This is a genomic window from Niveibacterium sp. 24ML (assembly GCF_026586805.1).
Classification (GTDB): Bacteria; Pseudomonadota; Gammaproteobacteria; order Burkholderiales; family Rhodocyclaceae; genus Niveibacterium.
This window is the reverse complement of record NZ_JAPFHA010000013.1, coordinates 1-115,343: the sequence shown is the minus strand read 5'-3', so window position 1 is coordinate 115,343 and position 115,343 is coordinate 1. Positions and strand designations below refer to the sequence as shown.

At 63.4% G+C, this 115,343-nt stretch carries 98 protein-coding genes, 1 tRNA gene, 2 pseudogenes and 2 riboswitches (1 of these 103 running past the window's edge); of the genes and pseudogenes, 35 read left to right on the top strand and 66 right to left on the bottom strand.

The features are described from left to right. Both OPU71_RS12725 and OPU71_RS12720 read left to right on the top strand, forming a co-directional pair. On the top strand, positions 1-1,496 hold the 3' portion of the coding sequence (locus tag OPU71_RS12725) for a phosphoenolpyruvate carboxykinase (GTP) (RefSeq protein WP_267728366.1). The gene continues 337 nt to the left of window position 1, outside the view; the window shows 1,496 of its 1,833 coding nt (coding positions 338-1,833); its start codon lies off the left edge, out of view; its stop codon occupies positions 1,494-1,496. Positions 1,497-1,579: 83 nt separating this feature from the next. Beyond that, complete coding sequence (locus OPU71_RS12720) at positions 1,580-2,764, top strand: pyridoxal phosphate-dependent aminotransferase (protein WP_267728364.1); 1,185 nt, start codon at positions 1,580-1,582, stop codon at positions 2,762-2,764. Between the two features lie 59 nt (positions 2,765-2,823). On the opposite strand, the gene OPU71_RS12715 is transcribed toward OPU71_RS12720, so the two are convergent. Continuing rightward, the gene (locus tag OPU71_RS12715) at positions 2,824-3,378 is read right to left on the bottom strand and encodes a transglycosylase SLT domain-containing protein (protein WP_267728363.1); all 555 of its coding nucleotides are present in this window, start codon (positions 3,376-3,378) and stop codon (positions 2,824-2,826) included. A 114-nt stretch (positions 3,379-3,492) separates the two neighbouring features. Here OPU71_RS12715 and OPU71_RS12710 point away from each other — a divergent pair, with 114 nt between their 5' ends. After that, on the top strand, positions 3,493-3,921 hold the full coding sequence (locus tag OPU71_RS12710; RefSeq protein ID WP_267728362.1) for a hypothetical protein: 429 nt from the start codon (positions 3,493-3,495) through the stop codon (positions 3,919-3,921). A 103-nt stretch (positions 3,922-4,024) separates the two neighbouring features. Here the strand turns inward: OPU71_RS12710 and OPU71_RS12705 are convergent, their stop codons facing one another. The 8 genes and pseudogenes from OPU71_RS12705 to OPU71_RS12670 all read right to left on the bottom strand — a co-directional run bounded on the left by OPU71_RS12705 (position 4,025) and on the right by OPU71_RS12670 (position 15,147). Continuing rightward, complete coding sequence (locus OPU71_RS12705) at positions 4,025-5,485, bottom strand: hypothetical protein (protein WP_267728361.1); 1,461 nt, start codon at positions 5,483-5,485, stop codon at positions 4,025-4,027. A gap of 138 nt (positions 5,486-5,623) precedes the next feature. Then, positions 5,624-6,748 (bottom strand): annotated as a pseudogene (locus tag OPU71_RS12700) (ribonucleotide-diphosphate reductase subunit beta); the annotation flags it as partial. Positions 6,749-7,046: 298 nt separating this feature from the next. Continuing rightward, positions 7,047-9,914 (bottom strand): ribonucleoside-diphosphate reductase subunit alpha, encoded by a 2,868-nt coding sequence (locus OPU71_RS12695; protein ID WP_267728359.1) that lies wholly within the window; start codon positions 9,912-9,914, stop codon positions 7,047-7,049. Positions 9,915-10,157: 243 nt separating this feature from the next. Beyond that, complete coding sequence (gene ampD, locus OPU71_RS12690; RefSeq protein WP_267728358.1) at positions 10,158-10,757, bottom strand: 1,6-anhydro-N-acetylmuramyl-L-alanine amidase AmpD; 600 nt, start codon at positions 10,755-10,757, stop codon at positions 10,158-10,160. 6 nt (positions 10,758-10,763) lie between these two features. Then, positions 10,764-12,149: a sigma-54-dependent transcriptional regulator gene (locus OPU71_RS12685; RefSeq protein ID WP_267728357.1), complete on the bottom strand. Its 1,386-nt coding sequence runs from the start codon at positions 12,147-12,149 to the stop codon at positions 10,764-10,766. Then, positions 12,146-13,690, bottom strand: a complete 1,545-nt coding sequence (locus OPU71_RS12680) for a sensor histidine kinase (RefSeq protein WP_267728356.1) — start codon at positions 13,688-13,690, stop codon at positions 12,146-12,148. The genes OPU71_RS12685 and OPU71_RS12680 overlap by 4 nt, the downstream gene beginning before the upstream one ends. A 2-nt stretch (positions 13,691-13,692) precedes the next feature. After that, on the bottom strand, positions 13,693-13,932 hold the full coding sequence (locus OPU71_RS12675; RefSeq protein WP_267728355.1) for a PP0621 family protein: 240 nt from the start codon (positions 13,930-13,932) through the stop codon (positions 13,693-13,695). A 60-nt stretch (positions 13,933-13,992) separates the two neighbouring features. Beyond that, on the bottom strand, positions 13,993-15,147 hold the full coding sequence (locus OPU71_RS12670) for a methionine aminotransferase (RefSeq protein WP_267728354.1): 1,155 nt from the start codon (positions 15,145-15,147) through the stop codon (positions 13,993-13,995). 143 nt (positions 15,148-15,290) lie between these two features. Between OPU71_RS12670 and OPU71_RS12665 the strand changes: the two genes are divergently transcribed. From OPU71_RS12665 to OPU71_RS12655, 3 genes are read left to right on the top strand one after another with little or no spacing between them, the layout of a single operon-like run. Then, positions 15,291-17,510, top strand: coding sequence for an EAL domain-containing protein (locus tag OPU71_RS12665; RefSeq protein ID WP_267728353.1), 2,220 nt, complete (start codon positions 15,291-15,293; stop codon positions 17,508-17,510). Between the two features lie 43 nt (positions 17,511-17,553). After that, positions 17,554-18,597 carry an S-methyl-5-thioribose-1-phosphate isomerase gene (mtnA, locus tag OPU71_RS12660; RefSeq protein ID WP_267728352.1) on the top strand — a complete coding sequence of 348 codons (1,044 nt, stop codon included), beginning with the start codon at positions 17,554-17,556 and terminating at the stop codon, positions 18,595-18,597. Continuing rightward, positions 18,594-19,226 (top strand): class II aldolase/adducin family protein, encoded by a 633-nt coding sequence (locus OPU71_RS12655; protein ID WP_267728351.1) that lies wholly within the window; start codon positions 18,594-18,596, stop codon positions 19,224-19,226. The genes mtnA and OPU71_RS12655 overlap by 4 nt, the downstream gene beginning before the upstream one ends. A 46-nt stretch (positions 19,227-19,272) precedes the next feature. Here OPU71_RS12655 and OPU71_RS12650 read toward each other — a convergent pair whose 3' ends face one another. Both OPU71_RS12650 and OPU71_RS12645 read right to left on the bottom strand, forming a co-directional pair. After that, on the bottom strand, positions 19,273-19,779 hold the full coding sequence (locus OPU71_RS12650) for an LEA type 2 family protein (RefSeq protein WP_267728349.1): 507 nt from the start codon (positions 19,777-19,779) through the stop codon (positions 19,273-19,275). Positions 19,780-19,781: 2 nt separating this feature from the next. Then, the gene (locus OPU71_RS12645; RefSeq protein ID WP_267728347.1) at positions 19,782-20,669 is read right to left on the bottom strand and encodes an NAD(P)-dependent oxidoreductase; all 888 of its coding nucleotides are present in this window, start codon (positions 20,667-20,669) and stop codon (positions 19,782-19,784) included. Positions 20,670-20,755: 86 nt separating this feature from the next. Between OPU71_RS12645 and ybiB (OPU71_RS12640) the strand changes: the two genes are divergently transcribed. Further along, positions 20,756-21,667, top strand: coding sequence for a DNA-binding protein YbiB (gene ybiB, locus OPU71_RS12640; protein ID WP_267728383.1), 912 nt, complete (start codon positions 20,756-20,758; stop codon positions 21,665-21,667). Positions 21,668-21,687: 20 nt separating this feature from the next. Here the strand turns inward: ybiB (OPU71_RS12640) and OPU71_RS12635 are convergent, their stop codons facing one another. After that, positions 21,688-23,295 (bottom strand): methyl-accepting chemotaxis protein, encoded by a 1,608-nt coding sequence (locus tag OPU71_RS12635; protein ID WP_267728346.1) that lies wholly within the window; start codon positions 23,293-23,295, stop codon positions 21,688-21,690. A 264-nt stretch (positions 23,296-23,559) separates the two neighbouring features. Between OPU71_RS12635 and OPU71_RS12630 the strand changes: the two genes are divergently transcribed. The 7 genes from OPU71_RS12630 to OPU71_RS12600 all read left to right on the top strand — a co-directional run bounded on the left by OPU71_RS12630 (position 23,560) and on the right by OPU71_RS12600 (position 32,787). Beyond that, complete coding sequence (locus tag OPU71_RS12630) at positions 23,560-26,292, top strand: nitrate reductase (RefSeq protein ID WP_267728345.1); 2,733 nt, start codon at positions 23,560-23,562, stop codon at positions 26,290-26,292. A gap of 130 nt (positions 26,293-26,422) precedes the next feature. After that, positions 26,423-27,397, top strand: a complete 975-nt coding sequence (gene ybiB, locus OPU71_RS12625; protein WP_267728344.1) for a DNA-binding protein YbiB — start codon at positions 26,423-26,425, stop codon at positions 27,395-27,397. A 112-nt stretch (positions 27,398-27,509) separates the two neighbouring features. After that, complete coding sequence (locus OPU71_RS12620; protein ID WP_267728343.1) at positions 27,510-28,022, top strand: disulfide bond formation protein B; 513 nt, start codon at positions 27,510-27,512, stop codon at positions 28,020-28,022. A gap of 478 nt (positions 28,023-28,500) precedes the next feature. Further along, entirely contained in the window at positions 28,501-30,945 is a 2,445-nt protein-coding gene (gene nirB / locus OPU71_RS12615; protein WP_267728342.1) for a nitrite reductase large subunit NirB, read from the top strand. Positions 30,946-31,080: 135 nt separating this feature from the next. Further along, positions 31,081-31,416 (top strand): nitrite reductase small subunit NirD, encoded by a 336-nt coding sequence (gene nirD, locus OPU71_RS12610; protein WP_267728340.1) that lies wholly within the window; start codon positions 31,081-31,083, stop codon positions 31,414-31,416. Between the two features lie 22 nt (positions 31,417-31,438). Next, positions 31,439-32,248, top strand: a complete 810-nt coding sequence (locus OPU71_RS12605; protein ID WP_267728339.1) for a type IV pili methyl-accepting chemotaxis transducer N-terminal domain-containing protein — start codon at positions 31,439-31,441, stop codon at positions 32,246-32,248. A 254-nt stretch (positions 32,249-32,502) separates the two neighbouring features. Next, entirely contained in the window at positions 32,503-32,787 is a 285-nt protein-coding gene (locus OPU71_RS12600; RefSeq protein WP_267728338.1) for a hypothetical protein, read from the top strand. 104 nt (positions 32,788-32,891) lie between these two features. On the opposite strand, the gene OPU71_RS12595 is transcribed toward OPU71_RS12600, so the two are convergent. The 19 genes and pseudogenes from OPU71_RS12595 to OPU71_RS12505 all read right to left on the bottom strand — a co-directional run bounded on the left by OPU71_RS12595 (position 32,892) and on the right by OPU71_RS12505 (position 52,797). Next, complete coding sequence (locus OPU71_RS12595) at positions 32,892-33,530, bottom strand: alternative oxidase (protein ID WP_267728336.1); 639 nt, start codon at positions 33,528-33,530, stop codon at positions 32,892-32,894. Positions 33,531-33,725: 195 nt separating this feature from the next. Further along, positions 33,726-34,394 carry a signal peptidase I gene (gene lepB / locus OPU71_RS12590; protein ID WP_267728335.1) on the bottom strand — a complete coding sequence of 223 codons (669 nt, stop codon included), beginning with the start codon at positions 34,392-34,394 and terminating at the stop codon, positions 33,726-33,728. A 91-nt stretch (positions 34,395-34,485) separates the two neighbouring features. Continuing rightward, complete coding sequence (locus OPU71_RS12585; RefSeq protein ID WP_267728333.1) at positions 34,486-35,592, bottom strand: MBL fold metallo-hydrolase; 1,107 nt, start codon at positions 35,590-35,592, stop codon at positions 34,486-34,488. Positions 35,593-35,671: 79 nt separating this feature from the next. Beyond that, positions 35,672-36,163, bottom strand: coding sequence for an RNA methyltransferase (locus tag OPU71_RS12580; protein ID WP_267728332.1), 492 nt, complete (start codon positions 36,161-36,163; stop codon positions 35,672-35,674). Positions 36,164-36,262: 99 nt separating this feature from the next. Then, on the bottom strand, positions 36,263-37,654 hold the full coding sequence (gene dnaB, locus OPU71_RS12575; protein WP_267728330.1) for a replicative DNA helicase: 1,392 nt from the start codon (positions 37,652-37,654) through the stop codon (positions 36,263-36,265). Between the two features lie 109 nt (positions 37,655-37,763). Next, a complete protein-coding gene (gene pnp, locus OPU71_RS12570) occupies positions 37,764-39,869 on the bottom strand; it encodes a polyribonucleotide nucleotidyltransferase (RefSeq protein ID WP_267728382.1) in 2,106 nt (701 codons plus the stop codon). Between the two features lie 176 nt (positions 39,870-40,045). Next, positions 40,046-40,315 carry a 30S ribosomal protein S15 gene (gene rpsO / locus OPU71_RS12565; RefSeq protein ID WP_267728329.1) on the bottom strand — a complete coding sequence of 90 codons (270 nt, stop codon included), beginning with the start codon at positions 40,313-40,315 and terminating at the stop codon, positions 40,046-40,048. A gap of 65 nt (positions 40,316-40,380) precedes the next feature. Next, complete coding sequence (truB, locus tag OPU71_RS12560) at positions 40,381-41,289, bottom strand: tRNA pseudouridine(55) synthase TruB (RefSeq protein ID WP_267728328.1); 909 nt, start codon at positions 41,287-41,289, stop codon at positions 40,381-40,383. After that, complete coding sequence (rbfA, locus tag OPU71_RS12555) at positions 41,286-41,702, bottom strand: 30S ribosome-binding factor RbfA (RefSeq protein WP_267728327.1); 417 nt, start codon at positions 41,700-41,702, stop codon at positions 41,286-41,288. Before rbfA ends, truB begins: the two co-directional genes overlap by 4 nt. A gap of 84 nt (positions 41,703-41,786) precedes the next feature. Beyond that, positions 41,787-44,624 (bottom strand): translation initiation factor IF-2, encoded by a 2,838-nt coding sequence (infB, locus tag OPU71_RS12550; RefSeq protein WP_267728326.1) that lies wholly within the window; start codon positions 44,622-44,624, stop codon positions 41,787-41,789. A gap of 19 nt (positions 44,625-44,643) precedes the next feature. Continuing rightward, on the bottom strand, positions 44,644-46,116 hold the full coding sequence (gene nusA / locus OPU71_RS12545) for a transcription termination factor NusA (RefSeq protein WP_267728325.1): 1,473 nt from the start codon (positions 46,114-46,116) through the stop codon (positions 44,644-44,646). A 21-nt stretch (positions 46,117-46,137) separates the two neighbouring features. Next, positions 46,138-46,566 (bottom strand): ribosome maturation factor RimP, encoded by a 429-nt coding sequence (rimP, locus tag OPU71_RS12540; RefSeq protein ID WP_267728324.1) that lies wholly within the window; start codon positions 46,564-46,566, stop codon positions 46,138-46,140. A gap of 695 nt (positions 46,567-47,261) precedes the next feature. Continuing rightward, positions 47,262-48,149, bottom strand: a pseudogene (gene rluB, locus OPU71_RS12535) (23S rRNA pseudouridine(2605) synthase RluB); the annotation flags it as partial. Then, positions 48,103-48,714, bottom strand: coding sequence for an SMC-Scp complex subunit ScpB (scpB, locus tag OPU71_RS12530; RefSeq protein WP_267728322.1), 612 nt, complete (start codon positions 48,712-48,714; stop codon positions 48,103-48,105). The gene scpB and the pseudogene rluB, both read right to left, overlap by 47 nt. Further along, positions 48,704-49,540 (bottom strand): segregation and condensation protein A, encoded by an 837-nt coding sequence (locus OPU71_RS12525; RefSeq protein WP_267728321.1) that lies wholly within the window; start codon positions 49,538-49,540, stop codon positions 48,704-48,706. Before OPU71_RS12525 ends, scpB begins: the two co-directional genes overlap by 11 nt. A gap of 69 nt (positions 49,541-49,609) precedes the next feature. After that, positions 49,610-50,263, bottom strand: coding sequence for a site-2 protease family protein (locus OPU71_RS12520; protein WP_267728320.1), 654 nt, complete (start codon positions 50,261-50,263; stop codon positions 49,610-49,612). Positions 50,264-50,305: 42 nt separating this feature from the next. After that, positions 50,306-50,935, bottom strand: coding sequence for an L-threonylcarbamoyladenylate synthase (locus OPU71_RS12515; RefSeq protein ID WP_267728319.1), 630 nt, complete (start codon positions 50,933-50,935; stop codon positions 50,306-50,308). A 103-nt stretch (positions 50,936-51,038) separates the two neighbouring features. Then, on the bottom strand, positions 51,039-51,875 hold the full coding sequence (locus tag OPU71_RS12510) for a 3',5'-nucleoside bisphosphate phosphatase (RefSeq protein ID WP_267728318.1): 837 nt from the start codon (positions 51,873-51,875) through the stop codon (positions 51,039-51,041). Then, positions 51,856-52,797 carry an alpha/beta fold hydrolase gene (locus tag OPU71_RS12505; RefSeq protein ID WP_267728317.1) on the bottom strand — a complete coding sequence of 314 codons (942 nt, stop codon included), beginning with the start codon at positions 52,795-52,797 and terminating at the stop codon, positions 51,856-51,858. Before OPU71_RS12505 ends, OPU71_RS12510 begins: the two co-directional genes overlap by 20 nt. Positions 52,798-52,872: 75 nt before the next feature. Beyond that, positions 52,873-52,961: riboswitch (glycine riboswitch) on the top strand. Between the two features lie 19 nt (positions 52,962-52,980). Then, positions 52,981-53,086, top strand: a riboswitch (glycine riboswitch). Positions 53,087-53,187: 101 nt separating this feature from the next. Between OPU71_RS12505 and gcvT the strand changes: the two genes are divergently transcribed. The 3 genes from gcvT (at position 53,188) to gcvP (ending at position 57,812) form a co-directional block, all read left to right on the top strand. Then, positions 53,188-54,279 carry a glycine cleavage system aminomethyltransferase GcvT gene (gene gcvT / locus OPU71_RS12500; RefSeq protein ID WP_267728316.1) on the top strand — a complete coding sequence of 364 codons (1,092 nt, stop codon included), beginning with the start codon at positions 53,188-53,190 and terminating at the stop codon, positions 54,277-54,279. A 52-nt stretch (positions 54,280-54,331) separates the two neighbouring features. Beyond that, positions 54,332-54,712, top strand: coding sequence for a glycine cleavage system protein GcvH (gcvH, locus tag OPU71_RS12495; protein ID WP_267728315.1), 381 nt, complete (start codon positions 54,332-54,334; stop codon positions 54,710-54,712). 217 nt (positions 54,713-54,929) lie between these two features. Next, positions 54,930-57,812: an aminomethyl-transferring glycine dehydrogenase gene (gene gcvP / locus OPU71_RS12490; RefSeq protein WP_267728314.1), complete on the top strand. Its 2,883-nt coding sequence runs from the start codon at positions 54,930-54,932 to the stop codon at positions 57,810-57,812. An 89-nt stretch (positions 57,813-57,901) separates the two neighbouring features. Here gcvP and OPU71_RS12485 read toward each other — a convergent pair whose 3' ends face one another. Further along, positions 57,902-58,852 (bottom strand): hypothetical protein, encoded by a 951-nt coding sequence (locus OPU71_RS12485; RefSeq protein WP_267728313.1) that lies wholly within the window; start codon positions 58,850-58,852, stop codon positions 57,902-57,904. Positions 58,853-59,827: 975 nt separating this feature from the next. Here OPU71_RS12485 and OPU71_RS12480 point away from each other — a divergent pair. Then, positions 59,828-60,625, top strand: a complete 798-nt coding sequence (locus tag OPU71_RS12480; RefSeq protein ID WP_267728311.1) for a PEP-CTERM sorting domain-containing protein — start codon at positions 59,828-59,830, stop codon at positions 60,623-60,625. 290 nt (positions 60,626-60,915) lie between these two features. Here the strand turns inward: OPU71_RS12480 and OPU71_RS12475 are convergent, their stop codons facing one another. The 5 genes from OPU71_RS12475 to OPU71_RS12455 all read right to left on the bottom strand — a co-directional run bounded on the left by OPU71_RS12475 (position 60,916) and on the right by OPU71_RS12455 (position 70,902). Further along, positions 60,916-63,297: a hypothetical protein gene (locus tag OPU71_RS12475; RefSeq protein WP_267728310.1), complete on the bottom strand. Its 2,382-nt coding sequence runs from the start codon at positions 63,295-63,297 to the stop codon at positions 60,916-60,918. 763 nt (positions 63,298-64,060) lie between these two features. Then, the gene (locus tag OPU71_RS12470) at positions 64,061-66,466 is read right to left on the bottom strand and encodes a fibronectin type III domain-containing protein (RefSeq protein WP_267728308.1); all 2,406 of its coding nucleotides are present in this window, start codon (positions 66,464-66,466) and stop codon (positions 64,061-64,063) included. 618 nt (positions 66,467-67,084) lie between these two features. Further along, on the bottom strand, positions 67,085-68,563 hold the full coding sequence (locus OPU71_RS21240; protein WP_324256061.1) for a methyl-accepting chemotaxis protein: 1,479 nt from the start codon (positions 68,561-68,563) through the stop codon (positions 67,085-67,087). 192 nt (positions 68,564-68,755) lie between these two features. After that, the gene (locus tag OPU71_RS12460; RefSeq protein WP_267728307.1) at positions 68,756-70,072 is read right to left on the bottom strand and encodes an InlB B-repeat-containing protein; all 1,317 of its coding nucleotides are present in this window, start codon (positions 70,070-70,072) and stop codon (positions 68,756-68,758) included. Positions 70,073-70,284: 212 nt separating this feature from the next. Beyond that, entirely contained in the window at positions 70,285-70,902 is a 618-nt protein-coding gene (locus tag OPU71_RS12455) for an acetate uptake transporter (RefSeq protein ID WP_267728306.1), read from the bottom strand. A 45-nt stretch (positions 70,903-70,947) separates the two neighbouring features. Between OPU71_RS12455 and OPU71_RS12450 the strand changes: the two genes are divergently transcribed. Beyond that, positions 70,948-71,256, top strand: coding sequence for a GGDEF domain-containing protein (locus OPU71_RS12450; RefSeq protein ID WP_267728305.1), 309 nt, complete (start codon positions 70,948-70,950; stop codon positions 71,254-71,256). A gap of 145 nt (positions 71,257-71,401) precedes the next feature. On the opposite strand, the gene OPU71_RS12445 is transcribed toward OPU71_RS12450, so the two are convergent. After that, positions 71,402-71,758 carry a rhodanese-like domain-containing protein gene (locus OPU71_RS12445; protein WP_267728304.1) on the bottom strand — a complete coding sequence of 119 codons (357 nt, stop codon included), beginning with the start codon at positions 71,756-71,758 and terminating at the stop codon, positions 71,402-71,404. A 199-nt stretch (positions 71,759-71,957) separates the two neighbouring features. On the opposite strand from OPU71_RS12445, the gene OPU71_RS12440 reads away from it, so the two are divergent. Continuing rightward, positions 71,958-72,857: a DMT family transporter gene (locus OPU71_RS12440; protein WP_267728303.1), complete on the top strand. Its 900-nt coding sequence runs from the start codon at positions 71,958-71,960 to the stop codon at positions 72,855-72,857. Between the two features lie 24 nt (positions 72,858-72,881). Next, positions 72,882-73,409, top strand: a complete 528-nt coding sequence (locus OPU71_RS12435; RefSeq protein WP_267728302.1) for a glycine cleavage system protein R — start codon at positions 72,882-72,884, stop codon at positions 73,407-73,409. A 66-nt stretch (positions 73,410-73,475) separates the two neighbouring features. Here OPU71_RS12435 and OPU71_RS12430 read toward each other — a convergent pair whose 3' ends face one another. The 3 genes from OPU71_RS12430 to OPU71_RS12420 form a co-directional block, all read right to left on the bottom strand. Beyond that, a complete protein-coding gene (locus OPU71_RS12430; protein ID WP_267728301.1) occupies positions 73,476-74,705 on the bottom strand; it encodes a uracil-xanthine permease family protein in 1,230 nt (409 codons plus the stop codon). A 67-nt stretch (positions 74,706-74,772) separates the two neighbouring features. After that, positions 74,773-75,402, bottom strand: a complete 630-nt coding sequence (gene upp, locus OPU71_RS12425) for a uracil phosphoribosyltransferase (RefSeq protein ID WP_267728300.1) — start codon at positions 75,400-75,402, stop codon at positions 74,773-74,775. A gap of 92 nt (positions 75,403-75,494) precedes the next feature. Beyond that, positions 75,495-75,662 carry a LiaI-LiaF-like domain-containing protein gene (locus tag OPU71_RS12420; RefSeq protein WP_267728299.1) on the bottom strand — a complete coding sequence of 56 codons (168 nt, stop codon included), beginning with the start codon at positions 75,660-75,662 and terminating at the stop codon, positions 75,495-75,497. A gap of 223 nt (positions 75,663-75,885) precedes the next feature. Between OPU71_RS12420 and OPU71_RS12415 the strand changes: the two genes are divergently transcribed. The 4 genes from OPU71_RS12415 to OPU71_RS12400 all read left to right on the top strand — a co-directional run bounded on the left by OPU71_RS12415 (position 75,886) and on the right by OPU71_RS12400 (position 78,117). Beyond that, positions 75,886-76,410 (top strand): gamma carbonic anhydrase family protein, encoded by a 525-nt coding sequence (locus tag OPU71_RS12415; RefSeq protein WP_267728298.1) that lies wholly within the window; start codon positions 75,886-75,888, stop codon positions 76,408-76,410. A gap of 69 nt (positions 76,411-76,479) precedes the next feature. Next, positions 76,480-77,175, top strand: coding sequence for an SIMPL domain-containing protein (locus OPU71_RS12410; protein WP_267728297.1), 696 nt, complete (start codon positions 76,480-76,482; stop codon positions 77,173-77,175). Further along, positions 77,172-77,609: a D-aminoacyl-tRNA deacylase gene (gene dtd / locus OPU71_RS12405; protein WP_267728296.1), complete on the top strand. Its 438-nt coding sequence runs from the start codon at positions 77,172-77,174 to the stop codon at positions 77,607-77,609. Before OPU71_RS12410 ends, dtd begins: the two co-directional genes overlap by 4 nt. Position 77,610: 1 nt before the next feature. After that, complete coding sequence (locus OPU71_RS12400; RefSeq protein ID WP_267728295.1) at positions 77,611-78,117, top strand: C40 family peptidase; 507 nt, start codon at positions 77,611-77,613, stop codon at positions 78,115-78,117. On the opposite strand, the gene OPU71_RS12395 is transcribed toward OPU71_RS12400, so the two are convergent. The 8 genes from OPU71_RS12395 to OPU71_RS12360 all read right to left on the bottom strand — a co-directional run bounded on the left by OPU71_RS12395 (position 78,118) and on the right by OPU71_RS12360 (position 90,880). Beyond that, the gene (locus OPU71_RS12395) at positions 78,118-78,912 is read right to left on the bottom strand and encodes a S1C family serine protease (RefSeq protein ID WP_267728294.1); all 795 of its coding nucleotides are present in this window, start codon (positions 78,910-78,912) and stop codon (positions 78,118-78,120) included. Further along, a complete protein-coding gene (locus OPU71_RS12390) occupies positions 78,869-79,765 on the bottom strand; it encodes a transglycosylase SLT domain-containing protein (protein WP_267728293.1) in 897 nt (298 codons plus the stop codon). Before OPU71_RS12390 ends, OPU71_RS12395 begins: the two co-directional genes overlap by 44 nt. Positions 79,766-79,794: 29 nt before the next feature. Continuing rightward, positions 79,795-81,075 (bottom strand): nucleotide sugar dehydrogenase, encoded by a 1,281-nt coding sequence (locus OPU71_RS12385; RefSeq protein WP_267728292.1) that lies wholly within the window; start codon positions 81,073-81,075, stop codon positions 79,795-79,797. Positions 81,076-81,108: 33 nt separating this feature from the next. Then, positions 81,109-83,877: an XrtA/PEP-CTERM system TPR-repeat protein PrsT gene (gene prsT / locus OPU71_RS12380; protein WP_267728291.1), complete on the bottom strand. Its 2,769-nt coding sequence runs from the start codon at positions 83,875-83,877 to the stop codon at positions 81,109-81,111. Positions 83,878-83,894: 17 nt separating this feature from the next. Further along, positions 83,895-85,259, bottom strand: a complete 1,365-nt coding sequence (gene prsR, locus OPU71_RS12375; RefSeq protein ID WP_267728290.1) for a PEP-CTERM-box response regulator transcription factor — start codon at positions 85,257-85,259, stop codon at positions 83,895-83,897. Positions 85,260-85,262: 3 nt separating this feature from the next. Next, positions 85,263-87,341 carry an XrtA/PEP-CTERM system histidine kinase PrsK gene (gene prsK, locus OPU71_RS12370; protein WP_267728289.1) on the bottom strand — a complete coding sequence of 693 codons (2,079 nt, stop codon included), beginning with the start codon at positions 87,339-87,341 and terminating at the stop codon, positions 85,263-85,265. Positions 87,342-87,393: 52 nt separating this feature from the next. Next, positions 87,394-88,779: a TIGR03013 family XrtA/PEP-CTERM system glycosyltransferase gene (locus tag OPU71_RS12365; protein ID WP_267728288.1), complete on the bottom strand. Its 1,386-nt coding sequence runs from the start codon at positions 88,777-88,779 to the stop codon at positions 87,394-87,396. A 202-nt stretch (positions 88,780-88,981) separates the two neighbouring features. Next, positions 88,982-90,880, bottom strand: coding sequence for a potassium transporter Kup (locus OPU71_RS12360; protein ID WP_267728287.1), 1,899 nt, complete (start codon positions 90,878-90,880; stop codon positions 88,982-88,984). A 71-nt stretch (positions 90,881-90,951) separates the two neighbouring features. Between OPU71_RS12360 and cobA the strand changes: the two genes are divergently transcribed. Beyond that, positions 90,952-91,845: a uroporphyrinogen-III C-methyltransferase gene (gene cobA, locus OPU71_RS12355; RefSeq protein WP_267728286.1), complete on the top strand. Its 894-nt coding sequence runs from the start codon at positions 90,952-90,954 to the stop codon at positions 91,843-91,845. Positions 91,846-91,972: 127 nt separating this feature from the next. Here the strand turns inward: cobA and OPU71_RS12350 are convergent, their stop codons facing one another. Both OPU71_RS12350 and OPU71_RS12345 read right to left on the bottom strand, forming a co-directional pair. Next, on the bottom strand, positions 91,973-92,350 hold the full coding sequence (locus OPU71_RS12350) for a YbaY family lipoprotein (protein WP_267728285.1): 378 nt from the start codon (positions 92,348-92,350) through the stop codon (positions 91,973-91,975). Between the two features lie 115 nt (positions 92,351-92,465). Continuing rightward, positions 92,466-92,552 (bottom strand) — tRNA-Leu (locus OPU71_RS12345). 51 nt (positions 92,553-92,603) lie between these two features. Here OPU71_RS12345 and queA point away from each other — a divergent pair. The 5 genes from queA to secF all read left to right on the top strand — a co-directional run bounded on the left by queA (position 92,604) and on the right by secF (position 98,103). After that, on the top strand, positions 92,604-93,629 hold the full coding sequence (queA, locus tag OPU71_RS12340; protein WP_267728284.1) for a tRNA preQ1(34) S-adenosylmethionine ribosyltransferase-isomerase QueA: 1,026 nt from the start codon (positions 92,604-92,606) through the stop codon (positions 93,627-93,629). Positions 93,630-93,631: 2 nt separating this feature from the next. After that, complete coding sequence (gene tgt / locus OPU71_RS12335) at positions 93,632-94,744, top strand: tRNA guanosine(34) transglycosylase Tgt (protein WP_267728283.1); 1,113 nt, start codon at positions 93,632-93,634, stop codon at positions 94,742-94,744. A gap of 156 nt (positions 94,745-94,900) precedes the next feature. Beyond that, entirely contained in the window at positions 94,901-95,179 is a 279-nt protein-coding gene (gene yajC, locus OPU71_RS12330) for a preprotein translocase subunit YajC (RefSeq protein ID WP_420712379.1), read from the top strand. 66 nt (positions 95,180-95,245) lie between these two features. Further along, positions 95,246-97,099, top strand: coding sequence for a protein translocase subunit SecD (secD, locus tag OPU71_RS12325; RefSeq protein WP_267728281.1), 1,854 nt, complete (start codon positions 95,246-95,248; stop codon positions 97,097-97,099). A 65-nt stretch (positions 97,100-97,164) separates the two neighbouring features. After that, positions 97,165-98,103 carry a protein translocase subunit SecF gene (gene secF / locus OPU71_RS12320; protein ID WP_267728280.1) on the top strand — a complete coding sequence of 313 codons (939 nt, stop codon included), beginning with the start codon at positions 97,165-97,167 and terminating at the stop codon, positions 98,101-98,103. Between the two features lie 84 nt (positions 98,104-98,187). On the opposite strand, the gene OPU71_RS12315 is transcribed toward secF, so the two are convergent. Next, the gene (locus OPU71_RS12315) at positions 98,188-99,624 is read right to left on the bottom strand and encodes a mannose-1-phosphate guanylyltransferase/mannose-6-phosphate isomerase (protein ID WP_267728279.1); all 1,437 of its coding nucleotides are present in this window, start codon (positions 99,622-99,624) and stop codon (positions 98,188-98,190) included. Positions 99,625-99,638: 14 nt separating this feature from the next. Continuing rightward, positions 99,639-100,676, bottom strand: a complete 1,038-nt coding sequence (gene galE / locus OPU71_RS12310; protein WP_267728278.1) for a UDP-glucose 4-epimerase GalE — start codon at positions 100,674-100,676, stop codon at positions 99,639-99,641. Positions 100,677-100,865: 189 nt separating this feature from the next. Here galE and OPU71_RS12305 point away from each other — a divergent pair, with 189 nt between their 5' ends. Further along, positions 100,866-101,048: a hypothetical protein gene (locus OPU71_RS12305; protein ID WP_267728277.1), complete on the top strand. Its 183-nt coding sequence runs from the start codon at positions 100,866-100,868 to the stop codon at positions 101,046-101,048. Positions 101,049-101,232: 184 nt separating this feature from the next. Here OPU71_RS12305 and OPU71_RS12300 read toward each other — a convergent pair whose 3' ends face one another. The 11 genes from OPU71_RS12300 to OPU71_RS12250 all read right to left on the bottom strand — a co-directional run bounded on the left by OPU71_RS12300 (position 101,233) and on the right by OPU71_RS12250 (position 110,940). Continuing rightward, positions 101,233-103,482, bottom strand: coding sequence for a patatin-like phospholipase family protein (locus OPU71_RS12300; RefSeq protein ID WP_267728276.1), 2,250 nt, complete (start codon positions 103,480-103,482; stop codon positions 101,233-101,235). A gap of 74 nt (positions 103,483-103,556) precedes the next feature. Continuing rightward, positions 103,557-104,462, bottom strand: a complete 906-nt coding sequence (locus OPU71_RS12295; RefSeq protein WP_267728275.1) for an aldose 1-epimerase — start codon at positions 104,460-104,462, stop codon at positions 103,557-103,559. A 72-nt stretch (positions 104,463-104,534) separates the two neighbouring features. Next, on the bottom strand, positions 104,535-104,744 hold the full coding sequence (locus OPU71_RS12290) for a hypothetical protein (RefSeq protein ID WP_267728274.1): 210 nt from the start codon (positions 104,742-104,744) through the stop codon (positions 104,535-104,537). Further along, positions 104,741-104,974: a hypothetical protein gene (locus tag OPU71_RS12285; RefSeq protein WP_267728273.1), complete on the bottom strand. Its 234-nt coding sequence runs from the start codon at positions 104,972-104,974 to the stop codon at positions 104,741-104,743. Before OPU71_RS12285 ends, OPU71_RS12290 begins: the two co-directional genes overlap by 4 nt. 227 nt (positions 104,975-105,201) lie before the next feature. Then, positions 105,202-105,681: a nuclear transport factor 2 family protein gene (locus OPU71_RS12280; protein ID WP_267728272.1), complete on the bottom strand. Its 480-nt coding sequence runs from the start codon at positions 105,679-105,681 to the stop codon at positions 105,202-105,204. 13 nt (positions 105,682-105,694) lie between these two features. Further along, positions 105,695-107,767 (bottom strand): ATP-dependent DNA helicase RecG, encoded by a 2,073-nt coding sequence (recG, locus tag OPU71_RS12275; RefSeq protein ID WP_267728271.1) that lies wholly within the window; start codon positions 107,765-107,767, stop codon positions 105,695-105,697. A 76-nt stretch (positions 107,768-107,843) separates the two neighbouring features. Further along, a complete protein-coding gene (locus OPU71_RS12270) occupies positions 107,844-108,716 on the bottom strand; it encodes a neutral zinc metallopeptidase (RefSeq protein ID WP_267728270.1) in 873 nt (290 codons plus the stop codon). Positions 108,717-108,753: 37 nt separating this feature from the next. Then, entirely contained in the window at positions 108,754-109,137 is a 384-nt protein-coding gene (locus OPU71_RS12265) for a RidA family protein (protein ID WP_267728269.1), read from the bottom strand. A gap of 60 nt (positions 109,138-109,197) precedes the next feature. Further along, the gene (fliW, locus tag OPU71_RS12260; protein ID WP_267728268.1) at positions 109,198-109,632 is read right to left on the bottom strand and encodes a flagellar assembly protein FliW; all 435 of its coding nucleotides are present in this window, start codon (positions 109,630-109,632) and stop codon (positions 109,198-109,200) included. Between the two features lie 48 nt (positions 109,633-109,680). After that, on the bottom strand, positions 109,681-110,415 hold the full coding sequence (locus OPU71_RS12255; RefSeq protein WP_267728267.1) for an SPOR domain-containing protein: 735 nt from the start codon (positions 110,413-110,415) through the stop codon (positions 109,681-109,683). Positions 110,416-110,421: 6 nt separating this feature from the next. Then, complete coding sequence (locus tag OPU71_RS12250) at positions 110,422-110,940, bottom strand: DUF2802 domain-containing protein (protein ID WP_267728266.1); 519 nt, start codon at positions 110,938-110,940, stop codon at positions 110,422-110,424. A 108-nt stretch (positions 110,941-111,048) separates the two neighbouring features. Between OPU71_RS12250 and OPU71_RS12245 the strand changes: the two genes are divergently transcribed. Continuing rightward, positions 111,049-111,822 carry a YdcF family protein gene (locus tag OPU71_RS12245; RefSeq protein ID WP_267728265.1) on the top strand — a complete coding sequence of 258 codons (774 nt, stop codon included), beginning with the start codon at positions 111,049-111,051 and terminating at the stop codon, positions 111,820-111,822. A gap of 176 nt (positions 111,823-111,998) precedes the next feature. Here OPU71_RS12245 and ahpF read toward each other — a convergent pair whose 3' ends face one another. Together ahpF and ahpC are read right to left on the bottom strand one after the other, a co-directional pair. Then, entirely contained in the window at positions 111,999-113,564 is a 1,566-nt protein-coding gene (gene ahpF, locus OPU71_RS12240) for an alkyl hydroperoxide reductase subunit F (RefSeq protein WP_267728264.1), read from the bottom strand. Between the two features lie 248 nt (positions 113,565-113,812). Further along, positions 113,813-114,382, bottom strand: a complete 570-nt coding sequence (gene ahpC, locus OPU71_RS12235; protein ID WP_267728263.1) for an alkyl hydroperoxide reductase subunit C — start codon at positions 114,380-114,382, stop codon at positions 113,813-113,815. 173 nt (positions 114,383-114,555) lie between these two features. Between ahpC and OPU71_RS12230 the strand changes: the two genes are divergently transcribed. Together OPU71_RS12230 and OPU71_RS12225 are read left to right on the top strand one after the other, a co-directional pair. After that, on the top strand, positions 114,556-115,014 hold the full coding sequence (locus OPU71_RS12230; protein ID WP_267728262.1) for a hypothetical protein: 459 nt from the start codon (positions 114,556-114,558) through the stop codon (positions 115,012-115,014). A 79-nt stretch (positions 115,015-115,093) separates the two neighbouring features. After that, the coding region (locus tag OPU71_RS12225) for a transposase (protein WP_267728261.1) at positions 115,094-115,343 on the top strand (250 nt) is incomplete at its 3' end.

Here is a 115,343-nt window from a genome sequence, read left to right as displayed (position 1 = left end):
CAACCCTCACCGACCTGTTTGCCGGTTGCATGCGCGGCCGCAGCCTGTATGTGATCCCGTTCTCGATGGGCCCGCTGGGCAGCCCCATCTCGCAGATCGGCGTCGAGATCTCCGATTCACCCTACGTCGTGGTGAACATGCGGATCATGACTCGCATGGGCCGCGCGGTGTACGAGCAACTGGGCGAGAACGGCGAGTTCGTACCCTGCCTGCACTCCATCGGCGCGCCTTTGCAGCCGGGCCAGGCGGATTCGTCCTGGCCGTGCAATCCGACCACCAAATACATCTGCCACTTCCCCGAAACCCGCGAGATCTGGTCATACGGCTCGGGCTACGGCGGCAACGCCTTGTTGGGCAAGAAGTGCTTCGCACTGCGTATTGCATCAACCATGGCGCGCGATGAAGGCTGGCTGGCCGAACACATGCTCATCCTGGGCGTGGAAGACCCGAAGGGCGAAAAGACCTACGTCGCCGCGGCCTTCCCGTCCGCCTGCGGGAAGACGAACTTCGCCATGCTGATCCCGCCCGAGGGCTTCGACGGCTGGAAGGTCACCACCGTCGGCGACGACATTGCATGGATCAAGCCCGGGCCGGACGGTCGCTTCTACGCGATCAACCCCGAGGCGGGCTACTTCGGAGTGGCCCCCGGCACCAACCAGAAGACCAATCACAACGCGATGGCCTCGCTGCACGCCAACGTGATCTTCACCAACGTGGCGCTGACTGACGACGGCGACGTGTGGTGGGAAGGCATGAGCGATGAAGTACCTGCCCACCTGATCGACTGGACCGGGCAAGACTGGACGCCTGGCTGCGGGCGCAAAGCGGCCCATCCGAACTCGCGCTTCACCGCGCCGGCAAACCAATGCCCGTCGATCGACCCGAAATGGGAAGACCCGACCGGCGTGCCGATTGCCGCCTTCGTGTTCGGCGGGCGCCGTGCCAGCACGGTGCCGCTTGTGTATCAGGCCTTCAACTGGAACTTCGGCGTCTACATGGCCGCGACACTGGGCTCTGAGACCACTGCGGCGGCTTTCGGCCAGCAAGGCGTGGTGCGGCGCGACCCATTCGCAATGCTGCCCTTCTGCGGCTACCACATGGGCGACTACTTCAACCATTGGCTCAAGATCGGCCACACGGTTGAGCACACGCCGCGCGTGTTCTGCGTGAACTGGTTCCGCATGAACGACAACGGCGACTTCATGTGGCCCGGATTCGGCGAGAACATGCGCGTCCTCAAGTGGATCGTCGACCGTGCCCGCGGCGCCGTCGGCGCGCGCGAAACCGCGCTGGGCTGGATGCCCAAGTACGAAGACATCGAGTGGTCAGGCACAGGCGTGAAGAAGGAAGAATTCGAGGCCCTCACGGCCATCGACGCGAAGGCTTGGCGCAACGAACTGGGCCTTCACAAAGAATGGTTCGACAAGCTCGGCGCGCGCCTGCCACGCACACTCCAGTTGCAGCGGGAACTGTTCGAAGAAGCCATTGGCGGCTGAGCCCACCGCGACCAACCCGCACCCAGCGACGCCACCTTCGGGTGGCGTTTCTTTTTGATTGGTCTGCGGCGTAGAGTACGTGGATGACCGAATACACCGCCTCCTTCGCTGCAGGGCCCATCGCCCGGCGCGCGCTCGAAATCGAACCTTTTCATGTGATGGAGTTGCTCGCCCGCGCGCAGGCGCTTGAGGCGGCCGGACGTGACATCATCCACATGGAGGTCGGCGAACCCGACTTCCCCACCCCAGCGCCCGTAATCGCCGCTGCGCAGGCCTTTCTGGCTGGGGGCCAGGTCCGCTACACCCCGGCACTTGGCCTGCCCGCGCTGCGGGAGGCCATTGCGCAACACTACGCTGCGCGATTCGGCGTCGCGGTCAACGCCCGCAACATCATCGTGACCGCAGGTGCGTCGGGCGCGCTACTGCTCGCGCTGGCCGCCCTGACCGAACCTGGTGATGAATGGCTGATTCCGGATCCGGGCTATCCATGCAACCGCTACTTCGTACGGGCATTCGAGGGCCACGCCAAGCCCTTGCCCGTGTACGCCGCCGATAACTTCCAACCCACACTGCCGCAAGTACAAGCAGCCTGGACGCCGAAGACACGCGGCATCATGATTGCCAGCCCTTCAAATCCGACCGGCACCACCATCTCGCGCGGAACCCTCGAAGCCGTGAGCCGGTACGTCAAGGCCCGCAACGCGGCCATTATCGTCGACGAAATCTATCAGGGCCTTTGCTACGACGGCGAACCGCAAACCGCGCTGTCGGACAACGGTGACGCATTCGTCATCAACAGCTTCTCGAAGTACTTCGGCATGACCGGCTGGCGCCTGGGCTGGCTGGTCGCTCCCGACGCATACCTGCGCGAGATCGAAAAACTCGCCCAGCACTTCTTCATCAGCCCATCAACGCCGGCGCAGCATGCTGCACTGGCCGCCTTCGCGCCGGAAACCACCGCGATCCTTGAAGAGCGCCGAACAGAACTCGGGCAACGACGCAACAAACTAATCGAAGGCCTGCGTGCGCTGGGCTTCGCGATCCCGGCGGAGCCATCCGGCGCGTTCTACGTGTACGCCGACTGCAGCCGACTCGCCGCCGACAGCTTCGAACTTGCGCACCGTCTGCTTGATCAAGCGGGCGTCGCAAGCACGCCGGGGCGCGACTTCGGCATGCAAGCCCCGGAGCGCTGGCTTCGTTTCGCCTACACGGTAAACGAAAGCCGCATCGCCGTCGCGCTGGAACGCATGCGCAGGGCGCTGACTTGAGCACGCCAGAAATGAAAACGCCGGCGCAGGGCCGGCGTTTTCATTGAAGCAGTCAGAACTTATCTCGCTGACGCCACTTTCGCGCCTTGACGCATGGCGATCATGAGGCGCTGCTTCTCGGCGATCACCTTGTTGGCGTAACCCTCGGTCGGATCGTCGATCGCGCCGCCGTACTGCTGCAATCCCGCCACCAGCGAGCCGTTGCGACGGATGTACTCCTTCAGCACCTGGGCGCCGACGCGGATGTTCTCGGTCGGGTCCAGCAAAGGTGCCTCGGCAAGGCTTCCATCGATCTTGTCTTGATGGAAGCGCGGCACAACCTGCATCAAGCCCTGTGCTCCGAAGGGGCTCTCGGCAAACGGGTTGAAGCTGGACTCCACCCCCACCACGGCAACGATCAGCAGCGGATCAACCCCTGCGGCATGCCCCGCCCTCTGGGCGGCAACGATCAGGGGCTCCACTGCCGCGCGCGCAACACGATAACGACGCGCGAGGTAGTCGGTGACGCGCTCCATCTCTGGCGAGAGCTTCTCCGGGTGCTCTGGATCCACCAGGGCCAGGTCCTGCTCGGTTGCAGTCAGATCGGACGGGGTCAGCGTGTCCTCGGAAGCCACGGAAGCTTCAGCCTGCCCGAACAATTTATTGAGCGGAAGGCCGCTCCAGCCTTGGTCGAAAACACGCATCCCAAACACGAGGGTTACCACCAGCCCTGCAACGAGAAGACTGCCATGAGCAAAATGCAGGACAAAGGAACCAACGTGCCGGGTAAATGCCGCGACGCGAGTTGCGTAGATCATCATTCCTCCTCTGAGGCTCTGACGGAAAACTCGCCCGAACAAACTGAAGAACACAAGGAAGCCCGCTGCCCAAGCTCAAACGGCTGGATCAATCAGATGCTTACGTGTTGTCAGCGCGCGGGCGACACCGCGCAAAGTGGTCAAGGGTCGATCGAGGTGCAGCGCCGCAACCAGACGAAGCACCGACTAAACAGCGAAGAAAACTTGGAACGAGACAGAAGCTGGCGGTCTGTTCGCTTCAATGAAATAACTACTGCGATGTATCTATCGCAACCAGACGATCCGCAGTCTATTGATTCGACACGGAATTGTCAATCTGGCGGGAAGCCGCGCCCCGCAAGGGTGATGCCATTGACATAATCTGAAGAGGCTGTGCCGGCGCGACCCTCAAGGCCGCCCGCCCAATGCCGAAACAAAAAAGGCACGTGCAAGCACGTGCCTTTATGCCATCAAGCTAACGCTGTCAGGACGGGCGCGACCCGCTCGGGAACGGCCAGGCCGCAGTCGGGTTCAGCGATGACTTGAGCCCTGGCGTTGCTGCGGTCGACGGCTTCGCATCCGGCTTGGCCGCGTCTGCAGGCTTCGCATCCGCGGCCGGCTCTGCGGCTTCCACCTTCGCGGCGTCGGCGGCAGGCTTCGCGGCTTCCGCAGCAGGCGCCGCGATCGGAGCAGCCGGCGCAACTTCTGCCTTCTTGGGTGCCGATTTCTTGGTTGCCGGCTTCTTCACCGCAGCCTTCTTTTCCGCAAGCTTCTCAGCAGGCTTGGGCTCGGCGGGCTTGACCTCAGCCGCTTTGACTTCTGCCTTCGCGGCCGCAGGCTTGCTCGCAGCCTTCTTCGCCGCGGGCTTGGCTGCTGCAGGCTTTGCCGGGGCGGCCTTTGGCGCAGCGGGCTTCGCTGCAGGGGTCTTGGCTGCTGCTTTTTTCGCGGCAGGCGCGACAGCCTTGACGACTGCCTTCTCTGCCTTCGCAACCGCTTTGGTCACTGCCTTCTTGACCTCAGTAGCCTTGGCTACCGCTTTCTTGGCCGCCTTCTGGACAGCCTTCTCAGCGCCTGCCACCGCTTTCTTGGCTTCGGCCACTTTCTTGGTGGCCGTCTTCTTGACCACCTTTTCCGCCTTTACGACAGCCTTCTTGGCAGCCGTAACCTTCGCTGCGGCGGTCTTCTTGACGGCCTTCTCAGCCTTGGCGACCGCCGTCTTCACTTGGGCGACGGCGCCGGTGGCCTTCTTGGCTGCCGGCTTTGCTGCGACTTTCTTTGCTGCCGGCTTGGCAGTCGCCTTGGCAGCCGGCTTGGCGGCCGTCTTAGCAACCACCTTCTTTGCGGCAGGCTTCGCAGCAACAGCCTTCTTGGCTGCCTTGGGCGCGACAGCACGGGTTTCGATCGGGCGCTTGACCGTCGTCTTCCGCTCAGTAACTTTGGCCGCCGGCTTGGCCGCAGCGGGTTTCTTCGCTGCAGGCTTCGCAACGGGTTTCGCGGCCGGCTTCTTTGCCGCCGGTTTTGCTGCCGGCTTTGCGCTGGCCTTGGCGGCTGGCTTTGCTGCGGGCTTGGCTGCCGCCTTCTTCGCGGGCGCCTTCACCGCCGCTGCCTTGGTGGCAGCAGGTTTCTTTGCCGCGGGCTTGGCTGCTGGCTTTGCCGCCACCGCCTTCTTGGCCACAGGCTTCGCCGCCGCTTTCGCGGCCGGTTTTGCAGCAGCCTTGGCCGGAGCCTTGGCGGCCGGCTTCGCAGCCGCCTTCTTCACCGCGGGCTTTGCCGCAGCCTTTGCGGCAGGCTTCGCGGCGGCCTTAGCCGCCGGTTTTGCGGCGGCCTTCGGCGCTGCCGCTTTCTTGGCGACCGGCTTGGCCGCAACTTTCTTTTCTACCGGCTTTGCCGCGGCCTTGGTGGCCGCCGGCTTCTTGGTCTTGTCACTGCTTTTTGCTGTTGCCATGTCACCCTCCATCGAAGCGTCGTAGGTCAGTCAATGGGTACGCCACCCCAAGGGGAGTAACGCGCCGCTGCCGCACTTTGTGCGGCGTTAAGAAAACTGGAACTGCGTTGTGCGAGACGAAAGGGTGTGACCAGTGACTCAATCCCAACTGAGCGCCCCTCCCGTCTGGTACTCGATCACTCGCGTCTCGAAGAAATTACGTTCCTTCTTCAGGTCAATCATCTCGCTCATCCATGGGAACGGGTTCTCCGCCCCGGGATAGATCGTGTCGAGTCCGATCTGCTGGCAGCGACGATTCGCGATGAACCGCAAGTACTCTTTGAACATTGATGCGTTCAGACCCAATACGCCGCGCGGCATGGTGTCTTCTGCGTAACGGTACTCAAGCTCGACACCTTTTTGCATCAGCGCGCGAATCTCGTCGCGGAAGGCCGGCGTCCATAGATGCGGGTTTTCGAGCTTGATGGTGTTGATGAGGTCGATGCCAAAGTTGCAGTGCATCGACTCGTCGCGAAGGATGTACTGGTACTGCTCGGCCGCGCCGGTCATTTTGTTCTGGCGACCGAGCGCGAGGATCTGAGCGAAGCCCACATAGAAGAACAAGCCTTCCATGATGCAGGCGAATACGATCAGCGAGCGCAGCAGTTGCTGGTCTGCTTCGGGCGTACCAGTCTTGAAGTTCGGGTCCGTCAGCGTCTCGATGAAGGGGATGAGGAACTCATCCTTCGCGCGGATCGTCGGGATCTCGTGGTAGGCGTTGAAGATCTCGCCTTCGTCCAGCCCAAGCGATTCCACGATGTACTGGTAGGCATGGGTATGAATCGCCTCCTCGAACGCCTGGCGCAGCAGAAACTGACGGCACTCCGGCGCGGTGATGTGGCGATAGGTACCCAGCACAATGTTGTTCGCGGCAAGCGAGTCTGCCGTGACAAAGAAGCCGAGATTGCGCTTGACGATGCGGCGCTCGTCTTCGGTGAGCCCATTCGGGTCTTTCCACAGCGCGATATCGCGCGCCATGTTCACCTCTTGCGGCATCCAGTGATTCGCACAGGTGGCGAGGTATTTCTCCCACGCCCACTTGTACTTGAACGGCACGAGCTGATTGACGTCGGTTGCGCCGTTGATGACTCGCTTGTCGGCGGCATTGATCCGACGGAGCGGTTCGAGCATTGCATCCGTTGCTGCAAACGCGGATGAAACCGACGACGACGCGCTGGCCTCGGCCGCGCGGGCTTGTCTGCGAACGTCAATTCCGAGATCGTCGTCAAAATTCAGCATGCCAATATCCTTTAGTTCAATTTTCTGTATCGAGCAACAAATTTCTGCAAGATGTTGTTTCGCCAAGACGCAAGGCTGGCGCGGGTTTCCGCGAAGTTGTGCGTCACCCGACGCGCAGCAGGAACGCCGAAACCCGCATGAACCCTAGCTTTCCTGGCGACACCCGGAGAGCCTTGCTGCGCGCCGCTCTCCAGCGGGCACGATCTCTGACAGCCAACTTCGCATTGCCGCGCGTCCGAAAAAATATGGAGCACGCTCCCGCCAGGGTCGGAGCCTCATGTGCCTACTGGCAGGCTTCACAGTCGGGGTTATCGATGCTGCAAAACTTCGCCGGCTCACTTGCGGGATTGATCGCTGCACTCGTGGCCGTAGCACCAAGCCCACCGCCTACCGGCACTGCATTGAGTTCGCCACCGCGGCCGGTCGACTTCTCTGCCGACGTCGCCCCCAGCGCACGCAGGTAGTAGGTTGTCTTCAGACCGCGTAGCCACGCGAGCTTGTAGGTTTCATCAAGCTTGCGGCCAGATGCGCCAGCCATGTAGATGTTGAGCGACTGCGCCTGGTCGATCCACTTCGCGCGACGCGCAGCACATTCCACGATCCACTTAGGCTCCACTTCGAACGCGGTTGCGTACAGGCTGCGCAGGGCTTCGGGGATGCGATCGATCTTCGCAAGCGAGCCGTCGAAGTACTTGAGGTCGGCGATCATCACCTCGTCCCACAAGCCAAGCTGCTTGAGGTCGCGCACCAGCGATTCGTTCACCACCGTGAACTCGCCCGACAGGTTCGATTTGACGAAGAGGTTCTGGTAGGTCGGTTCGATGCAGGCATCAACACCCACGATGTTGGAGATCGTTGCAGTCGGTGCAATCGCCACGCAGTTCGAATTGCGCATGCCGACCTCGCCAATGCGGCGGCGCAGCGCGTCCCAGTCCAGCGTGCTCGCCGTGTCGACTTCGAGATAGCCGCCCCGCTCTTCGGCCAGCAGCTTGAGGCTGTCGAGCGGCAGGATGCCGCGGTCCCACAGTGAGCCGCGGAAGCTTGAATAGCGGCCGCGCTCCTCGGCCAGATCGGTCGAGGCCCAGTAGGCGTAGTAGCACACGGCTTCCATTGAGCGATCGGCGAACGCGATCGCATCCTCCGACGCATACGGGATGCGCTTGGCGTGCAGACAGTCCTGGAAGCCCATGATGCCGAGGCCGACCGGGCGGTGTTTGAGGTTCGAGTTACGCGCCTTGCCGACCGCGTAGTAGTTGATGTCGACGACGTTGTCGAGCATCCGCATCGCGGTGCGGATGGTGCGGCGCAGCTTGTCATGGTCGAGCTCGCCATCCTTGCCCAGGTGTGCGAGCAGGTTCACCGAGCCGAGGTTGCACACCGCTATCTCGGTGTCGGACGTATTCAGCGTGATCTCGGTGCAGAGGTTCGAGCTATGCACCACGCCGACATGCTGCTGCGGCGAGCGGATGTTGCACGGGTCCTTGAAGGTGATCCACGGATGCCCGGTCTCGAACAGCATCGTCAGCATCTTGCGCCACAGCTGCAGCGCCGGCATACGGCGGAACAGCTTGATGTCGCCGCGATCCGCGCGACGCTCGTACTCGACGTAGGCTTCCTCGAAAGCGCGGCCGAACTTGTCGTGCAGATCCGGCACGTCGGAGGGCGAGAACAGCGTCCACTCGGCGCCTTCCATCACACGCTTCATGAACAGATCCGGAATCCAGTTCGCGGTGTTCATGTCGTGCGTGCGGCGGCGGTCGTCGCCGGTGTTCTTGCGAAGTTCGAGGAATTCCTCGATATCGAGGTGCCAGGTCTCCAGATACGCGCAGACCGCCCCCTTGCGCTTGCCACCTTGGTTCACGGCGACTGCGGTGTCGTTGACCACCTTGAGGAAGGGGATCACGCCCTGGCTCTTGCCGTTGGTGCCCTTGATGCGGGCCCCGAGCGCGCGCACCGGCGTCCAGTCGTTGCCAAGGCCACCGGCGAACTTCTGCAGCAGCGCGTTTTCCTTGATCGCCTGGTAGATGTCGTCGAGGCTATCGTCCATGGTGGTCAGGTAGCAGGACGAGAGCTGCGAGTGCAGCGTGCCGGCGTTAAACAGCGTCGGCGTCGAGCTCATGAAATCGAACTGCGAGAGCACGTTGTAGAACTCGATCGCGCGCGCTTCGCGGTCGATTTCGCCGAGTGCAAGACCCATCGCCACGCGCATGAAGAAGACCTGCGGCAGCTCGATGCGGCGCTCTTCGATGTGCAGGAAGTAGCGGTCGTAGAGGGTCTGCAGCCCGAGGTAGCCGAACTTCAGATCGCGCTCGGCCACAATCGCGGCGGCGATCCGCGCGAGGTCGAACTGGGCGAGCTTCGGATCAAGCAATTCCGCTTCAATGCCCAGCTTGATGTAGCGCGGGAAGTACTCGGCGTAGCGCATTGCCATATCCGCCTGGCTGACTTCTTCGCCGAGCACCTCGTCGCGGATCACATGCAGTTGCAGACGGGCCGTGACGTAGTTGTACGCGGGCTCCTGCTCGATCAGGGTGCGCGCGGAAAGGATCAGTGCCTTGCGCACCTCGTCCAGCGGCACGCCGTCGTAGAGGTTCTTCAGGGCCCCATCAAGGATCGCGTCAGGCCTGGTCTGCTCGGTCAGCCCCACGCAAGCCGCCGCCACAAGCTGAGCCAGGGCGTTGCGGTCGAGCGGGCGCCGTTCGCCACGATGCGTGACGTTCAGCGCGGACTCCTGCGGCGCAGCCTTCGCCTTTTGCGCACGTTCGGCCGAGCGCTTTTCGCGATAAAGCACGTATGCGCGCGCCACATCATGTTCGCCAGAGCGCATCAGCGCCAGCTCGACCTGATCCTGGATGTCTTCGATGTGGAAGGTGCCGCCGTGCGGTTGCCGACGAACCAGCGCACGCACCACTTGCTCAGTCAGGCTGCCGACCACTTCACGCACGCGCGCCGACACCGCGCCGTGCGACCCCTCCACCGCCAGAAACGCCTTCGTCACGGCAACTGCGATCTTTGAAGGCTCAAAGCCCACCACGGCGCCATTGCGCCGGATAACCTTGAAATCGCCGAAGCGCTCGGCCTCGGGTGCGCCTTCGAAATGCGGGGCTGCAAGCGCAGGCTTGGCGGCCGGCTCGTTGGCAATGGACTGCATCGGACTCTCCTGTTTTCGGGGTTGCCTGAAGACTGCTTCGGCAGCGCACTCGTTTATCGACCTACTAGATCTAGTACCCCAGACCTTCTATTCGACTAATTCTAGTTAGCAGAGGCAGATTTGCGCAAGATCAATTTCTGCCACAGCGCGCAAAGCCCCCTGCGCGGCAGGCGCGAGCAAAGGCAAGCCTGCGCCGATGCTCAGCGCAGGCCTGGCAGGGGTACAGAGAAGCTGGGCTGCGTGTCAGCGCAGCAAGGCGGAGAGCAAGGGCCAGTCGAAACAGGGGCCCGGGTCAGTCTTGCGGCCCGGCGCGATGTCGCTGTGGGCGGCAATCTCGGAAACCGGATGGCGCTCGGCCAGGCGCAGGATCAGTTCGGCCAATGCCGGGTACTGGGCGGCATCGAAGGGCTGCGTATCGCTGCCTTCCAGTTCAATGCCAACCGAGAAGTCGTTGCATCGCTCGCGCCCGGCCCAGCTCGACACGCCCGCATGCCAGGCGCGATCGGTGGTCGCGACAAACTGCTCGACACTGCCATCGCGGCGGATCAGGAAGTGCGCCGACACACGCAAGTGATGAATCTGCGCGTAGTAAGGGTGCGCATCCGGATCAAGGCAGTTGGTGAAGAGTTGCGCAACACCAGGGCCACCAAAACACTCGGGCGGCAGGCTGATGGCGTGGATCACGATCAGCGATGGCGCCTCATGCCCCGGCCGTTCGTCGCAGTTGGGCGATGCGATCCAGCGCACCCCCGGCAACCAACCGTCAGGCCCGATTGCCGCGAAGCGCGGCCCCGCCGGGCGCAGCGGAGCAATGAGCCCTTCGCCACGAAGCTTGACCGCCATCGCCAACTACTCCTTCATCCCCAGCCGCTCCAGCCGGTAGCGCAGCGACCGGAAGGTGACCCCCAGCAGGCGCGCTGCCGCGGTGCGATTTCCGTCGGTTTTCGCGAGGGCGTCAAGGATGGCCTGCCGCTCCACCCGGTCAAGAAAGTCCTGCAAGGATTCGCGCTCAAGCGCAACGCCGCCCCCGGCCACGCTCTCGGCGCCGCCATCGTCATCCACCGGCTCAAGATGAAGATCCTCGACGACGATGGCCGCGCCACTGTGCAAGGCAAGCGCGCGTTCGAGAATGTTCTCCAGCTCCCGCACGTTGCCCGGAAAGGCGTAGCGCATCAGGGCTTCCATCGCAGCATCGTCCACCCGCGGCACCGGAATGCCGGCCTCGCGCGCCAGGCGCGACAGCAGCACGTCCACCAGCGCCGGAATGTCCTCGCGCCGCTCGCGCAGCGACGGCATGCGCAGCTCGATCACGTTGAGGCGATAGAACAGGTCTTGCCGGAAGCGCCCCTGATCGACAAGCTCCTTCAGATTGCGGTGCGTTGCGCTGATGATGCGCAGATCCACTGCCTGCTCAGCCGTGTCGCCGACCCGCCGCACGCGCTTTTCCTGAATGGCGCGCAAGAGCTTCACCTGCATCGGCAAGGGCAGGTCGCCCACTTCGTCGAGGAACATGGTGCCGCCGTTGGCGGCCTGAAAAAAGCCATCGCGGTCGGCATCGGCACCGGTGAACGCCCCTTTGCGATAGCCGAAGAATTCGCTCTCCATCAGGTTTTCGGGGATCGCACCGCAGTTCACCGCCATGAAGGGTCGGGCCGCGCGCGCGCCGTTTTCATGGATCAGGCGGGCGGCGCGCTCCTTGCCGCTGCCCGATTCGCCGCTGATGTAAACCGGCGCCTGGCTGCGCGCAAGGCGTTCGATCATGCCGCGCACCTGCAGCATGGTGGGCGAATCGCCGGTCAGCGAGGTGGCACCAACCGGCTTGAGCCCGGCTCCGCCGGGCTTGGGCAGTTCGAACACCGACTTGACCAGGGCGCGCAGCTGTTCGAGCGAAACCGGTTTGGAGAGGTAATCGAAGGCGCCCACCTTCAGCGCGGTAACGGCGTTCTCCATGCTGCCGTAGGCTGTGATCACTGCCACCGGCAGGTCCGGGTGATCGCGCGCGATCTCGCGCACCAGGCTCAAGCCCTCGCCATCGGGCAAGCGCATGTCGGTCAGGCAAAGCTTGTACTTGTGCTCGGCAAGCAGTTCACGCGCCTCGGCCAGCGAGCCGGCCGAGTCAGCCCCCAAGCCCATGCGCAGCAAGGTCAGTTCAAGCAATTCACGGATATCGGCTTCGTCATCAACGATCAGGACGGCCGCGTCGATCCGGTTGCGCCGCTCGCTTGCACCACTCATACCCACTCCTTTGCGCTCATCTTGAAGTGCGCACCGCTGCGGGTGTCACAGAGTTCAAGTTCGGCGTTGTTGGCCTGCGCCAGTTCGCGCGCGATATACAGCCCAAGCCCCGTACCGCGGGGGTCGGAGGTAAAGAAGGGCTCGAAGATCTTCGACCGCGCCGGCTGCGGCACCCCCGGGCCATCGTCGATCACATGCAGGGCCACGGTCTCGTTCTGTTCGGCCAGCACTTTCACGACAACGCTCCCGGGCGCGCCGCTTGCGAAGCGCCGCGCGTTGCCGATCAGGTTCCACGCAATCTGCTGAAGGTGGATACGGTCAAAGCACACGCGCAGGCTCGCATCGCCTTCGATGACGACGAGGCCCGGCTCCCACCCCTCATACGCGCATTGTTCGTGCAGGAAGGTGCTGATGAAGTCATGCAAGGGAATGGATTCCGGGGTTGCGCGATCGCGCCGCCCGAGTTCGAGCACATCGCGCACCATGCGATCGATGCGCAGGGTGTTGTCGTTGATGATGCGGGTCAGCCGCTGCTGCATTTCGGCGCGCTTCTCTTCGGCCAGCAGCTCGCTGGCATGGCTGATCGCGGCCAGCGGGTTGCGGATTTCGTGGGCAATGCTGCCCGTCAGGCGCCCCAGCGCGGCCAGCTTGATCTGCTGCGCCTCACGTTCAAGGCGTTCAAGGTCTTCCAGATACACGATGGTGTCACCCTGCGCGCCAAGGTGATAGGTACGCACCCGCACCCGGCGGCCGTCGTCGGTGATGTCCGCGGCTTCGCTGCCCGCCGCAACCGCCGTTGCCAGCGTCGGCGACAGGATCTCCAGCGGCATGCCGACCCCCGGTGTATCGCCCAGCAACTCGGATGCCTTGCGATTGATCTGCAGTACTACGCCATCACGATCGAGCACCAATACCCCGTCATGAAGGTCGGTGATGATCTGCTCGTTAACCTGAATCTGTCGCCTCAGCGCCGCCCCGCGCTGGTGAGCGAGTTTTTCGTTGGCCAATGCCCGCGTTGCCAGCAGGCGCGCGACGGTCGCAATGGCAAAAAATCCGGTACAGACAAAGGCGCCAGCAGCGATCTCGGCAGAAAAATCCGAACTGGCCCGCAGCGACACCATGCCCTGCGCGATGAACACCGCAATCGAAGCGACCGAGGCGTAAAAGAACACCAAGCGCCCCTCGCCGAGCAACCCCCCTGCGGCGACCACCACCATCAGCATGTAAGGCAGCCCGCCGCGCAGGCCACCGCCGATATACATCAGGCTCGCAAGCGCCAGCACGTCGATCAGGATGTGGACGTTGAGCACCCACTCGAAGGGCGCCCGGCTGACCCGGTAAAAGTAAAGCAAAACCAGCGCCGCGGCGATGTAGGCGCCGACCACGCCGCCCCAGGAATCCGCCCCGGGGTTGTCGTTGAGGAACATGCGGCCGATGAAGGCGAGGCCGCAGGCAACGATCAGGCGATAAAAGCTGTAGTAGCGCAGCGAGCGCCAGCGCGACTCTGCCGCTTGCCACACCTGGTCGCTCGCAGCCTCCATCGTCAGGCCTTTGGCCCCAGCGCGCGGTGCGCCTGGCTGCAGTAGAAGTAGCCGCCGTCGATCACGCCTTCGCTCTCGGGGACGTGCAAGCCGCAGTGCGCACAAGCGGTGATGCGCTCAGGCTCATGCAGGCGCGTCTGCTTCGCGTCCTGCTCGCGCGATGCGCGCTGATCGCCCCCGACCTTGCGACGCAACCACCAGATCCCGAACAGGCCAAGAATGAAGAGAAAGATGTAGCGCACGAAAAGCATCCCGATCAGCACAATAGGCCGCTGAGTCTACCACCCGGGCACCACGCAGCCTCAGAGCGCGCAGAGCCGTTCGATGGCCGCATCCAGCGTGGCATCCTGCTTGGCAAAGCACAGCCGCACGAGGCCCTCGTCGCGCCGATCATGCGAGAAGACCGACACCGGAATCGCCGCCACGCCAGCTTCGCGGGTAAGCCACTCGGCGAACGCGACGTCCGGCATATCGGAGATCGCGCGGTAGTCAAGCAACTGGAAGTAGGTGGCCGTGCAGGGCAGCAAACGGAACCGGCTCGCCGCAAGGCCTGCGCGCAAGCGATCGCGCTTGGCCTGGTAGAAACCCGCCAGATCGCGCCAGGTTTCAGGGCGCGCGGCAAAGCCTGCAAAGGCCGCCTGCGCCGGGCTATTCACGGTGAATACGTTGAACTGATGAACCTTGCGGAATTCGGCCATCAGGGCTTCGGGCGCGAACACGTAGCCCACCTTCCAGCCGGTGACATGGTAGGTCTTGCCAAAGCTGGACACGCCAATCGCTCGCGCGGCAAGCGCGGGATGGCGGGCAACGCTCTCGTGCCGCGCGCCATCAAAGACCATGTGCTCGTACACCTCATCGGCCAGCACGCAGACCTGCGTCCCCTCAAGCATGCGCGCAAGGCGCTCGATGTCCTCGCGTGGCCAGGCGGAGCCGGTCGGGTTGTGCGGCGTGTTCAGAATCACCAGGCGCGTGCGCGGGCCGATCGCCGCTTCAAGCGCCGCCCAATCGGGCCGCCAGTGAGGCGCAAGCAAGGCCAGCGGGCGCAGGCTTGCACCCTGCAATCGCACGGCCGGGCCGTAAGCGTCATAGGCGGGCTCGAACACCACGACTTCGTCGCCCGGCCGAACCAATGCCGCAATGGCGGTAAAGATCGCCTGCGTCGCACCAGCGGTCACGGTGATTTCAGTCTCGGGGTCATACGCCGCGCCGTACGCCGTCTGCAACTTCGTCGCAATGGCGGTACGCAAGGCCGGCAGGCCCGCCATCGGCGGATACTGGTTGAACCCCGCCTCAATCGCGCCCGCCACCGCCGCGGCGAGCGCGGGGTCGGGCGAGAAATCGGGAAACCCCTGAGACAGGTTGATGGCTCCGCAGGCTTGTGCGAGGCGAGACATCACGGTGAAAATGGTCGTACCCACTTCGGGCAGCCGGCTATCAATCAGTACAGGGGTGTGCACGGCAACTCCTCGCAGTTCATCGAGCAAGTCTATTCTGGCAAACGTAGCGACGGCAGACCTCAAGTCCTGATCCGAAAAACCGTTGACCACCCTTGAGGGAGCTTGGCGATCGCGCACGCATCGCCGGACGAGAGGATATGTCGGTGACGAACCTTGCAGCGGATGACGAACTGGTCTTTGCGCCCGAAGGTGAGAGCGGCGCGCAAGCGGATACCGAAGCAGTCTGGCGCGTCCTGATCGTCGACGATGACCACGACGTGCACGCCTCCACCGAGCTCGCCCTCAAGGGCACACCGCTGCTGGGCCGCCGGGTGCAGTTCCTGCACACCTACAGCGCAGCGGAGACGGTGGAGTTCCTGCGGCGCGAGCATGACATTGCGGTGATCCTGCTCGACGTGGTGATGGAGAGCGAGAACGCCGGCCTCAAGCTCGTCCACGTGATCCGCGAAGAATTGGGCCTGTCCGAAGCGCGCATCGTGCTGCGCACCGGACAGCCGGGCTATGCGCCCGAGATCCAGGCGATCCGCGACTACGACATCAACGACTACAAGACCAAGTCGGAACTCACCCACACACGGCTCTACACCACGCTGACGGTGGCGATCCGCTCCTACGATCAGATCAGGGCGATCAACGCCAGCCGGCGTGGCCTTGACATGATCGTGCGCGCCAGCGGCGAGCTGATGGAGCTGCGCGGCATGCAGGGCTTTGCCGCCGGCGTGATCACGCAACTGGCCGCGCTGCTGCGCCTGCCGCCGGAAGGCCTGATCTGTGCGCAAGAGAACGGCCGCGGCGAAGAGGCCATGCAAGTCGTCGCGGCAGGCGGCAAATTCAGCGGGCTGATCAATCAATCGGTGCGCGACATTCCCAACCCGGATGTGCGTGAGCACCTTAACCGCGCCTTGAGCACCGGTCGCAATCAATACGATTCGGGCTCGACAACCTTGCTGCTGACCGGGTCGGGGCGACGCATCGCGGTGTACCTCGAAAGCAAGCAGGCGCTTTCCGAGATTGACCGCAATCTGCTCGAAGTATTCTGCGCAAACATCGCGGTCGGGTTCGAGAATACGGCGCTCTTCGGCAAGCTCACCAATCTTGCCTACGTCGATGCGCTCACGCATCTGCCGAACCGGCTGCGCTTCCTGCAAGAGCTCGATGAACACCTGCGCGGCCCGCGGCGGGTGGCCTCCTCGGTCGCCCTGGTGGATATCGACGAATTCGCCGAGACCAACGATGCGCTCGGGCATCAGTTCGGCGACCGCCTGCTGCGCGCTGTCGCCCATCGCCTGCGTGATCGCCTGCCGGACACCTTCATCGCCCGTGTTGCCGGCGATACCTTCGGCATCCTCGGTGCGTCAGAGAAGATCAAGCCCGCTGCGCTGGTCGCGCTGTTCGAAGAAGCCTTCATGGTCGACGATCAAGAGATCGTGATCACCGCGACGCTGGGTCTGCTCGATCTGAGCGAGGTCGACGTCAGCGGCGGCGAGGCCCTCAAGAACGCGAACATCGCCCTCAAACGCGCCAAGCGGCTCAATCGCGGGCAGTTCGTCTACTTCACCGGCAAGATGGACTTCGAGATCCGCGAGCGCCACGACATGCTGCGCGGGCTGCGGAACGCATTCGACAGCGACCGGCTGTTCGTGATGTACCAGCCCCAGGTGCTGATCGAAACCGGCGAACCGGTCGGGGTTGAGGCATTGATTCGCTGGCGCAAGGAAGACGGCAGCTTCGTTCCGCCCGATCGGTTCATCCCGCTGGCGGAAACCTCCGGCCTGATCATCGGCATCGGCAACTTCGTCATGCGCCTGGCCTGCTTCGAGCAGGTGAAGATCGCCGCGGCCGGTTTCCCCAAGGTGCAGATGGCGATCAACGTATCGCTGGCCCAGTTCCGCCACCCTCGCTTCATCGATCAGGTACGCGAGGCGCTTGCCGACACCGGCGCCACGCCCAGCCTGATCGAACTGGAAATCACCGAATCCATGGCGATGGAAGACGCCGACTTCGTCGCCCGAACGCTGAATCAACTGGGCGAGCTGGGCGTCAAGGTGGCGGTGGATGATTTCGGCACCGGCTTCTCGTCGCTCTCCTACCTGCAACGCCTGCGGGTTGACCGCCTCAAGATCGACAAGGCCTTTGTGCAAGGGCTGTGCTCAGACCCGCGCGGCCGGCAGATCCCCGAGATGGTGATCCAGCTTGGCAAACGTCTGGGCCTCGCGGTCATCGCGGAAGGCGTCGAAGATATCGAGCAGGCGAACACGCTGGTCAGCCTCGGCTGCTACGAAGCACAAGGCTACCTCTACGCCCGCCCGATGGAGCCGGCCGCGCTATACAAATGGCTTGCCGCGAAGCGGCCTGCTGGCTGATCCGGAACTTGCCGCACCGCCCCCGAGCGGCGATCATGGGGGAATGAAACTTGCACCCTTGACCCCGCTTGATGACGCCATCTGCGTCATCGACCAAACCCGCCTGCCCTTCACCTGCGCCAAGCTCACGCTGGCCAAGCTCGAAGCCTGCGCGCAGGCAATCGAAACCATGCAGGTGCGCGGCGCGCCGCTGATCGGCGCCACCGCCGCCTTCGGCATTGCGCTCGCGATGCGTACCGACGCCTCCGATGCCGCACTTGAACAGGCCGTGGCCCGCCTTGCGCGGACCCGCCCGACCGCGGTGAACCTGCACTGGGCGCTGGCGCGAATGGCCACCCACCTGCGGCCGGTGCCACCGGCACTGCGCGCCGCCGCCGCCTGGACCGAAGCGCTGGCAGTGCATGCCGGCGACATTGCCGCCAACCTTGCGCTCGGCCAACACGGGGCGCGCCTGCTTTCGCAAGCCGCCAGCACGCTTGCCCGCCCCCTGCGGGTGATGACGCACTGCAACGCCGGCGCGCTGGCCACCTGCGGTTGGGGCACCGCGCTGGCGCCGGTGTACGTCGCCCAGCAGCAAGGCATTGCGGTCGAGGTCTGGGTCAGCGAAACACGGCCGCGCAATCAAGGCCTGTTGACCGCGTGGGAGCTGGCCGAAGCCGGCGTGCCGCACACGCTGATCGCCGACAACGCCGCCGGCCACCTGATGCGGCAAGGCCTGGTCGATATCGTGATCACCGGCGCAGACCGCATCGCCGCCAACGGCGACACCGCAAACAAGGTGGGCACCTACCTGAAGGCGCTTGCGGCGCGCGAGCACGGCATCCCCTTCTACATTGCCGCGCCCACCAGCACCGTCGACGCCCACTGCCCCACGGGCGATGCGATCCCGATCGAAGCGCGCAGCGCCGACGAAGTGCAGGTGCTGCATGGCCTCGACGACGCCGGCCAGGCAGCAAGCCTGCGCATCTTCAGCGGCGCCTGCGCCAACCCGGCCTTCGACGTCACTCCGGCCGCGCTGATCACCGGCATCTTCACCGAACACGGTCTGCATACGCCTGCACGCATCACCGAAAGCCTGCAAAGATGAACGCCCCCCTTCGCGAACAACTGCTTGCCTGCGCGCGGCATGTCGCCGCCATCGGCCTGAACCCCGGCGCGGCCGGCAACCTGAGCCTGCGCACCCACAGCGGCATGCTGATCACGCCATCGGGCCTGCCGTGGGAGGCGCTTGGCACGGCCGACTTTGTTGAAGTCGATGCAAGCGGCCAAAGCCATGGCCAACGCGCGCCCTCGTCCGAATGGATGATTCACCGCGATCTCTACCTTGAACGGCCCGACATCGGCGCAGTGATCCACACCCACGCGCCCTTCTGCACGGCCCTGGCCTGCCTGCACCGCACGATTCCGCCCTTCCACTACATGGTGGCGCGCTTCGGCGGTGCCGACGTTCGCTGCGCCGACTACGCCACATACGGCACGCCCGCCTTGTCGCAGGCCGTGATGCGTGCGATGGGAGGGCGCAACGGCTGCCTGATGGCCAATCACGGCATGATCGTGGCGGGGCACGACCTGCGCCACGCGCAGGCCCTTGCGATCGAACTCGAAAGCCTGGCCGAGCAATACTGGCGCGCCTGCCAGCTCGGCGCACCCGTGCTGCTGCCCGAAGACGAGATCGCCCGCGTGCTGGAGAAGTTCAAGGGCTACGGCGTGCGCTGACGCTGCTTGACGGCGGGCGCTGCCTCGCCCCGCAGCCGCTTGCGCATCAGAACTGGCCGCGCGTAGCGCCCTCGCGGGGCGCCTTGCCGGCAAGCGACTCCAGTGAAAACTCGCCCCTGCGATCGAAAGGCAGGCGGCCGTAGTCCTGCGTCACCACATCGCCACGCACTCGATACGCAAGCTTGCCGCCGCTGCCGCGTTCGAGCATCTTGGGCGCGTGGCGCAGCAAGTCGACCATCGACGCGCTGACATCCACCGGCACGCTCGTCTCGCCCAGGCGCGGCAACACGCTGCGCTGGTTCGAGAGCCCGCGGGCCACTTCCTGATCGTTGACTTCGAAGCGGAAGGACAGGCCGTCAATCGCGATGTCCTTGTCGTTCGGATTGCTCACCCGCAGCGTCAGCCGCAAACGCTGTTCGAGCAGGGTGCCGCCTTGCAGGACGCTGACATCGCTGACCGCCACGTCGGGCCTCTCGAGCCCGAGCGCCATCATCGCGCAGCCGCCCAGCAGCACCGGGGCGGCAAGGATTGGCGCGAGCCATTTCTTGCTCATGCCTAATCCCTCCCTGAGATCCGCTCAAGCAGGCGTAGCAAGGAAATCGAATCGTCCTCGCCCATGCCGCAACCGACCGCGCCGTTGAGCATCTGCGCAGTCGCCGCGCTGTTGGGCAGAGACACGCCCATCTGGTGCGCCTCGTCGAGCACGATGCGCAGATCCTTCTGATGCATCCAGGCCTTGAAGCCGGGCTTGAAGTTGCGGTCGAGCATGCGCTGGCCGTGGTTTTCAAGGATACGGCTGTAGGCAAAGCCGCCCAGCATCGCCTCGCGCACCCGCGCCGGGTCCACGCCCGAAGCGCGCGCAAAGTGCAGCGCCTCGGCCACGATCGCCACCCCGGCGCCCGTCAGGATCTGGTTGCACGCCTTGGCCACCTGCCCTGCACCGCTCTCACCGATCCAGGTGACCGTCTTGCCCATGCATTCGAAGGCCGGGCGCGCGCGCTCGCAAGCGGCCTGCTGGCCACCGACCATGATCGTGAGGCTGCCGGCAATCGCGCCGACTTCGCCGCCGGATACCGGCGCGTCGAGCATCGTCACGCCGCGCTCGGCCATCCGCGCGGCGATCGAGCGCGCGGCTGAAGGCGCGATGGTGCTCATGTCGGCGAACACCAGATCATTGCGGCCGGCTGCTTCAGCGCCGGCCACCACCCCTTGCGGGCCAAGGGCCACCTGCTCCACGTCCGGCGCATCAGCCACCATGCTGATGACCAGCTCGCAGTCCCGCGCCAGTGCGGCCGCCGATTCGGCCGCGGCGGCACCCGCAGCCAAGAGCGGCTGCATGGATTCCGCGCGGCGCGTCCACACCGCCACCTGGTGCCCGCCCTTGAGCAGGTTGAGCGCCATCGGGCGCCCCATGATCCCTAGTCCGACAAAGCCGACTTTCATGATTCCTCCGTAGAATGCGCGCTCTGGCGCAGTACTTGCCGCGCACAGATTCAACAAGGCAGGGCCGCAGATAAATGAACGACACCATGCAATACGCCCCGATCATCAAGGAAATCGGCCGGGGCGCCAAGGGCGCCAAGCCGATGAGCGAAGCGCAGGCCGAAACCCTTTTCGGCGACATCCTCAACCAGCGGGTGCCCGACCTGGAACTGGGTGCCATCCTGCTTTCGATGCGGATCAAGGGCGAAGACGCCAACGAGATCGCCGGCTTCAAACGCGCGATGGATGCACGGACCGCACAAGTGGCGGCGCCCGCCGGCCCGCGCTGCGTGGTATTGCCCACCTACAACGGCGCGCGCAAGCAGCCCAACCTGATGCCCCTGGTCGCCATGCTGCTGGCCCGCGAAGGCGTGCCGGTGCTGATCCAGGGGCGGCACGATTTCGAAAGCCGCGTCAGCCCGTTTGAACTGCTCGCCGCGCTGGGCATTGCGCCCGCCGGGTCCGCCGACGAAGCCGGCGCGCAGCTAGCTGCGAGCAAGCTGGCCTGCATCGCGGTAGCCGAGCTGTGCCCCGGCCTCGATGCCCTGCTCGCGCTGCGCCGCCGCGTCGGCCTGCGCAACAGCGGCCATACGCTGGCAAAGCTGCTCGACCCCTGCCGCGATCGCAGCGTGCGGGTGATCGCCGTGACCCACCCGGAATACCTCGAACGCATGGCCGAGCAACTCGACCGCGAGCACGCCAACGCCATGCTGATGCGCGCCACCGAAGGCGAAGCCTACGCCCACCCGCGGCGGCGCCCGCGCCTGCTCGGCTACCTCGACGGCGCCGCGCGCGTGCTGTTCGAACAGGAAGACGGCGATCCGCTGCGCGAACCGGGTGGCGATTGCAACGTTGCCGACAACGCCGCACTGATCCGCGCAATGCTCGAAGGGCGCACGCCTGCGCCGCAACCGATCCTTGATCAGGTCAGCGCGCTCGCCCTGCTCGCAAGGGCTTGAACTGGCGCGCCGGCCGCGCCCTAGACCTTGAACCGCCCAACCGACTCGCCCAGCTGCGTCATCGCCTGCGCCGCTTCGGTGGCGAGGCCCGCCGCGCTTACCGCATTGCCGGCGTTGCGGTCGGCCGCCTCGGCGATCTGGGCGATCAGGCCATCGAGCCTTTGCGTGGCATCGCGTTCCTCGTGCAAGGCTTGCTGGATGCCGGCCATGCCCACCTCCACTTCGGCCGCGGCACGCGGAATCTCTTCCACCGCGGCACCGGCCTCTTCGGCGCGGGCCACACTGGCCTGAACCCCGTCCACGCTCTGATCGATCGCGCCGACCGCCACCGCGATCGTCTGCTGGATGCGCCCCACCGTGCCGACGATCAGTTCGGTCGAGTGCGCGGTGCGTTCGGCCAGCTTGCGCACCTCGTCGGCCACCACCGCAAAGCCGCGCCCCTGCTCACCGGCACGCGCCGCCTCGATGGCAGCGTTGAGCGCCAGCAGGTTGGTCTGGTCGGCGATCGCCTTGATCTCGCCCACCACCGTCGCGATCTGGCTTGCCTCGCCGCTCAGCGACGCCACCACCTGAGCGGTCTCTTGCACCGAATCGGCAATCGTGCGGATGTCACAGGCGGCACGGTGTACCAGCTTTGAACCGTTGCGCGCGAACTCGCCAGAAGCCTGCGCACGCGCCAGTGCCTGGCCCGCGTTGGCCGCCACCAGCTCGACGCTGGCGCGAATCGCGGCGAAGTCAGCGCTCGCTCGGCTTGCAAGGGCCTGCTGTACGTTCGCATCGTCACGCACGGCATTGCTGACGCCCTGCATCGCCGCCACTGCCGCAGCAGTCTCCTGCGCGGCGCGCAGTGCGTCGCGCACAACGCCTTGCTGCACCGAGAGCAGATGATCGAAGGCGGTGATCGCATCCCCAAGCTCATCGCCGGCCGCACCACCGATGCGGCGTGACAGATCGCCCGAACTCGCAATGTCCTTCGCCTCGCGCGCAATCCGCCTGAGCGGCGGCCCGATTCGGCGATAGACGAAGACCGCTGCAAACAACAAACCCGCCGCAGCCAGCAAGGCCACCGCGGCGCTGCGCCACTGAACGGTACCCACCGTCTTCGCGGCCGACTCGCGTTCATGTTCGGCCGCTGCCGCGATCTGCTCGGTCAGCTTGGCGAGGCTGTCCTCAAGCGCATCGAAATCCTGGTTGAAGGCATCGACTTCCGCCTGCGAGGAGGCGTGGTCGATCAATGCGCCGGCGGTCGTGAGGTAACGCTCCAGCACCGGCGCAGCGGCGTCGGCAAGCGCGCGTTCCGATGCCGAAAGCTCGCTGCGGTTGCGCTCGAAGTTGTCGCGCAAGCGTTTGGCGTGCTCGGCAAAGTCCTGCTGCACCTGCGCCTTGTCACCGCCGCCACCGGCCGCAAGCAGGCGCGCACTGAGCACATCACCGCGCACGGCGTCGTGCATCATGTCCACGTCGGCCTGGCGCAGCACCTGCTGCTGCGTTGCCATCAGCGCATCAATGCCGCCCGCAAGCTGGCGCGTGCCGAATTGTGCGATCAAACCGCTCACCAGCACCGCAATGATCCCCGCCACCGCGAGCAACAAAAGCAAGGCCTGTATCGACAGTTTCCGCTTGAGCATCTGAACCTCCCACGCGAGCGCAAGTTCAGCACAACGACATCCGGCGGATTTACTTGAGGCCACAGCACCGCTCGCCCCAATCCGGTGCGCAAGCACGACGAACGCATGCACGCCGTTTCGGCGCCCCACAGCGACGCCGGTGCGCATCAATCTGGTGCCGGCTGGCGCGCGCCCTGCGAATCCGGGGCCTTGCCAAACAGTTCAGCGGGCTCCCGCTCGTCATGGCACAGGCATTGCTAACTCGTCCCCGGAGACGAGGAAAACATGCCCGAAACAAAATCCACATGCTGCTACTGCGGGGTTGGCTGCGGCGTCATCATCGAACACGATGCGGGCACGATCACCGGCGTGCGCGGTGACCCCACCCACCCGGCCAACTTCGGCCGCCTGTGCACGAAGGGTTCGACCCTGCACCTGACGGCGGCACCCAGCACCCGCGCGGCCCGCGCGCTGTACCCCGAACTTCGCACCAATCGCGCCACCGCGCGGCAGCGGGTCAGCTGGAACGCCGCGCTCGACCACGCCAGTGAGCGTTTTGCCACGATCATCCGCGAGCACGGCCCGGATGCCGTCGCGTTCTACATTTCCGGCCAGTTGCTGACCGAGGATTACTACGTCTTCAACAAGCTCGCGAAGGGGCTGATCGGCACCAACAACGTCGACACCAACTCGCGCCTGTGCATGAGCAGCGCGGTGGCCGGCTACAAGCAGACGCTCGGCGCCGACGCTCCGCCCGCCTGTTACGAAGACATCGACCATACCGACTGCCTTTTCATCAGCGGCAGCAACACCGCCTTCGCCCACCCGATCGTCTTCCGCCGCATCGAAGACGCGCGCAAGGCCAACCCGGCGATGAAGCTGATCGTGGTGGACCCGCGCCGCACCGACACCGCCGAAGCGGCCGACCTGCACCTGGCGATCCTGCCCGGCAGCGACATTGCGCTCTACAACGCGATGCTGCATGTGATGCTGTGGGAAGGCTGGGTGGACGAGGCCTACATCGCCGCCCACACCGAAGGCTTCGACGCACTCAAGAAGGTGGTGCGCGCCTACACGCCGCAAATGGCGGCGGGCATCTGCGGCGTGCCGGCGGCCGACATCGAGCGCGCCGCGCAGTGGTTCGCCACCTCGAAAGCCACCCTGTCGATGTACTGCCAGGGCCTCAACCAGTCTTCGCACGGCACTCACAACAATGCCGCGCTGATCAATCTTCATCTCGCCTCTGGGCATTTGGGCCGGCCTGGCGCCGGCCCCTTTTCTTTGACTGGCCAACCCAACGCGATGGGTGGCCGTGAAGTGGGCGGGCTTGCCAACATGCTCTCGGCCCACCGCGATCTGGCCAACCCGCAGCACCGCGCTGAAGTGGCCGCGCTGTGGGGGCTGCCCTCAGTGCCCGAAAAACCGGGCAAGAGCGCGGTCGAACTGTTCAACGCACTGGAAAGCGGTGAGATCAAGGCGGTCTGGATCGCCTGCACGAACCCGGCGCAGTCGATGCCCGACGCCGCGCAGATTGCGCGCGCGCTCGGCAAGGCCGAGTTCGTCGTGGTGCAGGAGGCCTACGCCACCACCGAGACCGCCGCCTACGCCGACCTGCTCTTGCCGGCCAGCACCTGGGGCGAGAAGACCGGCACGGTCACCAATTCCGAACGCCGCATCTCGCGTGTCCGCCCGGCCGTGCCAGCCCCCGGCGAAGCACGCCATGACTGGGACATCGCGGTCGACTTCGCACGCCGCCTCGGCCGCGCGCTCGAACACCCGCACACCGACGCACTCTTCCCCTACGCCGACGACGAGGCGATCTGGAACGAGCACCGCGAAAGCACGCGCGGGCGCGATCTGGACATCACCGGCCTGTCTTACGCCACGCTGGAGGCCGCAGGCCCGCAGCAGTGGCCCTACCCCGAGGGCGCCAGCCAGGGCCGGCAACGGCTGTACGAAGACGGCCTGTTCCCCACCGAATCGGGCCGCGCACGCTTCGTGGTGACCGAACACAAGGCAGTCGCCGAACCGGTATCGGCCAAATACCCGATCGCCCTGACCACCGGCCGGCTGCGCGACCAGTGGCACGGCATGAGCCGCACCGGCACGCTGGCGCGACTGTTCGCGCATGAAGGCGAGCCGCTGCTGCACCTGAACCCGGCCGACCTTGAGCGCCGATCGCTGGCCGAAGGCGATCTGGTGCGCGTCAGCAGCCGCCGGGGCGCGATCATCGTCAAGGCCGCCGCGAGCGATTCGGTGCGCCAGGGCCAGGCCTTCCTGCCGATGCACTGGGGCAGCAACTCGATGGGCGGCCACGGCGTCAATGCGCTGACGGTACCGGCCTTCGACCCCTACTCGAAGCAGCCCGAGCTCAAACACACCGCCGTGCAGATCGAGAAGTTCGCCGAAGGCCGCGAGATCGTCGCGCTGCGGCGGGTGGAGCCGGATGCGGTCGACAGCGCAATGGCCGTGATGGCACGCGTGCGCGACACCCTGCGCAGCGCCCTGCCCGAGGCCAGCTACTCAAGCCTGACGCTGGCCGGGCGCGATGCGCCGGTGGTGGTGCTCAAGGCGCGCGCGCCGGAAGCCGCCGATGCGGCAATTGCCGCGCTCGATCATGCCGTGGCGCTGGATGATCCGCACGCGCTGAGCTACCGCGACGCTCGGCGCGACATCGCCAAGCGCGCGCTGATCGACGGCGACACCCTCAGCGCCGTGCGGCTGGTGGGTGAAACCCGCGCTGCCGGGTGGCTACAGGACATGATGGCGCAGGGCACACCGGCCGGCGAGGCACGCAAGTGGCTGCTCGCCCCGCTCACCCAAGCGCCTGCGGGGCAGCAGGAGCAGCGCGGCAAGGTGATCTGCAATTGCTTCGACGTGGCCGAACGCGACATCGTCGCGGCATTCAAGGCCGGCGAAACGCTCGAATCGCTGCAGGCCCGCACGAAGTGCGGCACCAACTGCGGATCCTGCGTGCCCGAACTCAAACGGCTCAGCGGCGGAGAACACACGTCATGAGCCTCCATGGTGCCCGAGGCCACACACCAAAGGCACCGCTTCCCGGTGCGCATGACGGCGATCCCGTCATCGCGCATCGACAACAAGAACAACAGTCACTATGCACTCTCAAACCCAGGAGGATCGCGTGATGGAAGTTGCTACCGCGCTCACCAAAATCGGGCGCGGCCCCGCTGCGTGCGAAGATCTCGCCCGCGAAGAAGCCCACGACCTGTTCCAGCGCATGCTCGACGGCGGTGTTTCACAAGTGCGCCTTGGCGCCATCCTGATGGCGCTGCGCTGGAAGGGCGAGACGATCGACGAGATGCTCGGTTTTGCCGAGTCGCTTGCCGAGCACACGGTGCAGTTGGACGCACCGCACGGCTCGCGCCGCGTTGCGATCATCCCCACCTACGCCAGCCGCCACAGCCAGCCCAACCTGATGCCGGCACTGGCGCTGCGCCTGGCGCAAACCGGCGTGCCGGTACTGGTTCATGGTTCGCTCGGTGAAGGCCGTGTGCCACCGAGCTTCGACGTGTTCAAGCGCCTTGGCCGCCCCACGGCGGCCTCGCTCGAGCAGGCGCTGGAATCGCTGGCCCTGCACAATCTGGCCGTGGTACCGACGCACTTGCTGGCGCCCGAGCTGGACCAGCTGCTCTCGCTGCGCGACGAACTCGGGGCGCGGCATGTGGGGCACCTGATCGCCAAACTCATCGACCCGATGCCGGGCGAGACCCTGCGCATCATCTGCGCCAGCCAGCCGGACGCGATCGAGTCCCTGCATGAACTTCTGCTGGAAACGAACGCCGAGGCGATCCTGATGCACGCGCCCGATGGCGAATCGAGCGCAAGCTCAGACCGCCGCCCGCGCATCACCTGGCTCAGCAAGGGCGAGCCGAACGTGCTCTACGACGAAGAACCCCAAGGCTGGAGCCCTCCGCCGCTGCGCTGTGATCCAAACGACCCGGACGCCGTGGCGGCGCTGATCCGCGAGATGATGGAAGGCCGTCGCGCAACGCCGACGCCCCTGTCGAACCAGCTCGCTGCCTGCCTGCTCGCCAGCGGCCACGCGCGCGATCTGATGCACGCACGGGCGATGGTTGCCGTCGGCGTCGGCATGACCTGAGCGCCTCCGTGTCGGCCGACGGATTTGTCGAATATGACAAATCCGCGCCGAACCTCAAGGCATCGTACAATCACCGGCTTGCCCTTATTCAATGCTGCAAGCCCCACCCAAAATGATCACCCGCTTCTCGCAACGCCAGCGTTTCACCGCCATCGCCGTGTTCTGTTTCGGTCTGCTCGCAAGCGGGCTGGTCCTGCAAACGATCAAGAACGTTCAGCCTTGCCCGATGTGCATCATGCAGCGCTACGCGTTTGCAGCGGCGGGCCTGCTCGCGCTGCTGGCGGCCCTGCACAACCCGCGTGGCCGCGGCGGCTTCGGTTATGCGCTGATGACGAGCCTGGTCGCGCTCACCGGCCTGGGCATCGCGGCTCGCCAGAGCTGGCTGCAGTGGTTTCCGCCCAAGTTCGTGGAATGCGGGCCGGATCTGGAATTCATGATGAACAGCTTCCCGATCGCGCAGGCGCTGCCGATGATCTTCCAGGGCAGCGGCGATTGCGCCAAGGTTGACTGGACCTTGTTCGGGCTGACGATCGCGAATCTGTCCGGCCTGGCTTTCATCGCGATCTTCCTGGTGGCGCTGAGCGTCTTGCTGCAGCGACGCGAGCGCAATCGCTTTTCGCGCTGAACATTTATCCGCCCCCCCGATCGATCCAGCGCGCTGCGCCGCTCCCGCGGGCAGCGCGCTTTTCTTTTGGTGCAGCGGCCCGCGGCAACGCAGGCCCTTCACCGCACTTGAAACCCGTCGCAAGCCGCCACGCGCGGCCCGCCTGTCGCAGCGCACCACTATTGCGCAGCACGCCCCGGAACGGAACACGCGCAAGCCGATCAGGCCGACGCTGCGGCCGGGATGCCTTGCAAAAACTCGTCCCGTGAGCGGGCACGCGGATTGCTATGGACCAGTCATGCGGATCATCCGCTGTGTGCAGGACGCCCCCAAGGCCGCCGCCACAGCATCCGGGTGATCCACCACGCAGCCACGATGGCGGCGTGGGTGGCAGGCGGTGGCCAACGACGGTTGCCGCGCGGATCGACGCAGATCCCCACGAACGCAAACACTTTTCTGCATGGCCGCTGGCCGTGCGCGTTTCGTCGAGGGATGCAACATGCGCAAACTCAAACTGGTGATGGTCGGCAACGGCATGGCGGGTTGCCGCACGCTCGAAGAGCTGATCAAGCTCGCTCCGGACATGTACGACATCACCGTGTTCGGGGCCGAGCCACACCCGAACTACAACCGCATCCTGCTCTCACCGGTGCTTGCCGGCGAGATGACCGTGCAGGACATCATCCTCAACGACTGGGACTGGTACCGCGACAACGGCATCACCCTGCACACCGGTAAGACCATCGTCACGATCGACCGCATCAAGCGCAAGGTGATCGCGGATGACGGCACTGAAGCCGAGTACGACCGCCTGCTGCTCGCGACCGGCTCGACGCCCTTCATCCTGCCGGTGCCGGGCAAGGAGCTGCCGGGGGTGATCGCCTACCGCGACATCAAGGACACCGACGAGATGATCGACGCGGCGGGCAAGCACAAGCACGCGGTGGTGATCGGCGCCGGCCTGCTCGGCCTGGAGGCGGCCAACGGCCTCGCGCTGCGCAGCATGGACGTGACCGTGGTGCACATCGGCGAATGGATCATGGAACGCCAGATGGACCCGACCTCGGCGCGCATGCTACAGAAGGCGCTCGAAGCCAAGGGCATGGCGTTCCGCCTCGCCGCAAGTACCGCCGAACTGATTGCCGGTGAATCTGGCCGTGTCGCCGCAGTGAAGTTCAAGGATGGCGAGACGATCCCGGCCGATCTGGTCGTGATGGCCGCCGGCATCCGCCCCAACACCGCGCTGGCGGAAAAAGCCGGGCTGCACTGCAACCGCGGCATCGTCGTCAACGACACCCTGCAGACCTACGACCCGCGCATCTACGCCGTGGGCGAATGCGCCAACCACCGCGGCATTGCCTATGGCCTGGTGGCGCCGCTGTTCGAGCAGGCCAAGGTCTGCGCGAACCACCTGGCGATGTTCGGCATCGGCCGCTACCAGGGTTCGGTGACCTCCACCAAGCTCAAGGTCACCGGCATCGACCTGTTCTCGGCCGGCGACTTCATGGGTGGCGAAGGCACCGAAGACATCGTGCTGCACGACCCCGGAATGGGCATCTACAAAAAGGTGGTGATCAAGGACAACAAGATCGTCGGCGCGGTGATGTACGGCGATACCGCCGATGGCTCCTGGTACTTCCAGTTGATGAAGGATGGCCAGGATGTGCATGACATCCGCGACCACCTGCTGTTCGGCAAATCTCACCTGGGCGACGTTGGGCACAAAGGCGCCAACAGCGCCGCGAGCCTGCCGGACACCGCGGAAGTGTGCGGCTGCAACGGCGTGTGCAAGGGCACCATCGTCAAGGCGATCAACACTCAGGGCCTCTTCACGCTGGATGAAGTGCGCAAGCACACCAAGGCGTCGAGTTCATGTGGCTCATGTACCGGGCTGGTCGAACAGATCCTCGCCTCGTGCGTCGGCGGCGCCTACACGCCGGCCGATTCGAACAACAAGGCGGTCTGCGGCTGTACCGATCTGTCGCACGGTGATGTGCGCAAGGCGATACGCGACAACAAATTTCTCACCATTCCGCAGACCATGCATGCGCTGGAGTGGAAAACCCCCAACGGCTGCGCGAGTTGCCGCCCGGCGCTCAACTACTACCTGATCTCGACCTGGCCGCACGAGGCGCAGGACGATCCGCAGAGCCGCTTCATCAACGAACGCGCACACGCCAACATCCAGAAGGACGGCAGCTACTCGGTCGTGCCGCGCATGCTCGGCGGCATCACCACGCCGGACGAACTGCGCGCGATCGCAGACGCCGCCGACAAGTACAAAGTGCCCACCGTGAAGGTCACCGGCGGCCAGCGGATCGACCTGCTGGGCGTGAAGAAGGAAGACCTGCCGCTGATGTGGGCCGACTTCGCGAAGGCCGGCATGGTCTCGGGCCACGCCTACGGCAAGTCGATCCGCACGGTGAAGACCTGCGTCGGCGCCGAACACTGCCGCTTCGGCACGCAGCTCTCGATGAGCATGGGCGTGAAGCTCGAAAAGATGCTGTTCGGCATGTGGAGCCCGCACAAGGTCAAGCTCGCCGTCTCCGGTTGCCCGCGCAACTGCGCCGAGGCCGGCATCAAGGACGTTGGCGTGATCGGTGTCGATTCCGGCTACGAGATCTACGTCGCCGGCAACGGCGGCATCAAGACCGAGGTGGCCGAGTTCTTCGTCAAGGTCAAGACCGACGAGGAAGTCATGGAGTACTCGGCCGCCTTCCTGCAGCTCTACCGTGAAGAGGGTTACTACCTCGAACGCACGGTGCACTACGTGCAGCGCGTCGGGCTGGACTACGTCAAGAGCAAGGTCGTCGAAGACGCCGCCAACCGCCGCGCGCTGCATGAGCGCCTGCTGTTTGCCCTGCAGGGTTACAAGGACCCGTGGCAGGAACGTACCGAGGGTGCGCTCAAGCGCCCCTACATCCCGATTGCCGTTTCAGCCTGAGGAGCGAACGCCATGAGCGAATGGGAAGACTGGTTCGAAAGCGACGACGCAGGCGAGTGAGCCTGCCCGCAGGCAGCCCCCAATGCATTGCGCCGCGGCCGGCAGTTGCCGCGGCGGCACAAAGGATTCCACATCATGAGTACAGCCATCATGGACACAGCAATCGACTGGAAGCGTGTGTGCACGCTCGACGAAATCCCGGTGCTCGGCTCGCGCGTGGTGCGCAGCACGAAGCATGGCGACATCGCGATCTTCCGCACCTCGGATGACGAAGTCTTCGCGCTGCACGACAAGTGCCCGCACAAGGGCGGCCCACTGTCGCAGGGCATGGTGCATGGCAAGACCGTGACCTGCCCGCTGCACAGCTGGAAGATCGGGCTCGACAGCGGCGAAGCGGTTGCGCCCGATGTCGGCTGCACGCGCCCCTTCGCCGCCAAACTCGAAGACGGCGTGGTCTGGCTCAAGGCCTGAACGCACAAGGGAGACTCGGCACATGGATCGCACGCGTCGTCACCTTTTGCTTAGCGCCGCAGCACTGGGGCCGGCCATCTTGTTTGCCGGCCGGCTCAGTGCCGCGCCGAAAGAAATCAGCATCACCGGGCTCGAAGCCATCAACCAGGCCGGGCGTCAGCGCATGCTCTCGCAGCGGATGGCCAAGTGCTACGCGCAGTGCATGCTGGGGGTGCGCAACGACCAGGCGCAAAGCCTGCTCACCGCATCAGCGAACCGCTTCGAAGACCAGCTCGCGAACCTGCGCCGCTTCACCGCGGCGAAGGAACGTGCCGAGATCGCGCCCACCTACGACAAGCTCGCCACGCTGTGGGGCAGCTACCGCGCCGCGGTGACGGCGCCGCCCTCGGCAAGCGGACTCGCAACGATCGCCCGCCTCAACGAGCAAGTGCTCGCCACCGCCCATGAAGGCACGGTGCAGCTTGAGAAGTCGCAGGCCAGCTCGCTCGGCAAGCTGGTGAACCTTGCCGGGCGCCAACGCATGCTCTCGCAGCGCATGGCCAAGTTTTACTTCTTCGAGCGCAACGGCTTGAGCAGTGCGGAGACAACGGCCGGGCTCAAGAAGGCGCGAGCGGATTTCGTCACCGCCTTCGCCGAACTCAAGGCGGCACCGGAGAACACGGCGGAGATCCGCACCTGGCTCTCGCTGGCCGACATGCAGTGGGCCTTCTTCGACGAGGCAATCAAGCAGCCCGGCGCCTCGCGCGAGCAAGACCAGCACGTGGCAGTGACCTCCGAGAACATTCTCGACGCGATGGACAAGCTCACCGCGCTTTACACCCAACTCGGCTGAGTTTTCCCGGACTGCGTCCGCGATCGCCGCCGAACGCCACGGCTGACGGCGGCGATGCTCGGCTTCAAGCGCACCGTCAGCCAGCGGCCCGATGCAACCTTGCTGCAGCGACGGCGCGCGCCTGCGTACGGCAGCGCACAGACCCGCCCGCCCCGCCGGCCCAAGATGGACTCATCCCAAGAATCTGGCGCCGGAAGCCCACGCATCCGGCGCCCCGGCCGACAGGCTTTACCTCAGGGCAAGGAGCAGGTGCCATGTCAAAACGCGACGAGTACATTGAATCGGTGAAACATCAGCTGGACGAAATGAACGCCAACATGAGCGTGCTGGAGGCAAAAGCACAGGAGGCGCGGGACGACGCCCGCGGCAAGTACCGGGAAGAGCTGAGCAAGCTACGCCATCAATCCAAACTGGCGATCGCCAAGCTCGACGAGCTGAAGTCAGCAGGCGAAGACACCTGGGACGGCATGGTCGCCGAGATGGAAAAGGTCCGCGACGCCTTCGTGCACTCGTTCCGCTACTTCAAATCCCAGCTCTGAAGCAGGAAAGCCCCCGCAAGTAAGGCGGGGGCTTTGCGCACACGGCCGGCCGGAGCCCAAGCCCCGAGCCGGCCGTTCTTACGTTCACGCAGGCCGTTGCGAGTTCAGCCCGCGGCTTGCGTTTGCGGTGTCCGCAGCGCGTCGGCGAAGTCGTGGTTCACATCGCGGTGCCCGGCTTCGTCCTGCCGCACGGCAAGAATCACATCGCGCAAACGGGCGTTCGCCGGCAGCTTCCAGTAGTCGATCGCGATCTGGGGCGCCGGCACGTTCTCGTAACGGCCGCTATCGACACCCGCGAGGTACTCGGTGTAGCTGTACACCGCCTCTTCCTCGAAGTAGCCAACCATGCGGTGCGCCGTTTTCGGCGAGATCAGGTACAGCAGGAAGAAGAAGTTGTAGAAGGCGCCCTGCGCCAGCAGGATCAGGACGCGTTCAAAGCCTGAAGGCTTTGCAATCTGGATGAAGGTCATCAAGTGCATGCGCTCGTTCTCGGCTTCATCAAGCAGGGTGCGGATCCAGCCGTGGTCGTCTGACATGTGCCGCAGCGCGCGCAGGTGCTGCAGGGTGCCCCCCACCATGCCCGGCACCGCGGCCACGGTTTCCAGTACCACCGCGCGGTGGCCGTAGCGGTTGGCGAAGAACAGGTCGGCAAAGAATCGCAGGAACTTGCAGATGGCGTAGGCGATACGGTCCTGCAGCCCCCTGGGGGCCCGGTGGGTAACGGTGAGCTCTGTGGCACGCATGGTGTTGCACTCCTGATGGGGAAATCGTCGGGCCGGCCTTGTGGGCATGCCCCAAGCCGGACTCCGCCGCGCGAGACGCGGCAGCGAAGCGGGCGACGCCCAGCCGCATTGCGGCAACAGGCGCGCCCGGCTAACGATCAGATAGACGCATCGACGATCGGGATGGTTCCGTACCAGCGGCGGGCGAACGCCCGCTCAGTTGAGCGCGCTGGCAAAGCGCCCCATGCGCGGCTGCCAGTGGTCGGTGATATCGGCCGACACCAGGATGCGCTGGGTGCGGCCGATGATGTGGCTGCGCGGCACGAAGCCGATGTAGCGGGAATCCGCGCTGTTATCGCGGTTATCACCCAGCATGTAGTAGTGGTCCGGTGGCACGACCACGGGCCCGAAGCTGCGCTTCGCACCAACGCGATCGAGGAATTGCACGGTCCGCTGCTCACCGGCAAGGGTTTCGGTGGCGCGCAGCGCGGGCACGGCGATGCCGGCGCCGAGGTTTTCAACGGCGGGCTTCAGGTCTGCATAGCGGGCCGGCTGGCCGTTGAGGATCAGCACATCGTCGCGCATTTCGACGACGTCGCCAGGCACGGCCACCAGTCGCTTGATGAGGCGCGTGCCATCCTTCGGCGAGTTGAACGTGACGATGTCGCCGCGCAGCGGGTCGCCAAGGTGGCCCAGCGTGATATCGGTCAGCGGCAGTTTTACGTCGTAGGCCAGCCGGTTCACCAGCACGACATCGCCTTCCAGAATGGTCGGGCGCATCGAGCCGGTCGGCACAGGGTTCCAGTCCGCCATCGCGGTGCGGAACAGGCCCAGGCAAACAAGAAAAATCAGGAAACCGCGGTTGTGCTTGAGCCAGTGCTTCATGAAGTCTTCTCGCTATGGACGAAGTGAGTCGGCAGCGCGAAGTCTGCCGCCACCACCCCGCGCGAAAGGTGTCAGGACGCCGTGAATTGCATCAAGATGTTGGCGGGCCGGCTTGAAGGGCGCAGCGTTCCACCGGCAAGCCCAGCTGCTGCCACTGCAGCATGCCGCCGCGCATGTTGGCAACGCGGGTGAGGCCCGCCTGACGCAGGATCACGCTGGCCTGGCCGGAACGCATGCCCGCATGGCACACGGCGATCACTGGGCGATCAGTCGCCACCTCGGCCAGACGTTCACGCAATTCGTTCAGGGGGATCAGCCGCGCACCGGCGATGCGCCCCAACCGCTCGTCCACTTCGTCGCGCAGACGCACATCGAGCACCTGCACCTCATCCAGGTGTTCGGCCACCCATTCGGGCTCGATCTCAAGCAAGCCCGCATAGCTCTGGCGCACCGGCCCCCAGTCCGCCGGCCGCGGCACCCGCCCGTCTTCGGGGCGGCCCGATCGCAGGTTGGCCGGCACCGCCACGGCAAGCTGCTTCGGATGCGGCAGGTTGAGGTTTTCCATGAAGCCGACGAAGTCGCGCTCGTCCGCCTGCCCGCCAATGCGTGGGTTGTGGCAGCGCTCTTCCGCTACCGAGGACATCGTTCGCCCGTTGTAGTCATGGGCGGGGAAGATCAGGCATTCGCCCGGCAGGCTGAAGATCTGCTCGGTGATCGAGCGGAACAGCGTGTGCGCGCTGCCCTGCTGGAAGTCGCAACGCCCGGCGCCGCGGATCAGCAGAGTGTCGCCGGTGAATGCCATGCCTTGGTCGTCGCTGACGAAACACAGGCAGCCATCGGTATGCCCAGGCGTTGCGCGCACCTCAAGGTAGCGCTGCCCGAACACCACGCGATCACCGTGGTCGAGTAGCAGGTCCGCCCCCTGCATCGCATCGCCGTAACGTTTCGACACCCCGATGCGGCAGCCGGTCTCCGCCTGCATCAGCCAGGCGCCGGTGACATGGTCGGCGTGGCAATGCGTATCGAGCACCGCCACAAGCTTGAGGCCAAGTTCTTCAAGCAGCGCGAGGTCGCGCAGATGCTGCTCGAAGACGGTGTCAATCAGCACCGCATCGCGCGTCGCGGGGTCGGCCAACAGGTAGGTGTAGGTCGACGATGCGGCGTCGAAGAGTTGCCGGAAGATCAGTTTGCCGAACATGGCGGGCTCCGCTGTCGCAGTCTCATCACGCTAGCTCACTCAGCGCCGGTCGACAACCGGCACGCGGCCCAAGCCGTAGTCAATCGGCCAGGGAACGCTTCAGCATGCGGTCGTAGAGCACCACGTTCACCGTCGCGGCAAGGTTCATGCAGCCATTGGTCGGCACATAGACGATGTCACGGCACCAAGCTGTTACGTCGGCCTTCAGGCTGCCGTCCTCCGGCCCGAAGATGTAGAACGCGCGCTCGGGGTGCTTGTACTGCGTCAGCGGCTGCGCGTTGGCGTGGATCTCGATCGCAACCGGCACACAACCGAGCGGAATGATGCCCTGCAGATCCTCCACGCCGATCAGCGGAATCTGTAGATGCACCTGCTTGGTATCGGTGCGGAAAGCGCTGGCCTTCTCGTAGCGCTTGCCGGTGTAGAACACCGAATGCACGCCGTAGCACCCCGCGGCGCGCATCACCTCGCCAACATTGGCCGGATTCTTCGGGTTCGCGAGACCGATACAGGCATAGCCCTCGTAATCGCGGACGGCCTGCTTGCGGGTGAGGGTTTCAATTTTTGACATAGGCGGGTCTTTCCGTGCGGGCCGCTGGTGCAGATCTGCGTGGCCTCGCAGCCCCCACACCGGGGGCGGAGCGGCGCGAGCATGGCGTCGTCGACGGGATCAGTAGCCGGGTGCCGACACGTAGTTCTCGAAGCGCGTGCTTTCGCCGCGGAAGGTGAGCTTCACCACGCCCGTAGGGCCGTTCCGGTGCTTGCCGATGATCAGCTCCGCGGTGCCCTTGTCGGGTGAATCGGGGTTATAGATCTCGTCGCGGTAGATGAACATGATGATGTCCGCGTCCTGCTCGATGGCGCCGGATTCGCGGAGGTCGGACGCCACCGGGCGCTTGTTCGGCCGGTTCTCCAAGCTTCGGTTGAGCTGCGAGAGCGCAAAGATCGGAACATTGAGTTCCTTGGCCAGGGACTTGATCGAGCGCGAAATGTCCGACAGCTCCTGCGCCCGGTTGTCGGTTTGCTTGAGCGATGTCATCAACTGCAGGTAGTCGATCACGATCAGCCCCAGCTTGCCGCATTGGCGGTGCAGGCGGCGGCAACGTGCGCGAAGGTCGGTCGGGTTGAGGCCCGGGGTTTCGTCAATGAAGATCGGCGCCTCGTGCAGAAGCCCCAGCGCCATCGTCAGGTTCTGCCAGTCGTCGTCAGTCAGTCGCCCGCTGCGCAGCCGCGTCTGGTCGAGGCGCCCGACCGATGCAATGAAGCGCATCGCCAATTGGGTTGCCGGCATTTCCATCGAAAAGATGGCAACCGGCAATTTCGAGTGGATCGCAATGTTCTCGGCCACGTTCAGGGCAAAGGTTGTTTTCCCCATGCCAGGGCGGCCGGCAATCACGATCATGTCGCTGCCGTGAAGGCCGGACATCTTGTCGTCGACGTCCACCAATCCGTAGGGAATACCGGTGACCTCCTCCGGATCATCGCGGTCGTACAACTCCTGAATGCGATCCACCACCTGGCCCAGGACCGGCTGGATCGGCTGAAATCCGGACGCCGAACGCGCCCCGGTCTCCGCGATCTCGAAAATCTTCGCCTCGGCCTGATCGAGCAAGTCCTTGGCGTCACGCCCGGCCGGCGCGAGCGCATTCGCGGCGATGTCGTCGCCAATTGTTACCAGTCGACGCAGGATGCAGCGCTCGCGAATGATCTCGGCGTAGCGGCGGATGTTCGCGGCTGACGGGGTGTTATTCGCAATCTCCGCCAGATAGCTCAGGCCGCCGACCTGGGCGGCTTCCGCCGCCTTGTCGAGCGACTCGAACACCGTCACGACGTCGGCCGGCTTACCCAGTTCAACCAGATTGGCGATATGGCGAAAGATCCGCCGATGGTCATCACGATAGAAGTCGGTTTCGCTGACAAGGTCTGCGATCCGATCCCAGGCCTCGTTATCAAGCAGCAGCCCGCCAATCAGCGATTGCTCCGCTTCAATGGAGTGGGGGGGCAGCTTGAGCTTGGCGATCTGTGCGTCGACGGGCTCGGACGCGCTACTGAACTGGGACATGAAGCACCTCGATTGAAGCGGCGATTCTATCGAAGCCTGATGCGACTTCGGCGCACGCATAAAAAACAAAAGGCCCGCTTACGCGGGCCCTCTGCCAGAGCAAGCCAGCTTACTGCTGTTGCTGCGCTTCGGCTTCAACCGCCTTGAGGCTCAGGCGAATCTTGCCCTTGTCGTCGGTCTCGATGACCTTGACGCGGATGACCTGACCTTCCTTGAGGTAGTCGCCCACGTTTTCCACCCGCTTGTTCGCGATCTGCGAGACATGCAGCAGACCATCGCGACCCGGCATGATGTTCACGATGGCACCGAACTCCAGAATCTTCAGCACCGGGCCTTCGTAGATCTTGCCGATCTCGACATCGGCGGCGATCGCTTCGATGCGCGCCTTGGCCAGCTCTGCCTTCGCGCCATCCACCGAAGCAATGGTCACGGTACCGTCGTCCTGAATGTCGATGACCGTGCCGGTCTCTTCAGTCAGCGCACGAATCACCGCGCCGCCCTTGCCGATCACGTCGCGGATCTTCTCCGGATTGATCTTCAGGGTCAGCATGCGCGGCGCGAACTCGGACAGCTCGGTGCGGTGACCACCCATCGACGCCTTCATCAGCTCGAGGATATGCAGACGGCCTTCGCGAGCCTGCTCCAGCGCTTTCTTCATGATCGCCGGATTGATCGAGTCAATCTTCAGGTCCATCTGCAGCGCGGTCACGCCGTTTTCGGTACCTGCAACCTTGAAGTCCATGTCGCCGAGGTGATCTTCATCGCCAAGGATGTCGGTCAGCACGGCAAAACGGTTGCCGTCCTTGATCAGGCCCATGGCGATACCGGCCACGTGGTTCTTGAGCGGAACGCCCGCATCCATCATGGCAAGCGAGCCGCCGCAGACCGAGGCCATCGACGAGGAACCGTTCGATTCGGTGATCTCGGACACCACGCGCGTCGTATAGCCAAACTCAGCTGCGTCCGGCAGCACCGCCACAAGGGCGCGCTTGGCGAGACGGCCGTGGCCGATTTCGCGGCGCTTCGGCGCGCCGACACGGCCGGTTTCACCGGTCGCAAACGGCGGGAAGTTGTAGTGCAGCATGAAGCGCTCGCGGTATTCGCCCGCGATGGCGTCGATGATCTGCTCGTCACGCCCGGTGCCGAGGGTCGCGATCACCAAGGCCTGCGTTTCGCCTCGGGTGAACAGTACCGAACCGTGGGTGCGCGGCAGAACGCCAGTGCGGATCGTGATCGGGCGCACCGTGCGGGTGTCACGACCATCAATACGCGGCTCACCATTAAGGATGCGGTTACGCACGATGCTCGATTCGAGCGCGAAGAGGCGATCCTTGATCTGGGCTTCGGTGGGCGCGCCGGGCTCACCGGTCACCAGCGCAGCGATCGTCGCAGCGGTGACTTCCTTGATCCGGTCGCTGCGCTGCTGCTTCACGGTCAGCGCGAAAGCTTCATTCAGGCCCGGCAGTGCGAGCGCTTCGACCTTGGCGGCCAGCTCGGCATCCTGTTCCGGCGCTTTCCAGTCCCACTCCGGCTTGCCGGCTTCATCGGCCAACTCGTTGATCGCGTTGATCACGGTCTGCATCTGCTGGTGGCCATACACGACGGCGCCCAGCATCACGTCTTCCGGCAGCTCGTTCGCTTCCGACTCGACCATCATCACGCCAACTTCGGTGCCGGCCACCACCAGATTCATCTGGCTGGTCTGCAACTGGGTCGCAGTGGGGTTGAGAATGTACTGGCCGTTCTCGTAACCGACGCGGCATGCGCCGATCGGCCCCTGAAACGGCACGCCAGAGAGCGTCAGCGCAGCCGAGGCACCGATCATCGCCGGGATGTCAGCATCGATTTCCGGGTTCTGCGAGAGCACGGTCACGACGACCTGGATCTCGTTGTAGAAGCCTTCCGGGAACAGCGGACGAATCGGACGGTCGATCAGGCGGGAGGTCAGGGTGTCCTTCTCGGTCGGACGGCCTTCACGCTTAAAGAAGCCACCGGGGATACGACCCGCAGCGTAGAACTTCTCCATGTAGTCAACCGTGAGCGGAAAGAAATCCTGCCCCGGCTTGGGATTCTTGGCGGCACAAACAGTCGCCAGCACCACGGTGTCGTCCATCGACACCATGACCGCGCCGTGGGCCTGACGAGCAATTTCGCCGGTCTCAAGCGTGACGGTTTGCGATCCGTAAGTAAAAGTCTTCTTTGTCGGTGTGGGCAGCAAGGGAAATCCTTTCAGTCTGCCCGCTGCTCAGCCAATCCGGCAGGCGAGGCCTGTGGAGTCTGTGCAACGGATCTCAAATGGAACAATGCCGGCGTCGCCCGTAGGGCTCGCCGGCATTGCGAATTCAGCCGAACCGCGGGGATTGCGTCGTGGTCACGGCTGTCAGCCGCCGATTACTTACGCAGGCCGAGACGCTCAATCACGCTGCGGTAGCGGTCAACTTCCTTGCGCTTGAGGTAGTCGAGCAGCTTGCGGCGCTGGCTCACCATGGCGAGCAGGCCACGGCGGGAGTGGTGGTCTTTCGTGTGCGCCTTGAAGTGACCGGTCAGGTCATTGATGCGTGCGGTCAGCAGCGCGATCTGTACTTCGGGCGAACCAGTGTCGCCCTTGGCGCGCTGGAAGTCGGCGACGATCTGCGCCTTTTGTGTCGTAGCAATAGCCATCTCTTCTAATCCAGTTATCTGCTTTCAGTCGAGCCGCGCATTATAGCGGCGAATTTTCATTTACATCAAGCACCTGCGTGACTCGCAATGAGTCGTCGCGGTGCCAGCCGACCATCTGGCGAAACCCGGCCAAGGCCTAGAAAACGCCCGTCGGCAAACACACGGCATTCCACCGCGCCTGGCGGCAGCGGGACAGCGACAGACTGACCGTGCAGAAAACTGCCCGCCGCATCCGGAGCAAGCGGTACGGCAGGCAAATGGGATGCGAGCAGATCCGCCGCGCGCAATGATGCGCCGCGAACTGCATCGCTCGATTCAAGTTGTTCCAGCGAGACCGCGTCCCCGATCTCAAAGGGCCCGATCCGGGTACGACGCAATGCAACGATGTGCGCACCGCAGCCAAGGCGTGACCCGATGTCTTCTGCAAGCGTGCGGATGTAGGTGCCCTTGCTGCAACTGACATCCAGATCGAAGTCCTGACCGTCAAGCGCTCCGGCCTTGATCGCATGGATCGTCACCCGCCGGGCATCACGCTCCACGGTTACGCCAGCACGGGCGTACTCGTAAAGGGCCTTGCCGTCGCGCTTGAGGGCCGAGTACATCGGCGGCACCTGCTCGATCTCGCCAAGAAAACCGGCGACCGCCTCCGCGACGTCCTCGTTCCGTGCGTCGACTGGGGCAGTCGCGATCACTTCGCCCTCGGCGTCACCCGTGCTCGTCCTTACGCCAAGGCGCACGCGCGCCCGGTAAGACTTGTCGGCATCCAGCAGCATCTGGCTGAACTTGGTTGCCTCGCCAAGACACAGCGGGAGCAAACCACTGGCGAGCGGATCGAGCGTGCCGGTGTGCCCGCCTTTGGCAGCGTTATACAGTCGGCGCACCGTTTGCAGGGCCGCGTTCGAGGACATGCCGACCGGCTTGTCCAGCATCACGACGCCATCGATACAAAGTCGCGGAGCGCGCGCAGGCTTCATTGCGCGGGCTTCTCGTCCGAGGCGGCTGGGTCTTCGCCTTGCGCTTCGCCAGCGTGCGCGGCGTCACTGCGCACCGCCTCATCGATAAGCGCCGAAAGCTGCGCCCCGCGCTCGATCGAGCGGTCATACACCCAGTGCAGGTCCGGCGTTGTGTGAATGCGGATGCGGCGCCCAAGCTCGCGACGCAAGAATCCACTCGCGCGGCGCAGGCCCTGGGCAAGTTCCGGCACGGCACGCTCACCTTCGATCGTCGTGAAATAGACCTTGGCGTGCGCATAGTCCGGCGTCACCTCGACCGAGGTGATCGTCACGAAACCGATGCGCGGGTCTTTCACTTCCATGCGGATCAACTCCGCAAGCTCGCGTCTGATTTGCTCGGCGACGCGGTCACCACGCGAAAACGCTTTAACCATCACACTACTCCTGCCCCTGCCTGAGGGGAGTCAAACAAAACGGGCCCCTTCGCGGGGCCCGTTGGCACTTCACCGCACTGGGTATCAGAGCGTCCGGGCGATTTCCTGGATCTCGTAGACCTCCAGGTGATCGCCTTCCATGATGTCGTTGAAATTCTTGATCTGCAGGCCGCACTCGAAGCCGAACTTGACTTCCTTGACGTCGTCCTTGAAGCGCTTGAGCGAATCGAGCTCACCATCGTGAACCACCACATGGTTGCGCAGCACGCGAACCCGCGCGTTGCGCTTGACGTTGCCGTCAAGCACATAACAACCTGCGACCGCGCCAACCTTCGAGATCCGGAACACCTGACGAATCTCGACCGTACCGATGATCTGCTCGCGCTTTTCGGGCGCCAGCATGCCGGACAGGGCTGCTTTCACCTCATCCACTGCGTCATAGATGATGTTGTAGTAGCGCAGATCGACGTCAAATGCCTCGGCCGTCTTGCGTGCACCGGCATCAGCACGGGTGTTGAAGCCGATCACCACGGCCTTCGAAGCCTGGGCGAGGTTGATGTCGCTCTCGGTGATACCGCCCACCGCAGCGTGAATCACCTGCACACGAACCTCGTCGGTCGAAAGCTTGGTCAGTGCATGCACCAGTGCCTCCTGCGAGCCCTGCACGTCGGCCTTGATGATGAGCGGCAGGGTCTTGACCTCGCCTTCCTTCATCTGCTCAAACATGTTTTCGAGCTTGGCGGCCTGTTGCTTTGCCAGCTTCACATCACGGAACTTGCCTTGGCGGAACAGCGCGATTTCACGAGCCTTGCGTTCATCGGCAAGCGCCATGGCATCGTCACCTGCCGAGGGCACATCCGACAGGCCGAGGATCTCGACCGGAATCGAGGGGCCCGCTTCCGCGATGGGCTTGCCGTTTTCGTCCAGCATCGCGCGAATCCGGCCAAAGGTCGCCCCGGCCAGCACCACATCGCCGCGCTTGAGCGTGCCGCTCTGCACCAGCATCGTTGCAACCGGGCCGCGGCCCTTGTCCAGACGCGCTTCGATGATCAAGCCCTTGGCCGGCGCATCGATTGCAGCAGTCAATTCAAGCACTTCGGCTTGCAGGAGCAAGTTCTCTAGCAGCGTATCGATCCCAAGGCCGGTCTTCGCAGACACCGGAATGAAAGGCGAATCACCACCGTACTCTTCCGGCACGACGCCTTCTGCAACCAGCTCCTGTTTCACGCGATCCGGATGCGCATCGGGCTTGTCCATCTTGTTGATGGCGACCACGATGGGCACACCTGCCGCCTTGGCATGGTGGATCGCTTCCTTGGTCTGCGGCATCACGCCGTCGTCGGCAGCAACCACCAGAATGACGATGTCGGTTGCCTTGGCACCGCGGGCACGCATCGCCGTAAAGGCCTCGTGACCCGGCGTATCGAGGAAGGTCACCACGCCACGATCGGTCTCTACGTGATACGCACCGATGTGCTGGGTAATGCCACCCGCTTCACCCGAGGCCACCTTGGCGCGACGGATGTAGTCCAGCAAGGAGGTCTTGCCGTGGTCAACGTGGCCCATGACGGTCACGACCGGGGCACGCGGCAACTGCACCGCATCCTTCTGTTGCGAATCATCCAGCAGCGCTTCCGGATCATCGAGCTTGGCCGCGATCGCCTGGTGCCCCATTTCTTCGACGAGGATCATCGCCGTTTCCTGGTCAAGCACCTGATTGATCGTCACCATCTGCCCCAGCTTCATCATCTGCTTGATGAGCTCAGTCGCCTTGATCGCCATCTTGTGGGCGAGATCGGCCAGCGAAATGGTCTCGGGCACGTGCACTTCACGCACGATCGGCTCGGTCGGCGCCTGGAAGTTGGTGTCCTGCTGACGGTTGTCCTTGCCGTGACGGCCGCCGCCACGCGCACCCCGCCACCCGGCCGCACCACCACCGGTGTCACCGCGCGTCTTGATCTGGCGACGCTTGGTGTCATCCTCGCGCTCAACCTTCTTGGCGGCACCCTTCTTCTCTTCCTTGGCACCCTCGGCCTTCACCGGCTTATGCAGCGTCCCGGTCTTGGCCGGAGCGGCAGCGGCCGGGGCCGCCACAGCGGCGGGCTGGCGCGCCTTTTCAGCGGCTTCAATGGCGCGCTGACGCGCAGCCTCTTCATCGGACTTCTTACGTGCTTCGCGCGCCTGCTTCAGGCGCAGTTCTTCAGCTTGAATGCGGGCAAGCTCGGATGCGCGACGCGCTTCGCGTTCGCGGGCGGCACGCTCCTCGGGCGAGAGCATGTCGAGAATTGAACGGGCGGCCACCGGTGCGGCTGGCGCTTCCTGTGCTTGCGCGGGGGGGGCTACGTTCGATACCGGCACGGCCTCAACGACGGCCGGCGCCGGCTCAGCCACGACCTCGGGTGCCGGCTCGACTGCCACCACAGGCTCGGGCGCCGAAACGACCTCCGGCTCCGGTTCCGGAGCGGGTTCCGGTTCCGGCTCCGGGACGATTTCGGGCTCAGGTTCCGGAACGGGCGCGAGCTCAGGCTCAGCAACTTCCGCCACCGGGATGTGCTCGTCGTCGGCCTGCATCAAGGCCTCTTCCATGTCCGGATGGACGCCACCCTCGGCGGCCAACTCGGATGGGTCACGCTTGACGAACACCCGCTTCTTGCGCACTTCAACCTGGATGGTGCGCGCCTTGCCGGTCGCATCCGAAGCCTTGATCTCCGATGTCTGCTTGCGCGTCAGGGTGATCTTCGCCTTCGGAGCGGTCTCGCCATGCGAACGCCGCAGGTAATCGAGCAGGCGCGTCTTGTCCGCCTCGCTCAGGGACTCGCCTTCACTGGACTTCGCAACACCGGCCTTCTGCAACTGCTCAAGCAAGACGGATGCAGGCATCCTCAGCTCGCTGGCGAACTGCGCCACGCTCATTTCTGCCATAACCGCAACAACCTCCGTCTTACTCGAACCAGTGCGCGCGGGCCTTGGTAATAAGGTCCTTCGCACTGTCTTCGGTGATACCCGCAATCTCGGTCAGCTCATCGACGGCAAGGTCGGCAAGGTCGTCGCGGGTCTTAACGCCGGCGCGCGCCAGTTTGGCGGCGAGCGGCTTGTCCATGCCGTCGAGTGCCAGCAGGTCTTCAGCGACCTGCTCGAGTTGCTCCTCGCTGACGATGGCTTCGGTCAGCAGAACATTGCGGGCACGTGTCCGCAGTTCATTGACCGTTTCTTCGTCAAAGGCTTCGATTTCAAGCATTTCAGAAAGCGGAACGTAGGCAATCTCCTCGAGGGAGGTGAAGCCTTCGTCGATCAGGATGTCGGCCACTTCATCATCGACATCGAGTTTCTCGGTGAAGGTGCGGCGCAGTCGGCCATGCTCAGCCTCGCTCTTCTGCGCGCTCTCTTCCACCGTCATCAGGTTGATCTGCCAGCCGGTCAACTCCGAAGCAAGCTTGACGTTCTGGCCGCCACGCCCGATCGCGATTGCAAGGTTGCTCTCGTCAACCACAACATCCATCGCGTGCGACTCTTCGTCGACCACGATCGACGAGACCTCTGCTGGCGCGAGGGCCTTGATCACGAACTCAGCCGGATCTTGCGACCACAGCACGATATCGATGTTCTCGCCGCCCAACTCGTTACGCACCGCCGTGACGCGCGATCCGCGTAGGCCGACGCAGGTGCCGATCGGGTCGATGCGCGCATCATTTGCCTTGACCGCGATCTTCGAACGCATGCCTGCATCACGCGCACACGCACGAATCTCCAGCAGGCCATCTTCCATCTCGGGCACTTCAAGCTCGAAGAGCTTGATTACAAACTCCGGCGAAGTGCGTGAGAGGATCAGTTGAGGGCCCCGCGCGCCCCGCGAAACTTCTTTGAGATAGGCGCGCGTGCGGTCGCCGACGCGAAGGTTTTCCTTCGGCACCATTTGATCCTTGGGCAGCACAGCCTCAAGTCGGCCAACCTCGACGATCGCGTTGCCGCGCTCCATCCGCTTAATGTTGCCGGTGACCAAGTGCTCGCCGCGCTCAAGGAAGTCGTTGAGGATCTGCTCGCGCTCGGCATCGCGAATACGCTGCAGGATGACCTGCTTCGCCGCCTGCGCGCCGATGCGACCGAAATCGATCGGCTCGAGCGGCTCCTCGACATACTCGCCAACCTGAATGTCTTCGAACTGCTCACGTGCATCGATCAAGCCCATCTCGGCTTCATCGTTGGTCACGTCGGCATCCAGCATCACCAGCCAGCGACGGAACGCCTCATGCTCGCCGGACTCACGATCAATCGTGACACGGACATCCGCGTCGTCATGGATACGCTTTTTCGTGGCCGAAGCCAGCGCCGACTCCAGCGCCTGGAACACGATCTCTTTCGAGACGTTCTTCTCGCGCGACAGCGCATCGACAAGCAGCAAAACCTCGCGGCTCATTGCATCAACCCCTCAAAACTCTTAGAACTTGGGAACGATTCGCGCCCGCTCGACATCGTCGAACGCGAAACGCTGCTCGCCAGTTGCGGTTGCAAGAATCACCGTCTCGCCTTCGATGCCGCGCAGGACGCCGCTGAAATTGCGCTGATTCGCCACCGGAATCCGAACACGCATCTGGACTTCTTCGCCCGCAAAGCGTTCGAAGTGGGCCAGCTTTGTCAGCGGGCGATCAAGCCCGGGCGAAGAGACTTCCAGCCGGTCGTAATCGATATTCTCGACTTCAAAAAGTCGGGTCAGTTGATTGCTGACTGTCGCGCAGTCCTCAACAACAATGCCTTCCGGCTTGTCGATAAACACACGCAAAAGCCGGCCACGGGGCGACGATTCGATATCGATCACCTCAAAGCCCAAGCCTTCGGCCGTCTTCTCAATCAGCAGTTTCAGATCCATGCGCCGCTACAAACAAAAAGTGGGCGCAATGCCCACTCATCAAAACATGCCTGACGCACGAAAAATACAGGCGCCAGATCCTATAACCCGCAAGAGTTTATCAGACCTGGCGCGCTAGGTAAATGCGTTCACTCAGCAACCGGCGGCTTGCGCGGTTTGCGCCCCCGCCCGGAGCGCTTGCGCGCCGGCGCGGCCACTGCATCGCCCTCAGCTCTCGGCGCGACGCCTTCCGCTGCAAGGCCCGGCGCACCGGGTTCGTTTTGCACGTTCCGCGGCAGGCGCGGGCCACTTTGCGGTTTGCGCGGCTTGTTCGGGCGAGCACCACGCTTAGGCGCGCCGCCCTCCGGTGCCGGAGTGCCGGCCTCCAGCCCCAAGCGTTCCTGCGCGCCATCCTCGGGTCGCCGCCCACCGCCACGCTGCTGCGCGCGCTGACCGCCCTGCGCACCCGCCTCAGCGGGGCGCCCGTCACGCGGCGGACGGGGGCCTTTGCCGCGCGGATTTCGTTGCGCGTTCGGGCCACCAGGACGCGCCCCGGCTCCTTGCGGGCGCCCGGTACGCGGCCCACGCTCGGTGGCCGCGCCGTCGGTCAGGGGGCGTACGCCAGGCACCTTGAGTCTTTGCGCCTTGGCCCACGCCTCGGCATCTTCAGCCTCCATGTCCGCCTCGAGCTGATGCTCGTCAGGTTCGGCAAAAGGCGAATCAGGCTCGATATCGGCCGGAAGCGCCTCCATCAAGGCGCACACGTCCGCTTCGGACATCTCCGCCCAAGCCGCGCGCTTGAGTTGGCGCGGCAACTGGACCGGCCCGTAGCGCACCCGCATCAGGCGACTGACTGTCAGGCCGACGGCTTCGAACATCCGCCGCACTTCGCGATTACGGCCTTCAGAAATCGTCACGCGATACCAGTGGTTACTGCCCTCTCCACCCCCATCGGTCAGCGAGTTGAAGCGCGCTTCGCCGTCTTCCAGCGCAACGCCCGTGGTCAGCGTGCCGATCTGCTCTTCGGTCAGCTCGCCCAGCACCCGCACGGCGTATTCACGCTCCAGCTCGTAGCGCGGATGCATCATGCGGTTGGCCAGATCGCCGTTGCTGGTGAAGAGCAACAGGCCGGAGGTATTGAAATCGAGTCGCCCGATCGCGATCCAGCGACCCCGGTTGAGCACCGGCAAGCGCTCGAACACGGTCGGCCGTCCTTCAGGATCGTCACGGCTGACGATTTCGCCTTCGGGCTTGTGGTACATCAGCACGCGGGGCGCGCGCTCGGTGAAGCGGATGTTCACCAGCTTGCCGTTGATCTTGATCCGGTCGCCCGGACCGATCTTCTGTCCGACTCCGGCAGGCATGCCATTGACGCTGACTCGCCCGGCGATGATCCACTCTTCAAGTTCGCGCCGGGAGCCATAGCCCGCCTCTGCCAGGAGCTTGTGCAAGCGCTGCGGTTCGTAGGCCTCGGCCTGCGCTTTGGGGCCGCGCCCCCTGCGCCCTGGCGGCGCGGCGCCGTCATTGCGGCGCGGCGGGCGGGCGGGGGAATTGCCATCATTGCGCCGCGGCGGGCGCGGCTTGCGTTGCGGTATCGACAAGATCCATCACCTTTTCAATTTCGGCCAAGGGTGGCAGCTCGGTGAGGCTGCGCAGGCCAAGTTCATCAAGGAAGCGTCGCGTCGTGGCATAAAGCCCCGGACGTCCGGGCGTATCACGATGCCCGACGATATCGACCCAGCCACGTGATTCCAGTGTTTTCAGTACGTTTGGAGAAACGGCAACGCCGCGAATATCTTCAATGTCGCCACGCGTCACCGGCTGGCGGTAGGCGATGATTGCCAGCGTCTCCAGCACGGCTCGCGAGTATTTCGGCGGTTTCTGCTCACGCAACCGGTCGAGATAGGGCTGGTATTCGGCACGGGTGCGGAATCGCCAGCCAGTCGCCAGTTGAGCCAGTTCAGCGCCGCGATCACTCCAGCGCTCGCGCAAGGCTTCGAGCAGTCGGCGAATCAGATCCGCATCAAGCTGGTCATCGAAGAGTTTGCGCAGCTCAGCCATTGCGAGCGGTTCGGCAGCCGCAAGGAGCGCTGCTTCAAGGACCCGCAAGGCAAGCTCGAAGTCTATCGAATCTTCGGCCGCGGCCGAAACTTCCGATTCAATCGGCATCCGAGGTGTTAAGTCTGACATAAATCGGCTCCAAGGGTGCCACCTGACTGACAACAACCAGCCGCTCCTTGACCAGTTCAAGCACCGCCAGGAAGCTGACAACCAGCATCGGCACACCCGCATCACGCTCGAACAGGGCTTCGAAGGGCTGGAACGCGCCACCGCCAAGCTGCCGCATAATGGACGTCATCCGCTCACGCACCGAGAGTTCTTCACGCTTGATGGTGTGGTGCTGCGTCAGCTTGGCCTTACGCACCAAACCCAGCCAGGCGACTTGCAGATCGTGCAGGCTGACTTCCGGCAAGCGCTCGACCACCTTTTCGGCGACCCACACGGTAACCCACTCATAATCGCGCTCAACCCGTGGCAGCGCATCCAGCCGCGCGCCTGCAACCTTCATCTGCTCGTACTCCAGCAGCCGGCGCACCAGCTCGGCTCGGGGGTCTAGGCTGTCGTCTTCCGCTTCAGCCGGCGGTCGCGGCAGCAACATGCGCGACTTGATCTCAAGCAGCATCGCCGCAATCAGCAGATACTCGGCCGCCAACTCCAGGTTGCTGCGCCGCATTGCCTCGACATACTTGAGGTACTGGGCCGTCAGCGGCGCCATCGGAATATCAAGGACGTTGATGTTGGCCTTGCGGATCAGGTAGAGCAGCAAATCGAGCGGGCCTTCAAAGGCCTCAAGAAATACCTGCAGCGCATCCGGCGGAATGTAGAGGTCGCGCGGCAGCTCGAACAGGGACTCGCCATAAATCTTTGCCAAGGCCGGCGGCAAGCCCTCGTCGTGCGGGCGTAAGTCGAGCTGAGCCGTTGCAAGCTCAGCCATAACGGCGCACTGCTGAAAGGCCGAAGGGATTCGCGCCAACAAGCGGGTGGATGTTCATACCCGAACCACTCACGCGCCGGTGACAAGCGCGATGATTTGCCTCAGCGGCGGGATCAGCGGCCACAGCACATAGTCCAGCACGCGCAGGTATAGCAGCGCGATCAGGATGATGAAGCCGTAGGGCTCGATCCGCGCGAACTTCCACGCCAGCGGACCGGGAAGGAGGCTGATCGCGATGCGGCCTCCATCGAGCGGCGGTATCGGTAGCAGGTTCAGCAACATGAGCCCCAGATTCACCAAAATGCCCACCTGCCCCATCTCGAAAAACCGGTCGCCACCATATCCATCCAACGCACTCTGCAGACTCAGCATCAAACCCCAGCCTAATGCCAGCGCCAAGTTGGCACCCGGCCCGGCAGCGGCCACCCAGAGCATGTCGCGCTTCGGGTTGCGCAAGCGGCCGGAGTTCACCGGCACCGCCTTGGCCCAGCCAAAGGGCGGGAAGCTCGCGCCGGTCGCGTGATTCATTAGCACGATGCCCAGCGGTACGGCGATCGTGCCGACCGGGTCGATGTGACGCAGCGGGTTAAGGCTGATACGGCCGGCAAGGTAGGCGGTCGGGTCGCCGAAGTGGCGCGCCGCATAACCGTGCGCGGCCTCGTGCAGGGTGATTGCCAGCAATATGGGCGGCGCCCAAACCAGAATCGTCAGGACGATGTCCATGGCCCACTAATCATTGGGAAAACAGCAGTCTAGCAGAGGCGTTCAATCGTCAAGCCCGAGCGGGCTGAGCGGGCCAAGGCCGCGCCGAATCACTTCCGGCGTGCCGCCGGTGAGGTCGACCACCGTCGTCGCTTCGGGCCCGCAGGGGCCGGCTTCGATCACCAGGTCGACCAGCTTTTCGAGTCGGTCGCGGATGTCTTCGGCATCGGTGAGCGGCAGGTCTTCGCCCGGCAACAGCAGCGTGGAGGTGAGCATCGGTTCGTTCAGCTCACCCAGCAAGGCCGCGACGACTGGGTGCGAGGGGCAGCGGATGCCGATGGTTTTGCGCTTGGGGTGCAGCACGCGGCGCGGCAGTTCCTTGGTGCCTTCGAGGATGAAGGTGTAGGGACCGGGCGTCACCGCCTTAAGCAAACGGTACTGCGCATTGTCGACCCGCGCGTAGTGCGCGATTTCGGAGAGATCGCGCACCATCAGCGTGAGGTGGTGGCGATCATCAACGCCGCGGATGCGGCGGATGCGGTCGATCAGGCCTGCGTTCCCGGTCTGCCCCGCCAGTGCGTAGGCCGAGTCGGTCGGAAAGACCACCAACCCGCCATCGCGAATGATCTCGGCGGCCTGTCGCAACAAGCGTGGCTGCGGGTTATCGGGAAAGAGGGAGAAGTACTGAGCCACGATCGAGAGGCAATGCGCTAAAGGCGCGATTCTAGTCCCGCAGCGTCAGCGCTGTCGCGGGGTTCCGCGCGATTGGCGGATGCGTTGCGGCGGCCCGCCCGATTCAAAAGCGCGACCACACCGGCGTGAGGTCCTCGGGCAGGCGATCCGCGCCCCCAAGATCAACACTGCTCTCGCCCGGGCCGTGGAAGTCCGACGCGCGTGAGGCCAGAAAGCCGAAGCGGCGCGCAACCCGCGCAAACTCAAGCGTGGACTCGCGGTGGTGCGAACCGGACACAACCTCGATTGCGCCGCCACCCAAATCGTGAAACCGCTCGAACAGGGTGTTCAGTTCGGCCTTGGACAAGCGGTAGCGGCCAGGGTGGGCGACGACCGCGATCCCGCCGGCGCCGTGAATCCAGCCCAAGGCATCGTCCATCGTGGCCCATACATGTTCGACGTAGCCGGGCTTGCCGCGCACGAGGTAATGATCGAACACGGTCTTCACGTCGCGCGCCGCGCCGATCTCGACCAGATAGCGCGCAAAGTGCGATCGACTGACCAGCGCGGGGTTTCCCACATACTTCAAGGCGCCCTCGTAGGCGCCACGAATCCCGATCGCCGCCAGCGCATCCGACATGCGCGCGGCACGGCCATCGCGGCCAGCACGCACGCTCGCCAGACCTTCGCGCAACGCGGCGTTATCCGGATCAAGACCAAGCCCGACGATATGCACCGTCTGGTCGCCCCACGAAACGGACACCTCCACCCCGTTGACAAAGCGCACCCCGAATTCAGACGCGGTCGCTCGGGCCTCGGGCAGGCCGCCAATCTCATCGTGATCGGTCAGGGCGAGCAGTTCGACGCCGTTGCGGGCGGCGCGGGCAACAACTTCGGCGGGTTCGAGCAGCCCGTCCGAATAAGTGGAATGGCAATGCAGGTCAGCGTTGAGCGGGATCATACGGCGAGTGTACCGTGCCCCGCGGCAGGCCGAGAAAAAACTCCTCAAGGATGCGGGCAAGTGCCTCTGCCTGCTCAAGATGCAGGTTATGGCCGCAATCGGGCAAGGTCTCGATCCGCGCGTTGCGCAGGCTCGCCAGACGCATCATGACCTCTTCGCGCGTGAGACCCAGCCGCTCAAGCAAGGCGGCATCGTCGGCCAGCACGACCAGAACCGGGGCGCTGATCCGGCGCCATGCGGCCTGCACTTCAGAGAACCGATAGAGCGCCGGGCTGACGTGTTTGTGCGCCGGGTCAGCGGCGCGGATCACCGCACCCAGCCCGTCTTCCTCGCCCAGGTGGCGGGCCAGAAACGCCGCCCGTTGCGGTGACAAACGCGGGTTTTCAAGCCGCAACTGCCGCGCCAGCGCGGGAAAATCCGGGTAGCTGCGAAAACGCTCGGGCGTGCGCAACTGCTGTAGCCATTTTTCCAGCCGGCCGGGTGCCTCGTCCGGCCTTGCCTCGCGCAAACCGAAGGCATCGAGCGATGCCAGCGCGCGCACCCGCGTCGGCCGCACGCCCGCATACAGACAGACCAGATTTCCGCCAAGGCTGTGTCCGACCAGGCACGCCAGCTCATCAGGCGAGTAGGCTTCAAGCAAGGCATCGAGGTCGGCAAGGTAGTGCGCGAAGAGGTAGCCGTCGGCGCTCCAGGCGCTCTCGCCAAAGCCACGCAGATCGGGCGCGATGATGTCCCACTCGCCCGCCAGTGCATCAACCATGAACTGGAAGGACGCCGACACGTCCATCCAGCCATGCAGCAGGAACAGGCGCGGCGCGCCCGGTTGCGGCCAGCGCCGCACATGTAGCCGCAGGCCGCGCACATCCAGCCATTCGCTCACCGATTCGCGGCGCGGCATCCAGGCATCGGCAGGCGGGTTCATCGCGGGGCTCCGGGGCGAAAACAAGTCATGTTATCAGCCGGTTGCGGCGCCCCTGCCCTTCCGGTAGAGTCCGCCCCCTGTTGTCTGGGAGAGCGTCTGCCCCGTGCAGACCGCCGAAGGCGTAACCCCGGAATCGCTCAGGTACAAGGGACCGGACAGCAGTGGAGCAGGCCGCAAGGAGGCTCCGAAAAATCTGGAGAGCAGGTGCGGCCAGACCGCACCCACCGAAGGGGCAGCCATACCGTAGCCGGTATGCAATCTCTCAGGTACCAAGGACAGATGGGGCCCGCCACGCAGAGCATCGCGCGGCGGGCCCTTTTGCGTTTTTGGACTAACCTGAATTTGCCACCTAACTTGGCAATTTGATTGCCACCTCTCCGGGAGCCTCACTTGGGCAAGCAGACACCGCTTTTTGACCTCCATGTCGCCGCAGGCGCGAAGATTGTCGACTTCGCCGGCTGGGACATGCCGATCCACTACGGCTCGCAGCTCGAAGAGCACCACCAGGTGCGACGCGACGCCGGCATGTTCGACGTATCGCACATGCTTCCGGTAGATGTTTCCGGCGCTGGTGCGCAGGCCTTCCTCGCAAAACTGCTCGCCAACAACATCGGCAAGCTCACCCTGCCCGGCAAGGCGCTCTACTCCTGCATGCTGCAGGACGATGGCGGCGTGGTCGATGACCTGATCACCTACTTCTTCGCACCGGACGACTACCGCATCGTTGTGAACGCCGGCACCGCCGACAAGGACATCGCGTGGATGCGCACGCAGGCTGCGAAGATGGGTGCCAACGTCACCATCGAATCGCGCCGCGACCTGGCGATGATCGCGGTGCAAGGCCCGAATGCCCGCACTAAGGCGTGGGCCGCTCTGCCCGGCTCGCAAGCGGTCAGCGAGGGCCTCAAGCCCTTCCAGGCCGCCAAGTGGAATGGCGAGTTCGGCGAAATCATGATCTGCCGCACCGGCTACACCGGCGAAGACGGCTTCGAACTGATCGTCCCCGCGCAGTGCGCGGCCGAGATCTGGAAGGCCCTCGAAACTGCCGGCGTGAAACCGATCGGCCTGGGCGCGCGCGACACGCTGCGCCTTGAAGCCGGCATGAACCTCTACGGCTCGGACATGGACGAGAGCAAGAACCCGCTCGAATCCGGCCTCACCTGGACGGTCGACTTCACCGAGGGCCGCGACTTCATCGGCCGTACCGCGCTCGAAGCCTACGATCGCAGCAAGCAGTTGGTTGGTCTGCTGCTCGAAGACCGCGGCGTGCTGCGCGGCCACATGCGCGTCGTCACCCCGCACGGCGAGGGTGAAACCACCAGCGGCTCCTTCGCCCCGTCGATGAACGCGTCAATCGCCTTTGCGCGAATCCCCGCTGCGGTGCAGCTGGGCGATACCGTTGAAGTCGACATCCGTGGCAAGCTCCTGAAGGCTCGCGTCACCAAACTCTCGTTCGTCCGCAACGGCAAGGTGCTTGCCTGAGCGCGCCATCCAGACTGATTCCGCAATCCAGAAATTGACCAGGAGAAACGACATGAACACCCCGACCACGCTGCGTTACACCGAGTCCCACGAATGGGTCCGCATGGAGCCGGACGGCACCGTCACCGTCGGCATCACCGACCACGCGCAGAACGCGCTCGGCGACGTCGTGTTCCTTGAACTGCCAGATGTCGGCCGTACGCTGAAGGCTGGTGAAAACTGCGCCATCGTGGAATCGGTGAAAGCCGCGTCGGACATCTACGCCCCGATCGCCGGTGAAGTGATCGAGACCAACCAGGCCGCACTGGACGCGCCGGAATCGGTGAACGCAGACGCCTACGCCACCTGGCTGTTCAAACTCAAGCCGGTAAATGCTGACGACGTGACCAAGCTGCTCGACGCCGCTGCCTACGACAAGATCGCCGACGCCTGATTTGCGCGTATCGATCTGCTGCGCGGCCCGATCTCAAGCCTGCAATGCTCGCCGTACCCGAGTACGGCTGTGCGTTTCGGCTTGACCTCGGACCGCTCGCGACGATCGCTCCACGCAAATCGCGTGACCTGAGTAGGCCTATCGCCGACAAGCCGCGCAACAACAAGAACAAAGCGCACTCGCCTCAAACCGCCCCGCATCCTGACAGAGCCAGACCATGCTGAACCTTCCGCTTTCCGCGCTTGAGCAGCGCGATGACTTCATCGGCCGCCACATCGGCCCCGATGCCGCCGAAACGGCCGCGATGTGTGCCGACATCGGCACCGCGTCGCTCGAAGCGCTGATCGCCGAGACCGTGCCGGCTGGCATCCGTCTCGCGAAGCCGCTGCCGATCGCCGCGGCCGTGCCCGAGCACGAAGCGCTCGCCAAACTCAAGGCCATCGCCGGCAAGAACGTGCTGAAGCGTTCGCTGATCGGTCTGGGTTACTACGACACCATCCTGCCCAAGGTCATCCTGCGCAATGTGCTGGAGAACCCGGGCTGGTACACCGCCTACACGCCCTACCAGGCCGAGATCGCCCAGGGCCGCCTCGAAGCGTTGCTGAACTGGCAACAGATGGTGATGGACCTCACCGGGCTCGAGCTCGCGAACGCCTCGCTGCTGGATGAAGCTACCGCCGCCGCCGAGGCGATGGCCCTGGCGCGCCGCGCGTCGAAGAGCAAGTCCAACGCCTTCTTCGTCGACAGCGCCGCGTTCCCGCAGACCATCGACGTGGTCAAGACCCGCGCCAAGTACTTCGGCTGGGATCTGGTCTTCGGCACCGCTGAAGAAGCCGCCTCGGCCGACGTGTTCGGCGCGCTGCTGCAGTACCCGGACAAGACCGGCGCAGTACGCGACCTGACCGCCACCATTGCCGCGCTGAAGGCCAAGGGCGCGCTGGTCGCCGTGGCGTCTGACCTGATGGCGCTGGTGCTGCTCAAATCGCCGGGCGAGATGGGTGCAGACATCGCGCTGGGCTCGGCGCAGCGCTTCGGTGTGCCGATGGGTTTCGGCGGCCCGCACGCTGCGTTCTTCGCCACCCGCGACGAGCACAAGCGCTCGGTGCCGGGCCGCATCATCGGCGTGTCGGTCGATGCGCGCGGCAAGAAGGCGCTGCGCATGGCGCTGCAAACGCGCGAACAGCACATCCGCCGCGAGAAGGCCAACTCCAACATCTGCACCTCGCAGGTGCTGCTGGCCAACATGGCAGGCATGTACGCGGTGTATCACGGGCCCAAGGGCCTCCAGACGATCGCCTCGCGCATCCACAAGCTCGCCGCGATCTTCGCCGCCGGCTTGAAGGGCGCGGGCTACACGCTGCGCACCGTGCAGTTCTTCGACACGCTGGACATCGACACCGGCGACAAGACCGCCGCGCTGCACGCAGCCGCGGTGGCCGCGGGCTACAACCTGCGCCATGTGTCGGATACCGCGCTGGGCGTGTCCTTCGACGAGAAGACCACGCGTGACGACGTGGCCGCGCTGTTCGGCCTCTTCGGCGTGAAGGCCGACGTCGCGGCATTGGAAGCCGGCGTTGCGCTGCCGAATTTGCTGCCAGATGCGCTGCTGCGCACCGATGCGATCCTCACGCACCCGGTGTTCAACAGCCACCACACCGAGCACGAGATGCTGCGCTATCTGAAGAAGCTGCAGAACCGCGACCTCGCGCTCGACCACTCGATGATCTCGCTGGGCTCCTGCACCATGAAGCTCAACGCCACCAGCGAAATGATCCCGGTGACCTGGCCCGAGTTCGGCGATGTGCACCCCTTCGTGCCGCGCGAGCAGGCCGCCGGTTACCTCGAGATGATCGAGGGCCTCGCCGACTACCTGCGCGCGGTCACCGGCTTCCCGGCGATTTGCATGCAGCCGAACTCCGGCGCACAGGGCGAGTACGCGGGGCTGGTCGCGATCCGCCGCTACCACGAGGCACGCGGCGACGCGCACCGCAACATCTGCCTGATCCCGAAGTCCGCCCACGGCACCAACCCTGCCACCGCGCAGATGTGCGGCCTCGACGTGGTGGTGGTGGACTGCGACGAGAACGGCAACGTCGACGTCGCCGATCTCAAGGCCAAGGCCGAGCAGCACAAGGACAATCTCGCCGCGCTGATGATCACCTACCCCTCGACGCACGGTGTGTTCGAGGAAGCCGTGAAGGACATCTGCGCCACGGTGCATGCCTTCGGCGGCCAGGTCTACATGGACGGCGCCAACCTCAACGCGCAGGTCGGTCTCACCTCGCCCGCCACCATCGGCGCCGACGTGAGCCACATGAACCTGCACAAGACCTTCTGCATCCCGCACGGCGGCGGCGGCCCCGGCATGGGCCCGATCGGCCTTGCAGCGCACCTGGCCCCGTTCATGGCTGACCACGCCGTGAAGCCCACCGGCACTGAGGCGCGCTCGCACGCCGGCCAGGGTGCGGTCAGCGCCGCCCCGTTCGGCTCCGCCAGCATCCTCACCATCTCATGGATGTACATCACGATGATGGGCGGCGAAGGCCTCAAGCAAGCCACCGAGTACGCGATCCTCAACGCCAACTACGTCGCCGCCAAGCTTGCGCCGCATTACCCGGTGCTCTACCGCGGCACGCAAGGCCGCGTCGCGCACGAGTGCATCCTCGACATCCGCCCGATCAAGGCCGCCACCGGCATCACCGAGGTCGACATCGCCAAGCGCCTGATGGACTACGGCTTCCACGCGCCAACGATGTCCTTCCCGGTCGCCGGCACGATCATGGTCGAGCCGACCGAGTCGGAATCGAAGGGCGAGCTGGACCGTTTCATCGCCGCGATGACGCAGATCCGCGAAGAGATCCGCAAGGTCGAGCAAGGCGTGTGGCCCGCCGACGCCAACCCGCTCAAGCACGCCCCGCACACGCAGGCGGACGTGATGGTGGCGGAATGGACGCGCACGTATTCGCGCGAAGAGGCGGTGTTCCCGCTTGCTTACGTGGCCGACAACAAGTTCTGGCCGAGCGTCAATCGCATCGATGACGTGTATGGGGATCGGAATTTGTTCTGTGCGTGTGTGCCGATGGAGGAGTATTCGGCGTAAGGGCTGACTGCTTCTGAAGTTGCCGTAAAGAAGAAGGGCCGCCCGATGGGCGGCCCTTGTCTTATCTCCAAAGTCCTTCCGTTTCGTTTTCAACTCTCGCGGCGCGCAAGTTCGCGGCGCACCTTTAAGGCGCCCAGGAGCAGGCCACAGAGCATCAGGGCGGCAACGGGCGGCTCATCAACGGGTGTCGAAATCGAAAAGTCTTGCGTGTAGTCGGTGCCGGAACCTGAGGCTAGAGAAAACGAAGTGAGCGGCGTCCCGTCTAGCGTCGACCAACCCACAATACCGCCCCATGCAAACTGCGAATTGACAAAGGTCTTAGTGTCATAGGCCCCGTTGCTATAAGCGCGTCCACGCACAAAGAAGTCAGTGTTTTGATTGGCCGGCAGTTGCACCTTCATTTCGTAGTATCCATCGCCAAGGTATCGAGCATCTCCATACGGGTTATAGAACCAGTCGTTCATAGGGCACGACACCGCACCGGGACAACTCGGCATTTCTTGCCCCGCGTAGAATAAATTCGGACGCGCGACGTTGAATGCAATTTGGTAGTCCCACATCGCACCAGACGAGACATTCGTCAGACTGGGGCTCAACGTATTGATATTGCCGTCTGCCTTGAATCTGAAAGTCATTGACACATCGCCGCTGTACCCAGGCGCCACGACTCTCACCACGTCATCGAATTGGGCCTCCGTATAGACGCTGGAAACCGGATAAAACATTGGCGTTGGCGAATACAGCTTTGAGAAATTAGCAGTGCTGCCAGCCGTTTGGACAAACGACAGTGATCCGTAATCCGAGCGAACACTTACCGTTGCCAACGCGCGATATCGATTAACACCCTTGTCGTGCACGACATCGTAGGCATCTGATACCGAATTGGTCATCCCGTAGTTCGTGTCTTGCTCTTGTGACGCAGTTTTGACATCGTTACCGGCTGTTGCAGACATCGAGTAGTAAGCCCGTAAGGTCGCCTGCGCCGGTGTCGAACAAACAGCCGTAGCGGCCAGCAGCACCCCAATAGTCGTTTTGATCATTGAAAGACCTCTCTGCGGATTGGCGAATAGATTGATTGATGGCCGGCCATCGCTTGGCCCCTGCGCGTCGCCACCGCACGAGTCCCCGTATGGCCTTGCGTGCCGCAAAGCAAATAGTGCGCCATCGAATGCATGACCCGAAATTCCATTCAGGCGTTCGCTCGGCGTCAAAATTGCCGACAAGTGCATTGACTCGCTTGCGTAAGTTGGGTTTAGCGCGGCGACGCCCAACGGCTCCGGCAAGGTCACTGCATTGCGACGGCGCGTTGGCCGGGGTCGCACCCCCGGCAGGCGCCTTACTTTCTGGCAACAGCACCAGAAAGTAAGCAAAGACTGCCGCCCGGCGTTCGCGGTCAGGCGCTTCGCGCCTGACTTCCCTGCGTTGCTCGCGCGACCGGGGGCCTGCGGAACTCGCCCTCGCTGCGCTCGGAGCTCAAACAGTCCTCGGCCTTCTTCCCGGTCGCGCTCCGCTACTAGGCGCTCTCGACGGGGCCCAAAGTCAAAACCATTGCCGTTTTCGCGCAGGTCGAATTTGCAGAGAACGGTTGATCATCGACGCTTTTCTCTCCCCCCTCTGAAACGCCGAGCAGCGCAGAAGCTTCGGGTTCCGACGCGCGTTGCGCGGCGGTGGCGAGGACTGTCTGAGGCCCGCAGGGCCGAGTTCCGCAGCCACCCGATGCTTCGAGCAGCGCAGGGGACCCTTTGCGTAGCAAAGGGCGTTGAAGCGGGGCCGCTTCTTTGGTTCCTTTCTTGTCGGCACAAGAAAGGAACCCGCCCGCCGGGGCGGGACCCGGCTTGAACGGGAACGCCAGCGCTCACCGGCAACCCCCATCGCAAGCCAACAGAACGCAATGCTGCAAGAGGCACAAATTCGGAGCCATCAGCTCCAGATAGCAGACACCCTCACGGCAAGAAGGCCCCCTTCTCGTCGGCGCCACCTGCCCTTCTACCGCCAGCAGCGTCAGACTTCTTTACATGCGCCGCACCAACACCAGCACGCCTGAAAAACATGACAAAGAAATCAGACACTTGAGCAAATCGGTACCCTTGATGCTTGCCGAGACAGCGGAGACTGTTGTCCATCAAGGAGGGATCATCATGGTTTCGGGTTCATTGAAATGCGCAGCTGCGCTTGCACGTATCGGGCTTGTCACTCTGGGAGTCACGTCCGGGCTATCGGTACAGGCGGCGGTGTTCGGCGGCGTCGAATTCCCGGGGGGCGCCTCGTCGTTTGCGGATTCGCTTGTCTCGTACGATCCGACTTACGGCGGCACAGCAGGGCCGGATGCGGCTTACCAAACGCCACTGAACGCGTTGGGTGCGCCCACCGGCAGCTCTGACACAGGCTTCGTCACGCTGGGCCAGGGGGGGCGCATCGTGTTGAAGTTCACCGATAACTCACTGACCGGCAGTGGCTCCTCGGCGCTGGACTTGTGGGTGTTCGAAGTCGGGCCCGACGTGGAAGACACGTTCGTGGACATCAGCAAAGATGGCTTGAACTGGTTCGCGGTCGGCAAGGTGTTCGGCGCTACCGCGGGGATCGACATCGATGCCTACGGTTTCAATGCGCTCGACAAATTCTCGTACATCCGGCTGACCGATGACCCTGCAGAGGGCCAGACTGGCGCGGGTGGGTCTGTCGGCGCAGACATTGACGCCGTGGGCGCCATTTCGTCAGCGCCGCCGGTCACCACCGTGCCGGAGCCCGGAAGCCTCGCGCTGGCTGCATTGGCATTGCTCGGAATCGGCCTCAGCCGTCGGTACGGCGCCTGATTGAAGCTAGAAGCGCCCCGCCCCGCCGCGCCGCTAGTAGCGACGGCCCGGCGGGGCGATGAGCGCGTGGGACGTGAGCAGTTCATCAGGTTGCTTGAGGGCCGTTGCCTCCTAGGGCGGGTTGGCGTTATCAACCCACGCGGAACGACGCACGGCGCGACGGGAGGTCTGCGGCCAACCCGCACCGCGCAACCGGAAGGAGCGGTCATCGCACCACCGAGATGCGGTGCAGATGAAATAGCCACGCAAGCCAGATCGGCGCAAGACTTGCGTTGCGATCGCCAGGAGCCTTATTCCACCTGAATTGAGCACAGCCCCCAATCGGCGTTGGCGCCGTTGACTGTGTCCAACCGGATGAGGGTTTTTCCCTTGGGCAAATTCAAGGTCAAGGTCGAACTGGTGGTTTTCGCATAGTTGCTGGCGGGCAGCACCACCTGACCTTGTTCCTTGCTATTGACGGAGACCTTGATGGTCACGGCCTCATTGCCGCTGGCACCGCGCAGGCTCAAGCTGCCGGTTGTGGCGCTGGCGGTGTAGGCCGGGTAGGCGATCCAGGTGTTGATCCGGTTGGCGTTGAGGCATGTTTCGCCATCGAGATCCCCGTTCCAGTTGCCGGCGGTTCCGATCTTGCTGCCATTGGCGGCAGCAATCGTGCCGGGCAGCAATTGCCCGTAGGTGTATGCGGCCCGTTGTGTATTGCGCAATTGGTCCAGCGCGCGGAACTTTGGCGTATCCAGGTTGAAGATGTCCGGCGTGAAACCCCACTTCCAGTCGCCACTCAAGGTGTAATACACCAGCAAATCGCCGCCGCGTGCCGACCAGGCATTGTGCGTATCGATCATCGCCGTTTGCATGCGGGGGTCGAGATTGATCGAGTTGGCCTGGGTCTCGGTGTATCCATCCAGACTGGGCCCCCCCTCATAGGCGATGCGCTTCACGCCGTATGCCGCGGCCCAAGTGGCATCGAGCTCGAAATTGCGCAGATTCTCGGCGGGGGGGAAGTTAGCGGCGGAAAAATACACATTCGCGTTGCCGCGATCAGCTTCTGCCACCATCGGGCCGTAATAGCCGGAGCCGCCCGCGCCATAGATGTAGGAATTCACCGTGCGCTCTGGACTTTGCCGCTTGCCATAGCGCTCCAGCCATACCAGTGCGGTGGATAGGGTGGCTTGACCATCACCTTGCTGAGTCATCAGTATCGGCCGCACGCGGTTCATCATCGAGGCATCGCCATAGACCGTGCGGAAAATGTCGCTGGCTTGCGCGGTACGGAAGGCCGGGTAGCGCCATACCTGGTCGTAATGCCCGCCGCTCGGGATTTGCACCGGGTGATCGGTGACCAAGAGATTAGCCAAGGAATTGATGATGTCTTCAATCACATGGAATCCCCAGAAGCCGCCAGCCGAATTCCAGATTTCGTTGGAGTATTCCAGATAAACCCGCAATCCGGGTTTCAGAGGCGGATAAACCGGATTGGTTTGTGTGCTGGTGTACGGGTTGGTGCCATCCGAGCCGTAGCGCAGGGTCAGGGCCATGTTGCGCACGAAGTCATCATCCGCTGCCGGTGGAATATTGATCCAGCAATCCACATTCGCTTCGTTGCACAGGCGGATCTGGTGTTCCAGCGCCACGCCCAAGCCCACATTTTCCGCCGGAACACTCAAACCGCCGGGGCCTTTGTAGCTTTGTGCCATGCGGGAGAAATGCTTCGGCGTCATGCGGTCGGCCCAGTGTTGCACCAGATTGCCGTTGGTGGCCGTCCAGTCCATCATGCGGACAACATGCACCTTTTTGATCGCATTGAGGAAGTGCGGGTTATAGACGACGCTGCCATCGGCCGGTTTACCGGGCCGATACAGGCGCAGATTGGTAAAGCCGGTTTTAGTGGCACTGCTGGCGGTGCGCTGGGTGTTGCGTAATATCAAGCCCAGACTGTTGCGTTGATCCCCGGCTGCGAAGGTGACATCGGCGGTGGTGGTGTTGGTAGCAGCGTCATAAACCTTGTTGGTCACCGAGCCCCCCACCCACAACAAGCTCACATCCGCCAGCCCATTGAAGATCAACTTGTAGGTCCCGTTCACCTGTGCCCCGGTGCCTGTAAACACCACGGTTGAGGCATCCGCCAGCGGCCAGCCGTATTCGTCGGTGGCCACATCCCCCGTCCAATCGGCATTCCTCCAGGGGCGTGCGGTTTTCATCGCATCGGCAAAGGCAAAGGCGCCATCCCAATCCGCCGCAAACCAGACATTCATTCCGAGGTAGTTCTGCGTTGGGTCATTGTCGGCCAGGACCGGCAAATCGGTGCTGGGGACGGCACTCGCCTCAGCCGAATTTGCGCTTTCGCCGTTGGCGTTGGAAGCAGTCACCACATAGTAGTAGGTCGTGCCGTTGGTAAGACCCGAGTCAATAAACGCAGTAGCGGTTGGAGCGGCAATTTCGGTATAGGCGCCGCCAGTCACCAATGCCCGTTTGACGTGATACGCCGTTGCACTGCTGCTAACGCTCCAGGAGAGCGAAACTTGTCCATTCGTTGCGATTGCAGTTAAACCCGTTGGTGCAGCGGGAGCGCTAGGCGTTGGTGCTGGCGTGCTCGTCGATCCACCTCCGCCGCCACAGGCAATCAGCAACAAAGCCATCACAGACAATAAGAAATGCCGGATAAAGGTTCGCATCACACACTACCCCACTCGTTCGTCAAGAACACGCCACAGACAGCGCCAGCAAGCAGCTTCCCCGTCAGAAAACGAATCATCAGCACGGTTTGTCAAAAACCATAATACTGCGATTGTCATGCCATAAGCATTTTTTCGCGAAAATCCATTTCAATGGCATTTTCCGGGCTGACAACCCAACCCGCCCCAGAGCCTTAGTTTGGGTTGAGTGCGGCGAAGCCCAACGCCTCCGCGAAGCTCATTACATTGCAACCTCGCGCCCGAGATAGCGCTGCAGCGGCGCAGGGCACCCCGGCGCAGGCGGGGCGTTGAAGCGGGGCTGCTTCTTTCGTTCCTGTCTTGTCCTGACAAGACAGGACCCGCCCGCCGGGCGGGCCCCGGCTTGAGCGACACCACCGGCGCCATCACACAAAATCAATCGCAAGCCGACAAAATGCGGCGCTTGAAGATGCGCCGATGCGGAGCAATCCATTCCAGATAGCGGATAGCTTCAAGTGAAGAAGATGCCTTTCTGGTCGGCGCCCCCAGCTTTGCAACTACCACAGAGTCAGCTCTCTTTAAATCACCGGGCCAACAGGGTCAGTATCCGCCCCCTCATCCGCAAGCCACCGCAATCAACAAAGCTCAACTCAGGAAAACAAACCGAAAAATGCTTCCCATCAATTTCACCTCTTTCATTCAGTAATAAAGCGACACCAGAGCTAACTACATCAACCCTGAAAAGCGCCGCAAAAGAGAACTGTCGCGGCGAGTGTCTCGCTAACTACGGCGTAATTTTGGCGGAGTGGAGGTTCAGCCAGCCACTGACCAATTCCAGCCGCACCGCCACCAGACCTTTGGGAATGGCCACCGGGAGGCTGGTGCTATCGCTCAGGTGATCGCTGGCCGTCAGCGTCACATTCCCCTGACTTACCCCATTGATATACACCCGCACCACGGCACCGATTGACGAGAGCGCATTCACGGTCAGATTGCCACTAAAGGCGTTGTCGCTATGAGCCTTGAGTGCCATCCATTCCCCGGACTTATCCATGCCAGCCCAGCAAGGCAAAGCATCGCAGGTGGTGTTGTAGCCCCAGTAACCGCTGGTGATCTGGGCGCGGGAATCCGTGGCGGAATAGGCCACCTCGCCGGGGAGTGCCTGCCCCACCATTACCGCTGCGCGTGGCTGTCTATTGAGCTGATCCAGACCTTGGTTCTTCGGGGTGTTGGAATTGGAAATGTCGTTGGAGAAGTTCCACTCTCTCGGACCAACCACCGTGTAATACATCAGCAAATCGCCGCCCATCGCTGACCAGGCATTGTGGGTGTTGACGATCATGTCTTTCATGCGCGGATCGAGATTGATGGCATCGGCTTGTTGCTGGGTGTAGTAGTCCAGACTCGGGCCACCCTCGTAAGCGATACGTTTCAAGCCAAAACTGGCCGCCCACAAGGCATCCAGACCCATCGCGCTGATGCCTTGGGTATCGTAGGCACCGCTGAAATACAGATCGGCATTGCCACGGTCGGCTTCGGAGATGGTGGCATCGGAGCCGTAATAGGCCGAACCACCCGCGCCGTAAAAATACGAACGGACTTCCCGATTGCGGGATCTGGCGTAGCCATCAATCCAGTTCAGCGCCAACCTCAGCGTGTCATTGGCATTGCCCTGCTGGTTCATCAAAACTGGACGGATGCGGTTCATCATCGACGCATCGCCATAGACCGCCCGGAAAATATCGCTGATGGCGGCTAAGCGATAAGCGGGATAGCAATAAACCAGCTGATAAACATTCGCTGGTGTCGGGGCAAATTGCACAAGCGGGTGGTTCGTCTGCACGCTCGGGGTCAGCAGGCTTTTGGCGATGTCAAGAATGACGCGGAAGCCATAAAACCCATAAGCGGTATTCCAGATTTCATTGGAGTATTCCAGATACACGCGTAAATCAGGCGCCAGTGGCGGATATACCGGATGGGCCTGATAACTGGTGTAGGGATTGGTGCCGTCTGTACCATAACGCAACGCCAGTGCCAGTTTTTGCACATAGTCATCCGAGGCAGCGGGCGGAATGTTGATCCAGCAATCCGAGTGCACCTGATTACACAGCTGAATCTGGTGCTCAATGGCTACCCCAGGGTTGTGATTTGCGTTTCCATTGATATCCAGCCCCCCCCAGGACTCGCCCCCGGGCCCCGTGTAGGTTGGGGTCATTTTGAACATGTGCGCCGGGGTGATCCGATCGGCCCAGAACTGGGTCATATTATTGTTGGTCGCGCCCCAATCCATTAGACGAATGACACCGGTTTTTTTCAGGGCATTTACATAATTGCTGGTAAATACCACGCTGCCATCGGCGGGGTAGCCCGGACGATACAAGCGCACATCGGCAAAACCCGTATTAACGGCACTAGTCGCGGTACGTTTGGTATTGCTGAACACCAAGCCGCTACTGCCCGTTGAGCTGATTTCATAGGTCACATCAGCGGTGGTGGTATTGGTATTGGCGTCGTAAACCTTGTTGGTGATCAAACCACCGGCCCACATCAACGTCACATCGGCTTGGCCTTTAAAAACCAGCTTGTAAGTGCCGTTGATTTGCTCCGGTGATCCGGTAAAGATTACGGTGGAAGCGTCGGCCAGAGGCCATTCATAAGCATCCGTTGCAACATTGCCGTTCCAGGCCGCATTACGCCAGGGACGAGCGTGTTTCATCGCATCGACAAAGGCAAAACTGCCATCCCAGTCTGTCAGGAACCAGGTGTTCATGCCCATGTAGTTTTTGGTGTTGTCGCTTTCAGGCAAAACAGGGAGATCAGTGCTGGGAGTAGCGTTGACTTCAGTCGAATTTGCGCTTTCGCCGTTGGCGTTGGAAGCTGTCACCACATAGTAGTAGGCCGTGCCATTGGTACGCCCCGTGTCGATATAAGAAGTAGAGGTTGGAGCGGCGATTTCGGTATAAGCACCGCCAGTCACCAATGCCCGTTTGAGGTGATACGACGTTGCACTGCTGCTAACATTCCAAGAAAGCGAAACTTGTCCATTCGTTGCGATTGCAGTTAAACCCGTTGGTGCAGCGGGAGCGCTAGGCGTTGGTGCTGGCGTGCTCGTCGATCCACCTCCGCCGCCACAGGCAATCAGCAACAAAGCCATCACAGACAATAAGAAATGCCGGATAAAGGTTCGCATCACACACTACCCCACTCGTTCGTCAAGAACACGCCCCAGACAGCGCCAGCAAGCAGCTTCCCCGTCAGAAAACGAATCACCAGCACGGTTTGTCAAAAACCATAATACTGCGATTGTCATGCCAAAAGCATTTTTTCGCGAAAATCCATTTCAATGGCATTTTCCGGGCTGACAACCCAACCCGCCCCAGAGCCTTAGTTTGGGTTGAGTGCGGCGAAGCCCAACGCCTCCGCGAAGCTCATCGCATTGCAACCTTGCGCCCGAGATAGCGCTGCAGCGGCGCAGGGCACCCCGGCGCAGGCGGGGCGTTGAAGCGAGGCGGCTTCTTAGGTTTCCGTCTTGTCGGCAAAAGAAAGGAACCCGCCCGCCGGGGCGGAAACCGGCGGGCGGGGCACAACCGGTGCCATCATGCAAAATGAATCGCAAGCCAAGCGCGCAGCAGCTTGGGTTAAGCGCAGCGAAGCCCAACGCCTCCGCACCTTTCGCCGCATTGGAAGGGTGTGTTGGCCGGGGCACGGCCTAAGTTGATCAGCGCCGCAATCGCTAACGGACAGCACGCCCCGCGAGTCGGGCGCGCCGAAATCTCAGGCGTCGCGCTGCGCCGCAGACTTGTGCTGACTACTGGCGTGCTTCGCTGATGGCGTGCTCCAGCGCGAGGACGTCGCTTTCTAGCTGGCGAACGCCGGCGGCGATTGACTGCGCGGCGGCGTTGGCCTCGGAGACGTCTTGCGTGAGCTGTCCGACGCCCAGGGCAAGCTCCTGCAGGTTGCCGGAGAGCGCACCCTCGCTGTGGGCGACGCGATCAACCGTGCCGCTGACCTGCACGGTGTCTTCGATGATGTGGCTCAAGAGCGCATCGGTACTGCGGGCCATCGCGGTGATCTCTGCCATGCGGCTGGCGCTCTCGCGCATGGCTTCGATGCCGCCCTCGGTCCCGGTCAGCATGGCGCCAACCTTGATCTCGATTTCCTTGGTGGCCTTGCCGGTGCGCTCGGCCAGTTTGCGGACTTCGTCGGCAACCACGGCAAAGCCGCGCCCCTGCTCGCCCGCCCGCGCGGCCTCGATGGCGGCATTGAGCGCGAGCAGATTGGTTTGTTCTGCAATCTCGCGGATGACTTGCACAATGGTCTTGATTTCACCGCTGTGCTGACCCATCTCTTCGATCACCGCGGCCGAGCGTGCAACCGCCTCTTCGGTGCGCAGCAGATCATCGCGCGTGCGCCGCATAGCCGCGCCCCCCTCTTGGGCGCGCGTACCGGCCACCCCGGCGGTATCCGCAGCCTGCCTGGAATGGCCGCTGTTCTCGACCGCGGTTTGTGAGATGTCGGCAAGCCGCGCGGCGATGCTTGCGGTTTCGGTGCGGCTGCGTTCCATCGTGCCGGCGATTTCTGCAATGCTGCCGCTGATCGCGCTGGCTTCGCGCGAGGCGTTTGCGGCGGTTTGCGCCACCTGCGCAATCAGGCGTTCTGCGGCAGCGCGCGCGCGTTCGGCCTCGATCCGCGCCCGCTCCATCCGCGTGAAGCCCTGCTTCTTTGCCCCCTCGAAGGTGAGCCCGAGGATCAGGAAAGCCACCATCAGCGCCAGCAAGGCGCGCATGGTCAGCGCCGGGAGCATGGATTCGGGCAGTGGGCTGGGCGGCAAGGCCACGCCGGCGCTGTGGGCGAGGTAGAAGCCGATGATGGCGAAGATGCTCATCACGGCCCAGATCACGCCGTCACGCCGCCCGCCGACAAAAATCGCAGCCATCGGCGCCAAGGTATAGAAGGACAACGAGGGTGATCGGATGCCGTAATTGACGTAGCAGTTCCAGGTCACCATGCCAAAGTAAGAGAGCAGCAGCAGGGATCGCGCAAGCGTCAGCGATCCGCTGAACTTGAGGAGCCACGCGCTGCAAAACATGCCAAAGCCGGCAACGAAAACGCCACCTGCCAGCAAGGGGTGGCCCAACTTGACGTACACCGCGCTGAAGGCAAGCGCAAAGCAGGTCGCCAACATACTCGCACCGGCGATGTTGCGTGCACGAATGGCATCCTCGACGTCTTCGTGACGCGCCGCCGGGGCGAAAAAGTCGATCATTCGACCAAGGGCTTCAAACATTGAAGGCTCCGTTCTGCAAAGGCGATTTGCAGCCTAACGGCAGATTCGGATCTTCCTTGAACAGCCGGCCCGGCAGGCGCTGAGGCGTGGCGGCGCGCAAGGCCCGGCGGGCTCGCCTCGTCGCCCAAGGCGTGCCGGCGGCGCCGGTTTGCGGGTGCGCCGCAGGGCCCTGGCCGGCCCGTCAAGGCATCTTCAGCGTACGCCGCCCCAAGGCTTGAGGGGCGGACGCTTCGCCGACTCGACCACAACGACGAACTTCCCGGACGCAGCGATGGCCTTCCTGCCCGCCTCATCGGCGTCGACGTTCATCAGCGCGCAGAGCACCTCGTTGAAGGCTTTGAGCGTATTGGGTCCATAGACCCCAACACAGCCGTTCAGGCCCGTTTCCTGTTCGGGTCTTGCCTGAGCGGCATGCAGAAAGTACCCGTCCTTGAGCACCCACGCGCCATGTTTGGCATAGCCCGTGATCCATCGCTTGATCAGGTAGCGGCCCGCCCTGACCGAGCAAATGTAGGGCGCCGTGTCCTTGTCGGTGAATCCCACGCCATAGCGCGCTACGCGAAAGTCGTGCGAAACCGCGCGGCCATCCGCGTCGGTGCCATCCAGGCGAAGCCGGTAGAGCGGCACCTCGTAGGTGATACCGCTGTCGCGCGGGTAGGAGACCAGCCGTGCTTTGCCAATCACCTCGGCGGTCACCGTCGCGGTGGCTTCGCGCAGCAGGCCAAGGCTTGCCGGCTCGAATTGAACGGTGACCGTGTGGTTGGCCGAGACGTCGTCGAGCGGGTAATTCGTCAGATCGGACAGATCCTCAGCTGCGACAACGCTGCCATCGCGCAACCACTGCTTGATCCTGTAACCGCTGTGCGGCACAGCGGTGAATAGATAACTGCGCCCCGCCTCTGCCTTGAAGGGCTCGGACGGGTCTATGGCGCCGTGCGGCCCAGCGACGGGCTTGATGACATAGGCCTTCTTGGCGAACTCCACTGTCAGGTGATGCTGCTTGTCGTCCCGAGGCCCCTGCAGCGTGAAGGACGCGGCGCCGACCTGCGCGGTCTTGCCATCAAGCACCCACCGGTCGACCTCAAAGCCTTTCGATGGATGCGCCCGGAACTGCTTGCTTTTGCCCCACTCGATCGGAAAAGGTGCGCCTTTGTACGACGGGCTCACATAGCCGCCAGGGTCATTGTCGCTGCGTGCGGGGGATGCGAGGACCGTCGCGGTGAGGGGAACGAAGCTTACGTTCACGACGGCGTGGCGCGCGATCCCGTTGATCCGGAAGTAGCGCTTTACCCCGTCGACACTGGGGCCACGCCCCGGGCCATCATATTCAGTGCCGTTGTAGTGCCAGCAGGCGACGGTGTGGTCGCGCTGCGGGATCATTGCGATTTCGACATCGGTTGCCGCAGCGAACTCGTTCTCGACCTGCTTGAGTTGCTCGTCCTCGCCTTCGCCGCGAAACGCAACGAATCCCCCGTCACCCGCGGTAACGCTCACCTTGAAGGTCGTCATGGCATCCTCCAGAAGAATGCGTGACGCTGCGGAGCTTCATGCTGCGCGGCGCCGCTCTCTGTGGGAATACGCCGCAAACCACCTTTGTCTTGATTGAATTATGGGTCAGAAAGGGCGTCAGGCAAGGCCGCGCGCGCCGCCCTGCCAAAAAGCCGGCCGTGCCTTGCAGGGCTTCGTCATGACTGACAAACCGCGGGCCGGCCGGCGCACGCTCAGGCCGCCTTGCAGTGCAGTGGCACGACCTTGTTGCGGGCGAGCTCGCCCAGGGGCAGCACGCTGCGGCCGTAGATCTCGTTGAGGATCTGCGCGGCGGCGGCGTAGATGGCCGCGGCGCCGCAGAAGATGCCTTCCCAACCTGCGAGCACTTTCAGGCTCTCGCTACCGGTGGCGTCGGCCACTGCCAGCAAACCGAAGAGCACCACCAGCGAAGCGAAAATTACCTGCGTCGCGCGATTCAAGCGCAGGGTGCCGACGAAGAGCACCAGGGTCAGCAGCCCCCACATGGCAAGGTAGGCCGCCATGCCGCCTGCCGAGGTCGGCGCCGCGAGGCCCATTTTCGGCAAGACGATCAGGGCGACGAGCGAGAGCCAGAAGAAACCGTAGGACGTGAAGGCCACCGTGCCGAAGGTATTGCCCTTCTTCCACTCCATCAGGCCGGCGCACACTTGGCAGATGCCGCCGTAGAAGATTCCCATCGCCAGGATCATCGAGCCCAGCTCAAAGATGCCCGCGTTGTGGAGGTTGAGCAGGACCGTCGTCATCCCGAATCCCAGCAGCCCGAGCGGGGCGGGATTGGCGGTGTGGTCGTGTCCGGTTGCGTGGTCCTTCATCAAACTGCTCCTGTAATGGGTGCCGGTTTTCGGCGGATCGCAAGAGTGCTGCATTGCAGCACGCGCTGCTTTCACCCAGATCAAGGCTTCTCGGCCCGCACGCCGCATTCATCATGCGCAAAGCTCGCGCCGGACGCGGCGGCCCGGATCGGCGCGGCATGCACCGTGTTCGCCGCCCACTACAAGGACGCCCCCCACAACGGCGGTTTGCCCTGTGGCCGCCGCGGTCTGCGGGCCGAGCACCTGGCACACATCGATCCGCTCACCGGCCTGCACAATCGCCTCGCCTTCCATGAGCAGGCCGATCCGATCTGGCGCACCGCCTTGCCAACGCCTGCAGCATTGCGGTGGTGATGTTCGATATCGACCACTTCAAGCAACCCCAAGCAACAGGCTCGCAACCAGGTCGTCAAGGAATTGGACCCCACCCTGCTCTCGCCGCCCCCGGCGGCGGGCGCCTGATCAGGGCACCCGTCGACGCGGCTCTGGCGTCAAGCGCTTAGCACTTGCTGCCGGCCGAGCAGCCTCCGGCCAGACGCTTGCTGGCCGCTTCGTAGCCGCCATAGTTCTCGGCCTTCGTGTAGCCCATGCCCCGCAGGGTTTCGAGCGCGAGGCCCGAACGGCGCCCGCTGCGGCAGTAGAGCGCCACCGGTGTGTCCTTGCCCGGCACCAGCGCGGCGATCTTGCTGCCGATCTGATCGTGGGGCAGGTTGATCGCCCCGGCGACATGGCCCGCCGCAAACTCTTCCGGGCTGCGCACATCAATCACCACCGGCCCAGCCGCCAGGGCCGCCGCCATCCACATGCTTGTTACGCCGGCAAGCACTGCACCGGCGAGGAACCCACGACGCTTCACGATCAGTACCCCACTTGAACAAGGCGCCAGCCACCGGGCGGGCGCGAGCCCGACACTCTAGCAGCCTGCGCTGCGCAAACGGACCGTGCCCGTACAGGCCCAGCGAGCCCCGCCGCTGGCTCGCCACGCCGGGGCGACGGTAGCGTCAGCCCCCGTTCCGGTGCGATAGTTCGCCACCCGTCACAGCACTCAGGCCGCGATGCGTCACTTCCGCCCGGACAATCCGTATCTGCTGCTCTTGCTGACAGTCTTGTTCTGGTCCGGCAACTGGGTCGTCGGGCGCGGATTTCGCGGCGATGTGCCGCCGGTGGCCCTGGCCTTCTGGCGCTGGACAATCGCCTTCGGCTGCACCCTGCCCTTTGCCTGGCCGCACCGGCAGCAGATTGGCACGGCGCTGCGCCAGCACAGCGGCATCCTGGCCCTGCTCTCGCTGCTGGGCGTGAGCGGCTACAACACGCTGACCTACATCGGGCTGCAACACACCACCGCCACCAACGGTGTGCTGCTCAATTCCTTCATACCGATCGTGATCATCGCGCTGTCGTGGGCCTGCTTCGGCAAGCGGCTTTCGACGCGCGAAACGATCGGGGTGCTGGTTTCGCTTTGCGGCGTTACCGTGATCGTCGCGCACGGCGATCCGGCGACGCTTACCACGCTGTCCTTCAACCCTGGCGACCTGTGGATCATGGGCTCGGTGTTCGTGTGGGCGGGCTACACCCTGCTGCTCCAGTTTCGCCCCGCGAACCTGCACCCGATGGCGATGCTGGCGATCCTGACCGGCCTGGGCGTTGTCACGCTGGCGCCGCTGTATGCGTGGGAACTCGCGCAGGGGCGCTTCATCCACCCCAGCCCGGCAGCGCTTGCGGGCGTGCTCTACACCGGCGTCTTCCCGGCCTTCCTCGGCTATGTGTTCTGGAACCGCGCGGTGGCGCAAGTGGGCGGCGCCGTCTCGGGGCTATTCATCCACTTGATGCCGGTGTTCACGCCGCTGCTCTCGGCCGTGTTTCTCGGCGAAGCCCCGCGCGCTTACCACTTCGCCGGCATGGCATTGATCCTCGGCGGCATCGTACTCACCACGATGCGGCGCCGCCTAAAATAGACAGACCCAATCAGGAGTTCGCGCATGAGCACTACCTTCCTTGTTCTCACCGTTATCGGCGACGACCGCCCCGGCCTGGTCGAGCAACTCGCGGCCGCGATCAGCTCACACCGTGGCAACTGGCTCGAATCGTCGATGGCGCATCTGGCCGGCAAGTTCGCCGGTATCGTTGAAGTGAGTGTCGCCACCGATGACGCAGCGGCACTGCGCAGCGCCTTGGGTGCCCTGCCGACGCTCAAGGTAACAGTTGAAGAAGCCGGCAGCGGCGCACCTTCGCACAAGGGGCGCCGCCTGACACTGTCGCTGGTCGGGCACGACCGCATCGGCATCGTGCGCGAGGTCTCGCAGGTACTCGCCCGCCACGCGGTAAACGTGGAAGCGCTCAACACCTTCACCGCCAGCGCCCCGATGTCGGCCGAAGTGCTGTTCCATGCGCAAGCCGAATTGCAGGCCGCCGAATCGCTTGATGCGCGGGCGCTCAAGAGCGATCTGGAACGCATCTCAGACGACCTGATGGTCGACATCACGCTCGATGAAGTGGTGAAGATCTGAGCGCTGCCCGCAAATGAAAACGGGGTGCCAAGGCACCCCGTTGTTCTGTGCAATGCGGCGATGCGATCAGTGCTCGGCCTGCACTTTTGGCAGCACCAGGTTCAGCAGCACCGCCAGCACGCCACACAGGCTGATGCCCTGCAGGCTGAAGTTACCGATCTGCACGCTCATGCCGCCGATACCCGTGACCAGGGTGACCGAAACGATGCAGAGGTTGCGCGGGTTCATCAGGTCGGTGCGCGCATCGAGCAGGGTCTTGAGGCCAATCCCGGCGATCGAACCGAACAGCAGCACCATGATGCCGCCCATCACCGGCATCGGAATCGTCTGCAGGAAGGCGCCGAACTTGGCGACAAAGGCCATCAGGATCGCGAACCCGGCCGCCCAGGTCATCACGACCGGGTTGTAGTTCTTGGTGAGCATGACCGCGCCGGTCACTTCGCCGTAGGTGGTCACCGGCGGGCCGCCGAACAAGCCCACGACGTTCACCGCGAGGCCATCGCCCAGCAGGGTGCGGTGCAGGCCGGGCGAATCGGTGTAGTCCTTGCCGACCACCGAACCGATCGCAAGAATGCCGCCAACGTGCTCCACCACCGGCGCAATCGCAACCGGGATCATGAACAGGATCGCCGCCAGATTGAATTCAGGCGTGCCGAACTGCGGCAACGCGAACCACGGTGCGTCGATCACCTTCTGGAAGTCGACCATGCCGGCAAACAGCGCCGCAAGGTAGCCGACCGCTACGCCGACGAGGATCGGCACCAGCTTGAGCAAACCCCGGGCACGGATTGCGGTGAGCATCGTTGCAAGCAGCGCAATCGCCGCCACCGCAATTGCCTTCTCGTAGGGCACCACCTGCGTGTTGCCGGCCTTGCCGCTTGCCATGCTCACCGCGACTTGCGCGAGGCCAAGGCCGATCACCATCACCACCGGGCCGATCACGACCGGCGGCAGAATCTTGTGGATGAAGCCCACGCCGCGCCATTTCACCAGGCCCGCCGCCACGTAGTAGAAGAAGCTGGCACACGCCAGCGCCCCGAGGGTGGCCGGCATGCCCCAGGTTTGCACCGAATAGATCACCGGGGCGATGAAGGCAAAGCTCGAACCCAGGTAAATCGGCACCTGGCGCTTGGTACAGATCTGGAAGATCAGCGTGCCGATGCCTGCGCCCAGCAGCGCGAGGCTGGGGTTCAGGCCGGTGAGCAGCGGCACCAGGACGGTGGCGCCGAAGGCGACAAACAGGATCTGGGCACCAGAGAGTGCGGTGCGCCAGACGGGTTCGGGGGTAGCGGACATGCGGGGGCCTTTCCGGGTACGGAGGGTGGATATGAAATCGGCCGCGGGTGGCGGCCGATGGGGGCGTTCAGAGCTTGGTGCCGAAGATCTTGTCGCCGGCATCCCCAAGCCCGGGAATGATGTAGCCGTGCTCGTTGAGGTGGCTGTCGATCGCTGCGGTGTATACGGACACGTCCGGGTGGCTTGCCTCCAGCGCGCGGATGCCCTCGGGGGCCGACACCAGCGTGAGCGCCGTGATGTGGCGGCAGCCGTTGCGCTTGAGCATCTCGATGGTCGCAATTAGCGAACCACCCGTGGCCAGCATCGGATCGATGATCCAGGCGCTGCGCTCGGCGAGGTTGCCGACAAAGCGCTCGAAGTAGGGCTCCGGCATCAGCGTTTCTTCGTTGCGGGCAATGCCCACCACCGACACCTTGGCGCTGGGCACCATGTCGAGCACACCGTCGAGCATGCCGATACCAGCACGCAGGATCGGCACCACGGTGAGCTTCTTGCCCTTGATCTGGTCGACCTCGACCGGGCCCGCCCAACCTTCAATGGTGACGCGTTCGAGTTCGAAATCCTTCGCGGCCTCATAGGCCAGCAGGCGCGCCAGTTCTGCGGTGAGTTCGCGGAACTTCTTGGTGCTGATATCGCCTTCCCGCATCAGGCCGATTTTGTGTTTGACCAGCGGGTGCTTTACTTCGTAAACGGCCATGGTGGCTCCAGGTCTGGCGATGGGGGCGTGTGAGCGAACAATAGCCCACACGGGCTGGGCGTGACCGCGATCAGGTCAACCGCTGCAAATGCCTAGCGCTTGCCGCCAATCAGGCCGGCCGCGCCAACCACGATCAGGATCAAGGGCCACCAGGTGCCCATTGCACGAAACACCTCTTTGAGCTGGAACAGCCCGAGGTTGTTAAGCAGAAACAACACGCCGACAAGGATCAGCACGATCGGGCCAACACGGAAATGCATGAGACGCTCCTGAGTAGATAGCCTGAACTGTGCCGTGCCGCAGCATGCGTCGCAAGGGGCGCCGGCCCCTGGGCCTTGGGCGGCCATGCACACCCGCGCGCAAGCGCAGCAGCGCGGCGTCACCCGCAGGCGCATTCCGGCTTGCCTGGCGCGCGCATCGCGGCATACCATTGCGCCCCTCGCGCTGCAGCAAATGCAGACAAATCAATTGGATAGCACAAGCATGAGCCTCTACGCACTGGACGACCGTAGCCCCGAATTGGGCGAGGGATGCTGGGTCGCCGAAAACGCCACCGTGATCGGCGCTGTGACCTTGGGGCGGAATGTGAACGTGTGGTTTGGCGCCACCCTGCGCGGCGACAACGACCCGATCACCATCGGCGACAACAGCAACATCCAGGACGGCTCGATCCTGCATACCGACGACGGCGTGCCACTCACGATTGGCGCCAACGTCACGGTAGGTCACATGGTCATGCTGCACGGCTGCTCGATCGGCGAGGGCTCGCTGATCGGCATCAACGCCGTGGTGCTCAATCGTGCGGTGATCGGCAAGCACTGCCTGATCGGCGCCAACACCCTGATCCCCGAAGGCAAGGTGATCCCCGATCGATCGCTGGTGGTGGGCACGCCGGGGCGCATCATCCGCGAACTGAGCGACGAGGAAGTCGCCGGGCTGGAACGCAGCGCAGCCGGCTACGTGCGCAACGCAAGCCGCTACGCGAACGGGCTGCGCAAGATCGGGTAACACTTTGGCTCTCTGGCACGGCAAAGCCCGCCTGCTAGACTGAAGCCAGGCTTACTTCGGGGTGCCATGATGAAACAGACTTTGATCGCCGTCCTGCTGGGCGCCAGCCTTGCCATGCCGGCCACGGCTGCGGAAGCGGCAGCTACCGTTCCAACCATCGACCTGAGTGTCGAAAGCGCCCGCGCCGCGGCGAACGATCTGCAGCGCGCCGTTGTATTCATCGAGGCGAGCGACGCCAATCTCAACACGCTCACGCGCAAGGTGAACCAGGCGATCAACCAGGGCTTGTCGGTCGCCAAAGGCGCGGCGGATGTCAAGGTGCGCTCGGGCAACAGCAGTACCTGGCCGAACTACACGCGCAACTCGCAAAAGATCGACGGCTGGCGGATGCGCTCTGAACTCATTCTCGAAAGCCGTGATTCGGCGGCGCTATCGGGCCTGCTGGGCAAGTTGCAGGGCGAGCTGGCGCTGGGTCAGATCAGCTTTTCGCCCTCGCCGGAAACCCGCCGCAAGGCCGAAGACGAGGCCATCGTCGATGCCATCGCCGCCTTCAAGGCGCGCGCCGAACTTGCCAGCACCGCACTGGGGCGCAAGTACAGGATTCGCAATTTCGCCATCAACACCAACCAGAACTTCCGCCCGCCAATGCCGATGGCACGCGCGGCGACCATGAGCATGGCTTCCGAGGCTGCCCCGCCGCCTTCGCTGGAAACCGGCGAAACCCAGATCAGCGTCACCGTCACCGGAACGATCGAACTGCAGTGATCGCGCTGATCCAACGCGTGCTGCACGCATCCGTAGTGGTTGATGGCGAGACAATCGGCGCGATCGGGCCCGGCCTGCTCGCGCTGGTCGGCGTAAGGCCAGACGACAACGAAAAATCCGCCCGCCGCCTCGTCGAACGCATTCTGGGCTACCGCGTGTTCAGCGATGACGCCGGGCGAATGAATCGCTCGCTGGCCGATACCGCCGGCGGCTTGCTGCTGGTTCCCCAATTTACGCTGGCGGCAGACACCCGGACGGGCATGCGCGCAAGCTTTACCTCGGCAGCCGAACCCGGGCGCGCCCGCGATCTGTTCGAGTTGGCCGTCACCCACGCGCAGGCGACCCACGCATCCGTGCAAACCGGCCGCTTTGGCGCAGAGATGGCAGTCAGCCTCACCAACCACGGCCCGGTCACCTTCTGGCTGGAATCCTGACGTGACGCGCGCGAACCTTGCTGCATGCACGCTGGCCGCCACCGCACTGCTTCTAGCGGCCTGCTCCAGCACACCACAGCGCGTGCCGCAGACCGCCAGCACAAAGCCAGCCGTTCGCCTGCCCGATGCGTCGATGGGGGTCGATGTCGTCGTCTTCGCCCTGGGACTGGTCGACACCGGCTACCGCTTCGGCGGGCGCAATCCGCAAGCGGGGCTCGACTGCAGCGGCATGGTGAGCTACGTCATGGAACAGGTGGCCGGCGTCAAGCTGCCACACAACGCTGCGCAGATTGCGTCTCAGGCACGCCCGATTGAACGCGACCAGATGCGACCCGGCGACCTGGTGTTCTTCAACACCATGAAGCGCCCCTTCTCGCACATGGGCATCTACATCGGCGACGGGCGCTTCGTGCACGCCCCCTCCACCAATGGCGCCGTCAGAGTCGAACGGCTCGATTCCGCCTACTTCGCGCAACGCTTCGAAGGCGCTCGCACCCTGCTCGATTGACTAGCGCGCCTGATCAATTAGCGCCTTGAGGAAGTGAGCCGGTATCGCATAAGTGATCCCGGAAGGTTGACTGAGGGCTGATTCCTTACTGCCCTTCACGAACACCATATTCACCACCGCAAGCACATTCCCGGACTCCTGGTCGAAGACCGGGCTCCCACTGTTCCCCGGATACGCGGTGGCATCGAGCTGCAGCACTGGGAAGCTACCCTCTCGAATGCGCTTGATCGCTTGCGGATTCAACTGCCCGCCCTGCGCCGTGGGCCGCACGTTCGGCGTAATAGCGGAGACGATTCCACGATGGGTCGCCGGGCTCAAACCCAGCGCGCCAACGATGGGGAAGCCTGTAAATGCGATGGCCTGCCCTTCACGCACGCGCAGCGACTCCTCAAGTCGAAGCGCAGGAAGCACCACCCCTTCGAGCTTCAGCAATGCCAGATCGTGGGTTGGGTCGCTACCACGCTTTGTCGCGCGGAATGGCTTGGGCTCGCCGCCCTCGCCAAACGCGAACACGATCAGTTCTTCGAAGCGCTCGGCATCCAGCGTTGCAGGTACAACATGGGAGTTAGTGGCGACGAGCGAACCATCGCCAACCGCAAAGCCCGTCCCCAGCAGGCGGAATGGCGGCGTGCGTGCCCGCTGGTAAGTGCCCACCGCCACAATCGAGGGCTTGACCTTGAGGATCGTGTCAGCCAGCTCCGCCGCCGCCGGCACCGCGGCAAGCAAGGCCAGCGCGAAGCCAAGCGCGCGGCTAGCGTGCCGCCATGATCGGCGAAGGCGCGACGAGTTGGGCATCGAACGGATGGCTGGCGCGTCCGAACATTCCGTAAATGCGCTTGACATAGTCGACTGTCTCCCGATAGGGCGGAATGCCGCGATAGCGATCGACCGCGCCCTCGCCCGCGTTGTAGGCAGCCAGTGCAAGCAGCACGTCGCCACGATAGTACGAGAGCAACCAGCGCAGATACGCCAGCCCGCCCTTGATGTTCTGCGACGGATCATAGATGTTGCGCACCTTGAATCGCTGCGCCGTATCCGGAATCAGCTGCATCACCCCGTAGGCATTGCGCGGGCTGCGCGCGAGCGATTCGAAGTTCGACTCGGCTGCGGCTACTGCAAGAGCGAGGCGAGCGTCGATCGCATACTGCGGCGCAAGCAGGCGGATGAGTTGCGCGACGCGCTGCTTGTTTGCCGGGAGGCCCGCCAGCAAGGCATCAAGGTCTGCGTCTTCGGACGCTACTGCCTCCGCCCGGCTCTGCGCCGGACGCGTCGTCATGCAAGCGGGCAGTACGCCCGCCGACGGCCCGAAGAAGCGCTGTGCGCCCTGAGCAGGCTCATACCCTGCCTCGGCCGCACGCGTCATCAAGGTGGCGGCGATTCGCTCATCACGTTCGACACCACGCCCATTGCCATACATCCAGGCCAGAGCAAAGAGCGCCTCTGCGTCGCCGTATCGCGCAGCATCGCAGTAAAGCTCAGCCGCACGCAGAGGATCCTGCGGCATGCCTTCGCCATGCTCATACTGCGTCCCAAGCGCAACAAGCTGTCGCGCAAGGCTTGCTCGCGGGTCGGCCAGCTTCGCCTCATCGGCAGTCGCGCCAGAAACGAGGCAAAGCAGGCCGAGAGCCAGGCTGAGCAGGTTGCGCATCGGCCACTCCGACCACGCCGCAATCGGGCTCAGAGCCGCCAGAGCTTCGCGCCGACTGCGGCAACTTGGGCCGGGTCGTAGAAGCTCTTGACGTCGGTGAACACGCCACCGCTCAGAAGCTTGCTCGCCAGCCGTTCAACCCCCATGGCGGCGTACTCCTGATGGCTGACCGCCGCAACGATCGCAGAAGCCTGGGGCAAGGCGTCCCACGCGCTCAGCGAAACGCCGTATTCATGCTCCGCTTCACTGCTTTCGGCAATCGGGTCATGAACATGCACATTCACGCCGAAGGTCTTAAGCTCGCGGATTACATCGATGACCTTGCTGTTGCGCAGGTCAGGGCAGTTCTCCTTGAACGTGAGCCCCAGCACGATCACATTCGCACCCTTGACCGGCAGATCGTTGGCAATCATCTGCTTGACGGTTTGCTCGGCGATGTATTTGCCCATGCCATCGTTGATCCGCCGCCCGGCCAGAATCACCTGCGGATGGTAGCCAAGCATGTCGGCCTTGTAGGTCAGGTAATACGGATCGACGCCGATGCAATGACCACCAACCAGGCCCGGCCGGAAAGGCAGGAAGTTCCACTTGGTGCCCGCGGCCTTGAGAACCTCAAGCGTGTCGATCCCGATCTTGTGGAAAATCAGCGAAAGTTCGTTCATCAGCGCGATGTTCAGATCACGCTGTGTGTTTTCGATCACCTTCGCCGCTTCGGCAACTTTGATACTCGAAGCCGGATAAACACCTGCAGTAATGACCGCACCGTAGAGCGACTCCACCTTCTTGAGCGTCTCGGGCGTATCGCCCGAGACCACCTTGACGATCTTCGTCAGCGTCCGTTCCTTGTCGCCGGGATTAATGCGTTCCGGGCTGTAGCCGACGAAAAAGCCGTCTTTCCACTTGAGCCCGGAGTGCTTCTCGATGATCGGAATGCACACCTCTTCGGTGGCGCCGGGATAGACCGTTGACTCATACACGACCGTTGCGCCGCGCTTGATGTGCTTGCCAACCGACTCCGACGATTTGATCAAGGGGGTGAAGTCCGGTTGATGCGCATCATCTACCGGCGTCGGTACCGCAACGATCACGAAGTCCGCCTCAGCGATCACAGCGGGATCGGTGTAGCAAGTCAGGTGCGTCGCAGCCCGCAGGTCCTCGGAGGATACTTCGCCGGTCGGATCCACGAAATTGCGATAGGCGGCTACTTTTTGCTCCGACAGATCGAAGCCAAGCGTCTTATATTTTTTGCCGAACTCAACGGCAAGCGGCAGGCCAACATAACCCAAGCCAATCACTGCAACGGTTGTCATGACCGATTCCTCATTCTTGTTTGGGGTCATAGATCAAAGAGATTTCAGGAAGGCCTCTGCGTCCGTGCGGATCGGAGAGTTTTCCGGCGATAGCTTGATGGATGCATCGACCGCCGCTTTGGCGGCTGCCGTATCACCCGACTTGGCGAGTGCGCGCGCCAAGCTCAACTGCAAGGCAGGATTCTTCGGCGCTCCGGCAACGGCCTTTTTCAACACATCCACCGCAGCCGGGTACTTCCCATCGTCAAAGAGAAGTTGCGCCTTGGTGTCCAGGATCGCTGGATCGTTTGGCGCCAACGCGAGCGCTTGCTCCACGTACGACATTGCCTTGGGGTCCTTGAGCTTGCCGGCAACCCAGGCCATGTTGTTGAGATTGACGGCGTTCTTCGGATCAAGATCAAGCACTGCACGATAGGCCTTGGCCGCGCCCTCGAAATCCTTTGCGGCAATCGCCCGCTCGCCCAAGTAAGACCGGAATGGAACATCCTTCGGATACTTCACCAGCCAAGCGGCTGCGAACTTGTCTGCCTCGGTGCGGCTGCCGGATTCGATTAGTGCGTTGTGGTACTTCGCTGCAATCTGCGCTGAAGGGGCGATGTCGTTGGCCTTCTGGTAGGCCTTGCTGGCCGCCGGCCAGTTCTTCGCGATGACCTGCGCATCGCCCTCATACACCCAACCGACAGCCTCCTTCGGTCGCTGCTTCTGAACATCGTGGGCGATCGAAATCGCCTCATTCGGCTTGCGTTGCTCTAGCGCGATGGCAACCAGTCGGTATTGCGCCTCAAGCAGATCGGGCTTGATCTGCAGCGCTTTGCGCAGCGCATCCTCAGCCGCAGCCCAATCCTTGGCGCCACGTTGCAAGTCGGCAAGCATCACGAGCGGCGCGGATGCCATCGGTTGCAGCTTTATCAATGCCTGAGTGGTACTGATGGCTTGCTGAATATCACCGGCACGGGCGTAGGCGGTCACGGCGGCATTGAGCACATTCGGGTCTGTCGGGTGAGCCGCCGCAAGCTGCTGTGCCATGGCCTGCGCACCCTTGACATCGTTGCTCCGCTGCAACAATTCGAGAATCGCGAGCTTCGGTGCCAGCTCATCGGGATTTGCCTGAACTGCACGATCGAGCACCTTGCGCACTTCTTCTGGCTTTGCACGGCTCTCCATCATCAGCTTCGCCAGTTGCAGATAGGCTTCAATGGCCTTCGGGTCACGCTCGATAATGCTCTCGAAGCGCCCCTTGGCGGCTTGAGTGTTGCCAGCCTTGATGTCGAGGCGGGCAAGATTCATTGCTGAAGCCATGTAGAGCGGCTGCACTTCGAGCGATTTCTCGAACGCCTTGCGGGCACCGGCCTCGTCCTTCGCCGAGAGCAAGACGCCGCCCAACAAGTTGTAGGCAAGTGGGCTCTTCGGATCGGCAGCAATCATTCGATCGACGACCGCGCGCGCCTTGACGGTATTGCCGGTCCGAACATAGGCAGAGATCAGTGCAATTTCAGCATCGGAGCTCTTGTCGTCAGCCGCCGCCGCAGCCTCAAGATCATGCATGCCGGCCTCACGTTCGCCGGCGGCGAGCCGCGCGACCCCCAGCCGCAAGCGTGAAGCCGAATCGTTCGGATCGATTGCCGACAGCTTTCCAAAGAGCTCCGCAGACCGCACCGCATCGCCGCTCTGAAGCGCAGCCTGTCCAGCCAGCATGAGCGTTTCCTGATCCGGCTTTTGCGAGAGGAGCGGCGTGAGGGTTTCCAGTGCACGCGCCGGTTCATTCGTGGCCAATTGAGCGCGAGCAAGAAGCCGGCGCGGCCCCGGTGCGCCGGGCGCTTTGGCGACGAGCTTCTCGAAACTCGCCTGCGCCTGCACGTAGTCACGCAGTCGCATCTGGGCCACACCCAGCAGCATCACCGCCGGCAGGAAGTCTGGCGCCCCCCGCAATACAAGCTGTGCCGAATCGCGCGCCTTTTCGTTATTGCCGCGGTAGATGGCGAGCACGCCTTCAAGCTGACGCACAAGAATGTTGTTCGGCGCCACTTTCTTGGCGTCCGCAATCACAGCCTCGGCTTTGTCGAAAGCCTGGCTGCCAATATAGATCTGAGCCAAACGCATCCGGGGCGCAGCAAGCTGGGGCCGCAGTTTGATGGCGGCCTCGAAATCGGCGATCGCCTCTGTGTTCTTGTTATTCGCGAGGCTGATCTCACCGCGCAGGACGAACGCATCGTAGTTACTCGAATTCCGCTTGATCGCTCGATCCAGGATGGATTGCGCCGCGGCAAGGTCGCGCTGCATGACCTTGATCCGAGCAGAAGTCACTTCCGCGGGCCCGAAGCCGGGTACGGCCACCAAGGCGGTCCGGACTGACTCTTCCGCGCGTTCGACGTGATTCAATGCCAGCTCGGCATCGGCCACCGCAACCGCAATGGCGGCAGCCGCTTCGGGCTTTGCCGGTTTCATCGCGGCAAACTCGGTCACGACCAGTTGAGCCTTACCGAGCACGAGCATGGCATGCGCCAACGGAAGCGCGACCTGCTCGATTGGATGTCCCGCCTCAAGCGCCTTGCGCAGTTCTTTCTCGGCGCCCTGTGCATCGCCACTTTCAAGCAGGATCTTGCCAAACAGATAACGCGCCTCCGCCAGGCCCGGATTCTTCTGCAACGCGTTCTTCAGCTGGATCGTCGCCGCATTGGTATCGCCCTTGGCAATGTACTCACGTGCGGAGACGAGCATCTTTTCCGGATCGTCCCCACAAGCACTCACAAGCACTGCAGCCAGCAATGCCGCGACGAGCGGCGTCAATCGGATCGTTTTCATGTTGGAACCTTATTTGGTCAGACCGGGTCTTTTTTCAGGCCGAATCGGTTCATGAGGTCGTAAAGCGTCGGACGACTGATGCCCAGCACCTCGGCGGCGCGTGCAATATTGCCGTTCACGCGGGCCAGCACTCGCACCACGGCGCGGCGTTCAGCCTCATCCCTCACCGCACGTAGGTTGAACGCGTCAAGGTCCTCAGTGGGCGACTCGAAGCCCAGATCATCCGCAGTAATCCTGCCGGCGTCCGCCATGATCACCGCGCGTTTGATGCAGTTTTCAAGCTCGCGAACATTACCCGGCCATCGATGCGCCGCCAGCGCTGCAAGCGCATCGTCCGTCAGACTCATTGAGCCCTTGCGATGCTCGCTGGCAAAGCGCTGCACAAATGCATGCGCGAGCAGCATTGAGTCACCCTCACGGTCGCGCACAGGGGGAATATCGATCACGATCTCAGCGAGTCGATAGAAGAGGTCTTCACGAAAGCGACCCTGTCCGATCAGCGACTTCAGATCCTGGTGGGTTGCACAGACGATACGGACGTCAACCGGAATCTCTTCCCGCCCGCCGATTCGCTCGACGACACGTTCCTGCAAGAAACGCAGCAACTTGGCCTGCAGTGCAATCGGCAAATCGCCGATTTCGTCGAGGAAAAGCGTGCCTTTGTGCGCCAGCTCGAATTTGCCAGGCGTTTGCTTGACGGCCCCTGTAAACGCCCCCTTCTCGTAGCCAAAGAGCTCACTCTCGAGAAGGTTCTCGGGAATCGCGGCACAGTTGATCGCGATGAAGCGCTCTGCGCGCCGAGGCGACGCCTCGTGCAGGCCGCGCGCCAGCACCTCCTTGCCCGTGCCACTCTCGCCAAGCAGCATCACAGTCACGTTAGCCGACGCAACCTTCTCGATGGTGCGGAGAATCCGCAGCATGGTGGCATCGCGAGTAATCACGGAGCCTAGCGGTCCACCGGCATGCTGCACCTGCAGCCGCCTGTTCTCGTGCTGAAGGTCGTAAAGGCGAAACGCCCGATCGATCGTCAGCATCAGAAGCTCCGGCTCGAAGGGCTTGGCGAAAAAGTCATAAGCGCCCGCGCCGACTGCGCGAACCGCGTTCTCGCGGTCATGCTGCCCGGTCAGGACAATGACTTTCGTATCAGGCGCCAGGGCAAGCAATTCGCCGAGCAGGCGAAAGCCCTCCGATGTGTCATCCGGGGCCGGCGGTAGACCGAGGTCCATCGTCACAACAGCAGGCTCGTGGCGTCTGAGCTGCGCGATCGCCGACTCCCGATCATCGGCCGTGACGACCTCGTACTGATCGAAGGCCCAGCGCATCTGCTTCTGCAGTGCGGGGTCGTCCTCAACGATCAAAAGCGTTCTTTTCCGTTCGTTCATCTCTCAAGCCGCTTCCTCTGGCGCTAGCGCGTCATGCAAACATGGCAACCAGACATGCATGGTCGTCCCCCGCCCGATTTCGCTCTTAACTTCGATTCGACCACCAAGCTCAGTGACGTACTGCAGGGTTTCGTATGCGCCGATCCCCATCCCCGCGTCTTTCGTACTCTGGAATGGTTTGAACAGGCGCTCGCGTACAAACTGCGGCGACATTCCGCTGCCGCTGTCGCCTACCTCGACGCAAGCCATGCCAGCCTGCTCGAATACCCGCATTCCGACGATACCATCGTCGCCTGTGGCGTCGAGTGCATTTTGCACAAGATGGCCTAGCACACGCTCTATGCGTTCAGGATGCGCCATTGCAATCGGACTGGCGTCAACCGTCACCCCCACCACAGGCCGCTGATGCCGCTTTGAATCGGCAATCCGCCTTGCAAGTTCGGCGAGCGCAACCGGTTTGCGGATGTCGATTGAACGCTTCTCCTGCAACTGCCCCATCAAGCCCTGCATGCGTTCCTGCACATGCCTGACGGTATCAAGCATGTCGCGCTGGAACTCTGGATTGTCGCCATGTCGTTCCGCATTCCGGAGCATCAACTGGAGTTGCGCGACAAGATTTTTGAGGTCATGCACAACGAACGCCGACATCCTGTTGAAGGCGTCAAACTTCTGCGCTTCCAGCAATGCCTCGGCGGCTTGATGGCGCCCAAGATGCACAGCGGCTTGGCGTGATGCAGTCTTCAGGAGGTCGAGCACCTCCCAGTCAACCTCAACTGGCGTGCGGGCCGTCATCAGCACGACAAAGCCGACCAGTTCATTTTCCACAAACAGCGGAACGATCAGCCAGGCATCCGGCACCTGCTCAATCCAAGCCGGCGGAGAAAAACCCTCGTAAAGCGAGGGCTGACTGCGCGCCTGTGCGAGATCGACAATCCATCCCTTCCGCTGCAGGAAGCGCACCAAATCACCGTCACCCGGCTCCGCCGCGTCGATCTGAACATGATTGAGGCGTCCGAACGGGATGTAGCGATCGCTGCGATCGCGCAACCACAGTACCCCCCCCGGGCTTTCAACCAGATCGGCCAAGCCCCCGATTACGGCTGCTGAAAGGTCTGCGCTACCACCCGATACGGCCAAAGAGGTCGTAAAGCGTAACCACTCAGCCCGATAGTCGTAGCGATAGCTGAAGAAATGCTTGGAGAGAAACACTCGAAGACGTGCGCGGAACGAGCCGGAGAACAAAACGACTGCACATCCGAGCAAGCCACCAAATAACAGCAAGGCCTGCAACGCCCCCCCCCAGGCACCACCAAAATAGCGCACCCAGTAGCCCGCCGCCGCAACGGCAAGAAGGAACGAGCCCGCAACACCCAAGGTTGCCGAATGAAACACCACCTCGCGCGAGACGCTGATGCGGAAATTCCAGTTTCGACTGCGCCCGGCCGATACGGCCACCAGCGCCATTGCAAGCGCCCAGACAAACCCCCGCACCCCCCAGAGCGTCAGATCGGGGCGCCGGAACATGAAAGCGTCGGCCGCGACGTAAATGTCGAAGAAAAAGGCGCCCAACAAGCCGATCGCCAAGGGCTTGATTCCCCAACGCGACTGTTCAGGGAAGTTTCGATAGAGCTGCTCGATGGTCACAAGCCCCGCAACCGCACTTGCCAAGGTCAGCACATCGAGCATCTGCGTCGCAAATGCGCCGCTCTGCAGACCAACCGCGCCGAGCGCCTCAACCCCGACGCGAAGCAGGACCAATCCGACCGCAATCTGGCGAACACGAGCGATCGAAGGCGGTAACTCCTCACCCGCTAGTTCGAGCAAGGAAAACAGGAAAAGCAGCCACGCGAGGACACGAACGCCATCCAGCATCCCCGCGGCAAGCCAAAGCGTAGACGAGGGCGCCAGCACGAAGCCCAGTGCGCACAACGCCCAGACCAGACTTGCACCGACAGCACACAGCAATAAGGCGCCCTGACGGCCGCCCCGCCAGGTCAAGCGCAGGTGAAGGCCCAGCAGCGCAAACAGCAGCGCCGCCAGCCCGAAGCCTGCGGCGGCAATGCCCGCCGCGACCGAAATCACTGATACCCCTTGAAGACTTGAGACTCCAGACGATCGGTAGGACGCAGCACCGTCAGTGCGCCCCTTCCCCGGTCAGTACAACGCGCACTGTCTCAGCGAGAATCAACACGTCGAGGAAAAGCGAGTGGTTCTTCACATAGTAGAGGTCGTACTGCAACTTCTGGACCGCGTCATCGACGGTCGAGCCGTACTGATAACGAACCTGCGCCCACCCCGTCAGCCCGGGTTTGACGCTGTGACGCACGGCAAAGAACGGAATGTCGCGCGCCAACTGATCAACAAAATAGGGGCGCTCGGGACGCGGGCCAACGAGGCTCATATCGCCGCGAATCACGTTCAGCAGTTGCGGCAGCTCATCGATTCGGGTCTTGCGGATGATGCGACCAACCCGCGTCACGCGATCATCTTTGGCGGAAGCCCAGCGCGGCTTTCCATCTTTTTCGGCATCCGTCCGCATGCTGCGGAACTTGATCACCCGGAATACCCGCCCACCACGCCCAACCCTTTCCTGCGTGTAGAAAATTGGCAGTCCGGATTCGATTGCGATCGCAATGGCGGTGACCAGCATCACCGGCAATGCCGAGATCAACATGAATGTGCCAACAACCAGATCAAAGGTACGCTTGATCGTCGAACGCACCCAGCCCTGCCGGAACCCTTCGCCGTAAATCAACCAGCTGGCTTTCAAGGCGTCGATCCGAACCTGGCCGCGAACGCGTTCATAGAACGACGAGAGGTCGAGCACTTTGACGCCCGCCAATTTGCAGTCGAGCAACTGCTTGAGCGACATAGAACCGCCACGCCGCTCGCGAACCGCCACAATGATTTCATTGACGTTGTGGCTACGCACGGCTTCGAGCAAGGACTCGCTGGCAGGCAACACACGATGCCCGGAAACTTCGACCGCATCATTGTTGGCCGCAGGATAGAAGCCCACCACGCTCAAACCGCGCGACGAAAGATTGCGCAAGCTTTGATCGACAGCCACGGCCTCATCCCCGGTACCAATCACCAGGATCCGGCGCCGCCAGATGGGCTCTCCTGCCGCTCCGACCACAAAGCCGCGCAAGGCGAGGACGGAACCCAGAATCAAGACCACGGTGAGCTCAGCATTGTGCTGATCAAACAAGCCCCAAGGCAGCATGCGGAATGCCGCATAGGCAACCGGAATGCTCGCCAACAGCGACAAGAGAATCCGCGCCAGGGTGTCATACAGACTTGATGTGGGGCCGCCGCGATAGAGTCCCAGTGCGCCGTTGAGCGCAATCATCATGCAGGCAAACAGCAGCGCAGATGGCGCCACCTCACCAATCCAGACCAAGCCGCCCGTGGTTTGCACCGAAGCAGCAACGAGGATAGCCGCGAAGAGCAGCAGGGCATCAAACAGCACCTGCGCAAAGGCGTTAGTCGGAACGTAATGATTGAACAGTCGAAGCATGCTGATCGGCCCCCGCGCAAACAGCCTTCGACTTCGACGGTCTGCGCTTTAATTTCTGAATGGGGGAACAGTACTTCAGTGACTATGAAAACCACGTGAAGGAGGTCACACCGGCAAAGACGTCAAAATCTGGCCAAGCGATTGAATCTATTGCCTTTAGTGAACTCGGGCGTAATTTTCTCCAGTTCACGCGAGCAGTTCATCACAACTCAACCTGAGTTCCAAACTCGACCACACGGTTGGCCGGAATCTTGAAAAAATCCGCTGCACTGCCGGAATTGCGGAACATGAAGATGAACAACCGCTCGCGCCACATCGGCATCGCACCCTTGATTCGGGGGATGAGTTTCTCTCGCCCAAGAAAGAACGAGGTCTCCATCATCTCGAACTCGAAGCCCTGCGCGATCGCTTGGCTCAGCGCGGTCGGGATGTCCGGGTCGTCCTTGAAGCCATAGTGCAGGGAGACACGCAGAAATCCATAGTCCAGGTGTTCGACCCACACCCGATCGATTTCCGGTACGAACGGGACATCTTCTGTCACCACAGTCAGCAGCACGACGCGCTCATGCAAGACCTTGTTATGGAGCAGGTTGTGCAAGAGCGCCCGCGGCACGCCTTCCGGGTTGGTGGTCATGAATATGCCGGTGCCGGAGACCCGTTGCGGCGGCGAGTGGAACAGCGACTGGATGAACAACTCGAGCGGAATCGTATCGGTACGCGTGCGCTCAGCAACAATCCGCTTCCCTTTCCGCCACGTCATCAACAGGAGGAACACCCCGGAGCCCATCAACAGCGGAAACCAGCCTCCATCGAAGATCTTCATTGCGCACGCAAGCACAAACGCCAGATCGACGATCAGGAAACCAGCAAGGAAGAGCCCCCCCTGCCACGATGACCATCCCCACAAGGAACGCACGACGACGAACGCCAGCAGCGTATCGATCAACATCGTCAGCGTCACCGCGATGCCATAGGCCGATGCAAGCGCGCTCGACGACTTGAAGCCAACAACGAGCGCAATCACCGCACCCAGCAAAGTCATGTTGATGGCTGGTACATAGACCTGGCCGATCTCGCGATCCGACGTATGAACCAGGCTGAAGCGCGGGCAGTATCCAAGCTGCATGGCCTGGCGCGTCAGGGAGTACGCCCCTGAAATCACAGCCTGTGAGGCGATGATGGCGGCCAGCGTCGCAAGCCCCACGAGCGGATAGAGCAACCATGACGGCGCCAGCAAGAAGAACGGGTTGCGCGCGCTCGCCGGATCAGAAACAAGTAACGCCCCCTGCCCCAGGTAGTTCAGGTAGATACAGGGCAAAACCAGCGCGAACCACGCCAGTTTGATCGGGCGCCGTCCAAAATGCCCCATGTCGGCGTAAAGCGCCTCAGCGCCAGTCACGGCCAGAACGACCGAGCCGAGTACCAGAAACCCATGCCCGCCGTGCTCCGCAAAGAACGCCAGCGCGTACAGGGGGTTAAGTGCCATCAGCACGCTGGGCATGCTCACCACTTGCCGCAGCCCGAGCAAACCCAGCACCACGAACCAGACGATCATGACCGGGCCGAACAAGGCGCCGACGCTCGCCGTGCCTTTGCGCTGGAACGAAAAGAGCCCCACGATGATCACCAAGGAGATCGGCAGAATCATTGGCGCGAAGGCGGGTTGGGCCACAGCAACGCCCTCGACCGCGGAAAGCACCGAGATCGCAGGGGTAATGACCCCGTCGCCATAGAACAAGGCGGCGCCAAACAAACCCGCGGCAGTCAGCCACCAAAGCGTTCGCGGGCTTTTGGAGGCGGTCCGCTGCGCAAGCGCCATGAGGGCCATGATGCCGCCTTCGCCGCGGTTATCGGCCCGCATGATGAAAACCACGTACTTGAGCGCAACGATGATGACGAGAGACCAGAACACCAGAGATAGAATCCCCAGCACATTCGCGTGAGTTGGCGCCAGACCGTGCGAGCCGAAGACCTCCTTCATGGTGTAGAGCGGGCTGGTGCCGATGTCACCAAAGACCACGCCGACCGCGGCAATCGTCAGTGCTGCAAGGCGCCCATGTGACTGGACGCTACCGTGATCGCCGCTCGGGGAATTCTGCATGGCTTGAACTCTCGAGGCACAGGGCCTCATGCTGCTCCGCAATAAATGTGCGCGGATTATAGGCGTGTGAATTGCCCGTCGCATCCAGGATTGCATTCATCCGGGCGCCGCAGATGCTGATTTCCGCGCCGATGCTACACTCCAGAGCCCAGTTCTCATCCGCGAGCAGATTCAGCATGACGGCGCCTGAACAACCAACCCCTGCAGGCAAGGTCTATCTTGTGGGAGGCGGTCCGGGCGAGCCGGATCTACTGACGGTTCGTGCCGCACGAATCATTGGGCAGGCCGACGCCATCGTGTTTGACTATCTTGTCGGCGAAGGCGTCATGGATCTTGCTCCGCCGAATGCGACCAAGATCTATGTTGGCAAACGGGCGGGCAATCACACACTGGCGCAGTCCGAAATCAATGCACTCTTGGTCGCGCTTGCCAAATCGGGGCAAAAGGTGGTGCGGCTCAAGGGCGGCGACCCGCTGATCTTCGGCCGTGGCGGCGAAGAGATCCTTGAGCTGTTCGAATCCGGAATAGAGTTCGAAGTCGTACCAGGCGTCACCGCAGCAAGCGGCGTCGCCGCGTTCGCGGGCATCCCCCTCACCCACCGCGAAATCGCGCGAACCTGCGTCTTTGCGACCGGTCACTTCCATGACGGGAGCTGCGACCTCGACTGGGTCAGCCTGGCAAGGCCGCAACAAACTGTGGTGATCTACATGGGCATCGCCGCGCTACCCATCATCAGCCAAGCGCTGATCGCCCACGGCCTACCACCAGAGACGCCGGCTGCAGCGATCCGCCATGCAACGCTCCGCAAGCAACGCACCATCGTCGGCACCATCGCAAGCCTGCCCGATCTCGTCGCTCAAGCACAGCTCAAACCGCCCGCCTTGCTGGTCATCGGCGGCGTGGTGGCACTACGGGAGAAACTCAACTGGTTTGAGACGGACAGCGCACATGACGCCGATGACTGAAGCAAGGACAAGGCGCGCCGCATAGGCCGGCACCGCAAGCATTCGCCAACAAAAAAGCGCCGCAAGCGGCGCTTTTTCACTGAGGCGTTTCGTTTGCAGAAATCGCCGACTACTGCAATGTCGCGATTCAGGCAGCCACGCGCTCAACCCGGAGGTCAACCTTGATCGGCGCACCCTGTGTCAGCACCCGATGGGTCGACGTGTTGGTGTACAACAGTTTGCCGCCGTAGGAAATCCGCGCCGACAGAACATAGGTACACTGCTGGTCAATGCGCGCAGATGGCACCGAAATTTCGAACGGGATCGGCCCATCCTCTTCCGCCGACAAACGCATGCGCGCCAAGACCTGCGCCGGCGCGCCGGAGCGGGAGATATCGGTCAGCTCGATGTCGATCACCGCCTGCGGCGGCAAAGACATGCCGTCGCCGTAGTTGATGCGACCTCGAACGGTGGCGTGAGCGGTTTCCGGCAGGGAGCCGACTCCGGCCATTGCAAGCGCAAGCACGGCAAATGCGGTGCGGCGCCGGGCGTTTGGTTTGCCTGCAGCCATGGGACTCAATAAAATCAGGGGTTCGACACGAATCTGGAGACGAACCCCATAATTTCAAGTGTCGATGAAGTGGTGCCGGGAGGGGGACTCGAACCCCCACAGTGTTACCACCGGCGGATTTTGAATCCGCTGCGTCTACCGATTCCGCCATCCCGGCGCGGAAGTCGCCCATTATCCCCAAAAAGTGCTCCATCATCAAGCAAAGCTCATGCCGTTAACTGTTTCAGAGTTTGATTTCGACCTTCCTGCCGAGCTGATTGCCCAAGCACCACTGGCTGAACGCAGCGCCAGCCGCCTGCTCAAGGCATTGCCGCAGGAGCTCGAAGATATGTCTTTCAAACAATTGCCCGAGCTGCTTGCGCCCGGCGATCTGCTGGTCTTCAACGATAGCCGGGTGCTGCATGCACGGCTTTATGGGCGCAAGCGCACCGGCGGCGAGGTGGAAGTGCTGATCGAGCGGCCTTTGGGCGAGCACGAGGCTCTGGCAATGATTCGGGCGAGCAAATCTCCGAAGCCCGGCAGCAGCATCCGCCTGATGGATGCATTTGACGTTGAGGTCCTCGGGCGCGTGGGGGAGTTCTTTCATTTGCGCTTTCCTGAAGACGAGACGGTGATCGAACTGATCGAACGACACGGCCGCCTCCCCTTGCCGCCGTACATCGACCGCGCTGCGGCAGAAGCAGATGAAACGCGCTATCAGACGGTGTTTGCCAAGAACCTGGGCTCGGTTGCCGCACCAACGGCGGGCCTGCATTTTGATGAGCGCGTGCTTGCGGATTTACAGGCGCGCGGGGTGCGCACAGCCGCCGTCACACTGCATGTCGGCGCGGGCACCTTCCAGCCGGTCCGCGTCGAGCGGATCGACGAACATGTCATGCACACGGAGTGGTATGTCATTCCGCAAGAGACCATCGAACGGATCGAGACCACCCGCGCAAACGGGGGCAAGGTGGTTTGTGTAGGCACCACCAGCCTGCGGGCGCTGGAGTCTGCGGCACGGGGCGGCACCTTGCGCGCGGGCGCGGGCGAGACCGACATATTCATCACGCCGGGCTTCGAGTTCCGGGTCGCCGACAAACTGGTAACGAACTTCCACCTGCCTCGATCGACGCTCCTGATGCTGGTATCTGCCTTTGCCGGCACAGAGACGATCAAGGCCGCTTACGCCCATGCAATCGCTGCGCGTTACCGCTTCTTCAGCTATGGCGACGCCATGCTGCTCGAAAGGGCTTGACCATGCATTTCGACCTACTCCGCACCTCTGGCAGCGCCCGCCGCGGCCGCCTGCAACTGAACCACGGCATCGTCGACACCCCGGTTTTCATGCCGGTGGGCACCTACGGCACGGTCAAGGCGATGAGCCCGCACGAACTCGACGAAATCGGCGCGCAGATCTGCCTCGGCAACACGTTTCACCTGTGGCTGCGCCCCGGCCCCGAAGTCATGAAAACCTTCGGCGGGCTGCACGACTTCATGGGCTGGCGCAAACCGATCCTCACCGATTCGGGCGGATTTCAGGTGTTCTCGCTCGGCGCGCTACGCAAGATCACCGAAGAAGGCGTGAAGTTCAGCTCGCCGATCGACGGCGCGAAGCTGATGCTGACGCCGGAAGAGTCAATGCGGATCCAGCGCGGCCTGAATTCTGACGTGATGATGATCTTCGACGAATGCACGCCCTACCCGGCCGACCACGCCACGGCGGCGGAATCGATGCGGCTTTCGATGCGCTGGGCTCGGCGCTCGCGCGACGAATTTGATCGGCTCGAAAATCCGAACGCCCTGTTCGGTATCGTGCAAGGCGGCATGCATGAAGACCTGCGTGAGGAATCGCTCGCCGGCCTCAGCGAGATTGGCTTCCATGGCTTTGCGATCGGCGGACTCTCTGTCGGCGAGCCCAAGGAAGAGATGGAACGCATCCTCGCCCACACTGCGCCGCGCCTGCCCACGAACAAACCACGCTACCTGATGGGCGTCGGCACGCCAGAGGATCTGGTTTACGGCGTCTCGCGCGGCATCGACATGTTCGACTGCGTCATGCCCACCCGCAACGCGCGCAACGGCTGGCTCTTCACCCAGTGGGGTAATCTCAAGATCCGCAATGCCAAACACCGCAATGATCCGCGCCCCATCGACGAGGCCTGCGGCTGCTACACCTGCCGCCATTTCTCGCGCGCCTACCTGCACCACCTGGATCGCGCGGCCGAAATGCTGGGCCCGCGTCTGATGACGATCCACAACCTCTATTACTACCAGCAGTTGATGCGCGAAATGCGCGAAGCGATCGACGCCGACCGCTTTGACGCCTTTGTGCCCGACTTCCATGCGCGCCGCGCCCGTGGCATCGACTGAGCTGCCGCAATCATCCGCTTTCACGCCCCGGACGCAAACCGGGCACGACGCCGTGCACTGCTATACTCGGCGGTTTGTATTCATCCATTTTGAGCGGAGTGTAACGTGCTGATTTCGAACGCCTACGCCCAGACCGCGGGTGCCGCGGCTGACCCCATGAGCGGGATCATGGGCATGCTGCCCCTGATCCTGATGTTCGGGATCCTGTGGTTCCTGATGATTCGGCCCCAGATGAAGAAGGCCAAAGAGCACAAAGCGGTGCTCGAAGCCCTGCAGAAGGGCGATGAAGTGATCACCCAAGGCGGTGTTGCCGGCAAGATCGCCAGTGTCGGTGAAAGCTACGTCCGCGTTGAAATCGCTGACGGCGTTGAAGTGCTGGTGCAGAAGCCAGCCGTCGCCGTCGTCCTGCCCAAGGGCACGCTCAAGAGCGCGTAACCCTTCGTCGAGCGGAAGGGGCTCCCCCCTTCCGCCGCCCGCCCCCTTCAGGCCCGAACCCACACCATGAACCGTTACCCCCTCTGGAAGAACCTCCTGATTATGGTGGTTCTGCTGTTCGGTATCGTCTACACGCTCCCCAACTACTACGGTGAAGTACCGGCCGTACAAGTGTCGAGCGCAAAGTCGACGATCCGCCTCAATGAATCCAGCCTTGCGCTCGCCGAACAGACGCTGGCCGAGGCAAAGATTCCCTTCGACGCCCTGTACTTCGACAACAACTCGGTACGCGTGCGTCTGAAGGATCCGGATTCGCAGATCAAGGCAAAGGATGCGCTGGAGCACGCGTTCAACCCGGACCCTAAAGATCCGGGTCACACCGTCGCGCTGAACTTACTGTCGGCCAGCCCGAAGTGGCTGACCGCGATCCACGCCCTGCCGATGTACCTGGGCCTGGACCTGCGCGGCGGCGTGCACTTCTTGCTGCAGGTGGACATGAAAGGGGCGCTGACCAAACGCCTGGACTCCACCACCGGTGACATGCGCACCATGTTGCGCGAGAAGGACATTCGCCATGGCGGCATCATCCGCGACGGTGAAACGCTGGTGGTGCGCTTCCGTGACGCCGCAACGCGCGACAAGGCCCGCAACGTATTCGCCGACCGCCTGCCCGATCTTCAACTGATCGACAAGACCGATGGCGATGAGCAACTGATCGTCGCCAGCCTCAAAGAGCTTGCCAAGCGCGGCATTCAGGAGGACGCGGTCAAGCAGAACATCGTTACGTTGCACAACCGGATCAACGAACTGGGTGTTGCCGAGCCGGTGATCCAGCAGCAGGGCGCAGACCGCATCGTGGTGCAACTGCCAGGCGTGCAGGATGTGGCCAAGGCCAAATCCCTGATCGGCCGCACCGCAACGCTGGAAGTGCGGATGGTGGACGAAGCGGCAACGCAGAGTGGTAGCAGCGTCGGCGTGGATGTGATTCCCGAGCGCCGCCGCGATGGCACGGTGATCCCGGTTGCCGTGAAGAAGCAGGTTGTGCTGACCGGCGACCGCTTCAATGGCGCCGATGCAACCTTCGACAACAACCAGCAACCTGCCGTGGCCGTGAGCCTTGACGCCGCAGGCGGCCGCATCATGCGCGATGTGACCCGCGAAAGCGTGGGCAAGCGCATGGCGATCATCCTGTACGAACGCGGCAAAGGCGAGGCGATCTCGGTCGCAACGATCCAGGGCGAATTCGGCAACCGCTTCCAGATCACCGGCCAGTTCACCGCTGAGGAAACAACAAGCCTGTCGATCCTGATCCGCTCCGGCTCGCTCGCAGCGCCGATGGACATCATTGAAGAACGCACGATCGGCCCGAGCCTGGGCGCGGACAACATCGAAAAAGGCTTCAAGTCGACGATGTGGGGTTTTGTCGCGATCGCGGTATTCATGATCGTCTATTACATGGTCTTCGGCGTGGTGTCGGTGCTCGCGCTCGGCGCGAACCTCTTGCTGCTGCTCGGTCTGTTGTCGCTGCTGCAAGCCACGCTGACGCTGCCCGGCATCGCGGCTATCGCCTTCACGCTCGGCATGGCCATTGACGCGAACGTGCTGATCAATGAGCGGATCCGCGAAGAGCTGCGCAACGGCGCCAGCCCGCAAGCGGCCATTGCGGCGGGTTACGATCGCGCCTTTGGCACGATTCTCGACTCCAACGTGACAACGCTGATCGCAGGTATTGCGCTGCTGATCTTCGGTAGCGGCCCGGTACGTGGCTTCGCGGTGGTGCATTGCCTCGGCATCCTGACCTCGATGTTCAGCTCGGTGCTGGTGTCGCGCATGATCACGAACTTCATCTACGGCGGTCGTCGAAAGCTGCAGTCGGTGATGATCGGCCAGATCTGGCGCCCGACCGCCGACAAAGAGTAAGACCTTGTGCGCAGGCGGCGCGAGTCGCCTGCGCTTGAAACTGTTTCATAACGGAAGCCGAGAAAATGGAATTCTTCCGCATCAAGAAAGACATACCGTTCATGCGGCATGCGTTGATCTTCAACGTCATATCGCTTGTAACCTTCGTCGCCGCAGTGTTCTTCCTCGCAACCCGCGGTCTGCACTTCTCGATCGAATTCACCGGCGGTACGGTGCTTGAAGTGAACTACGCGACGGCGCCCCAGCTCGAACCAATCCGCAAGGCATTGGCCGATGACGGCTTCGTCGACTTCCAGGTCCAGAACTTCGGTAGTTCGCGCGACGTGATGATTCGTCTGCCCAACCGGGCCAACGAAACGAGTGCGCAGATCTCGGAACGCGTAAAGGCGACGCTTGCCAAGGTCGAAGGCCCGGCCGCCGAGCTGCGCCGCGTCGAATTCGTCGGCCCGCAGGTCGGCAAGGAACTCGCGTCGGATGGCGGGCTCGCGCTGCTGCTGGTGATCGCAGGGATCGTCGCCTACCTAGCCGTGCGTTTTGAATGGCGCTTGGCGGTCAGCGCGATCATCGCCAACTTGCACGACGTGGTCATCATCCTGGGCTTCTTCGCCTTCTTCCAGTGGGAGTTCTCGCTCCCGGTGCTGGCGGCGATCCTTGCCGTGCTGGGCTACTCGGTGAACGAGTCGGTGGTGGTGTTCGACCGCGTGCGTGAGACCTTCCGCAATAGCCGCATGCGCGGAATGTCGGTCACAGAAGTCATCGACCACGCGATCACCTCGACCATTTCGCGGACCATGATCACCCACGGCTCGACCGAAATGATGGTGCTGTCAATGCTGGTCTTCGGTGGCCCGACGCTGTTCTACTTTGCCCTGGCGCTGACCATCGGCATCCTCTTCGGCATCTACTCATCGGTGCTGGTTGCGGCGCCGCTGGCGATGTGGCTGGGCGTCAAGCGCGAGCAGTTCATCGTGCAACCCAAACGCAAGGAAGAAGCGGTGGTCTGAAGCCGCTGCGCTTCAACAACAAAGGGCCGCATTCGCGGCCCTTTGTCATTTGCGCCCCATGAAACCCAGGGCGAAGGCGTGCGCTCAGCGCGAGTAGATGTCCTCGAAGCGAACGATATCGTCCTCTCCCAGATAGGATCCCGACTGCACCTCGATGATCTCGAGCGGCACCTTGCCCGGATTGGCCAGGCGATGGGTGTGGCCCAAGGGGATGTAGGTGGACTCGTTCTCGGAAAGCAGGAAGACCTTGTCGCCGTTGGTCACTTCCGCTGTGCCGCGCACCACGATCCAATGCTCGGCACGGTGATGATGCATCTGCAATGAGAGCTTCGCGCCCGGATTCACAACGATCCGCTTGACCTGGAAACGATCACCCGAGTCGATCGAGTCATACCAGCCCCAAGGCCGGAACACCTTGCGATGGCTGGTTGCCTGCGAACGCCCTTCGGCCTTCAGGCGCGCAACAATCTTCTTCACGTCTTGCGTGTTGGATTTGTGCGCCACCATCACCGCATCGGGCGTCTCAACCACCACCATGTCCTTGAGGCCAATCGCAGCGACAAGACGGGACTCAGCCATGACCATAGTGCCTTCGGTCGACTCGAACATCACATCGCCGCGGCCAACGTTACCGGCCGCATCCTTGTCGCTGACTTCCCACAGCGCATCCCAGGCACCCACATCGGACCAACCCGCCGACAGGGGAACCACCACGCCACGACCGAGTTCGGCGGCAGTCGGCAGTTTCTCCATCACCGCATAGTCAATCGAGTCAGACGGGCAGGCCAAGAAGGCCGCCTTGTCCGCACGAACAAAATCGGCATCATTGGTCGCCTGATCCATCGCGCTCCGGCAAGCCTGCGCCATGGCCGGATTGAAACGGTCGATTGCCGCGAGCCAGCGCGAGGCCTTCATCATGAAGATGCCACTGTTCCAGAGATAGCGGCCGCTTGCGACATACTCGGCCGCGGTCGCGGCATCGGGCTTCTCGACGAACGCGTCGAGTGCGCGCGCACTCTTGCCGTCTTCAATCGCAGCCCCGGAACGGATGTAGCCGTAGCCCGTCTCCGCGCGATCGGGCACGATGCCAAAGGTCACAAACGCACCCGCCTCAGCGTGCGCCGCGCCTTCGGCGATCGCCCCCTGGAAGGCAGCCAGGTTCGGAATGACGTGGTCCGCGGGCATCACCAGCAAAACCGGATCCGCACCGTCCACGCTCGCCAGCAGTGCCGCCAGCGTCAAGGCCGGCGCCGTGTTGCGCCCGGCCGGCTCGAGCACGATCCGGCCTCGCTTGCCCATCTGCCGCAGTTGCTCGGCAATGACGAAGCGGTATTCCTCGTTACTCACCACGATCGTGTCAGCCAGGACGGCACCGGCAAAACCGTCTAGGCGGCGCGCCGTTGCCTGCAACAGCGAATCCGTGCCGGTCAGGGCCAGCAGCTGCTTCGGATACTGCTCGCGCGAGGCCGGCCAAAGGCGGGTGCCAGAGCCACCGGAAAGAATCACAGACTGAATGTTCATAGTTTCACACTTCCTTAGGAGGGGGATGCGATGCCAACGCTGGGCAAGGCATAACCATTGGGATTCTGTTGTTGCCAGCGCCAAGTGTCGGCGCACATGGCATCCAGATCGCGGCCCGCACGCCATCCCAGCAACTCAGCCGCCATCGCCGGATCGGCATAGCAAGCGGCGATATCGCCGGCGCGGCGCGGTGCGATGCGATACGGTACCGGGCGCCCACTGCCACGTTCGAATGCGGCCACCATATCGAGCACGCTGTAGCCAACGCCGGTTCCAAGGTTCACCGCAAAGCAACCTTCCTGCCGCCGCAGGCGTTCCAGCGCACACAGGTGCCCCAGGGCAAGATCCACAACATGGATGTAGTCGCGCACGCCAGTGCCATCCGGGGTCGGGTAGTCCTGCCCCCACACGTTGAGGAACTCGCGGCGGCCAATCGCCACCTGCGCAACAAACGGCATCAGGTTGTTCGGTATCCCTTGCGGGTCTTCCCCGATCAGGCCGCTCGCGTGCGCGCCGACCGGATTGAAGTATCTGAGGGTGGCAATGCGCCAGGACGGATCGCTGCGTTCGAGGTCACGCAGCATCTCTTCGATCACCAGCTTGGTGCGCCCGTAGGGATTGGTGGCCGACAGCGGGTGATCTTCCGTCAGCGGCAAACGCTGGGGATCGCCATACACGGTGGCCGATGAACTGAAGACCAGCGACTTCACGCCGCACTCGGCCATCGCCTCAAGCAGGCGCACGGTTCCGACAACGTTGTTGTCGTAGTAGGAAAGCGGCTTTTCGACCGACTCGCCCACCGCCTTGAGCCCTGCGAAATGCACGACCGCATCGGCACCCGACTCGCGCAAGGCCGTGGCAAGCGCGGCGCGATCGCGGATGTCGCCGCGCACCAGCCGGACAGACTTGCCGGTGATCCGCTCGACGCGGGCGAGCGCCTCGGGGTGGCTATTGCAGAAGTTGTCGTAAACCGTGACGTCGAAGCCCGCCTGGAGCAGTTCAACGCAGGTGTGCGAACCGATGTACCCGGCTCCGCCTGTCACAAAAATCATGTCGTACCCTTCTTTTGCGCAACTTCCCATTGTCATGGATTTCACGGCCAATCGGGAGGAGATGCTTCACGGCCGCGGGTTTCGCTCGATCAAGCCACGCAGCATTTCGTGCCAAGGCGAGCATGAAACATGCCTGCAACATGGTCGGCGTAGCTTGGCCCCGCGACACTAGCGAATCGAGGTCACGAGATGATGACGCCCAACCCCCGCCCCTTCCTGTTTTCCGCCGACAAGGCCCCCGGGCCGCTGCTGCGGGTGAGCGACCACGACCTGATGCAGGCGATGCGCGCAGCAGAACTGCACGAGCACGAACTGGCGGACCCGTTTGATGACGAAGACGGCGAAGACGCCGGCGTCAGCTGGATCGCGTGACGCAAGCGTCGTCAGTGGACGACGGCCCCCTTCAAACGCGTGATTCGCATCGACGAGAAGGCTTCGGGTGCGCCCGACGGTGGTCCGCGCGCGCATCGCGCGACGCCACAACACGTCGCCCTGACGCCCCACGCTTCGGGCCCAAACGCTGCGGCTTAGTGCCGGCAGCGTGCTCTCGCCAAACTCAGTTGACGTAACCCAGGTACATATACCCCGCCCACTGGCCGCCGTTGCGGTCGGCGTAGCCGACGCCCAAGTAGAGCGGGCCCAGCAAGGTATCCACACCGAAGTAGAGTGAGCCAGCGGGGATGAGTCGCGAGTCTCTGCCGTCGATCAGCTGGCTCCAGACCTTGCCCCCCTCCACCGACCCGCCGATGTAAGTACCCGAACCCAACTGCGGCAACAAGGAGCCGATCTGCTTGTAGAGCATGATCCGCCCGAGGCCGGTACTCGCGCCGGTCAGCTGATCGGTTTGCAGCCCGGAGAGCTGCAAAAAGCCGCCAAGCGTGTTGAGGGTAGGTACCTCGCTCAGCTCCTGCTCAATTGATCCACGCAGACGCAAAGTCGCGCGCGAAGTGAATGTCCCCAAAGTGCCGACCAAGTCGCCATCGACCTCAATCAGGTTTGCCAGCTTTTCGGATGAGTCAAACTTGGCCAGACTATATTCACCCCGGAAGAAATACCCGTTTCGAGGCCATTTTGGATTGTCGAGCTGATCGATCACGACCGACGTATTCAGCGCGCGCAAATTGGATTTTGTGGCGCTCGAGAAACCAAAACCGCCGGTGATCAAATCGGCCTCAATGCGCCCCATGTACCCGGAAAGGCGTGCTTCACCATATCGCCCGAGCGAATACCCCATGCCCGCCTCCAGGCGGGTCTGCCCGATCCCGAACTCGAACAGGCGGTCGCCGTCTTCGGTAAAGAGCGGCAACCGTGAATCCATCAGTGAGGCGCCCACTACCATGAAGGCGCGCGAGCCCCACAGGGGCTGGTAAAACTCGGTGCGGAACGAGCTGTCAGCGCCCAATCTCAGATCGTTGCGCCATTGCGCGCCCCAGCGGTTCAGCCAGGTCATCTGGTAGTTAATCAGAAAGCCGATCTCGGCAGTGCGATAGGTGTCGAGCTTGAAATCGAGGCCAAAACGCAGGTAGTTGGGGCCCACCGCGCGTTCGATCGGGGCGATCGTCGCAATCCGCTGGCCATTGTCCGAACTCAGGCGGTAGTTGATGCTGTCGAAGTCGCCGGTATCGAACAGCGTATCGAAGCGTTCGAGCAACTGCGCCTGCGTGGCGGGCGGCACCTTGCCGGTGATGACCTCCTGCACCCTGTCCTGGGGCACAAAACGCGTCTCGGTAACGAGCAGGCGATCATAGGGTTTCGTGACATCGCCAGCGCGCGCAATGACGTTGGCGAGCCAGGCAACGTATTGATCTTCACTCACGCCCAGTTGCCCGAGCCGCTGCTCGTTCTCTTCGGTATAGGTACGGCCACGCTTGATGATTTCTCGCACATCCGAAAAGCTCGCTGGCGAATACCCGGTGAGGTCGGGCTCGATGAGGATGTCTTGCGGGCCAAGCAGCTTGCGCTGCTCGATCACGTTGCGCCCGGTCGCCACGTTCATCGCCTGCGCAGCCACGTCAAGGAAGGTGACGATCTCATCCTTCTTGAGCGTAGGGGTGCCAACGTCGACGACGATCAGCACATCGGCCCCACAGCCCTTGGGCTGGGGCGTCTTGAGGTTTTCTACCGGCAGATTGCGCACGAACATGCCGTCGACCAGCAGGCGGCCACCGTCATCTTCAACCACGTCGAACACCCCCGGCACCGCCATGCTGGCGCGCAGGGCAATCGCAAGGTCGCCCCCTTCAAAAACTTTCATGTCGCCCGACACCAGATCGGTCGCCACCGCTTCAAAGGGAATCGCAAGATCCTTGAAGGAGTCGCGATGGATGTCGCGCGTCATTTCGCGCAAGAAACGATCAATCAGCTGCGAACCAACCACCGCGCGGGGCACCTTGAAGCCGCTTGAGTCCACCCCGAAAGTCACCGCAGCCAGGTTCTGGTAGTCGTCCTTCTTGCGCAGATAGGGCAGATTGGCTCGATCGGGCGTACCGCCGATCAGCTTGTCCCAGTTGGCTTCTTCGAGCCGCTTGCGCATTTCGGGAAGCGGCATGCCCGACGCGTAGATCCCGCCGATCAGCGCGCCGGCGCTGGTCCCTGCGATGCAGTCAATCGGCACCCGCAGGCGCTCAAGCTGTTCAAGTACGCCAACATGCGCAAGCCCGCGCGCGCCGCCGCCGCCCAGCACCAGGCCAATCCTGGGGCGTGGCGCTTGCGCCGAAGGGTTGGTCGGCCCCGCAGCGGGGGCAGCTTCAAGCACGGCACTGAAAGACAACGCGGCCAGCGCCGTTGCAGCAAACAGGCGTTTCATCGTGGCGCTCACATAACTCGGGGGATCCCGCGCTTATACCACAGCCATTTTCCGGTTCAGTTGCTGCAGTGCAGCTAGGCGCGCGCGGATTTGCCCGCCAGATGCATGGATTCCAGCCACGATGCACCGGGCTCGATCACCCGCCACCCCGCTTGCCGTCGCGCCACCGCCTCAAGGTTCATCGCGTTGGTGATGTGGCTGACTGGCTCAACGCACACCAACGGCAGATGTGTGGGCGAGTAGACAACCAGGCGGTCGAGCCCAGGCGTTGCGGTCAGCTCGATCGAGTAGTCGGCATAGTCCAGACGGGCGCGGCGATCCCAGCCCGAGAAGCCATCGTCGAGCCCGCTTCGCAAGGGCGTCGTCCCGTCGAAGGGAAAACGCCCGAGCGCTCGCTCATTGCCGCACGGAATGCAATCGGGCCGCAGCAGCCAATGATCGCGCACGCGGGCGCGCAGGCGGGTGCCCGCCGGACACGGAAAATAGGGATGAAAACCCATGCCGCACGGCATCGCGGAATCACTGCGGTTGGTCACCAGCATTGATACCGTGAGCCCGCCGGAATCGAGTGAAAACGTTTGCTCTGCCGAGAACGACCACGGCCACGCGTCCGCCTCGTGGTCGATGCGCAAGCTGGCCGCACGGCCGTTACATTCAACCACCGACCAGGGCTTCACCCAGCCGATGCCATGAATGGCGTGCGGCGCGCCCAGCGGGTGCGCCGTCAGCGCAACGCTACGACCTTGGTGCTCGAAGCGTGCGTTCTCGATGCGGTTTGAAAACGGCACCAGCGGGTAGCAGCCGGCATTTGCAATGGCTTTTGCCAAGGGCTGGTCGCGCGGCACCGGCAGGATGAGGTCACGCACCTGACCGTCGACTTCCGCCGTGCAGGCGAACAAGCGCCCGCCGATCGCAGGTGCAATCACGGCCGAGCACGCGCCGGCCTGCAAGGTGATCAGTTCTGGTTCTTGGTCCAGCATCGGGTGAAATCCACTCAGGGGGGTTATTGTTCAACAATCGTACCAAAGCCCTGCCAGCCTCGCTCGGCCCGCTTATGCCCACAAGCGTTCAAGCGCGTCACGCAGCTCCGTCTCAAAGTCGGCCCGCAGCAGCGAAAACTCCGGCTGTTGCAGCAATGCCGCCAGCGCGGGGGGCCAGTCAAGCATTTGCCACAGACCGATCGTCATCGCGTAGGTCTGGGTCAGGCGCCTTATGCCTTGCGCCTGGCTGATCCCGCACGCGCCGGCAGCAGCTCTGCTCACTTCAGAGAGCATTCGCGCCAGTGGGCGCTCACAGGCGGCCCCACTTCGACCGCGAGGTTGCGCTCAATCACGGTATTGCGAATCGCCGCAAGGCGCAGGCGCCCGGAATGTGCGCGCAATTCGTCAAGGTAGGCCGCGATGAAGCGGGGCCGGACGGCTTCGCGTGCTACCTGCGACACGTCCGTCACCGTATGGATCAAGCCATCACGTCGCACTTTCAAGCACGCCAAGAAATAGCGCTTCCTTGGTTCAAAAGTAGAGCTAGACCGCGCTCTTCGCCAGGCCCGCATCCGTGCCGATGGCTGCCGAAGACAGCACGGTCTCGCCCTGCCCGCTGAAGCGCTCGGCAGCGGCGAGAGCCCCCCGGCGCCGTGATGGCCAGGCTTGCTCAGACAGGGTTTGGCGTGGCGAGATGGCACCGTTCGTCATGAGCGGGTAGGCAATGGAGCTCAGTCACTCAGTCAGCGTCACGTTCGCGCTTGATCCAGGCATCCAGCGCCGCGCGGCTCTGGCGGCGGATGGCCTTGCGCAGCGGCGGCGTCCAGCCCAGCACTGCACCGACCGGCCCCATTGCCATCGCCGCCCATCGCCACAGGCTGAAGCGATCAACATGACTGAGGATCAAGCCGTCGCGAAAGCGAAATCGTGCATCGATGCGATTACGCACGATGCGCCCGGTCTTGCTGAAGGTGTAGGTGGCGTCCCAATGAGCCGAACCTTGTTCGGCATCCGCACTCACCGCGCTCAGGGCCACGCTCAGATCCCGGGCGCGCGCGGTCAGCATGCGCCACATCGCGCCCGCTTCTGCCGCGGTCAGCAGCCCGAATGCCGGGTCGCAGAATTCGCCGTCGGGCGCATAGCACGCGGCCATGGCGGCGCCATCCTTGCGCATCAGCGCTTCATAAAAACGGTGGATCAAGGCTTCGTTGGGATGCATAGGTCTTGCTCCTTCACGCTTTCAAGTATTCGCTGCGGCCGCCGTGCCAGCGTTCAAGAATGGCTGCCGCCGCCGCGGGCTGGCGCGCGAGCAGTTCTTCCGCCGCGCGGCGGGCGGCCTCGACCAGGTCGCCATCGGCATCCAGATCGGCGTACCGCAGCAAGGCGCTGCCGCTTTGCCGTGCGCCGATGAATTCACCGGGGCCGCGCAGGCGAAGATCCTCTTGCGCAATCGCGAAGCCATCGGTGTGTTCGTAGATGACCTTCAAGCGCGCACGCCCGGTCTGAGACAACGGCTGGCTGTAGATCAGGATGCAGGCCGACGCAGCGGCGCCGCGCCCGACGCGGCCACGCAACTGGTGCAGCTGCGCGAGCCCGAAACGCTCGGCGTGCTCAATCACCATCAGGCTCGCGTTGGGCACATCAACGCCCACCTCGATCACCGTCGTCGCGACCAGCACCTGGATCTCGTTCGCGACAAAGCCGCCCATCACGGCGGCCTTCTCGTCCGCCTTCAGGCGTCCGTGCACCAAGCCGACTTTCAGGTCGGGCAGCTCGGCAAGCAGGCGCTCGTGCGTTTCCACCGCGGTTTGCAATTGCAGCGCTTCGCTCTCTTCGATCAGCGGGCAGACCCAGTAAGCCTGACGCCCCTCGCGGCAGGCATCGCGCACCCGCGCGATCACTTCGTCGCGCCGTGCATCGGCCACAAGCTTGGTGACGATCGGTGTGCGGCCGGGCGGCAGCTCGTCGAGCACCGACACATCGAGGTCGGCGTAGAAGCTCATCGCCAGCGTGCGGGGGATCGGCGTCGCACTCATCATCAGCATGTGTGGCAACGGGGCGTCGGAACCCTCGTACTTCTCGCGCAGCGCAAGGCGCTGGCGCACGCCGAAGCGGTGTTGCTCGTCGACCACCGCGAGCCCGAGCTTCGGGAACGCGACCGGGTCTTCGATCAGCGCATGCGTGCCGACCGCCAGCAGGGCTTCACCGGACGCCAGCATCGCCAGCGCCGCCTCGCGCGCCTTCTTCTTCTGGCTGCCCGCGAGCCACGCGACCTTGATACCGAGCGGCGCGAGCCAGGCTTCGAGCTTGCGGAAGTGCTGTTCGGCAAGGATCTCGGTCGGCGCCATCAGCGCCGCCTGCCAGCCGGCTTCCGCCGCTTGCAGCATCGCCAGCGCGGCCACGATGGTCTTGCCGGAACCCACATCACCTTGCAGCAAACGCTGCATCGGATGCGGCGTCGAAAGATCGCGCCCGATCTCGTCCACCGCACGCTGCTGCGCGCCAGTGAGAGCAAACGGCAGGCTTTCGAGCAAAGCACCGCTGTAGCGCCCGTCGCCGCGCAGCACCGGCGCACGCCGCGCACGCCGCGCCGCGTAGGCCTTGCGCAGCGAGAGCTGCTGCGCCAGCAATTCCTCGAACTTGATGCGTCGCCAGGCGGGGTGAGTGCGGTCTTCCAGCGCGCTCATCGACATACCGGGCTGCGGGTGGTGCAAGGCGCGCACCGAACGCTCGAACTCCGGCAGGCGCAGCGATTTGCGCAGTGCTTCGGGCAGGAGATCGGCGAGCGAAACCTGCTTCATCGCACGGTCGATCAGCTTGCGCATCGCGCTCTGGGCAAGCCCGGCGGTTGCGGGGTAGACGGGCGTCAGCGCGGCGGGCAGGGCTTCGCCCTCACTCACCACCTTCACCCGCGGGTGCACCATTTCGTCACCGAAAAAGCCGCCGCGGATTTCACCGAACACCCGCACCCGCGTGCCTTCGGTCAGCTGTTTCTGCTGGCTGGGGTAGAAGTTCAGAAAGCGCAGCGTGAGTTCGCCGGTATCGTCGGCGATGCGGGCCACCAGCTGCCGGCGCGGACGAAAACTGATCTCGCAGTGCTGCACCACGCCCTCTACCTGCGCCGCCACGCCCAGCGGTGCGCCGGCAATCGGATCAACCCGGGTTTCGTCCTCGTAGCGCAGCGGCAGGTGCAAGACCAGATCCGCCTCGCGGAAGAGGCCGAGCTTGTTCAACCGGCTCGCGAGCGGCTTGGGCAGTGTGGTGAAGCCGATGGTTTCCGGCTGCTTTGACTTGGCGGCGGGCATGGGGGTGGATTCTACGGGTGCCACCGCGCCACTGCGTATCAGCGCGCACCGGCGCAAACGCTACCCGCCTGAAGGGCTAAAGCTCGCGCGCCTTGAAGGTATCGCAGGCGCGCACGTCGCCCTGCTCCAGCCCACGCGAGAACCAGCGCACCCGCTGATCCGACGAGCCATGGGTAAAGCTTTCCGGCACCACCACGCCCCGCGCCTGCTTTTGCAGCGTGTCGTCACCGATCGCGGAGGCTGCGGTCAGCGCCTCTTCCACATCACCGGGCTCCAGCGTCAGGTTGCCGCTCGCCACGGCCTGCTTGGCCCATAAGCCGGCAAAGCAGTCCGCTTGCAGTTCAAGCCGCACCAGCAGCGCATTCTTCTGCGCCTCGCTACGGCCTTGCTGGGCTTGCCGCATCTTGTCTGAGATGCCCAGCACGTGCTGCACATGGTGGCCCACTTCGTGCGCAATCACATAAGCCTGCGCGAAGTCGCCAGGCGCCCTGAAGCGCCGCGCCAGCTCATCGTAGAAGGCAAGGTCGATGTAGACCTTTTCGTCGCCCGGGCAGTAGAACGGCCCCATCGCTGCCTCGCCACGGCCGCAGGCGGTTTGTGTCTGGCCACGGAAGAGCACCAGCTTGGGCTGCGGGTACTCGCGGCCGGCGGCCTCGAATAGTTTGCCCCAGGTCACTTCGGTGTCGCCCAGCACCATCGCCACCAGCTTGCGGGCCTGCGCTTCGCTTGCGGTTTCGGTCACCGGTCGCGCCGGCCCCTGCTGCTGGGTCGCCGCTGGGGCCATCGCGCCCTGATTGAGCACCAGCGAAGGGTCGATGCCGAAGTACCAGGCCACCAGTGCAAGCACAACCGTCCCCACACCGATCGAGCGCCCGCCGAAGGCCATGCCGCCACCGCCGCCACGGCGGTCTTCGATGTTGTCGCTTTCGCGGCCGTTTTCGAAACGCATGTCCGCCTCCCGGGTGGCGATGAAGGGGGCTGCGGGCCTAGCCGAGCACCAGAATCGCGTCGGCTTCCACCAGCGAGCCGCGCGGCAGCTCTTTCACGCCCACTGCGGCGCGCGCCGGATAGGGTTCGCTGAAGTAGCGCGCCATCACGGTATTCACGGTGGCGAAATTCGACAGATCAGTCAGGTAGATCGTGAGCTTCACCGCATCGGCAAGCGATCCGCCAGACGCTTCGGCCACCGCCTTGAGGTTTTCGAACATGCGGACGGTCTGCGCTTCAAAGCCGCCTTCCACCAGCGTCATGGTCGCCGGATCGAGCGGAATCTGCCCCGAGAGGTAGACCGTGTTGCCGACCTTCACCGCCTGCGAATAGGTGCCGATGGCCGCCGGTGCATGGGTGGTCGAAATGATTTGCTTGCTCACTGCATTGCTCCTGATGGGGTGGTATCGAATTGCGGAGGCGCGAAACGCCTCCGCTCGGGATCAGTCATTCGAGCGCAGCGTGATGTCGCAACCGATATTGGCGATCGGCTTCTGAATCCCTTTTCGCGATTCAAGGTTGATCACCAGCGGCGCAGTAAGCACCGCGCGCACCGGCGAGTTTGCGTCGTCCGGATTGTCGCGCCGCAGGATCACCATCACCGCCGCCTTGTCGGCCGAATCAAGCCCGATCATGGCCAGTTCGTCATCGCTCAGGCTGAACTCGTAGTGCAGGCCGAACTGATCGGGCGAGGCGATCGAAAACGCAATCCCCGGATCCTCGACCGACTGCAGGTAGAACACGCGCGGCTGCGCTGCATCCGGATGCAGCAAGGCAAAAAGCTTGCAGTCTTCGAAGCCGGGCAACCCGGCCGGAAAACTGATCAGTTTGTCGTCTGGAACATCGATACTGCCAAACACCGGGCTTTCGATTTGCATGACTCCCCTCCCCTTGTCCGGCCTGATCAGGCCGTTTGTCTGATTCGCTCAGGGCAGCTTGACGGTCACCAACTGACCGCGCGCCAGCCCCAAGGCCTTGAGTTTGTTCTGCGCCTTTTCTGCGTCTTGCCGCGTATTGAAAGGCCCCACCACCACCCGCGTCTCCAACTGCGCGGGTATCCCCGCCAATTCGAGGCGCGCGCGCAGATCTTCCGCGTTCTTGGGTGTCGAGAATACGCCCGCCTGCAGCGCAAAGGCGCGGCCGGCCGGCGGCTTCACGCCGGGCGGGGCCGGTTCGGTCTGGACGACAAGGCGCGCGGGCGCCGCCACGCTGGGCGTCGGCTCGGCCGCAGCCGGCGCGCGGCTACGCCCTGCCGTGCCTTCGGCAACGATCGGCTCGGCTTGGCGGGCGGGCGTCGGCGGCGAGGGTAGCGTCTCGATGACCTCCACCCCGCGGGTTTCTTCCGCGATGTCTTGCGTTGCCGGCTCGCTTTGCGCCGCGCTCATCGAATCGGCCGACTGCGGCGCCGAAGCCTCGCCGGCCGGCATGGCGGCGGACTGCGCTGCTGGGGCGGCCTCGCCACTGGCTGCGCGAATCTGCTCGGGTGTCGGCACCACCGCGCGCACCTGCGGCGCCGGCGGGGCCTCGGTCTGATTGCGCTCCCACACCCACAGCACGACCAGCAAGGCCCCTATCACGACGAGGGCGCCGCCACCTCGCAAGAGCAGCTTGCGGCGTTCATCCGGTTGCGGCGGTGCGTTGCTTGGGCTCAATTCAGCCATGCAGGCTCACTCCTGAGGTTTGATGCCGCGCGACAAGGCGGCCACCAGTTCAGCTTCCGACACCGAGATGCCGCAGCGCTCGGCGATCGCCTCGGTTTCCAGCCCGCGCTGAGCCAGCACCACCGCCTCACCGTACTGCGGCGATACGCTGCGTGCGTTGCGCAGCGCTGCGATTTCGGCGCCCAGCGCTTCACGGGCAATCTCAAAATCCTCACGCAAGGCGGCGTTGGCCGCTTCCAGCGCTTCCACCTGAAATCGCAGGCGCGCAAGCTCGACCAAGGCATCGAAAGCCTCCCGCTCTGCCCGCGCATGCGCCAGATCGGGCTGCATCGGCGCATCAGCCGCCGGAGGCAGTGGCGTTGGCACGGGCTCCCGCATCAGATCGCTGGTGTCGAGAATCGTCTCGTACTCGGGCTCAATGCGCTGCTCGCGGGCGGGTTTGTGCGAAACACGAAAGAGGCGCATGACCACCCAGGCGAGATAGAGGCACAGCAGCACCACCAATGCCAAGATGACTTCGCGCAAACCCAAAATGTCTCTCCCTAAGCCCCGCAGCGCGCCTGCCGCATCGGCAGCGCTCCCGCCTTCCCCTGCGATAATACTGGCCCCGCCCTGCTTGTCACAACGCAAACCATGGAACTTGCCTCAATCGCCTTTGTCGCCAAGAAGCTGATTGGCATTTTCCTGCTCCCTCCGATGCTGCCATTACTGGTGACCGGCACCGGGTTGGTGCTGATCATGCGGCGCCGCCGCGCCGGCCTTTGGCTTGCCTGGGGCGGCATCGTCTTGAGTCTTGTGCTGTGCTGGCCGGCCAGCGTGGCCTGGATGCTGCGCGGGCTCGAAGACCAGCCGCCGATCACATCGGCCACGCTCAAGCAAGCGCAGGCCATCGTGATCCTGGCCGGGGGCCGGCGCAGCAGCGCGCCGGAATACGGCGGCGAGACGATCAACCGCATCACGCTTGAAAGGGTTCGCTACGGCGCCCGGCTTGCACGGCTGAGCGGCCTGCCGGTGCTGGTGACCGGCGGCGCACCGACGAAGGGCACCTCAGAAGCCGAACTGATGCGGCGCACCCTCAAGGACGATTTCGGCATCACCGCACGCTGGGTCGAAGGCGCCGCGCTGGACACCCGACAAAACGCCGAACTCAGCGCCCGCCTGCTACGCCCGGCCGGGATCACCCGGATCGCGTTGGTGACCCACGCGGCCCACATGCCCCGTTCGGTCGGCGAGTTCGAACGCACCGGCATGACCGTCTACCCCGCCCCAACCGCCTACCTCAGCAGCCAGGGCGGTGATGCGCAGGCGATGCCCGCCCTGCCCAGCGCGAGCAGCGCCTACGCCGGCTTTTACGCCCTGCATGAATGGATTGGCCTGCTTGCACAAAGGCTCAATCGCCTTTTTTGAAGCCCATCCGGCGACAGGGGCGCCGGCGCTGAACGGCAAGCTTGGCGACAAGCGCAGGACTGCTTGAATGCAACCGACCCCACGGCCAATATCCCCTGAGGACTGATCACCTCAGGGGAAAATCTAGCCTGCGGCGCAGCGACCGGCTGGCCGTCCCTACGCCGAGATACCCAACATCAAGCCGGTGCCGAGATTCGGATCAGATGATCAAACGCCCCAAGGCTCGCCTTCGCCCCCTCGCCCATCGCGATGATGATCTGCTTGTAGGGTACGGTCGTCGCGTCGCCGGCTGCGAACACGCCCGGCACCGAGGTTTCGCCGCGGGCGTCGACTTCGATCTCGCCTCGCGGCGAGAGTTTGACGACGTCCTTGAGGAAGTCGGTGTTCGGCAGCAGACCGATCTGCACGAAGATGCCTTCGAGCGCGATGTGGTGCGCTGCGCCGCTGACGCGATCCTTGTACGAGATGCCATTGACCTTGCTGCCGTCGCCGGTCACTTCGGTGGTCTGCGCCGAGGTGATCACCTTGACGTTCGGCAGGCTGTGCAGCTTCTTCTGCAGCACCGCGTCGGCACGCAGGGTATCGGCGAATTCGAGCAGGGTGACGTGGGCGACGATGCCGGCGAGGTCGATCGCCGCTTCCACGCCGGAGTTACCACCGCCGATCACCGCAACACGCTTGCCCTTGAACAGCGGCCCGTCGCAGTGCGGGCAGAAAGCCACGCCCTTGGTCTTGTACTGCTGCTCGCCGGGCACGCCCATCTCACGCCAGCGCGCGCCGGTCGAGAGGATCACGCTGCGGCTCTGCAGCGTGGCGCCTGAGGCGAGCTTCACCGTGTGCAGGCCGCCCGGCGTGGCGGCGGGCTCCAGCCCGACGGCGCGCTGCAGGTTCATCACGTCGACGTCGTAGTCGCGCACATGCTGCTCCAGCCCGGCGGCGAGCTTGGGGCCGTCGGTGGCTTTGACCGAGATGAAGTTCTCGATCGCCATCGTGTCCATGACCTGGCCGCCGAAACGCTCGGCCACCACGCCGGTGCGGATGCCCTTGCGGGCGGCGTAGATCGCAGCCGATGCACCGGCCGGGCCACCGCCCACCACCAGCACATCGAACACGCCCTTCTGGTTGAGCTTCTCGGCTTCGCGCGCCGCGGCGCCGGTGTCGACCTTGGCGAGGATCTCCTCGACGCCCATGCGGCCCTGTCCGAACAGCTCACCGTTGAGGTAGATCGACGGCACACCCATGATCTGACGCGCATCGACCTCGGCCTGAAACAGCGCGCCGTCGATCATCACCGCTTCAAAATTCGGGTTCAGCACTGCCATCGTGTTGAGCGCCTGCACCACGTCCGGGCAGTTGTGGCACGACAGCGAGATGAAAGTCTCGAAGCTGAACTTGCCTTCGATCGCCTTGATCTGCGCGACCACTCCCTCTTCCAGCTTCGGCGCATAGCCGCTCACCTGCAGCAGCGCGAGCACCAGCGAGGTGAACTCATGGCCCATCGGAATGCCGGCGAAATGCACGCGCGGCGTTTCGCCCTTGAGGCTGATGCCGAACGAGGGGCGGCGCGCGTTGCTGCCATCCACCCGCAGGCTGACCTTGTCCGACAAGGTGGCAATTTCTTCGAGCAGCCCGTGCAGCTCACGCGACTTGGCGCCGTCGTCGAGCGAGGCGACCAGTTCGATCGGCTGCACGAGTCGTTCGAGGTAAGCCTTCAACTGGGCCTTGATGTTCGCTTCAAGCATGGTGGCACTCCTATTTGCGGGCCCTTGCGTCGGGCAAGGGCCGGGGGGTTCTGTGGATCGCAGTGCAAAGCGCGCTAGCTAACCCGCTTTGCACTGCGAGCCGCCGGGGCGGCTCTTTTGGCGCGACCAAAGTCGCGAGTGCGCCGTCGTGAGCGGGCCAAGGTCGGGGTGAGAAGCGCAGCCGTACGTGAGGCACGGCGAGCATCACAGCCCCGAGATTGGCCCGCGCAGCAGGCGCAATCGCGGCTTTAGATCTTGCCGACGAGGTCGAGGGACGGTGCCAGCGTGGCTTCGCCTTCCTTCCACTTCGCCGGGCACACTTCACCCGGGTGGGCTGCGACGTACTGCGCGGCCTTGACCTTGCGCAGCAGCTCTTCCGCGTTGCGGCCGATGCCACCGGCGTTCACTTCGATGATCTGGATCTTGCCGGCCGGGTCGACCACGAAGGTGCCACGCTCGGCCAGGCCGGCTTCTTCGATCAGCACGCCGAAGTTGCGCGACAGCAGGTGGGTCGGGTCGCCGATCAGCGGGTACTTGATCTTGCCGATGGTCTCCGACGTGTCGTGCCAGGCCTTGTGCGTGAAGTGGGTGTCGGTCGACACGCCGTAGATCTCGACGCCCAGCTTCTGGAACTCGGCGTAGTTGTCGGCCAGGTCGCCCAGCTCGGTCGGGCAGACGAAGGTGAAATCGGCCGGGTAGAAGAAGAAGACCGACCACTTGCCCTTGGTATCGGCATCCGACACCTCGACGAACTTGCCGTTGTGGAACGCGGTGGCCTTGAAGGGCTTGATTTCGGTGTTGATGAGGGAAGCGCTCATGGTGTTTCTCCTGTGTTGTTCGGGCTAAGGACAAAGTCTTGTGCGACGGAGTGAAGATTAATGGCTCGGTCAAAATCAATCCAATTGATCGTCACGATCCCGTGCATAGGCAGTTGCTATCACGCAACAGAACCGTCGCACGCCCGACACATCGCGGTAGCAGACTGAGCCGCATGAGGATCCCCCCGCCCGCCATCGCTGCCCTGCTCGCCCTGCCCTTGGCCTGCTGCGCCCATGCCCAAGAACCGCCGCGTTGCGCGTCGAGCATCCACGAACTGCGCCAGTTGGCCGGCGACCCCGCTTTCCCGCTGCGCTGGGAGGAAACCTCGATGGACGACGGCAAACCCATGCGTGTCAGCATCAGCGAACACAATGGCGCGCTGAAGCTGGCATTCGTGAAAACCGACGAGAGCCTATGGGCCGAAGGCGCCGGGCGCATCTGCCGCAGCGGCGCCACACTTGAAGCCCGCCTGAGCAAGGATCAACTGCGCCTTGGCCCCGCCGCCAACTGGCTGGCGCGCATGGCGCTGGCGGACGGCGCCGCCTTCACCCTGCAGCGCCGCACCCGCGAGCAACTGCACATTGCCACCCAGGGGTGGTGCGGGCGCTTCGTACCAGCCGCGGACGACTAACAGGGTGATGCAAAACCCGGTGAACGATTCGGGGATTCAGTTGTCGTAGGGATAAGCGTCCACCCCAGGCAGAGCAACGATGCGCGGCGAAGTCAATCCCCAGTCCTCGATGTTTCACTACTTCTCGGTCGAATCGCGGATTCCCGCCGATCACCCGCTGCGGCCGGTGAAGAAGTTGGCCGATACGGCGCTGTCGGCCATTTCGGCGGATCTGGATGCGCTTTATGCCAAGGGTGGGCGGCCGTCGATTCCGCCGGAGCGATTGCTCAAGGCGCAATTGCTCCTCGCGTTCTACTCGGTGCGCTCGGATCGACAGTTCTGCGAACAAC

Coding starts and splice junctions, on each gene's coding strand:
- mtnA (WP_267728352.1), top strand. CDS start 17,554: ATGAAACTTGCACCCTTGACCCCGCTTGATGACGCCATCTGCGTCATC.
- nusA (WP_267728325.1), bottom strand. CDS start 46,116: ATGAGCCGCGAGGTTTTGCTGCTTGTCGATGCGCTGTCGCGCGAGAAG.
- yajC (WP_420712379.1), top strand. CDS start 94,901: ATGAGCGGGATCATGGGCATGCTGCCCCTGATCCTGATGTTCGGGATC.
- OPU71_RS12695 (WP_267728359.1), bottom strand. CDS start 9,914: ATGCAGTCCATTGCCAACGAGCCGGCCGCCAAGCCTGCGCTTGCAGCC.
- OPU71_RS12230 (WP_267728262.1), top strand. CDS start 114,556: ATGAGGATCCCCCCGCCCGCCATCGCTGCCCTGCTCGCCCTGCCCTTG.
- tgt (WP_267728283.1), top strand. CDS start 93,632: ATGCATTTCGACCTACTCCGCACCTCTGGCAGCGCCCGCCGCGGCCGC.
- OPU71_RS12710 (WP_267728362.1), top strand. CDS start 3,493: ATGAGCAAAATGCAGGACAAAGGAACCAACGTGCCGGGTAAATGCCGC.
- OPU71_RS12460 (WP_267728307.1), bottom strand. CDS start 70,072: ATGACGACCTTCAAGGTGAGCGTTACCGCGGGTGACGGGGGATTCGTT.
- OPU71_RS12655 (WP_267728351.1), top strand. CDS start 18,594: ATGAACGCCCCCCTTCGCGAACAACTGCTTGCCTGCGCGCGGCATGTC.
- ahpF (WP_267728264.1), bottom strand. CDS start 113,564: ATGCTTGAAGCGAACATCAAGGCCCAGTTGAAGGCTTACCTCGAACGA.
- OPU71_RS12300 (WP_267728276.1), bottom strand. CDS start 103,482: ATGAAACGCCTGTTTGCTGCAACGGCGCTGGCCGCGTTGTCTTTCAGT.
- OPU71_RS12580 (WP_267728332.1), bottom strand. CDS start 36,163: ATGTCAAAAATTGAAACCCTCACCCGCAAGCAGGCCGTCCGCGATTAC.
- OPU71_RS12630 (WP_267728345.1), top strand. CDS start 23,560: ATGCCCGAAACAAAATCCACATGCTGCTACTGCGGGGTTGGCTGCGGC.
- OPU71_RS12595 (WP_267728336.1), bottom strand. CDS start 33,530: ATGCGTGCCACAGAGCTCACCGTTACCCACCGGGCCCCCAGGGGGCTG.
- OPU71_RS12295 (WP_267728275.1), bottom strand. CDS start 104,462: ATGCTGGACCAAGAACCAGAACTGATCACCTTGCAGGCCGGCGCGTGC.
- OPU71_RS12620 (WP_267728343.1), top strand. CDS start 27,510: ATGATCACCCGCTTCTCGCAACGCCAGCGTTTCACCGCCATCGCCGTG.
- queA (WP_267728284.1), top strand. CDS start 92,604: ATGCCGTTAACTGTTTCAGAGTTTGATTTCGACCTTCCTGCCGAGCTG.
- OPU71_RS12720 (WP_267728364.1), top strand. CDS start 1,580: ATGACCGAATACACCGCCTCCTTCGCTGCAGGGCCCATCGCCCGGCGC.
- OPU71_RS12415 (WP_267728298.1), top strand. CDS start 75,886: ATGAGCCTCTACGCACTGGACGACCGTAGCCCCGAATTGGGCGAGGGA.
- truB (WP_267728328.1), bottom strand. CDS start 41,289: ATGAAGCCTGCGCGCGCTCCGCGACTTTGTATCGATGGCGTCGTGATG.
- OPU71_RS12650 (WP_267728349.1), bottom strand. CDS start 19,779: ATGAGCAAGAAATGGCTCGCGCCAATCCTTGCCGCCCCGGTGCTGCTG.
- OPU71_RS12470 (WP_267728308.1), bottom strand. CDS start 66,466: ATGCGAACCTTTATCCGGCATTTCTTATTGTCTGTGATGGCTTTGTTG.
- dnaB (WP_267728330.1), bottom strand. CDS start 37,654: ATGTCCCAGTTCAGTAGCGCGTCCGAGCCCGTCGACGCACAGATCGCC.
- OPU71_RS12635 (WP_267728346.1), bottom strand. CDS start 23,295: ATGCTCAAGCGGAAACTGTCGATACAGGCCTTGCTTTTGTTGCTCGCG.
- OPU71_RS12600 (WP_267728338.1), top strand. CDS start 32,503: ATGTCAAAACGCGACGAGTACATTGAATCGGTGAAACATCAGCTGGAC.
- OPU71_RS12455 (WP_267728306.1), bottom strand. CDS start 70,902: ATGAAGGACCACGCAACCGGACACGACCACACCGCCAATCCCGCCCCG.
- OPU71_RS12385 (WP_267728292.1), bottom strand. CDS start 81,075: ATGACAACCGTTGCAGTGATTGGCTTGGGTTATGTTGGCCTGCCGCTT.
- prsR (WP_267728290.1), bottom strand. CDS start 85,259: ATGAACGAACGGAAAAGAACGCTTTTGATCGTTGAGGACGACCCCGCA.
- gcvP (WP_267728314.1), top strand. CDS start 54,930: ATGCTGAACCTTCCGCTTTCCGCGCTTGAGCAGCGCGATGACTTCATC.
- OPU71_RS12410 (WP_267728297.1), top strand. CDS start 76,480: ATGAAACAGACTTTGATCGCCGTCCTGCTGGGCGCCAGCCTTGCCATG.
- OPU71_RS12365 (WP_267728288.1), bottom strand. CDS start 88,779: ATGCTTCGACTGTTCAATCATTACGTTCCGACTAACGCCTTTGCGCAG.
- secF (WP_267728280.1), top strand. CDS start 97,165: ATGGAATTCTTCCGCATCAAGAAAGACATACCGTTCATGCGGCATGCG.
- ampD (WP_267728358.1), bottom strand. CDS start 10,757: ATGGCGGTCAAGCTTCGTGGCGAAGGGCTCATTGCTCCGCTGCGCCCG.
- OPU71_RS12505 (WP_267728317.1), bottom strand. CDS start 52,797: ATGAACCCGCCTGCCGATGCCTGGATGCCGCGCCGCGAATCGGTGAGC.
- OPU71_RS12315 (WP_267728279.1), bottom strand. CDS start 99,624: ATGAACATTCAGTCTGTGATTCTTTCCGGTGGCTCTGGCACCCGCCTT.
- upp (WP_267728300.1), bottom strand. CDS start 75,402: ATGGCCGTTTACGAAGTAAAGCACCCGCTGGTCAAACACAAAATCGGC.
- OPU71_RS12485 (WP_267728313.1), bottom strand. CDS start 58,852: ATGATCAAAACGACTATTGGGGTGCTGCTGGCCGCTACGGCTGTTTGT.
- nirB (WP_267728342.1), top strand. CDS start 28,501: ATGCGCAAACTCAAACTGGTGATGGTCGGCAACGGCATGGCGGGTTGC.
- OPU71_RS12280 (WP_267728272.1), bottom strand. CDS start 105,681: ATGCATCCCAACGAAGCCTTGATCCACCGTTTTTATGAAGCGCTGATG.
- gcvH (WP_267728315.1), top strand. CDS start 54,332: ATGAACACCCCGACCACGCTGCGTTACACCGAGTCCCACGAATGGGTC.
- OPU71_RS12605 (WP_267728339.1), top strand. CDS start 31,439: ATGGATCGCACGCGTCGTCACCTTTTGCTTAGCGCCGCAGCACTGGGG.
- nirD (WP_267728340.1), top strand. CDS start 31,081: ATGAGTACAGCCATCATGGACACAGCAATCGACTGGAAGCGTGTGTGC.
- ahpC (WP_267728263.1), bottom strand. CDS start 114,382: ATGAGCGCTTCCCTCATCAACACCGAAATCAAGCCCTTCAAGGCCACC.
- OPU71_RS12360 (WP_267728287.1), bottom strand. CDS start 90,880: ATGCAGAATTCCCCGAGCGGCGATCACGGTAGCGTCCAGTCACATGGG.
- rimP (WP_267728324.1), bottom strand. CDS start 46,566: ATGGATCTGAAACTGCTGATTGAGAAGACGGCCGAAGGCTTGGGCTTT.
- lepB (WP_267728335.1), bottom strand. CDS start 34,394: ATGAAGCACTGGCTCAAGCACAACCGCGGTTTCCTGATTTTTCTTGTT.
- secD (WP_267728281.1), top strand. CDS start 95,246: ATGAACCGTTACCCCCTCTGGAAGAACCTCCTGATTATGGTGGTTCTG.
- rbfA (WP_267728327.1), bottom strand. CDS start 41,702: ATGGTTAAAGCGTTTTCGCGTGGTGACCGCGTCGCCGAGCAAATCAGA.
- OPU71_RS12520 (WP_267728320.1), bottom strand. CDS start 50,263: ATGGACATCGTCCTGACGATTCTGGTTTGGGCGCCGCCCATATTGCTG.
- OPU71_RS12440 (WP_267728303.1), top strand. CDS start 71,958: ATGCGTCACTTCCGCCCGGACAATCCGTATCTGCTGCTCTTGCTGACA.
- infB (WP_267728326.1), bottom strand. CDS start 44,624: ATGGCAGAAATGAGCGTGGCGCAGTTCGCCAGCGAGCTGAGGATGCCT.
- ybiB (WP_267728383.1), top strand. CDS start 20,756: ATGCAATACGCCCCGATCATCAAGGAAATCGGCCGGGGCGCCAAGGGC.
- OPU71_RS12685 (WP_267728357.1), bottom strand. CDS start 12,149: ATGAGTGGTGCAAGCGAGCGGCGCAACCGGATCGACGCGGCCGTCCTG.
- galE (WP_267728278.1), bottom strand. CDS start 100,676: ATGATTTTTGTGACAGGCGGAGCCGGGTACATCGGTTCGCACACCTGC.
- rpsO (WP_267728329.1), bottom strand. CDS start 40,315: ATGGCTATTGCTACGACACAAAAGGCGCAGATCGTCGCCGACTTCCAG.
- OPU71_RS21240 (WP_324256061.1), bottom strand. CDS start 68,563: ATGTTTGAAGCCCTTGGTCGAATGATCGACTTTTTCGCCCCGGCGGCG.
- OPU71_RS12585 (WP_267728333.1), bottom strand. CDS start 35,592: ATGTTCGGCAAACTGATCTTCCGGCAACTCTTCGACGCCGCATCGTCG.
- OPU71_RS12680 (WP_267728356.1), bottom strand. CDS start 13,690: ATGGAGGCTGCGAGCGACCAGGTGTGGCAAGCGGCAGAGTCGCGCTGG.
- OPU71_RS12390 (WP_267728293.1), bottom strand. CDS start 79,765: ATGCGCAACCTGCTCAGCCTGGCTCTCGGCCTGCTTTGCCTCGTTTCT.
- OPU71_RS12270 (WP_267728270.1), bottom strand. CDS start 108,716: ATGCGTTTCGAAAACGGCCGCGAAAGCGACAACATCGAAGACCGCCGT.
- OPU71_RS12305 (WP_267728277.1), top strand. CDS start 100,866: ATGATGACGCCCAACCCCCGCCCCTTCCTGTTTTCCGCCGACAAGGCC.
- scpB (WP_267728322.1), bottom strand. CDS start 48,714: ATGCCGATTGAATCGGAAGTTTCGGCCGCGGCCGAAGATTCGATAGAC.
- OPU71_RS12245 (WP_267728265.1), top strand. CDS start 111,049: ATGGAACTTGCCTCAATCGCCTTTGTCGCCAAGAAGCTGATTGGCATT.
- OPU71_RS12510 (WP_267728318.1), bottom strand. CDS start 51,875: ATGATCCCGCTCAACGCTGACCTGCATTGCCATTCCACTTATTCGGAC.
- OPU71_RS12420 (WP_267728299.1), bottom strand. CDS start 75,662: ATGCATTTCCGTGTTGGCCCGATCGTGCTGATCCTTGTCGGCGTGTTG.
- prsT (WP_267728291.1), bottom strand. CDS start 83,877: ATGAAAACGATCCGATTGACGCCGCTCGTCGCGGCATTGCTGGCTGCA.
- OPU71_RS12705 (WP_267728361.1), bottom strand. CDS start 5,485: ATGGCAACAGCAAAAAGCAGTGACAAGACCAAGAAGCCGGCGGCCACC.
- OPU71_RS12435 (WP_267728302.1), top strand. CDS start 72,882: ATGAGCACTACCTTCCTTGTTCTCACCGTTATCGGCGACGACCGCCCC.
- fliW (WP_267728268.1), bottom strand. CDS start 109,632: ATGCAAATCGAAAGCCCGGTGTTTGGCAGTATCGATGTTCCAGACGAC.
- OPU71_RS12395 (WP_267728294.1), bottom strand. CDS start 78,912: ATGCCCAACTCGTCGCGCCTTCGCCGATCATGGCGGCACGCTAGCCGC.
- OPU71_RS12475 (WP_267728310.1), bottom strand. CDS start 63,297: ATGCGAACCTTTATCCGGCATTTCTTATTGTCTGTGATGGCTTTGTTG.
- OPU71_RS12255 (WP_267728267.1), bottom strand. CDS start 110,415: ATGGCTGAATTGAGCCCAAGCAACGCACCGCCGCAACCGGATGAACGC.
- recG (WP_267728271.1), bottom strand. CDS start 107,767: ATGCCCGCCGCCAAGTCAAAGCAGCCGGAAACCATCGGCTTCACCACA.
- OPU71_RS12525 (WP_267728321.1), bottom strand. CDS start 49,540: ATGGCTGAGCTTGCAACGGCTCAGCTCGACTTACGCCCGCACGACGAG.
- OPU71_RS12645 (WP_267728347.1), bottom strand. CDS start 20,669: ATGAAAGTCGGCTTTGTCGGACTAGGGATCATGGGGCGCCCGATGGCG.
- ybiB (WP_267728344.1), top strand. CDS start 26,423: ATGGAAGTTGCTACCGCGCTCACCAAAATCGGGCGCGGCCCCGCTGCG.
- OPU71_RS12430 (WP_267728301.1), bottom strand. CDS start 74,705: ATGTCCGCTACCCCCGAACCCGTCTGGCGCACCGCACTCTCTGGTGCC.
- OPU71_RS12480 (WP_267728311.1), top strand. CDS start 59,828: ATGCGCCGCACCAACACCAGCACGCCTGAAAAACATGACAAAGAAATC.